Origin of the sequence: Streptomyces sp. NPDC020965 (genome assembly GCF_044333555.1) — a bacterium.
In the GTDB taxonomy this organism is placed as follows: Bacteria; Actinomycetota; Actinomycetes; order Streptomycetales; family Streptomycetaceae; genus Streptomyces.
The window spans coordinates 1-113,263 of record NZ_JBIRRE010000010.1; the positions used below are offsets into that span (position 1 = coordinate 1).

At 70.5% G+C, this 113,263-nt stretch carries 103 protein-coding genes and 1 pseudogene (1 of these 104 cut by a window edge); 67 read left to right on the forward strand and 37 right to left on the reverse strand.

The genetic code is table 11. From position 1 onward, the window contains the following. The first annotated feature begins 106 nt into the window (after positions 1-106). The 7 genes from ACH4S7_RS27225 to ACH4S7_RS27255 all read left to right on the forward strand — a co-directional run bounded on the left by ACH4S7_RS27225 (position 107) and on the right by ACH4S7_RS27255 (position 6,055). A complete protein-coding gene (locus tag ACH4S7_RS27225; RefSeq protein WP_398523944.1) occupies positions 107-751 on the forward strand; it encodes an HAD family hydrolase in 645 nt (214 codons plus the stop codon). 163 nt (positions 752-914) lie between these two features. Further along, on the forward strand, positions 915-2,090 hold the full coding sequence (locus ACH4S7_RS27230; protein ID WP_398523945.1) for an acetoin utilization protein AcuC: 1,176 nt from the start codon (positions 915-917) through the stop codon (positions 2,088-2,090). A 179-nt stretch (positions 2,091-2,269) separates the two neighbouring features. Continuing rightward, positions 2,270-3,085 carry a phosphatase gene (locus tag ACH4S7_RS27235; protein ID WP_398523946.1) on the forward strand — a complete coding sequence of 272 codons (816 nt, stop codon included), beginning with the start codon at positions 2,270-2,272 and terminating at the stop codon, positions 3,083-3,085. 128 nt (positions 3,086-3,213) lie between these two features. Further along, positions 3,214-3,426, forward strand: coding sequence for a helix-turn-helix domain-containing protein (locus ACH4S7_RS27240; protein ID WP_003958488.1), 213 nt, complete (start codon positions 3,214-3,216; stop codon positions 3,424-3,426). A 121-nt stretch (positions 3,427-3,547) separates the two neighbouring features. After that, positions 3,548-3,646 (forward strand): 30S ribosomal protein bS22, encoded by a 99-nt coding sequence (locus tag ACH4S7_RS27245; protein WP_003948845.1) that lies wholly within the window; start codon positions 3,548-3,550, stop codon positions 3,644-3,646. A gap of 187 nt (positions 3,647-3,833) precedes the next feature. Then, the gene (locus ACH4S7_RS27250; protein WP_398523947.1) at positions 3,834-4,964 is read left to right on the forward strand and encodes an NAD-dependent epimerase/dehydratase family protein; all 1,131 of its coding nucleotides are present in this window, start codon (positions 3,834-3,836) and stop codon (positions 4,962-4,964) included. Between the two features lie 14 nt (positions 4,965-4,978). Further along, positions 4,979-6,055: a lysophospholipid acyltransferase family protein gene (locus ACH4S7_RS27255; RefSeq protein ID WP_398523948.1), complete on the forward strand. Its 1,077-nt coding sequence runs from the start codon at positions 4,979-4,981 to the stop codon at positions 6,053-6,055. Between the two features lie 407 nt (positions 6,056-6,462). On the opposite strand, the gene ACH4S7_RS27260 is transcribed toward ACH4S7_RS27255, so the two are convergent. The 3 genes from ACH4S7_RS27260 to ACH4S7_RS27270 form a co-directional block, all read right to left on the reverse strand. Next, on the reverse strand, positions 6,463-7,638 hold the full coding sequence (locus tag ACH4S7_RS27260; protein ID WP_398523949.1) for a DUF5667 domain-containing protein: 1,176 nt from the start codon (positions 7,636-7,638) through the stop codon (positions 6,463-6,465). Positions 7,639-7,857: 219 nt separating this feature from the next. Further along, complete coding sequence (locus ACH4S7_RS27265; RefSeq protein WP_398523950.1) at positions 7,858-8,652, reverse strand: ECF subfamily RNA polymerase sigma factor, BldN family; 795 nt, start codon at positions 8,650-8,652, stop codon at positions 7,858-7,860. A 277-nt stretch (positions 8,653-8,929) separates the two neighbouring features. Continuing rightward, the gene (locus ACH4S7_RS27270) at positions 8,930-9,889 is read right to left on the reverse strand and encodes an HAD family hydrolase (RefSeq protein ID WP_398523951.1); all 960 of its coding nucleotides are present in this window, start codon (positions 9,887-9,889) and stop codon (positions 8,930-8,932) included. 211 nt (positions 9,890-10,100) lie between these two features. Here ACH4S7_RS27270 and ACH4S7_RS27275 point away from each other — a divergent pair, with 211 nt between their 5' ends. From ACH4S7_RS27275 to hemB, 6 genes are all read left to right on the forward strand, one after another. Next, the gene (locus ACH4S7_RS27275; RefSeq protein WP_398523952.1) at positions 10,101-10,376 is read left to right on the forward strand and encodes a glutaredoxin family protein; all 276 of its coding nucleotides are present in this window, start codon (positions 10,101-10,103) and stop codon (positions 10,374-10,376) included. 309 nt (positions 10,377-10,685) lie between these two features. Beyond that, positions 10,686-11,417: a redox-sensing transcriptional repressor Rex gene (locus ACH4S7_RS27280; protein WP_398523953.1), complete on the forward strand. Its 732-nt coding sequence runs from the start codon at positions 10,686-10,688 to the stop codon at positions 11,415-11,417. Further along, positions 11,414-13,108 carry a glutamyl-tRNA reductase gene (locus ACH4S7_RS27285; protein WP_398523954.1) on the forward strand — a complete coding sequence of 565 codons (1,695 nt, stop codon included), beginning with the start codon at positions 11,414-11,416 and terminating at the stop codon, positions 13,106-13,108. Before ACH4S7_RS27280 ends, ACH4S7_RS27285 begins: the two co-directional genes overlap by 4 nt. Next, positions 13,105-14,064 carry a hydroxymethylbilane synthase gene (gene hemC / locus ACH4S7_RS27290; protein WP_398523955.1) on the forward strand — a complete coding sequence of 320 codons (960 nt, stop codon included), beginning with the start codon at positions 13,105-13,107 and terminating at the stop codon, positions 14,062-14,064. The genes ACH4S7_RS27285 and hemC overlap by 4 nt, the downstream gene beginning before the upstream one ends. After that, complete coding sequence (locus ACH4S7_RS27295; protein WP_398523956.1) at positions 14,061-15,722, forward strand: uroporphyrinogen-III synthase; 1,662 nt, start codon at positions 14,061-14,063, stop codon at positions 15,720-15,722. The genes hemC and ACH4S7_RS27295 overlap by 4 nt, the downstream gene beginning before the upstream one ends. Positions 15,723-16,300: 578 nt before the next feature. Continuing rightward, complete coding sequence (gene hemB / locus ACH4S7_RS27300; RefSeq protein ID WP_398523957.1) at positions 16,301-17,290, forward strand: porphobilinogen synthase; 990 nt, start codon at positions 16,301-16,303, stop codon at positions 17,288-17,290. A gap of 67 nt (positions 17,291-17,357) precedes the next feature. Here the strand turns inward: hemB and ACH4S7_RS27305 are convergent, their stop codons facing one another. The 3 genes from ACH4S7_RS27305 to ACH4S7_RS27315 all read right to left on the reverse strand — a co-directional run bounded on the left by ACH4S7_RS27305 (position 17,358) and on the right by ACH4S7_RS27315 (position 20,312). Further along, positions 17,358-18,266, reverse strand: a complete 909-nt coding sequence (locus ACH4S7_RS27305; RefSeq protein WP_398523958.1) for a glycoside hydrolase family 19 protein — start codon at positions 18,264-18,266, stop codon at positions 17,358-17,360. Positions 18,267-18,540: 274 nt separating this feature from the next. Then, complete coding sequence (locus tag ACH4S7_RS27310; RefSeq protein ID WP_398523959.1) at positions 18,541-19,143, reverse strand: RICIN domain-containing protein; 603 nt, start codon at positions 19,141-19,143, stop codon at positions 18,541-18,543. Between the two features lie 287 nt (positions 19,144-19,430). Next, positions 19,431-20,312 (reverse strand): NAD(P)-dependent oxidoreductase, encoded by an 882-nt coding sequence (locus ACH4S7_RS27315; RefSeq protein WP_398523960.1) that lies wholly within the window; start codon positions 20,310-20,312, stop codon positions 19,431-19,433. A 188-nt stretch (positions 20,313-20,500) separates the two neighbouring features. Here ACH4S7_RS27315 and ACH4S7_RS27320 point away from each other — a divergent pair, with 188 nt between their 5' ends. Continuing rightward, positions 20,501-20,770: a DUF1876 domain-containing protein gene (locus ACH4S7_RS27320; protein WP_398523961.1), complete on the forward strand. Its 270-nt coding sequence runs from the start codon at positions 20,501-20,503 to the stop codon at positions 20,768-20,770. Positions 20,771-20,940: 170 nt separating this feature from the next. On the opposite strand, the gene argS is transcribed toward ACH4S7_RS27320, so the two are convergent. After that, positions 20,941-22,707 (reverse strand): arginine--tRNA ligase, encoded by a 1,767-nt coding sequence (gene argS, locus ACH4S7_RS27325; protein WP_398523962.1) that lies wholly within the window; start codon positions 22,705-22,707, stop codon positions 20,941-20,943. 217 nt (positions 22,708-22,924) lie between these two features. On the opposite strand from argS, the gene lysS reads away from it, so the two are divergent. Then, positions 22,925-24,655: a lysine--tRNA ligase gene (lysS, locus tag ACH4S7_RS27330; protein ID WP_398523963.1), complete on the forward strand. Its 1,731-nt coding sequence runs from the start codon at positions 22,925-22,927 to the stop codon at positions 24,653-24,655. A 367-nt stretch (positions 24,656-25,022) separates the two neighbouring features. Here lysS and ACH4S7_RS27335 read toward each other — a convergent pair whose 3' ends face one another. From ACH4S7_RS27335 to yhfZ, 8 genes and pseudogenes are all read right to left on the reverse strand, one after another. Then, complete coding sequence (locus ACH4S7_RS27335; RefSeq protein WP_398523964.1) at positions 25,023-26,300, reverse strand: phosphopentomutase; 1,278 nt, start codon at positions 26,298-26,300, stop codon at positions 25,023-25,025. 13 nt (positions 26,301-26,313) lie between these two features. Beyond that, positions 26,314-27,477 carry an alanine racemase gene (locus ACH4S7_RS27340; protein WP_398523965.1) on the reverse strand — a complete coding sequence of 388 codons (1,164 nt, stop codon included), beginning with the start codon at positions 27,475-27,477 and terminating at the stop codon, positions 26,314-26,316. Positions 27,478-27,482: 5 nt separating this feature from the next. After that, positions 27,483-28,697 carry an aminotransferase class V-fold PLP-dependent enzyme gene (locus ACH4S7_RS27345; RefSeq protein WP_398523966.1) on the reverse strand — a complete coding sequence of 405 codons (1,215 nt, stop codon included), beginning with the start codon at positions 28,695-28,697 and terminating at the stop codon, positions 27,483-27,485. A 227-nt stretch (positions 28,698-28,924) separates the two neighbouring features. Then, positions 28,925-29,914 (reverse strand): annotated as a pseudogene (locus tag ACH4S7_RS27350) (phosphotriesterase); the annotation flags it as partial. Between the two features lie 10 nt (positions 29,915-29,924). Continuing rightward, positions 29,925-31,283, reverse strand: coding sequence for a YhfT family protein (locus tag ACH4S7_RS27355; protein WP_398523967.1), 1,359 nt, complete (start codon positions 31,281-31,283; stop codon positions 29,925-29,927). A gap of 329 nt (positions 31,284-31,612) precedes the next feature. Then, positions 31,613-31,969 carry a DUF2620 domain-containing protein gene (locus ACH4S7_RS27360; RefSeq protein ID WP_398523968.1) on the reverse strand — a complete coding sequence of 119 codons (357 nt, stop codon included), beginning with the start codon at positions 31,967-31,969 and terminating at the stop codon, positions 31,613-31,615. Between the two features lie 93 nt (positions 31,970-32,062). After that, positions 32,063-32,437: a transcriptional antiterminator gene (locus tag ACH4S7_RS27365; RefSeq protein ID WP_398523969.1), complete on the reverse strand. Its 375-nt coding sequence runs from the start codon at positions 32,435-32,437 to the stop codon at positions 32,063-32,065. 91 nt (positions 32,438-32,528) lie between these two features. After that, positions 32,529-33,467: a GntR family transcriptional regulator YhfZ gene (yhfZ, locus tag ACH4S7_RS27370; protein WP_398523970.1), complete on the reverse strand. Its 939-nt coding sequence runs from the start codon at positions 33,465-33,467 to the stop codon at positions 32,529-32,531. A 276-nt stretch (positions 33,468-33,743) separates the two neighbouring features. Here yhfZ and ACH4S7_RS27375 point away from each other — a divergent pair, with 276 nt between their 5' ends. Further along, the gene (locus ACH4S7_RS27375) at positions 33,744-33,947 is read left to right on the forward strand and encodes a hypothetical protein (protein ID WP_398523971.1); all 204 of its coding nucleotides are present in this window, start codon (positions 33,744-33,746) and stop codon (positions 33,945-33,947) included. A 45-nt stretch (positions 33,948-33,992) separates the two neighbouring features. On the opposite strand, the gene ACH4S7_RS27380 is transcribed toward ACH4S7_RS27375, so the two are convergent. Next, positions 33,993-35,732: a DUF2637 domain-containing protein gene (locus tag ACH4S7_RS27380; RefSeq protein WP_398523972.1), complete on the reverse strand. Its 1,740-nt coding sequence runs from the start codon at positions 35,730-35,732 to the stop codon at positions 33,993-33,995. A 475-nt stretch (positions 35,733-36,207) separates the two neighbouring features. Here ACH4S7_RS27380 and ACH4S7_RS27385 point away from each other — a divergent pair, with 475 nt between their 5' ends. After that, positions 36,208-37,542 (forward strand): RNA-guided endonuclease InsQ/TnpB family protein, encoded by a 1,335-nt coding sequence (locus tag ACH4S7_RS27385; protein ID WP_398523973.1) that lies wholly within the window; start codon positions 36,208-36,210, stop codon positions 37,540-37,542. On the opposite strand, the gene ACH4S7_RS27390 is transcribed toward ACH4S7_RS27385, so the two are convergent. Both ACH4S7_RS27390 and ACH4S7_RS27395 read right to left on the reverse strand, forming a co-directional pair. Next, positions 37,443-38,195 (reverse strand): DUF3558 domain-containing protein, encoded by a 753-nt coding sequence (locus ACH4S7_RS27390; RefSeq protein ID WP_398523974.1) that lies wholly within the window; start codon positions 38,193-38,195, stop codon positions 37,443-37,445. The genes ACH4S7_RS27385 and ACH4S7_RS27390 overlap by 100 nt on opposite strands. A gap of 271 nt (positions 38,196-38,466) precedes the next feature. Further along, entirely contained in the window at positions 38,467-39,282 is an 816-nt protein-coding gene (locus ACH4S7_RS27395) for a DUF3558 domain-containing protein (RefSeq protein ID WP_398523975.1), read from the reverse strand. Positions 39,283-39,565: 283 nt separating this feature from the next. On the opposite strand from ACH4S7_RS27395, the gene ACH4S7_RS27400 reads away from it, so the two are divergent. The 5 genes from ACH4S7_RS27400 to ACH4S7_RS27420 all read left to right on the forward strand — a co-directional run bounded on the left by ACH4S7_RS27400 (position 39,566) and on the right by ACH4S7_RS27420 (position 43,686). Continuing rightward, complete coding sequence (locus ACH4S7_RS27400) at positions 39,566-40,759, forward strand: RtcB family protein (protein WP_398523976.1); 1,194 nt, start codon at positions 39,566-39,568, stop codon at positions 40,757-40,759. 147 nt (positions 40,760-40,906) lie between these two features. Further along, entirely contained in the window at positions 40,907-42,136 is a 1,230-nt protein-coding gene (locus ACH4S7_RS27405) for a helix-turn-helix domain-containing protein (RefSeq protein ID WP_398523977.1), read from the forward strand. 57 nt (positions 42,137-42,193) lie between these two features. Beyond that, the gene (locus tag ACH4S7_RS27410) at positions 42,194-42,637 is read left to right on the forward strand and encodes a hypothetical protein (protein ID WP_398523978.1); all 444 of its coding nucleotides are present in this window, start codon (positions 42,194-42,196) and stop codon (positions 42,635-42,637) included. A 223-nt stretch (positions 42,638-42,860) separates the two neighbouring features. Then, entirely contained in the window at positions 42,861-43,091 is a 231-nt protein-coding gene (locus ACH4S7_RS27415; protein WP_398523979.1) for a hypothetical protein, read from the forward strand. Between the two features lie 151 nt (positions 43,092-43,242). Then, entirely contained in the window at positions 43,243-43,686 is a 444-nt protein-coding gene (locus ACH4S7_RS27420; RefSeq protein WP_398523980.1) for a hypothetical protein, read from the forward strand. A 7-nt stretch (positions 43,687-43,693) separates the two neighbouring features. On the opposite strand, the gene ACH4S7_RS27425 is transcribed toward ACH4S7_RS27420, so the two are convergent. From ACH4S7_RS27425 to ACH4S7_RS27445, 5 genes are all read right to left on the reverse strand, one after another. Further along, positions 43,694-44,458: an SDR family NAD(P)-dependent oxidoreductase gene (locus ACH4S7_RS27425; RefSeq protein ID WP_398524251.1), complete on the reverse strand. Its 765-nt coding sequence runs from the start codon at positions 44,456-44,458 to the stop codon at positions 43,694-43,696. Positions 44,459-44,647: 189 nt separating this feature from the next. Further along, a complete protein-coding gene (locus ACH4S7_RS27430; RefSeq protein WP_398523981.1) occupies positions 44,648-44,983 on the reverse strand; it encodes a YnfA family protein in 336 nt (111 codons plus the stop codon). Positions 44,984-45,149: 166 nt separating this feature from the next. Further along, a complete protein-coding gene (locus ACH4S7_RS27435) occupies positions 45,150-45,884 on the reverse strand; it encodes a Mut7-C RNAse domain-containing protein (RefSeq protein ID WP_398523982.1) in 735 nt (244 codons plus the stop codon). Positions 45,885-45,906: 22 nt separating this feature from the next. Beyond that, positions 45,907-46,440 (reverse strand): GNAT family N-acetyltransferase, encoded by a 534-nt coding sequence (locus ACH4S7_RS27440; RefSeq protein WP_398523983.1) that lies wholly within the window; start codon positions 46,438-46,440, stop codon positions 45,907-45,909. Between the two features lie 104 nt (positions 46,441-46,544). After that, positions 46,545-47,102 (reverse strand): hypothetical protein, encoded by a 558-nt coding sequence (locus tag ACH4S7_RS27445; RefSeq protein WP_398523984.1) that lies wholly within the window; start codon positions 47,100-47,102, stop codon positions 46,545-46,547. Positions 47,103-47,376: 274 nt separating this feature from the next. Between ACH4S7_RS27445 and hemL the strand changes: the two genes are divergently transcribed. The 7 genes from hemL (at position 47,377) to ccsB (ending at position 55,700) form a co-directional block, all read left to right on the forward strand. Next, positions 47,377-48,684 (forward strand): glutamate-1-semialdehyde 2,1-aminomutase, encoded by a 1,308-nt coding sequence (hemL, locus tag ACH4S7_RS27450; protein ID WP_398523985.1) that lies wholly within the window; start codon positions 47,377-47,379, stop codon positions 48,682-48,684. Next, on the forward strand, positions 48,681-49,394 hold the full coding sequence (locus ACH4S7_RS27455; protein ID WP_398523986.1) for a histidine phosphatase family protein: 714 nt from the start codon (positions 48,681-48,683) through the stop codon (positions 49,392-49,394). The genes hemL and ACH4S7_RS27455 overlap by 4 nt, the downstream gene beginning before the upstream one ends. Before the next feature lie 491 nt (positions 49,395-49,885). After that, on the forward strand, positions 49,886-51,118 hold the full coding sequence (locus ACH4S7_RS27460; protein ID WP_398524252.1) for a hypothetical protein: 1,233 nt from the start codon (positions 49,886-49,888) through the stop codon (positions 51,116-51,118). A gap of 77 nt (positions 51,119-51,195) precedes the next feature. Then, complete coding sequence (locus ACH4S7_RS27465) at positions 51,196-51,798, forward strand: TlpA family protein disulfide reductase (RefSeq protein WP_398523987.1); 603 nt, start codon at positions 51,196-51,198, stop codon at positions 51,796-51,798. A 139-nt stretch (positions 51,799-51,937) separates the two neighbouring features. After that, on the forward strand, positions 51,938-52,690 hold the full coding sequence (locus ACH4S7_RS27470; RefSeq protein ID WP_398524253.1) for a cytochrome c biogenesis CcdA family protein: 753 nt from the start codon (positions 51,938-51,940) through the stop codon (positions 52,688-52,690). Positions 52,691-52,695: 5 nt separating this feature from the next. After that, positions 52,696-54,612 carry a cytochrome c biogenesis protein ResB gene (locus ACH4S7_RS27475; RefSeq protein WP_398523988.1) on the forward strand — a complete coding sequence of 639 codons (1,917 nt, stop codon included), beginning with the start codon at positions 52,696-52,698 and terminating at the stop codon, positions 54,610-54,612. After that, positions 54,609-55,700, forward strand: a complete 1,092-nt coding sequence (gene ccsB / locus ACH4S7_RS27480; RefSeq protein WP_398523989.1) for a c-type cytochrome biogenesis protein CcsB — start codon at positions 54,609-54,611, stop codon at positions 55,698-55,700. The genes ACH4S7_RS27475 and ccsB overlap by 4 nt, the downstream gene beginning before the upstream one ends. A 333-nt stretch (positions 55,701-56,033) precedes the next feature. Here ccsB and ACH4S7_RS27485 read toward each other — a convergent pair whose 3' ends face one another. Then, complete coding sequence (locus tag ACH4S7_RS27485) at positions 56,034-56,405, reverse strand: PLD nuclease N-terminal domain-containing protein (RefSeq protein WP_398523990.1); 372 nt, start codon at positions 56,403-56,405, stop codon at positions 56,034-56,036. A gap of 90 nt (positions 56,406-56,495) precedes the next feature. Between ACH4S7_RS27485 and ACH4S7_RS27490 the strand changes: the two genes are divergently transcribed. The 10 genes from ACH4S7_RS27490 to ACH4S7_RS27535 all read left to right on the forward strand — a co-directional run bounded on the left by ACH4S7_RS27490 (position 56,496) and on the right by ACH4S7_RS27535 (position 71,266). Further along, complete coding sequence (locus tag ACH4S7_RS27490) at positions 56,496-57,947, forward strand: menaquinone biosynthesis decarboxylase (RefSeq protein ID WP_398523991.1); 1,452 nt, start codon at positions 56,496-56,498, stop codon at positions 57,945-57,947. 73 nt (positions 57,948-58,020) lie between these two features. Beyond that, positions 58,021-58,923, forward strand: a complete 903-nt coding sequence (gene mqnP / locus ACH4S7_RS27495) for a menaquinone biosynthesis prenyltransferase MqnP (RefSeq protein WP_398523992.1) — start codon at positions 58,021-58,023, stop codon at positions 58,921-58,923. An 83-nt stretch (positions 58,924-59,006) separates the two neighbouring features. Further along, on the forward strand, positions 59,007-59,702 hold the full coding sequence (locus tag ACH4S7_RS27500) for a UbiX family flavin prenyltransferase (RefSeq protein ID WP_398523993.1): 696 nt from the start codon (positions 59,007-59,009) through the stop codon (positions 59,700-59,702). A gap of 298 nt (positions 59,703-60,000) precedes the next feature. Next, complete coding sequence (locus tag ACH4S7_RS27505) at positions 60,001-60,456, forward strand: Lrp/AsnC family transcriptional regulator (RefSeq protein WP_398523994.1); 456 nt, start codon at positions 60,001-60,003, stop codon at positions 60,454-60,456. 102 nt (positions 60,457-60,558) lie between these two features. Further along, positions 60,559-61,722 (forward strand): aminofutalosine synthase MqnE, encoded by a 1,164-nt coding sequence (gene mqnE, locus ACH4S7_RS27510; protein WP_398523995.1) that lies wholly within the window; start codon positions 60,559-60,561, stop codon positions 61,720-61,722. Between the two features lie 182 nt (positions 61,723-61,904). Further along, a complete protein-coding gene (locus tag ACH4S7_RS27515) occupies positions 61,905-62,198 on the forward strand; it encodes a DUF4229 domain-containing protein (RefSeq protein ID WP_398523996.1) in 294 nt (97 codons plus the stop codon). 617 nt (positions 62,199-62,815) lie between these two features. Beyond that, entirely contained in the window at positions 62,816-64,150 is a 1,335-nt protein-coding gene (locus ACH4S7_RS27520; protein WP_398523997.1) for a dicarboxylate/amino acid:cation symporter, read from the forward strand. 248 nt (positions 64,151-64,398) lie between these two features. Beyond that, positions 64,399-65,031 carry a TetR/AcrR family transcriptional regulator gene (locus ACH4S7_RS27525; protein WP_398524254.1) on the forward strand — a complete coding sequence of 211 codons (633 nt, stop codon included), beginning with the start codon at positions 64,399-64,401 and terminating at the stop codon, positions 65,029-65,031. Between the two features lie 545 nt (positions 65,032-65,576). Then, a complete protein-coding gene (locus ACH4S7_RS27530) occupies positions 65,577-69,782 on the forward strand; it encodes a Pls/PosA family non-ribosomal peptide synthetase (protein WP_398523998.1) in 4,206 nt (1,401 codons plus the stop codon). Positions 69,783-69,934: 152 nt separating this feature from the next. After that, positions 69,935-71,266: a M1 family metallopeptidase gene (locus ACH4S7_RS27535; RefSeq protein WP_398523999.1), complete on the forward strand. Its 1,332-nt coding sequence runs from the start codon at positions 69,935-69,937 to the stop codon at positions 71,264-71,266. Positions 71,267-71,662: 396 nt separating this feature from the next. Here the strand turns inward: ACH4S7_RS27535 and ACH4S7_RS27540 are convergent, their stop codons facing one another. Then, positions 71,663-71,866, reverse strand: coding sequence for a cold-shock protein (locus ACH4S7_RS27540; RefSeq protein WP_003967102.1), 204 nt, complete (start codon positions 71,864-71,866; stop codon positions 71,663-71,665). Between the two features lie 321 nt (positions 71,867-72,187). On the opposite strand from ACH4S7_RS27540, the gene ACH4S7_RS27545 reads away from it, so the two are divergent. The 4 genes from ACH4S7_RS27545 (at position 72,188) to ACH4S7_RS27560 (ending at position 75,869) form a co-directional block, all read left to right on the forward strand. Further along, a complete protein-coding gene (locus ACH4S7_RS27545; RefSeq protein WP_398524000.1) occupies positions 72,188-73,069 on the forward strand; it encodes a menaquinone biosynthetic enzyme MqnA/MqnD family protein in 882 nt (293 codons plus the stop codon). A gap of 183 nt (positions 73,070-73,252) precedes the next feature. Beyond that, a complete protein-coding gene (mqnC, locus tag ACH4S7_RS27550; protein WP_398524001.1) occupies positions 73,253-74,452 on the forward strand; it encodes a cyclic dehypoxanthinyl futalosine synthase in 1,200 nt (399 codons plus the stop codon). A 7-nt stretch (positions 74,453-74,459) separates the two neighbouring features. After that, the gene (locus tag ACH4S7_RS27555) at positions 74,460-75,131 is read left to right on the forward strand and encodes an imidazolonepropionase-like domain-containing protein (RefSeq protein WP_398524002.1); all 672 of its coding nucleotides are present in this window, start codon (positions 74,460-74,462) and stop codon (positions 75,129-75,131) included. 42 nt (positions 75,132-75,173) lie between these two features. Continuing rightward, positions 75,174-75,869 carry a demethylmenaquinone methyltransferase gene (locus ACH4S7_RS27560; RefSeq protein WP_398524003.1) on the forward strand — a complete coding sequence of 232 codons (696 nt, stop codon included), beginning with the start codon at positions 75,174-75,176 and terminating at the stop codon, positions 75,867-75,869. A gap of 152 nt (positions 75,870-76,021) precedes the next feature. Here the strand turns inward: ACH4S7_RS27560 and ACH4S7_RS27565 are convergent, their stop codons facing one another. Beyond that, positions 76,022-76,531: a GNAT family N-acetyltransferase gene (locus tag ACH4S7_RS27565; RefSeq protein ID WP_398524004.1), complete on the reverse strand. Its 510-nt coding sequence runs from the start codon at positions 76,529-76,531 to the stop codon at positions 76,022-76,024. 98 nt (positions 76,532-76,629) lie between these two features. Between ACH4S7_RS27565 and ACH4S7_RS27570 the strand changes: the two genes are divergently transcribed. Further along, a complete protein-coding gene (locus ACH4S7_RS27570; RefSeq protein ID WP_398524005.1) occupies positions 76,630-77,913 on the forward strand; it encodes a geranylgeranyl reductase family protein in 1,284 nt (427 codons plus the stop codon). 318 nt (positions 77,914-78,231) lie between these two features. Further along, on the forward strand, positions 78,232-79,188 hold the full coding sequence (locus ACH4S7_RS27575) for a hypothetical protein (protein WP_398524006.1): 957 nt from the start codon (positions 78,232-78,234) through the stop codon (positions 79,186-79,188). A 123-nt stretch (positions 79,189-79,311) separates the two neighbouring features. On the opposite strand, the gene ACH4S7_RS27580 is transcribed toward ACH4S7_RS27575, so the two are convergent. Continuing rightward, on the reverse strand, positions 79,312-80,169 hold the full coding sequence (locus ACH4S7_RS27580) for a C40 family peptidase (protein WP_398524007.1): 858 nt from the start codon (positions 80,167-80,169) through the stop codon (positions 79,312-79,314). 875 nt (positions 80,170-81,044) lie between these two features. Between ACH4S7_RS27580 and ACH4S7_RS27585 the strand changes: the two genes are divergently transcribed. The 14 genes from ACH4S7_RS27585 to nuoN all read left to right on the forward strand — a co-directional run bounded on the left by ACH4S7_RS27585 (position 81,045) and on the right by nuoN (position 97,315). Next, positions 81,045-81,404: an NADH-quinone oxidoreductase subunit A gene (locus ACH4S7_RS27585; RefSeq protein WP_398524008.1), complete on the forward strand. Its 360-nt coding sequence runs from the start codon at positions 81,045-81,047 to the stop codon at positions 81,402-81,404. A 17-nt stretch (positions 81,405-81,421) separates the two neighbouring features. Next, entirely contained in the window at positions 81,422-81,976 is a 555-nt protein-coding gene (locus tag ACH4S7_RS27590; RefSeq protein ID WP_177148523.1) for an NADH-quinone oxidoreductase subunit B family protein, read from the forward strand. Positions 81,977-82,109: 133 nt separating this feature from the next. Then, positions 82,110-82,838, forward strand: a complete 729-nt coding sequence (locus ACH4S7_RS27595; RefSeq protein WP_398524009.1) for an NADH-quinone oxidoreductase subunit C — start codon at positions 82,110-82,112, stop codon at positions 82,836-82,838. After that, positions 82,835-84,157: an NADH-quinone oxidoreductase subunit D gene (locus tag ACH4S7_RS27600; RefSeq protein WP_398524010.1), complete on the forward strand. Its 1,323-nt coding sequence runs from the start codon at positions 82,835-82,837 to the stop codon at positions 84,155-84,157. The genes ACH4S7_RS27595 and ACH4S7_RS27600 overlap by 4 nt, the downstream gene beginning before the upstream one ends. Next, positions 84,154-84,999, forward strand: a complete 846-nt coding sequence (gene nuoE, locus ACH4S7_RS27605; protein ID WP_398524011.1) for an NADH-quinone oxidoreductase subunit NuoE — start codon at positions 84,154-84,156, stop codon at positions 84,997-84,999. Before ACH4S7_RS27600 ends, nuoE begins: the two co-directional genes overlap by 4 nt. Beyond that, on the forward strand, positions 84,999-86,372 hold the full coding sequence (nuoF, locus tag ACH4S7_RS27610; RefSeq protein WP_398524012.1) for an NADH-quinone oxidoreductase subunit NuoF: 1,374 nt from the start codon (positions 84,999-85,001) through the stop codon (positions 86,370-86,372). Before nuoE ends, nuoF begins: the two co-directional genes overlap by 1 nt. An 82-nt stretch (positions 86,373-86,454) precedes the next feature. Further along, entirely contained in the window at positions 86,455-88,959 is a 2,505-nt protein-coding gene (locus tag ACH4S7_RS27615) for an NADH-quinone oxidoreductase subunit G (RefSeq protein WP_398524013.1), read from the forward strand. After that, positions 88,956-90,332, forward strand: a complete 1,377-nt coding sequence (nuoH, locus tag ACH4S7_RS27620) for an NADH-quinone oxidoreductase subunit NuoH (protein WP_398524014.1) — start codon at positions 88,956-88,958, stop codon at positions 90,330-90,332. Before ACH4S7_RS27615 ends, nuoH begins: the two co-directional genes overlap by 4 nt. Next, entirely contained in the window at positions 90,325-90,912 is a 588-nt protein-coding gene (gene nuoI, locus ACH4S7_RS27625; RefSeq protein WP_398524015.1) for an NADH-quinone oxidoreductase subunit NuoI, read from the forward strand. Before nuoH ends, nuoI begins: the two co-directional genes overlap by 8 nt. Further along, on the forward strand, positions 90,909-91,847 hold the full coding sequence (locus ACH4S7_RS27630; protein WP_398524016.1) for an NADH-quinone oxidoreductase subunit J: 939 nt from the start codon (positions 90,909-90,911) through the stop codon (positions 91,845-91,847). Before nuoI ends, ACH4S7_RS27630 begins: the two co-directional genes overlap by 4 nt. Beyond that, complete coding sequence (gene nuoK / locus ACH4S7_RS27635; RefSeq protein WP_398524017.1) at positions 91,844-92,143, forward strand: NADH-quinone oxidoreductase subunit NuoK; 300 nt, start codon at positions 91,844-91,846, stop codon at positions 92,141-92,143. Before ACH4S7_RS27630 ends, nuoK begins: the two co-directional genes overlap by 4 nt. A 14-nt stretch (positions 92,144-92,157) precedes the next feature. Then, a complete protein-coding gene (gene nuoL, locus ACH4S7_RS27640; RefSeq protein WP_398524018.1) occupies positions 92,158-94,053 on the forward strand; it encodes an NADH-quinone oxidoreductase subunit L in 1,896 nt (631 codons plus the stop codon). 5 nt (positions 94,054-94,058) lie between these two features. Next, entirely contained in the window at positions 94,059-95,669 is a 1,611-nt protein-coding gene (locus ACH4S7_RS27645) for an NADH-quinone oxidoreductase subunit M (protein ID WP_398524019.1), read from the forward strand. Next, positions 95,666-97,315, forward strand: coding sequence for an NADH-quinone oxidoreductase subunit NuoN (nuoN, locus tag ACH4S7_RS27650; protein WP_398524020.1), 1,650 nt, complete (start codon positions 95,666-95,668; stop codon positions 97,313-97,315). The genes ACH4S7_RS27645 and nuoN overlap by 4 nt, the downstream gene beginning before the upstream one ends. A 342-nt stretch (positions 97,316-97,657) precedes the next feature. Here nuoN and ACH4S7_RS27655 read toward each other — a convergent pair whose 3' ends face one another. After that, complete coding sequence (locus ACH4S7_RS27655; protein ID WP_398524021.1) at positions 97,658-98,944, reverse strand: M6 family metalloprotease domain-containing protein; 1,287 nt, start codon at positions 98,942-98,944, stop codon at positions 97,658-97,660. 262 nt (positions 98,945-99,206) lie between these two features. Between ACH4S7_RS27655 and ACH4S7_RS27660 the strand changes: the two genes are divergently transcribed. Both ACH4S7_RS27660 and ACH4S7_RS27665 read left to right on the forward strand, forming a co-directional pair. Continuing rightward, positions 99,207-99,869, forward strand: a complete 663-nt coding sequence (locus ACH4S7_RS27660) for a TetR/AcrR family transcriptional regulator (RefSeq protein WP_398524022.1) — start codon at positions 99,207-99,209, stop codon at positions 99,867-99,869. Between the two features lie 110 nt (positions 99,870-99,979). Further along, the gene (locus tag ACH4S7_RS27665; RefSeq protein WP_398524023.1) at positions 99,980-101,503 is read left to right on the forward strand and encodes an MFS transporter; all 1,524 of its coding nucleotides are present in this window, start codon (positions 99,980-99,982) and stop codon (positions 101,501-101,503) included. Positions 101,504-101,721: 218 nt separating this feature from the next. Here the strand turns inward: ACH4S7_RS27665 and ACH4S7_RS27670 are convergent, their stop codons facing one another. Next, the gene (locus ACH4S7_RS27670) at positions 101,722-102,237 is read right to left on the reverse strand and encodes a MarR family winged helix-turn-helix transcriptional regulator (protein ID WP_398524024.1); all 516 of its coding nucleotides are present in this window, start codon (positions 102,235-102,237) and stop codon (positions 101,722-101,724) included. A 92-nt stretch (positions 102,238-102,329) separates the two neighbouring features. Between ACH4S7_RS27670 and ACH4S7_RS27675 the strand changes: the two genes are divergently transcribed. Next, positions 102,330-103,148: a dioxygenase gene (locus ACH4S7_RS27675; protein ID WP_398524025.1), complete on the forward strand. Its 819-nt coding sequence runs from the start codon at positions 102,330-102,332 to the stop codon at positions 103,146-103,148. 31 nt (positions 103,149-103,179) lie between these two features. On the opposite strand, the gene ACH4S7_RS27680 is transcribed toward ACH4S7_RS27675, so the two are convergent. Both ACH4S7_RS27680 and ACH4S7_RS27685 read right to left on the reverse strand, forming a co-directional pair. After that, positions 103,180-104,274, reverse strand: a complete 1,095-nt coding sequence (locus ACH4S7_RS27680; RefSeq protein WP_398524026.1) for a questin oxidase family protein — start codon at positions 104,272-104,274, stop codon at positions 103,180-103,182. A gap of 69 nt (positions 104,275-104,343) precedes the next feature. Continuing rightward, on the reverse strand, positions 104,344-104,904 hold the full coding sequence (locus ACH4S7_RS27685) for a GNAT family N-acetyltransferase (RefSeq protein WP_398524027.1): 561 nt from the start codon (positions 104,902-104,904) through the stop codon (positions 104,344-104,346). A gap of 148 nt (positions 104,905-105,052) precedes the next feature. On the opposite strand from ACH4S7_RS27685, the gene ACH4S7_RS27690 reads away from it, so the two are divergent. Further along, complete coding sequence (locus ACH4S7_RS27690; protein WP_398524028.1) at positions 105,053-106,054, forward strand: RNA polymerase sigma factor RpoD/SigA; 1,002 nt, start codon at positions 105,053-105,055, stop codon at positions 106,052-106,054. Between the two features lie 73 nt (positions 106,055-106,127). Here ACH4S7_RS27690 and ACH4S7_RS27695 read toward each other — a convergent pair whose 3' ends face one another. From ACH4S7_RS27695 to ACH4S7_RS27705, 3 genes are read right to left on the reverse strand one after another with little or no spacing between them, the layout of a single operon-like run. After that, positions 106,128-106,334 (reverse strand): DUF397 domain-containing protein, encoded by a 207-nt coding sequence (locus tag ACH4S7_RS27695; protein ID WP_398524029.1) that lies wholly within the window; start codon positions 106,332-106,334, stop codon positions 106,128-106,130. A gap of 11 nt (positions 106,335-106,345) precedes the next feature. Next, entirely contained in the window at positions 106,346-106,552 is a 207-nt protein-coding gene (locus ACH4S7_RS27700) for a DUF397 domain-containing protein (RefSeq protein ID WP_398524030.1), read from the reverse strand. Continuing rightward, a complete protein-coding gene (locus tag ACH4S7_RS27705; RefSeq protein WP_398524031.1) occupies positions 106,542-107,381 on the reverse strand; it encodes a Scr1 family TA system antitoxin-like transcriptional regulator in 840 nt (279 codons plus the stop codon). Before ACH4S7_RS27705 ends, ACH4S7_RS27700 begins: the two co-directional genes overlap by 11 nt. Positions 107,382-107,489: 108 nt before the next feature. On the opposite strand from ACH4S7_RS27705, the gene ACH4S7_RS27710 reads away from it, so the two are divergent. The 3 genes from ACH4S7_RS27710 to ACH4S7_RS27720 are packed head-to-tail and all read left to right on the forward strand — an operon-like array spanning position 107,490 to position 108,390. Further along, the gene (locus ACH4S7_RS27710; RefSeq protein ID WP_398524032.1) at positions 107,490-107,693 is read left to right on the forward strand and encodes a hypothetical protein; all 204 of its coding nucleotides are present in this window, start codon (positions 107,490-107,492) and stop codon (positions 107,691-107,693) included. After that, positions 107,690-108,145: a hypothetical protein gene (locus tag ACH4S7_RS27715; protein ID WP_398524033.1), complete on the forward strand. Its 456-nt coding sequence runs from the start codon at positions 107,690-107,692 to the stop codon at positions 108,143-108,145. The genes ACH4S7_RS27710 and ACH4S7_RS27715 overlap by 4 nt, the downstream gene beginning before the upstream one ends. Beyond that, complete coding sequence (locus ACH4S7_RS27720) at positions 108,142-108,390, forward strand: hypothetical protein (protein ID WP_398524034.1); 249 nt, start codon at positions 108,142-108,144, stop codon at positions 108,388-108,390. The genes ACH4S7_RS27715 and ACH4S7_RS27720 overlap by 4 nt, the downstream gene beginning before the upstream one ends. Before the next feature lie 68 nt (positions 108,391-108,458). Here ACH4S7_RS27720 and ACH4S7_RS27725 read toward each other — a convergent pair whose 3' ends face one another. After that, positions 108,459-109,430 carry a helix-turn-helix transcriptional regulator gene (locus ACH4S7_RS27725; protein WP_398524035.1) on the reverse strand — a complete coding sequence of 324 codons (972 nt, stop codon included), beginning with the start codon at positions 109,428-109,430 and terminating at the stop codon, positions 108,459-108,461. Positions 109,431-109,491: 61 nt separating this feature from the next. Between ACH4S7_RS27725 and ACH4S7_RS27730 the strand changes: the two genes are divergently transcribed. Next, positions 109,492-111,045, forward strand: a complete 1,554-nt coding sequence (locus ACH4S7_RS27730) for an MFS transporter (RefSeq protein WP_398524036.1) — start codon at positions 109,492-109,494, stop codon at positions 111,043-111,045. Between the two features lie 248 nt (positions 111,046-111,293). Here ACH4S7_RS27730 and ACH4S7_RS27735 read toward each other — a convergent pair whose 3' ends face one another. Further along, positions 111,294-112,112, reverse strand: a complete 819-nt coding sequence (locus ACH4S7_RS27735; protein WP_398524037.1) for a DUF6227 family protein — start codon at positions 112,110-112,112, stop codon at positions 111,294-111,296. A gap of 143 nt (positions 112,113-112,255) precedes the next feature. After that, positions 112,256-113,263, reverse strand: the 3' portion of a protein-coding gene (locus ACH4S7_RS27740; RefSeq protein WP_398524255.1) for a P1 family peptidase. The gene runs 75 nt beyond the window's last position; only the last 1,008 of its 1,083 coding nucleotides appear in the window; its start codon lies beyond the right edge, outside the window — the gene reads right to left on this strand; it ends in the stop codon at positions 112,256-112,258.

The window sequence follows — 113,263 nt, forward strand, 5'->3', positions numbered from 1 at the left end:
GGAGAGTAGGACGCCGCCGAACAATTTTTAGCCTCAGTCTTCCCGGACCTTTTATGGTCTGGGAAGACTGAGGCATTTTTGCGTTGTGCCCTCTTACAGTGGGGGAATGAGCTATGACCTTGTCATCTTCGACAATGACGGCGTCCTTGTGGACAGCGAGCCGGTCGCGAACACGATCCTCGCCGGGTATCTGACCGAGTTGGGGCACCCCACCACGTACGAGGACTCCCTGCGGGACTACATGGGCGCCGCGGTGCACCGCGTACATGACCTCGTCATGGAGCGAACGGGCCAGCGACTGCCGGATGATTTCGACGCGACCCTGCACGCCCGTACCTTCGCCGCTTTCGAGCGGCAGTTGGTCGCCGTCGACGGAGTGCCCCAGGTGCTGGGGAAGCTGGTCACGGACCGTGTGCCGTACTGCCTCGCCTCCTCCGGCAGCCATGAGCGGATCCGCGTCGGGCACCGTAAGACCGGCCTCGATCTGTGGTTCCACGACGAGATCATCTTCAGCGCGCAGGACGTGGGGCGGGGGAAGCCGGCACCCGATCTGTTTCTCCACGCCGCCGAGCGGATGGGTGTGGCGCCGGAGCGCTGTGTGGTGGTGGAGGACAGCGCCCTGGGCGTCCAGGCGGCCGTCGCGGCCGGAATGGACGTGTACGGGTTCACCGCGATGACCCCGGCGGAGCGGCTGCCCGGGGCGAAGGGCTACTTCGGGGCGATGAAGGAGCTGCCCGCGCTGCTGACCTGACCTGAGCCGAGTTGCTCCGAACAGAGTTGCTCCGAACCGAGCTGCCCTGACCTGAGCTGCCCTGACCTGAGCCGATATGCCCGGACGGCCCGGTGGACGGGTGGTGGGGGAGCGGGGGGAGAGGGTGTCGTTGTCGGTCGGTGCGGCCGATACGGTGGCGGGTATGAGCGGCCGCGGGTTGTTGATGTGGGACGAGGCGGTAACGAAGTATGACTTCGGGGACAGCCATCCGATGGATCCGGTACGGCTCGCGCTGACCATGGGGCTGGTGCGGGCCTACGGACTGGAACGCGCCGTGGACGTGGTGTCCGCCAAGCCGGCCGGGGACTCCACCCTCCGGCTCGTGCACCGCGAGGACTATGTGGCCGCCGTGCGGGCTGCGTCGGCGCGGCCTCGCGCCGCCGACCAGGCGTACGGGCTGGGGACGGTCGACGACCCGGCGTTCGAGGGGATGCACGAGATCTCGGCGCTGATCGCCGGGCAGTCCGTCGGGGCCGCCGAGGCCGTGTGGCGCGGGGAGGCCGCCCACGCGGTGAACTTCGCGGGCGGGCTGCACCACGCGATGCCGGGCGCCGCGGCGGGCTTCTGCATCTACAACGACGCGTCCCTCGCCATCGCGCGCCTGTTGGAGCTGGGTGCGGAGCGCGTCGCGTACATCGATGTGGACGTCCATCACGGGGACGGGGTCCAGGCGGCGTTCTGGGACGACCCCCGGGTGCTGACCGTCTCCCTGCACGAGCATCCGCGGACCCTCTTCCCCGGCACCGGGTGGCCCGAGGAGACCGGTGGGGACGGGCCGGGCGAGGGCGGGGCCGTGAATGTGGCGCTGCCGGCCGGGACGGGCGACGAGGGGTGGCTGCGGGCCTTCCACGCGGTGGTCCCGGAGCTGGTGGCCGACTTCCGCCCGCAGGTGCTGGTGACCCAGCACGGCGCCGATACGCATTTCGAGGACCCCCTGGCACATCTGGCGGTGTCGCTGGACGCGCAGCGGATGGTTCAGGAGGCGTGTCACCGGCTGGCGCACGAGTACGTGGACGGCGGGCGCTGGATCGCCCTCGGCGGCGGTGGATACGCCGTGGTGGACGTGGTGCCCCGATCGTGGACGCATCTGGTGGGGATCGCCGCGCACGCGCCGGTCGACCCGGATTCCGCGATCCCCGAGGAGTGGCGCGACGAGGTGTACGCGCGGACGCGGCAGCCCGGCCCACGGCGGATGACGGACGGGCGCAGCCCGGAGTGGCGGGACTGGGGATCGGGGTACGACCCCGCGGACCGGCTCGACCAGGCGGTGCTGGCGACGCGGCGGGCGGCCTTCCCACTGCGGGGGCTGCTGGCGTAGGGCGGCCGTGGCGCACTCGTACGCCCCCCGCACGCATCCTCGGGGTGCTGGACGCGTCCTGGCCTCCTCGTACACCCCGGTTGCCTGTGTGGGGCGCCAAGGGGGCGCGTTACGCCAACCGTGCGGCACTCCCGCCCTTTTCGCGCGCTGGGGGCCGTCAGCGCGGCAGCATCGGCGGAGTGGTGAGTACTGAGGCGCTGCGGACCCATCTCCTGGCGGCCCGGCTGGCCGGGAGCGTGGCGACCCCCCGGCAGACCAGTCTGAGCAGTTACCGGCTCTTCGCCGCGCGCGATCCCCGTGTCACGCTCGGACTTGCCCCCGAGCGGGATTGGAGTGAGCGTGAGGTGATCGCGCTCATGGCCCGGAAGTGCGGGGTCGCCGACGACCCCGCTCGGATCGAGGGACCCGACGCCATCGACCCCGAGCGCACCCTGGCCGCGCTGGACGCCTTCGCCGGCCGGCTGCGGACCGTGGCCCGGCGGCGGGGTGCCGTACTGCTCGGGACCGGTCATCCGCATCGATTGCTCGGTTTCTACGCCGCCCTGGCAGACGCTTTGTCGGCGGCGGGATGCCTCGTCCTCACACCCGCACAGGGCAGATGTGTCGACATAACGACCCGGTTCGGGGTACGCACGTACAACCTTGACTACGTACGGGGAGTCGCGCTGGTGCGGTTACCCGGCGCGCGGGTCAGTGGCAGTGAGACCGGCGCACACACCCATTCCCCCCTACCGATTCGTACCGCTCTGGGGGGTCTCGCGGGGAGTGGCGAGCCCCTGCCCGACCTGGTCGTCGGCGACCACGGATGGGTCTGCGGGGCAGGTCAGCTGGGTATTGAGGCGATCGGCCTGGCCGATACCGACGATCCGGCCCTCTTCGTCGGTGAGGCGGAGGGCAGGGTGGCCGTCGCCGTCCCGCTCGATGACTCCGTGCGGTCCTCTTACTACCGACCGCTGACTCGCTATGTACTCAATCAGGCGTGTCTGTCCCAGTAGGCGGCCGATGGCTGCTCCTCTTCCCCACTCGCACCACGCGCCCCTAGTCTGGGGAGTGAGCGCACAGCGACGAAGAGTCACCGGAGGGGAAGCCGGTGTGCGTCGTGTGCGGAAGGTACAGGTGGGTCATGGCTGCTGGCAGCGAGAGGCCTCTTAACGAGGTCAAGTTCCTTACCGTGGCGGAAGTCGCCTCGGTGATGCGGGTGTCGAAGATGACTGTGTACCGTCTGGTGCACAGCGGTCATCTTCCGGCGATCCGGGTGGGGAGGTCCTTCCGGGTACCGGAGCAAGCGGTTCACGACTACCTCCGCGAGTCGTTCGTGGGGGTGGAATCCGCGTAGCCGGAGAGAGTGGCCGCCCTCGGATTACAACCTCCCAGCTCTGGCGGGTAGGCTAGGCCGACGTAGGTCGTGTGGGCCCAGACGCCCCGCACCGAGTGAAGAGAAGTGAGCGAGGGTAGTCGTGGGCTCTGTTATCAAGAAGCGGCGCAAGCGGATGGCTAAGAAGAAGCACCGCAAGCTGCTCAAGCGCACCCGCGTTCAGCGTCGTAACAAGAAGTAAGCGACAGCTGTACGTGTCATCGCGGCCCTCCCACCAGCACGGTGGGAGGGCCGCGATGCGTTGTGCGCCGTACGTGAGCGTGGGCGGTGGTTCGCCGTGCGCCCGTCACAGCGGGGCGGTGAACCGCTACGGTGACGCTGGGAGCGGGCCCGTACGGGCCGAGGAGAGCTGAAGGAAGGCGCTGATCTTGGGAAGGGTCGTGCTCGTCACCGGAGTGGCCCGGCCGCTCGGAGGCCGGCTCGTACGGCGTCTCCAGCGGGATCCCGGCGTGGACCGGGTGATCGCGGTCGACGCGGTGGCCCCCGGACACGAACTCGGTGGCGCCGAATTCGTCCGCGCCGACATCCGGCAGCCGGCGATCGGGCGGGTCCTCGCCGAACACGCCGTCGACACCGTCGTCCATATGGACGTCACCGGTACGCCCCTGGGCGCCGGGGGTCGCACGGCGGTCAAGGAAACCAATGTCATCGGCACCATGCAACTGCTGGGCGCCTGCCAGAAGTCGCCGACCGTCCACCGGCTGGTGATCAAATCCAGCACGAGCGTGTACGGCTCCGACCCCCGCGATCCCGCCGTCTTCACCGAGACCACGACGCCCAGGTCCCTGCCGAGCGGTGGCTTCGCCAAGGACGTGGTGGAGGTCGAGGGATACGTCCGGGGCTTCGCCCGGCGCCGTCCCGATGTCGCCGTCTGCGTGCTGCGGTTCGCGAACATCCTCGGGCCGCGCGCCGACTCGCCGCTCGCCGAGTTCTTCTCACTGCCCGTCACCCCGACGGTCTTCGGCTACGACCCACGGCTCCAGTTCGTCCATGAGGACGATGTGATCGACGTGCTGCGGATCGCGGCGCAGGAGCCCCGGCGCGGGACCCTCAACAGCGGCACCTTCAACATCGCGGGCGACGGAGTGCTGCTGCTCTCCCAGTGCTCGCGCCGGCTCGGCCGGCCCACCCTGCCGGTGTTGCTGCCCGCGGTCACCTGGATCGGATCGGCGTTGCGTACGGTCGGGATCACCGACTTCTCGCCCGAGCAGATCCGGCTGCTGACCCACGGGCGGGTGGTGAGTACCGTCCAGATGCGCGAGACGCTGGGCTTCGATCCGGGGTTCACCACCGCGGAGACCTTCGCAGACTTTGCCCGGAGCAAGGGGCCGGGGCTGCTGCCCCCGGACGTCCTCGCCCGGGGTGTGGACCGGGTGGAGGCGGGCCTGGGAGGGCTCGGGGGACCGGAGGGCGGTGCTCGGGAGGTCGCCCCGACGGGCCGCCGGACGACACCGGACCGGACGACACCGGACCGGACGACACCGAGCGACGCCGACTAAGGAGCGCGGGCACGATGGCGGACGCCAAGGTCATTCCGTTCGACGACGACCGTACGCGGGGCAGTGTGCCCCGCGCGGGGCGGCGGCGCCCCTCCGGCCCGCCCGGCGGGCGCCGGGGGGCCGATCCAGCGGCCGTACGGGACAACCCGGTCACCTCGCTGCCGGGTGCCCGCACACCGGCCGTGGACGCGGCCGGGGACCCGGGAGAGCAGGAACCCCCCGTCCGGGACGGGCAGGACGGCGCGCCCGGTGGTGGCTGGGACCAGAAGCTGGCGGGCGGACTGTCGTTCCTGCGGCGCCGGATCACCGGCGATTACGAGGTCGACGAATTCGGCTACGACGAGGAACTCACCGAGCAGGCCCTGATGCCGCTCGTCCGGCCGCTGTACGAGAAGTACTTCCGGGTCGAGGTGAAGGGGATCGAGAACATCCCCTCCGACGGCGGGGCGCTGGTGGTGGCCAACCACTCGGGCACCCTGCCCCTGGACGGGCTGATGATGCAGGTCGCCGTCCACGACAACCATCCCGCGGGACGTCATCTGCGACTCCTCGCCGCGGACCTGGTCTTCGCCCTGCCCGTCGTCAATGAACTGGCGCGGAAGGCCGGGCACACCCTGGCCTGCGCGGAGGACGCGGAACGGCTGCTGCGGCGGGGCGAGGTCGTCGGGGTGATGCCCGAGGGCTTCAAGGGCATCGGGAAGCCGTTCAGCGACCGGTACAAGCTCCAGCGCTTCGGGCGGGGCGGCTTCGTCTCCACGGCGCTGCGGGCGGGGGTGCCGATCGTGCCCTGCTCGATCGTGGGGGCCGAGGAGATCTATCCGATGCTCGGGAACGCGAAGACGCTGGCGCGGCTGCTGGGGATTCCGTACTTCCCGCTGACGCCGACGTTTCCCTGGCTGGGGCCGCTGGGGGCGGTGCCGCTGCCCACCAAGTGGACGATCCAGTTCGGGGAGCCGATCGAGACGGCGGGGTACTCGGCGGAGGCGGCGGAGGATCCGATGCTGATGTTCAATTTGACGGATCAGGTGCGGGAGCGGATTCAGCACACGCTGTACAAGTTGTTGGTGCAGCGGAGGTCGGTCTTCTTCTGACGGGTGGGGTTCTCCCCCACCCGCCCCTTCCCTCGACCGTGGGCTCCGCCCCCGGATCCCGCGCCTCAAACGCCGGAGGGGCTGAAATTCAACCCGCCCGGAGAGCCGACACCCAGCCCGTCCGGCGATTGAGGACGGACCCCTGCGCACAGGGGCCTGAGATGTACGGGCCCCTTGCCCGGAGCCGCCCGCCTGGTGCCCGGTCTCCCGCGAGTCTCGGCACCTTGCGGGGCTCTGCCCCGGACCCCGCTCCTCAAACGCCGGAGGGGCTGTTTTTTAGCCCCCCAGAGGGGCTGAATTCGGGACCCCCTGGAGAGACGGGGGATGCTCGCCTGTGCCGAGCGGGATGGGTTTGCTCGGCGGTGGCGGAGGGGCTGGGGGCCTCTCCACCACCGCCGCGCGGTGGGTCAGGAGTCGTCCTCCGCGTGCAGGCCCAGGCCGGGGAGGAGACCCGGGAGCAGCGGTGGGATGGTGATGTCCGGCTCCGGGGGCGTGGGGTTCTTGCCGCCGGAGGGCGGTTGGGCGGGGTTGGGCGGCGGGTCGAGCAGGCCGGAGCCGTTGCCCAGGAGGCCGTCGCCGAGTGCCGGAGATCCCGAGGGGCGCGGCTTGGTGGCCGAGCCGGTCGGAGGCGTCGGAGACTGTGCCGTCGACGGCGGAGTGCTCTCCCCGGGGGTGTTCGGCTGGCTCGGGGGGCGCGCCGAAGCACCGGGGCGATGTGTGCCGCGGCCTTGTTCCGGAGGGGTCGGGAGCAGCGACTGGAGCGGGGCGACCTCTTGGTCTATGGCCGCGAAGACGTTGCTCACCTCGTCTCCCACGTCCGTTAGCTGCGCCGGCAGCCGGTCCCGGAGCCCGTTCCACGCGTCGCGGTGGGACCGCGCGAAGGAGTTGAGCTTCTGGATCGGACCCAGCGAGCCGTCCCTCTCGTACGCCTCGTGGAGCAGTCGGTGGCCCTCCTTGGCGTCGTGGCGCATTCCGTTGAGCGCACGGCGGACCTCGCCGAGCGATTCGTGGTCCAGGCTGCCGGACCGGCCGCGCTCCATCAGGCGGCGGGCCTCGCTGAGGCGGGTGGACGCCTGGTCCAGGTAGAGCTCACCGCGGTCGGAGTTGCCGTCGGCCATGCCGAGGCGGATGTCCTCCATGCCGCGCTTCAGCCCGTACAGCGTGTCGCCGGGCAGGGCGTCGGAGCTGGCGGCGGCGACCCCGCTGAACGCTCCCGCGGCGACACCGACGGTCAGACCGCCCGCCGCGAGACCCTTCGACCAGCGGGAACGGGGTCGTAGTTTCCGGAGCGGGGAGGCCCGGTGGGCGCCCCGGCCGGGCTTTCGTTGCTCGGGCACCGTGGGGCCCGTGGACGTGCCTTCCTGGAACATGGCCTCCATGGCGGCCACGAGCTGCGCTCGCTGCACCACTTTGACCTCGGGGTCCAGGCTCGGTCTCGGCAGCTCGCCGAGACCGGTCGCCAGAGCCAACAGCCGTCCGTGTTCGGTCGGTTCGACCACATCATCCGGCTGTCCGGCCTCTTGATCTTCCAAGGCCCGGGCGAAGGCGTTCGCCCGCCGGTGCGCCGATACGTTCGCGATCACTGGCGGCACCTCCTCTCGTCATGACGATCGACTCCCCTGGGGGTCTGGAAGGTTGCACGCCATGTGCGCGTCCGCACGATCGAGTGAACGGCTGCGGACATGGCGTGACGACAGGGAGCCTGCATCCCGCACAACGAGCGTCGCGGCACTTGGGTTACGCGCGAAGGATGATCGGACCAGTGCGTCATCGAGGCGTCACCGATTGTCAGTTGAGGTCGGTCAGCGGGCGTCGTCGGGCAGTAGACGGGCCAGGGTGCGTACGGCGCGGTACTGGAGGGTTTTGATCGCTCCCTCGTTCTTGCCCATCACCCTGGCGGTCTCGGCCACCGACAGGCCCTGTAGGAAGCGCAGTGTCACGCATTCCTGCTGCTGAGGATTGAGTTTCCGCACCGCTTCGAGCAGTGCGGCGTTGGACAGGGACTCCAGGACGGAGTCCTCGGGGCTGCGCTCGACCTCATTGGCGTCGAGCATCTCGCCGGTCGTCACCTCCAGCCGGAACCGGCTGGACTTGAAGTGGTCGGCGACCAGGTTGCGGGCGATCGTGACCAGCCAGGCCCCGAAGTCGCGCCCCTGCCAGGTGAAGGTGGAGATGCGGCGCAGGGCGCGCAGGAACGTCTCGCTGGTGAGGTCCTCCGCTGTCGCCTTCCCGCCGACGCGGTAGTAGATGTAGCGGTAGACGGTGTCGCTGTACTGGTCGTACAGGCGGCCGAAGGCTTCGGCCTCGCCCGCCTGGGCGCGTTCGACCAGTTCCATCATGCGGGCGCTGTCGCTGTCGGCGCTGGGCCGACGGGCGGGGGTCGAGGCGCCTGAGCCGCCCCGGCTGCTCCGTCTGCCGACCGCCGCGCGGCCGTCGGCCAGGGCGTAGCAAGGAGCGGCGGGACCGCTGGTGGCAAGGCGGGGCATGGCGAGGGCGGGGACGGCGTACGCGGTGGGGACGAACCCGCGCAAGTGGTCGAGGACCGCCGCGCGGAGCGTAGCCAGGCCCGAGGCGTCAACCCCGACGTGTGGGTACACGGGACTCCCAGAGGCAGAGCTTCCATCACGTGCAGTGCGGGACGGATCACCCGTCGTAGCGACTGGCGGGGTCCCGTATGCGTCTGAGGAGAATAACGCTTCGTACAGGCGGTGCTACACCCAGTTGCTCAAATCATCGATTACGTCGCTTCTGTTCTCTCTCGGTGACGCTTCGATCAGCAGAATGTGATCGTTCGATGATCGAATTTGATCGTGATCTGACTCTTCGAGGAAAACGGCGCGTTGCGTTCCCCGTCGGCCGGGGTGTCGGGTGGTATCAGCGACGGCGGCGGTGGAGTGCGACCGCGGCGGCCGTGCCGCCCGCGAGCGCGCCGACGCCGGCCGCGGCCGGAATGCCGACCTTGGCCGCTTTGCGGCCGGTCCGGTAGTCGCGCAGCCGCCAGTCGCGTTCGCGCGCGTGCTTGCGCAGTTTGCTGTCCGGATTGATCGCGTACGGATGTCCTACGAGCGACAGCATGGGGATGTCGTTGTGCGAATCGCTGTACGCCGCACAGCGCTCCAGTTCGAGCCCCTCGGCGGCGGCCAGCGCCCGGACCGCCTCGGCCTTCGCCGGGCCGTGCAGGGGTTCGCCGACCAGCCTGCCGGTGTAGACGCCGCCGACGGACTCGGCGACCGTGCCCAGCGCGCCGGTGAGGCCCAGCCGGCGGGCGATGATGGTCGCCGTCTCCACCGGGGCCGCCGTCACCAGCCAGACCTTCTGGCCCGCGTCCAGGTGGGCCTGGGCGAGTGCGCGGGTGCCGGGCCAGATGCGGTCCGCCATGTACTCGTCGTAGATCTCCTCACCGATGCTCATCAGCTCGGAGACCCGGTGTCCCTTGACGATGGAGAGCGCGGACTCGCGTACGTCCTGCATATGGTCCGGGTCCTCGACGCCCGCGAGCCGGAACCACGTCTGCTGCCAGGCGAACCTCGCCAGCTCGCTGCGCTGGAAGAACTTCCGCTTGTACAGACCGCGGCCGAAGTGGAAGAGCGCGGCGCCCTGCATCACGGTGTTGTCGAGGTCGAAGAAGGCGGCGGCGCGGTCGTCCCCCTCGATGGGGAAGGGGGCCTCGTCCGGCGCTCCCGGGCCGCCGGGTGCGGCGGGGGAGTCGGGGGTGACGGCTGGTTCGAGCTGCTGCGAGGTCTTGCGCGCCGCCTCGGCCGCGGCCTCGCCTGCCAGGACGCTCCGAGCGGTGGCGGAGCGCCTACGGGGGGTGAGCCATCCCAGTGCGGCCATGGGGCGAGCATAGCCAGTCTGTTCGGAACTTCCCGACCCGCCGGGGGTGCGGCGGTGTGAACTCCCGGTGACCGGCCCGGTGAGTGGGCCGTCGGGGGAGGGCTGTCGGGGTGGGGGAGGTGGCGGGACCGCGGCGGGCCGTCGGGGTGGGGGGTGCGGTCAGGGGTCCCGGGCTGGAGGGCGGTGGCTGGGCGGGGGCGAGAATGGGGCCATGAGTCCTGTGTGGCGGCGTGCGCGGAAGACGGCAGGCGAGCGAGTGGTGACCCTGATCGGGAAGCCGGGGTGTCATCTCTGTGACGACGCCCGGAGCGTGATCGAGGAGGTGTGCGGGCAGACCGGAGCGTCCTGGGAGGAGAAGGACATCACGCAGGACGAGGCGCTCCATCGCGCCTACTGGGAGCAGATCCCCGTGGTGCTGGTGGACGGCGAGCAGCACACGTTCTGGAAGGTGGACGCGGGGCGGTTGCGGCGCGCGTTGGAGGGCTGACTCCGCGGGGCCGAAGACGCCATCGTTGTCATGGCTCTATCGGGATTCAGGGGCGACGGTGCACAGTGGAGCGGTCTCGGGGGCGATACGGGAGGAGTGTGCGCTGTTTTGCCCCCTTCATCGCCGGAACGGGCCGTCGTGGTTCCCGGTTCCGCCTTGACGCGATCAGAACGCGTGACCCCGATCACTTTGCGCGGACAAAACGGACACCATCTTTGTGCACGCGTTCACAAAGACATAGCCTGCATTCGACGGGGCGGCCCTGGGACACACGGCCGCCTAGAGCCTCGCTCATCCCGCAGGAGCACCGTGGCAACTGGCCGAAATCACCGACCGGCGACCCGTAGCCGAGGAATCCCCGAGGCCACCGTCGCCCGGCTCCCGCTGTACCTGCGGGCGCTGACCGCACTGTCCGAGCGGTCCGTGCCCACGGTCTCGTCCGAGGAACTCGCGGCGGCGGCGGGAGTCAACTCCGCCAAGCTCCGCAAGGACTTCTCGTACCTCGGCTCCTACGGGACCCGCGGTGTCGGCTACGACGTCGAGTACCTCGTCTACCAGATCTCCCGTGAGCTGGGGCTCACCCAGGACTGGCCCGTGGTGATCGTCGGTATCGGTAACCTCGGCGCCGCGCTCGCCAACTACGGCGGGTTCGCCTCCCGTGGCTTCCGGGTCGCCGCGCTGATCGACGCCGACCCGGCCATGGCCGGGAAGCCCGTTGCCGGGATCGCCGTCCAGCACGCCGACGAGCTGGAGCGGATCATCAGCGACAACGGTGTGTCCATCGGCGTCATCGCCACCCCCGCGGGCGCCGCCCAGCAGGTGTGCGAGCGGCTCGTCGCGGCCGGTGTGACCTCCATCCTGAACTTCGCCCCGACCGTGCTCTCGGTGCCCGACGGTGTCGACGTGCGCAAGGTGGACCTCTCGATCGAACTCCAGATCCTCGCCTTCCACGAGCAGCGGAAGGCCGGCGAGGAGGCCGACTCGGAGGCAGCGAAGCGGAAGGGACCCGACGGCGACATGCCCGCCGTGATGCCGGCATGAGTCTTCTGGTCGTCGGGCTGAGCCATCGCAGCGCCCCGGTGAGCGTGCTGGAGCGCGCCTCACTCTCCGCGGACGCGCAGGCCAAACTCCTCCAGGACACGCTGGCCGCCGAGCCCGCGTCCGAGGCGACGGTGCTGGCCACCTGTAACCGCATCGAGCTCTACGCGGACGTGGAGAAGTTCCACGCGGGCGTCGCCGAGCTGTCCACCCTGCTCGCACAGCACAGCGGGGTGGGTCTGGAAGAGCTGACCCCCTATCTCTATGTGCACTACGAGGACCGCGCCGTCCACCACCTCTTCTCGGTGGCCTGCGGGCTGGACTCCATGGTCGTCGGCGAGGGTCAGATCCTCGGCCAGATCAAGGACGCCCTCGCGCGCGGGCAGGAGCAGCACACCGCCGGCCGGCTGATCAACGACCTCTTCCAGCAGTCCCTGCGGGTCGGCAAGCGCGCCCACAGCGAGACCGGGATCGACCGGGCCGGGCAGTCGCTCGTGACCTTCGGCCTGGAGCAGCTCGCCGAGGGCGCGGACGTCGCCGAGTGGGCGGCCGCGAAGCGGGTGCTGGTGATCGGGGCGGGCTCGATGTCCTCCCTCGCCGCGACGACCCTGGCCCGGCTGGGCGTTCGGGAACTGGTCATCGCCAACCGGACGCTGGACCGGGCCGCCCGGCTGGCGTCGGTGCTCTCCGGCACCGGTGCCGTGAGCGCCCGGGCCGTGCCGATGTCCGAGGTCGCGGCCGAGCTGACACGTGCCGACGCCGTGGTGTCGTGCACCGGTGCGACCGGACTCGTCCTGACCGCGGAGGCCGTGGTGGCCGCTCTCGCCGAGCGTGGCGCGGTGGCCGCGGAGCGCGTCGTCCCGGTCGTGTCCGGCGCGGTGGCGGCCGACGCCTCGGCCAGTGGTGACCTGCGGGCGCCGGATGGCAGCCTCGTGGCGCGGCTGGCCGCGACCGCGGCGCGGGACGGACGGGTGCAGGACCGCGCGGTGGCGACCGGAGACGATGACCTGGTCGGCAGCGAGGGTGAGCGGTCCGGCGGTGCGGGCGACGACGGCGACTGTCCGGTCGGGCTCGCCCACCAGCCGTCCGCCGCCGACCTGGCCCAGCACGGCGCCTGGGTCGACAACGCCTCGCGGACCCTCCGTACCCCCGGGTCGGTCGCGCCGGCCGGTGACGGCCCCGTACGACTGGCCCTGCTCGACCTCGCCATGCCCCGCGACATCGACCACGCGGTCCACCGGCTCCCCGGTGTCCGGCTCGTCGACATCGAGTCGCTCGCCGAGGCGTCCGCCGACGCGCCCATGGCCGCCGATGTGGACCAGGTCCGCAGGATCGTCGCCGACGAGATCGCGGCCTTCGGCGCGGCCCAGCGGGCCGCGCACATCACGCCGACCGTCGTCGCCCTGCGCACCATGGCGGCCGATGTCGTCGCCGGGGAACTCGCCCGGCTCGACGGCCGGCTGCCCGCGCTGGACGAGAAGCAGCGCGCCGAGATCAACCAGACCGTCCGCCGCGTCGTCGACAAGCTCCTTCACGCGCCCACCGTGCGGGTGAAGCAGCTCGCCGGTGAGCCGGGAGGCGCCGGATACGCCGACGCGCTGCGGACCCTCTTCGACCTCGACCCGGAGACGGTCGCCTCCGTCAGCCGGGCCGACATGAGTGACGCAGACGTCAAGAACCGAGGGCGAGTATGACCGAGAGGGCACTGAGGCTCGGGACCAGGCGCAGCAAGCTCGCCATGGCCCAGTCCGGCCAGGTGGCTCAGGCGGTGCGTCAACTGACCGGCCGCCCCGTCGAACTGGTCGAGATCACCACGTACGGGGACGTATCCCGTGAGCAGCTCGCGCAGATCGGCGGTACGGGGGTGTTCGTCGCCGCGCTGCGGGAGGCACTCCTCGCCGGTGAGGTGGACTTCGCCGTCCACTCGCTGAAGGATCTGCCGACCACCCAGCCCGACGACCTCCTGCTGGCGGCCGTGCCGCCGCGCGAGGACCCCCGGGACGCGCTGATCGCGCGCGACGGGCTGAGTTTTGACGCGCTGCCCGACGGAGCAAGGGTGGGCACCGGTTCGCCGCGCCGGACGGCGCAGTTGAACGCTTACGCCCGCGCGCACCACAAGCGCATAGAGATCGTGCCGATCCGCGGCAACATCGACACCCGGATCGGATACGTACGAAGCGGTGAGCTGGACGCGGTGGTACTCGCCGCGGCCGGTCTCAGCCGTATCGGAAGGACCGACGAGATCACCGACTTCCTGTCGGTCGACTTCGTCCTGCCCGCCCCCGGCCAGGGGGCTCTGGCGATCGAGTGCGCCGCGGATCACGCGGATCTCGCCGCCGTGCTCGCCGAGCTCGACGACCCGGCAACCCGGGTCGCCGTGACCGCCGAGCGTTCCCTGCTCGCCGCCCTGGAGGCCGGCTGTTCCGCACCCGTGGGTGCGCTCGCCGACCTGTTGGGCGAGGAGCAGGTTGTCACTGAAATGCGCCTGCGCGGCGTCGTCGGTACCACCGACGGCTCGACGCTGGTGCAGCTGTCCACCACCGGTCCCGTACCCCCGTCGCACGGCGACGCCATCGCGCTCGGTCGCGAACTCGCGTCCGAGATGCTCGCCAAGGGTGCGGCTGGTCTTATGGGGGAGCGAGCACATTGAGCCCCACCACCAACCCGTCCTCGGCGTACTCGGCACACGGGCACGTCACTTTCCTCGGCGCCGGTCCCGGCGACCCCGGACTGCTGACCTTGCGCGCTGTCGAGGCACTCGCGGGAGCCGACGTACTGATCGCCGAGCCGGATGTGCTCGATGTCGTACGCGGCCATGCGCGGGCGAGCGTCAGCACGCCTGAGCTGACAGTTGTTGACGATGCGTCAACAGCCGTCAGGATCCCCGTACTCAGGGATGCGGTCAATCTTGTCATGGAGGCCGCGCGGGGCGGCAAGCGGGTCGTCCGCGCGGTGACCGGTGATCCGGGACTCGACGCGGACGCCGGGCAGGAGATGCTCGCGTGCGCCGCGGAGGGGATTCCCTTCGAGGTCGTACCGGGCGTCGCCACCGCCGTCGGCGTGCCCGCGTACGCCGGGGTGCCGCTGCGGGACGCGCAGGGCACGGACGTCCGGTTCGTCGACGCCCGCAGCGCCAGTGAGCGCTGCTGGACCGAGGTCGGCGCGAGCGACGGCACCGTCGTCGTCTCGACCACGCTGGACGCGGTCGCCGCGGCGGCGAGCGAGCTGGTGGCCGCCGGGCGCAAGCCCGACACCCCGCTCTCCGTCACCGTCGCCGGGACCACGACCCGGCAGCGGACCTGGACCGCGACCCTCGGCACCATCGCGCAGAGCTTCAAGCAGGCGAAGGTCCTGCCGTCGCCGGACGGTCACCGCCCGGTGATAGCCGTGGTCGGTGAGCGCAGCTCCGCCGCGCAGCGCGACCAGCTCGCGTGGTTCGAGTCCAAGCCGCTCTTCGGCTGGAAGGTGCTCGTACCGCGGACCAAGGAGCAGTCGGCGTCGCTCTCCGACCAGCTTCGTTCGTACGGTGCGGTGCCGCACGAGGTGCCCACCATCGCCGTCGAACCCCCGCGCACGCCGCAGCAGATGGAGCGGGCCGTCAAGGGGCTCGTCACCGGGCGGTACGAGTGGATCGCCTTCACCTCCGTCAACGCCGTCAAGGCCGTACGGGAGAAGTTCGAGGAGTACGGGCTCGACGCGCGCGCCTTCGCCGGGATCAAGGTCGCGGCGGTCGGCGAGCAGACCGCGCGCGCACTGATCGACTTCGGGGTCAAGCCCGATCTCGTACCCAGCGGCGAGCAGTCGGCGGCCGGACTCCTGGAGGACTGGCCGCCGTACGACCCGGTCTTCGACCCGATCGACCGCGTCTTCCTGCCGCGCGCCGACATCGCCACCGAGACGCTGGTCGCGGGGCTGATCGAACTCGGCTGGGAGGTCGACGACGTCACCGCCTACCGGACGGTGCGCGCGTCGCCGCCGCCCGCGGAGACGCGTGAGGCGATCAAGGGTGGTGGCTTCGACGCCGTCCTCTTCACCTCGTCGTCCACCGTGCGGAACCTGGTCGGGATCGCCGGGAAGCCGCACAACGTGACCGTCATCGCCTGCATCGGGCCCGCCACCGCCAAGACGGCGGAGGAGCACGGGCTGCGGGTGGACGTGCTCTCACCGGAACCGTCCGTGCACCGGCTCGCCGAGGCGCTCGCGGAGTTCGGGACGGCGCGGCGGATGGCGGCGCTGGAGGCGGGGGAGCAGGTGACGCGGCCGTCGGAGCGGCGGCCGGGTGGGCGGAGACGCCGCACGACGACCTGACGCGGGTGTTTTATCCGGGGCGCTGCCCCGGACCGGCTCCTCAATCGCCGGAGAGGCTGCAATGCAGCCTCTCCGGCGATTGCGTGTTCGGGGGGCCTGGCCACCTTGGTGCGGGGTGGTCCGTCGCGCCTCGGCGCCTTGCGGGGCGCTGCCCCGGACCCCGCTCCTCAATCGCCGGAGGGGCTGTTTTTTGCCCGCCCGGGGGAGGTGAAATGCCGGCCCGCCCGGAGGGGCTGTTCAGCCCGCCCGGAGAGGCTGAAACTTGGCCCGCCGAGTAGAGCTGAGTTTCAGTCTGCCCAAGGGAGCTGGAATTCAGCCTGTCCGGCGATTGAGGACGGACCCTTGTGCGCAGGGGCTTGAGGTGTACGGGCCCCTCGGCCGGAGCGGCCCGTCCGTTGCCCGGCTTCCCGTGTGTCTCGGCGCCTTGCGGGGCGCTGCCCCGGGCCCCGCTCCTCAATCGCCGGAGGGGCTGTTTCAGCTTGCCCGGAGGGGCTGAAATTTGGCCCCCCGGGGAGCTGGAGTTCAGCCCGCCCGGAGGGGCTGGTTTTTGGTTCGGGCCGGGGGCGTAGCGTAGGGGTATGAGTGTGTACGGATCCTTTCCCGGTGCCCGGCCCCGGCGTCTGCGGGGCATTCCCGCCCTGCGGCGCATGGTCGCCGAGACGCGGCTGCACCCCGCCGATCTGATCCTTCCCGCGTTCGTGCGGGAGGGGATCGCCGAGCCCGCGCCGATCTCGGCGATGCCCGGTGTCGTTCAGCACACCCGTGACACCCTGCGGAAGGCCGCCGTCGAGGCGCGCGAGGCCGGGGTCGCGGGCATCATGCTCTTCGGGGTGCCCGAGGACGCCAAGAAGGACGCGCAGGGGAGCGCCGGTACCGATCCGGACGGCATCCTCCAGCTCGCCATCCGCGATGTGCGCGCCGAGGTCGGCGACGATCTGGTGATCATGTCGGATCTCTGTCTGGACGAGTACACCGATCACGGGCACTGCGGGGTCCTCGACGCCGACGGTCGCGTCGACAACGACGCCACGCTGGAGCGGTACGCGGAGATGGCCCAGGTCCAGGCCGACGCCGGGGTCCATGTCGTCGGGCCCAGCGGGATGATGGACGGGCAGGTCGGTGTCGTCCGGGACGCCCTGGACACCATCGGGCGGGACGATGTGTCGATCCTGGCCTACACCGCGAAGTACTCGTCGGCCTTCTACGGGCCGTTCCGGGAGGCCGTCGGGTCCTCGCTCACCGGGGACCGCAAGACGTACCAGCAGGACCCGGCCAATGTCCGGGAGTCCCTGCGGGAGCTGGCCCTCGATCTCGACGAGGGCGCCGACATGGTCATGGTCAAGCCGGCCGGACCGTATCTCGATGTGCTGGCCAAGGTCGCCGAGGCCGTCGACGTGCCGGTGGCCGCGTACCAGATCAGTGGTGAGTACGCGATGGTCGAGGCCGCCGCCGAGAAGGGGTGGATCGACCGCGACCGGGCGATCATGGAGACCCTCACCGGGATCAAGCGCGCCGGTGCCGGGATGATCCTCACCTACTGGGCGACCGAGGTCGCGCGCACGCTCTGATCCCCGGTGCGCACGGGGGCCACCGCGGGCCGGGGAAGTCATCCCGGCCCGCAGCGCCGTGGGGGGCTCAGCAGTACAGGTTCGCGCCCGTCGGTACGCCCAGGAGCTGGGTGAACCTCGTGAAGTTGTTGACCCGGCTCTGCACCTGGGCCGGGTTCCTTCCGTCGCACTCCAGCGAGCCGTTGATGGACCTGATCGTCTGGCCGAAGCCCGCCTGGTTCACCATCGCCGCGTGGCCGGTCATCGTCCCCGGGCCGTTCTGGGTGTTCCAGTACCAGAGGCCGGTCTTCCAGGCCACGGCCGCCTCGTTCTGGACCCGCGAGGGGTTGTTCAGCAGGTCGATGCCGAGCGCGTCACCCGCGGCCTTGTAGTTGAAGTTCCAGCTGAGCTGGATGGGGCCGCGGCCGTAGTACGCGGCCTGGCCGGCCGGGCAGCCGTACGGCTGGCTGCGGTCGCAGTAGTGCGGGTAGTTCGCCTGGTTCTGCTCCACGATGTGGACCAGTCCGCCCGTCTCGTGGCTGACGTTGGCGAGGAAGGCCGCGGCCTCCTGCTTCTTCACCGTGGCGCTGCCGGTGTTGGCGAACGCGGGGTACGCGCTGAGCGCCGCCTTGAGGCCGCTGTACGTGTAGAACGCGTTCCGGTTCGGGAACATCTGGTTGAACTGGGACTCGCTCACCACGAACCCGCCGGGGTCCGGGTTGCCGCCACCGCTACAGGTGTGCGGGTTCCAGAACCAGGTGCTGACGGTGGGGTCGTAGCCCGGGTTGTCGTGCTCCGCGATGTAGTACCGGCCGTCGGTGTACTTGACAACGTTGCCAGTGTAGTAATTCGTGCCCGCGCGCCAGTTGGGGGCGGTGGTGCACTCGTCGGCCACCGCGGCCGACACGGGTGTCGCGGTGGGGAGCAGGGTCCCCGCGGCGAGTCCGACGGCCGCGAGGAAGGCCACCAGGAGGGCCTTGATGCGCTGTTTGAGCACGAGTTGTCTCCTTCGTGCGTCAACGGCCGCACCCGGATGGCGGGGTGGGGTTCCGGTGGTGCCGGGTGCGCCGTGATGGTGGGGGTGGGTACACCACTGAAGCGCGTTGACGGGGTTCAGTCAAGGTATAGACCAATGCGAATATGTGTTCCGTGAACCCCGTCCACCCGTATTCCGCTTGTCTGTTGGGCACGGTGCGCCCGATCACCCGGTGACGTCGGAACGCCGGTGAGGTCGATCACCGGGTGACGCCGGACGCCCGGTGCGGCGCGGGTCAGACCGGCTCGATGACCCACCACTGCTGGGGCTGGAAGTTCTTCCCCCAGAGGTGCGTTCCGGCGCCGTCGCCCGGCCAGAGGCTGTTCCGGTCGACGACCGTGGTGAAGTTGTTCAGGAAGCGGAAGTTGTAGAGCGAGAAGTCGTTGGGGAGGGCGCCCCAGAGCTGCTGGGTCGCCCCGCTGCACTGCCAGAGCTGGAGCCTGGTGCCGTTCAGGCCCCCGCCGTTGACGTCCGCGTCGAGGCACATGCCCGGGAAGCGGCCGTTCATGAGCATCCCGTTGTCCGCCGAGAACCACCGCTGCTGGGGCAGGCCGTTGCAGGTCCACACCTGGACGCGATTGCCGTTCCCGCCGCCGCCGTTGATGTCCGCGTCCAGACACTGGACGCCCCCGCCGTACAGACTTCTGACTCTGACCCAGGCGGCGCTCGGGCCCGCGGCGGGACGGCTCTTCTCCGCCAGGGTGACCAGGCCCCGGCCCGCGGTCTCCAGGCTGGTCTTGACCACCGGCTTGCGGGGCTGCGGAACGGGTTCGCTGTCGGCCGCCGCCACTCCTGTCATGCCGATGCACGCCGCCGCGAGGGCGAGGGCGGTCGTCATCCTCTTGATCATGCGCAAGGGAGTTCCTCTCGATGGGGCCTGCCGGCCCGTAAGGGACGCCCTGTGTAGCAAGCGTGACGTGTACGCGACGAGAGGGGTTGGCCGACTCGCTCCCTGAGCCGGTGCGGCCGGAATACGGCCTGACACGGTCCGTACCGGCCGCCCGGTGGTGTCCGGGGGGCCGGTACGGATGCGTCGTTTCGGCCGGGAATCGACTCCCGTGCCGTGGGAGCACCCCTGAGCCCCTCTGCTTCTCCGTGCCTACCGCTGAGGGCCGGGCCCGGGTGCTACTTCTCCAGCAGGGTGGCGAGGCGGGAGAGGCCGTCCGTCCCGTGCCCCTGCTCGACCGCCCGGTCCAGCAGCTCCCGCAGCGGTTCGAAGAACGCCGTCGACAGGCCCTGGTCGCGGAAGGTCTCCATGAGGTTCGGCAGGGCCGCCTGGTTGGCGGTGAGGCTGGAGACATCGGTGAGGTGCTTGCCGGAGTCGATCGCCGCGGCCTCCTCCGGGGTGCCGGCGAGCATCGCGCCGATCCACTCCACCAGCGGCCCGGCCAGCTCGGCGGCCGGGATGTTCTCCGTACGGGCCAGGGCGAACGCCTGCATGACCCCGACCGTCATCCCGTACATGCCGGTGAGCAGCGCCACGTCGTGCACCGCGGCCAGGCCCGGGTCGGCGCCGACGAACCGGGTGTCACCGAGTGCGGCGAACGTCGACCGGTGGGCCCGGAACGCGTCCTCGTCGCCGCTGTAGAGGACGTACGCATGGGGGCCCGCGATCATCTGGGGCACGGCCATGATGCCGCCGTCGAGGTACCGGGCACCCCGTTCGGTGGCCCAGGCGGCCAGCTCACGGGCCTGTGCGGGTGTCCCGTTGGTCAGGTTGGCGACGGTCCGGTGGGCTACAGAGTCGCCGAGGCCGTCGAAGACGTCCCGTACGGCTCCGTTGTCCAACAGGCAGACGATGACCAGGTCGCTCGCGGCGACGGCGGCCGCGGGTGTCGCGGCGGGGTGCGCGCCCTGGGCGACCAGCGGGCCCGTCCTGGCGGGGTTCCTGTTCCAGACGGTGACGGTGTGGCCGGCGCCGAGCAACGCGGCGGCCAGCGCCGTACCCATCAGACCGAGGCCGAGTACGGAGACGGTGGCGGGCTGGGCGGTGGCGGGCGCGGGCATGACGAAGCTCCTCGTGTGACGGTGTCGCCGGGGGTGCCCTGGGGGGGCTTCCTCGATCCTCGGGCGCCACTGAGGTTCGTACAAGTACCGACTATTTAGTGGGTACGCACCGCGGGGTAAGTGTGGGGAAGTGGTGATCTGCGGTCGCCGGGCGCACCCTGGAGACGTACCGCTGGAGGTGATCCGTCATGCACACACTCGTCGGATGGCACATCGAGATGGAGTTCCGCGAGGAGGGCGAGCGCACCAGGGCCGCCGCCCTGGTCCGGCTCGCGGACGGGACCGAGGTCCGGGGACACGGCAATGCCCAGCGTCATCCCTCGGACGCGGAGCAGCTCAGAGTGGGCGAGGAGATCGCGGGCGCGCGGGCGCTCATGGACATCGCCTCGCAGATGCTGCAGAAGGCGCACACCGAGATCGATCAGGCGTCGGGGCGGACCTCGCACACGTTGATCTGAGCGGGCGTGAACGGGCGTGAGCGGGGGGTGAGGTGTCGGTGCCCGCCGTCCTTCAACCGGTGCCGGACTGGTCCCGGACCGGTGTCGGCATGCGGGCGGCCGGTCCGGATACGCCGACGGGCGCCCGGGGCGGTGTTCGCCGCCCGCGGACGCCCGTACGGACGGGACGGTCAGAGGCGCTCGGGGGTCCGGATGCCCAGCAGCGCCATGCCCTGGTGGAGCGTGCGCGCGGTCAGGTCGATGAGGAAGAGCCGGTTCTCGACCACCTCGGCCGGATTGTCGTCGCTGAGCACCTGGCACTGGTCGTAGAACGTCGTGAGGTGCGAGGCGAGCTGGTACAGGTACGAGGCCAGCTTGTGCGGCTCGTACCCCGACGCCACCTCGGCCAGCGTCTCCGCGAACCGGTCCAGGTGCAGCCCGAGCGCCCGCTCGGCCGGGGCCAGCGGAAGCTCCGGGTGCGCGGCCGGGGCGGTGTCGCCCGCCTTGCGGATGATCGACTTGATCCGGGCGTACGCGTACTGGAGGTAGACCGAGGTGTCGCCGTTGAGCGACACCATCTGGTCCAGGTCGAACTTGTAGTCGCGCACGGCGGACGTCGACAGGTCGGCGTACTTGATCGCGCCGATGCCCACGTACTGGCCGTTCTCGGTGATCTCCCGCTCGCTCAGGCCCACCTTCTCGGCCTTGTCGCGGACCACGCCGGTGGCCCGCTCCACGGCCTCGTCGAGCAGGTCCACCAGCCGGACCGTCTCGCCCTCACGGGTCTTGAACGGCTTGCCGTCCGCGCCGAGGACCGTGCCGAACGCGAGCTGGACGGCCTTGACCTGGTCGTTCAGCCAGCCGGCCCGGCGAGCGGTCTCGAAGACCATCTTGAAGTGCAGCGACTGCCGCGCGTCCACCACGTAGAGCAGGGTGTTCGCGCCCAAGTTCTGGACCCGGTCGCGGATCGCCGACAGGTCGGTGGCCGCGTAGCCGTAGCCGCCGTTGGACTTCCGGACGATCAGCGGGGTCGGCTTGCCGTCCGCGCCCTTCACATCGTCGAAGAAGACACAGAGCGCGCCCTCGGAGCGGACCGCGACGCCCGACTCCTCCAACATGCGGCAGGTGTCGTCCAGCATGTCGTTGTAACCGGACTCGCCGACCACGTCGGGGTCGTTGATCTCCATGTCCAGCTTGCCGAAGACCGAGTAGAAGTAGATCTTCGACTCGTCCACGAAGCGCTGCCAGAGCGCGAGCGTCTCCGGATCGCCGGACTGGAGCGCGACCACCCGGTCCCGGGAGCGGGCCTTGAACTCCTCATCGGAGTCGAAGATCGCGCGGGACGCCTTGTAGAGCCGGTTGAGGGACGACATGGCCTCCTCGCCGGAGACCTCGCCGCCCTGGTGGTCCAGCTCGTGCGGGTGCTCGATCAGATACTGGATGAGCATCCCGAACTGGGTGCCCCAGTCGCCGATGTGATGGCGCCGGACCACCTTCTCGCCGGTGAACTCCAGGATCTCGACCATCGCCGCGCCGATCACCGCCGACCGGAGATGGCCGACATGCATCTCCTTGGCGACGTTCGGCTGGGCGTAGTCGATCACGGTGGTGCCCGCGTGCTCGCTGTACGGGACGCCGAGGCGGTCGTCGGCGGCGCGGGCGGCCAGCGTCTCGACGATCGCCCGGTCGGTGATCGTGATGTTCAGGAAGCCCGGTCCTGAGACCTCGATCTCCTGGAGCAGATCGGGCGCGTCGAGGGCGTCGACGACCTGGGTCGCCAGCTCCCGCGGGTTGCCCTTGAGCTTCTTGGCGAGCGCGAGGATGCCGTTGGCCTGGAAGTCGGCCCGGTCGCTACGTCGGAGCAGCGGGTCGACGGAACCGGCCTCCGGCAGGGCTGCCGAGAGGGCGTCCGCGAGGCGCTGCTGCACGGTCGAAGCGAGGGAAGGGACCGAGGCCATGGGCTTCCGTTTCTCGTGTGGAGGACTGTGTGGGAGATCGAGGAGAGGATCTACTCGATTGTCAAGTGTCCCATGGGGGAGCAGTCTCGATCTCCCCTGTTTATGGACGGGGTGATGGGCCGGGGGAGGGACCCGGTGATCGGCCTACCCGGCGGGGGCGTGTTCCGTCTGGTTCCGTCTGGGACAATGGGCGGATCCCGACTATTGGAAAGAGGACGTGCCGACCGTGGCTCAGAGCAGCACCGAGACCGACTGGGTCTCCCGTTTCGCGGACGAGGTCATTGCGGAATCGGATCGTCGTGCGCCTGGGAAACCTGTGGTCGTGGCGTCCGGACTGTCTCCCTCCGGACCCGTTCACCTGGGCAATCTCCGTGAGGTGATGACCCCGCACCTGGTCGCGGACGAGGTCCGGCGGCGGGGGTACGAAGTCCGGCACCTGATCTCCTGGGACGACTACGACCGCTTCCGCAAGGTGCCGGCCGGCGTCGCGGGCGTGGATCAGGGCTGGGCCGAGCACATCGGCCGGCCGCTGACCTCGGTGCCCGCGCCGGAGGGCTCCCCGCACGCGAACTGGGCCGAGCACTTCAAGGCCGCGATGGTCGATTCGCTGGCCGAGATGGGCGTCGAGTACGACGGCATCAGCCAGACCGCGCAGTACACCGCCGGCGTCTACCGCGAGCAGGTCCTGCACGCGATGCGCCGCCGCGGGGACATCGACGCGATCCTCGGGCAGTACCGCACGAAGAAGGCGCCGCCGAAGAAGTCGCAGAAGCCGGTCGAGGCGGCCGAGCTGGAGGCGGCCGAGGGCTCCGGCGCGGCGGGCGAGGACGACGGTACGGGGTCGGCGGGCTACTTCCCGTACAAGCCGTACTGCGGTGGCTGCGACAAGGACTTCACGACCGTCACGGCGTACGACGACGACACCACCGAGCTGGCCTACACCTGCTCCGCGTGCGGTTTCTCCGAGACCGTCCGGCTGAGCGAGTTCAACCGTGGCAAGCTGGTCTGGAAGGTCGACTGGCCGATGCGCTGGGCGTACGAAGGGGTCATCTTCGAGCCCTCCGGCGTCGACCACTCGTCGCCCGGGTCCTCCTTCCAGGTCGGTGGCGAGATCGTCGGCCGGATCTTCGACGGTGAACAGCCCATCGGGCCGATGTACGCGTTCGTCGGCATCAGCGGCATGGCGAAGATGTCGTCCTCGCGGGGTGGGGTGCCCACGCCCGCCGACGCGCTCAAGATCATGGAGGCGCCGCTGCTGCGGTGGCTCTACGCGCGGCGGCGGCCCAACCAGTCCTTCAAGATCGCCTTTGACCAGGAGATCCAGCGGCTGTACGACGAATGGGACAAGCTCTCCGCGAAGGTCGCCGACGGGAGCGCGCTGCCGGCCGACGCGGCCGCGCACTCGCGGGCCGTCCGCACGGCGGCGGGCGAGCTGCCGAGCACGCCGCGGCCGATGCCGTACCGGACGCTCGCGTCCGTCGTGGACATCACCGGTGGTCACGACGAGCAGACGATCCGCATCCTGAGCGAGCTGGACCCGGCGAATCCGCTGGGCTCGCTGGACGAGGTGCGGCCCCGGCTCGACCGCGCCGAGAACTGGATCTCCACCCAGGTCCCGGCCGACGCGCGGACCATCGTGCGGGACGAGCCCGACGCCGAGCTGCTGTCGTCGCTGGACGACGAGGGCCGCGAGTCGCTGCGGCTGCTCCTGGAGGGGCTGGACTCGCACTGGTCGCTCGACGGGCTGACGACCCTCGTCTACGGCGTGCCGAAGATCATGGCGGGCCTTGAGCCGGACGCGAAGCCGACGCCGGAGCTGAAGGTGGCGCAGCGGACGTTCTTCGCGCTGCTGTACCGGCTGCTGGTGACGCGGGAGACGGGGCCGCGGCTGCCGACGCTGCTGTTGGCGGTGGGGGCGGGGCGGGTGCGCAAGCTGTTGAGCGTGTAGCTCCACTGGCGGGGCTCCGGGGGTTGCCCCGGGGCCCCGCCTCTGCGTTCACCGGTGGGGCCTGTCGTCTTCTTGCCCGCGGCACGGGCTGGGCTTTGTCCTCAAGCGCCGGACGGGCTGGAATCAGCTTGCTCGGTTTCGCCGCCTCCGGGCTGGGCTTTGTCCTCAAGCGCCGGACGGGCTGGGATTTGCCGGGCCGGGATTGGCGGAGGGGCTGGGGAGATCAGCCTCTCCGGCGTTTGAGGAGCCCCCGGAGGGCGGGGCGGTCTTGATGGTGCGGCGCCTCCGTGCCGGGGTCCGTCCTCAAGCGCCGGACGGGCTGGAATCAGCTTGCTCGGTTTCGCCGCCTCCGGGCTGGGCTTTGTCCTCAAGCGCCGGACGGGCTGGGATTTGCCGGGCCGGGATTGGCGGAGGGGCTGGGGAAATCAGCCTCTCCGGCGATTGAGGAGCCCCCGGAGGAGCCCCCGGAGGAGCCCCCGGAGGAGCCCCCGGAGGGGAGGGCGAGGGCGCGGGCGGCGATCGTGGCGATCGTGGTCAGGGAAGGGGCGTCCGGGAGGCGGCTGAGCCCGCGCGCCTCCGGCCGGTGGATCAGGACCGGCACGTACTCCCTGGTGTGAAAGGCGTGGCCGATCGTCGGATCGTTGCCGTGGTCCCCCGTCACGATCAGCCGATCACCGGGCCGCGACAGCAGCGGAAGCAGCTCCGCCAGGCCCGCGTCGATCTGTTCCAGGAGGCGGCCGTACCGGTCGGTGTCCTGCTGGTGCCCCGCGAGGTCGGTCTCCTGGACGTTGGCGACGATCAGACCCCCCGTGCGTACGGCGGCCACCGTGTGCGCCAGGACGTCGGCCGTCGGGACGGCCGGTCGGCGCACCGCCGCCTCGCAGGCGAGGATGTCCGCCGCCTTGCCGATGAGCGTGACCGGGATGCCGGCCCGCGCGGCGCGTTCGGGGAGCTGGCGGCTGTGGTCCAGTTCCGCGCCCAGGTGCTGGACGGCGAGCCCGCCGTTGCGGTAAAAGCCCGACGCGGGGGTGTCCAGCCCGGTGGTGCCGCCCTCTCCCGGCCGTACGAAGTGGGTGAGCGCGGCGTCCGCGTATCCGCCGACCGCGATGACCCGGGCGACCGGCGCGACCGTCCGTACCGTACGGGCGATGGCGAGGATGTCCCCGAAGGGGCGGTCGGTCAGCCGGCCGGAGGTGTTCCAGTTGATGCCGGGGTCGGCTTCGAGGTTGTCGTGGACGAGTACGGCGCCGTCGACGATCAGCAGCCCGTCGTGCGGGACGACCTCGTGGCCGGCCGCCGTGAGCGCGGCGGTCACCGCGTCGATGTGGTCGGCGAGCCGTGCCACCGTCACCCGTCGGAAGTCCGCTCCCATCATGGTCTGGTGGCCCGCGTAGGTGTCCGCGCCGGGGTAGCCGAGGGCCGCCCGGCCCACCGCGACCGGCAGCTCCGTCTCCCGGGGGAGGTCGGGGTGGGGATGGACGAGGCCGAGCCCCAGCGCGCCCAGGGTGGGCAGCCGGAGGGGCCGGGCGTCCAGGACGTGGCCGCAGGTGTCGGCGTGCAGATCACCGGGCCGGAGGGCGCCGGCGTCCGGCATCGCGCCGATGCCGAAGCCGTCGATGACGACGATGACGGTGGTGGTGCTCATGGCGGAGGTCCTCTTACAGGGGGCGGCCTTGGGCGTCGTAGCGGCCGGTCAGCCGGGGTGAGCCGGTGGAGAGGCCGGCGACCACCGCGACCGTCGAACGGGTGACGAAGATCTGGGTGCGGAAGGAGAGCACCGCCGTGTCCCCGGGCCGGGCGTCGGCCGGGTCGGCGGGGGCCGCGAGCAGGCGGTAGTAGTCGATGTTCTCGGCGGGCGCGCTCTCCACCCGCAGCCGCGCGCCGGTCCGGGGGAGCAGCGCGCTCCCGATGCGCGCGCGGGGGTAGAAGCCGCCGCCGAAGACGGCCGGGCGGCCGTCCGCGAGGGTGTGGGCGACCTCGGTGACATAGACGTACGCGGGCTTCTCCGGCTGGTACGGGTCGACGCCGTGCAGCGGGGTGGTGCCGGTCAGGGCGTGCCCCGGTTCGGCGTGGGTGGCGCCGGCCGCCGCCAGCAGCGGCAGCGAGGCCATGGAGGTGGCGCTCGGCGCGCTCAGCTTGAGGTCGCGATGCCCGCGCCCGTACAGCAACTCACGTGCCCTGAGGGCGAGTTCGAGATTGGGGGTCGGTTCGGGCCGACCGGTGGCCGGATCGCAGAGCAGGCAGGGGAAGGCGGTGACGCCCGCGATCCGGATGCCGGGGAGCTGCTCGGCGGCCCGCGCGAAATCGGCGAGACCGGCCAGCGGCACACCGCCCTCCTGGCCCGGGTAGACGGTGCCGGGGACCCCTTCGAGCCGTACGAGGACGTCCTGGACCCGCCCGGCCCGTTCGGCGGCCTCGGCGACCGCGCGGGCGTTGGCGAGGTCGTACACGGTGATCGTCTCGGGGTGCCGGGCCAGCATCTCGGGCAGCGCGCGGTGTGGGATCTGCACCAGATGCCCGAGATTGCCGGCCTGCGCTCCCGCCGCGTGCAGGGCGCGCGCCTCGGGGGCGTCGATCGCCGCGTACTTCGGGATGTGCCGGGCGACGGCCCGGATCAGTTCGGGGTTGCGGCCGATCTGTTTGACGACGAACCACAGGGTGAGACCGAGCCGGTCCGCCTCGGCGGCCAGCATCCCGGCGTTGGACTCGACGGCGTCGAGGTCCATGACGTACGTGTCGGGCGGGATGGCGCCGCGCCGGTGCAGCTCGGTCGCGAAGTCGACCAGCTCGGGGTTGCGGGTGAGGACGGTGTCGAGGAACACGGCGGTCAGTCCTTGGAGTCGTTCAGGGAGCCGATGGCGTGGCGCAGCAGGTCGATCACCAGGTCCGCACCCGCGCGCATGGGGTTCACCCGGACCGTCCAGTCGGCGAGTCCGGGGGCGTCGTCCAGGGCCGAACTCGACATCCGGTAGATCAGCGGGGCCAGTTCGTAGCGGGAGTTGGAGCCGACGGGGTACGGGGCGGCCCCGAGCTTCGCCGCGATCGCCGGGAGTTCGCGGGCGAGCGGGCGGTCCAGCCGTACCAGCAGACAGCGGTCCTGTGCGTTGGCGATCCGCACCTCCGCCACGCCGGGGACCTCGCCGGCCGTCAGTCTCCGGGCGACCTCTTCGGAGACCTGGGACTGGATCGACCACATCACCGGGACGTGGGTGAGGGCGCGCAGGGCGTCCAGCGCCTGGTGGCCCTGGACCTGGCCGCCGCCCGAGTAGTTGTCGGCGCGGACGCGTTCGACCAGGTCGCGGGCGCCGACGACCGCGCCGACGCCCTCGGGGCCGTGCAGTTTGAAGAGGGAGAAGCAGGACACGTCCGCGCCGAGTTCGACACCGCTGGACGGGACCCGCATGACGGCGTAGTTGTCGTCCACGATCGTGCGGACACCGGCCGCGGCGCAGGCGTCGAGCACCGCGCCGAGGTCGTACGAGTCGGTGAGGCGCTGCCGGGTGTGCTGGATGTAGGCCCAGCGGACCCCGGCGAGGGCGGTGCGCAGTTCGTCGGGGTCGTTGAAGTCGGCCTCGACGGTGCGCAGGCCGCTCATACCGCGCAGGGTGACCTCGGTGGTGCGGTAGACGGGGGCGCGGTGGATGAGCAGGGTGGTGGAGTCTTCGCCGGAGCCGGAGCCGGAGCCGGAGCCGGAGCCGGAGGCTGGGCCTTCGCCGGGGCCGGGGCCCGGGCCGGCTGGTGGGAGGGCGGTCGCGGCCTGGAGGGCGGCGCGGATGGCGCCCGTGCCCGCGCCCTGGACCAGCGCCGCGTCCGCCGCGCCGAAGTAGTCGGCCAGCACGGATTCGACCTGGGCCGTCGTCCGGGGGCGGCCGAGTCCGGAGACGACTCCGGCGTCCGCCGTGAACAGCTCCTGGCCCTCGAAGTGGCCCGCGACGCACTCCAGCAGCCGGAACTGGCGGGCCACGGCGTCCTGGAGCGGGACCGTGGGGAGGGGGAAGGTCTCCGGGAGGGTGGGGGGCGTCGGGGTCGGCGTCGTGGTCATCGGGTCTCCTGCGGAGGGTGGCCGGCTCGCGCGTCCGGGGCGGGCGGGTCGAGGTCGGTGTCGTCGTCGGATCCGCGGTCTGATGCGCGCTCTGTGGCGAGGGGGTCTGAGGTGAGGGGAACGGACTCGCGTTCTGAGGCGCGGGGGCCGGATGCGAGGCGGCCGGACTGGCGTTCTGAGGCGCGGGGGCCGGATGCGGAAGGAGTGGGAGCCGGGCCCGGGTCAGTGCCCGTCAGGAAACGCAGGGGGTTGCGCCGGGTGAGGAGGTCGATCAGCGCGTCGTCCGCCCCCGCCGCCCGCAGCTCCGGCAGAAAGCCCCGGAAGAGGTGCCCGTACCCCTGGCCGCCCGCCGTCCGCAGATAGCCGTGCCGTGAGATGTCGCAGCTCAGCAGCGCCCGGTCGGCGTGGCCCGCGTCCAGCAGCGCCAGCAGCAGCCGCAGCCTGGTCGCGTCGGTCTGGTAGCCCTCCTTGCCGACGGTGTCGAAGGCGACGTAGGCGCCGCTCGCCGCCAGCCTCCGATGGGTGTCGGGATCGTCCAGCAGGTCCTGGTGCCCGATGCTCACCCGGTCCGGCGCCAGGCCCTCGCCGGTCAGTAGATCGAGCTGGGCGAGCCCGCCCCGCCCGAGCTGGGCGTGGGTGGCGACCGGGAGGCCGGTGGCGACGGCCGCGCGGGCGGCGGCGCGCAGCACCCGGCGCTCGGGTCCGGTCGGCTCGTCGCCGTGGCTGCCGATCTCACCGAGCACGCCGGGGCGGATGCCGGTGGTGCCGATGCCTTCGGTGATCTCCCGTACGAGCACGGACGTCAGCCGGGCCACATCGCTTCCGGCGATGTCGGGCGTGTGGAAGGGCTCGTAGTACCAGCCGGTGGCGGCGATCACCGGCACCTCGGCGGCGCGGGAGATCCGGGTCAGGGCGGGGGCGTCCCGGCCCATGCCCCGGCAGGTGAGCTCGACGACGAGGGAGAGCCCGAATTCGGTTCTTAGCTCGGCCAGTTCGGCGGTGACGGCGGGGGTGTGGAGCGGGTCGGCGAGTACGGCGTCCCCGGCCCCGGCCCCGGCCCCGGGGCTGGTGCCGGTGCCGGTGCGGTCGAGATCGAGGACCAGGTGTTCGTGGGGCAGGACCGGGCCGGTGACGGCGTCGAGCGGGAGCGGGCCGGTCACGGTCCGGAGGGTGGGGTTGTCGGGGGTGGAGGTGGGTGCGGGGGCGGGGGTGCGCATGGGGTGCATGTCAGCCCTTGATCGGGGTGAACAGATCGAGCCAGTAGAGGAGGTTGAGCAGGACGCCGCCGACGATCACCGCGGCCGGCGCCGCCGCCATCCGTACGATCGGCCGTCCCATCGCCTCGTTCAGCAGATAGAGCCCGCCGACGATGAGGATGCCGAGCCCGCCGCCCATGGCGCTGGCCGCCATCAGCGAACCGAAGAGGATCGCGAGCTGGAGGGTGTCGGTGATCGCGCTCCGCAGATGCTCCGACGAGTCGCGGACGGTGGGCAGCTTGCCGAGGAACCGCCCGATGTACGAGAGGGCCAACACCTCGATCGCGAAGACGGCGGCGCCCATCAGCGCGGCGAGATAGGGGTTCGGCATCAGATAGCCGATGGGGTACACGAGTGTGAAACCGGCGATGCCGTACGCGCCGGATGCCAGGGCCGTCGTCGCGATCAGCGGGATGAAGCCGAAGACGCGGTAGAAGTCGACCTGCGCGGCCTCCGAGTAGTCGCCCTTGGCGATCAGGAAGCTGGTGGCCTCGCCGCCGCCGAATATATGGCTCTGTGCCAGCACCGCGATTCCCGCGCCCAGCAGCATGAAGAGCGGGAGATGGCGGCGCAGCCGGGCCGCGCTGGCGCTGAAGAGGGAGGCCATCGGGTCGTCGCCCGCGGGCTCCTCGACCGGCGACTGCTTGGCCGCCAGATCTGCCAGATCCGCCCGGTCGGCCTTGCGCTGCTTGAGGTCCTTGGCGATGGCGAGACCGATGAGCAGCAGCACGCCGACGGCCATGGCGAGCGCTCCGGCGAACATATTCGGCCAGATCTTCATGGTCATGACGACCAGGGCGAGTTCCAGCACGCCCGCGAAGCCGCCCCACTTCCGCCCGAACTGCTTGGTGATCGCGAGCACCGGGAAGAGCGTGAAGAGGAAGAGGATCGGCGTCGACATCTGCTGCATCGCGGTGAGGAAGTCGACGGGCAGGTCGTTGGCGATGTCGTTCGCGCCGTTCAGGCCGAAGACGACCACCGCGCCCCAGGCGCCGCCCAGGATCGGGGCGATCCACCGCTTGGGCGCGAGCAGGCCGAGGATGTCGGTGGGGAGGAAGAGCAGCCACGGGTTGAGGACACCGGTGGAGAGGGCCATCGGCGCGCCGAGGCCGAAGATGAAGCCCGCGGAGAGCCCGAAGGACACGGCGGTGGTGGCGCTGCGGGTGGTCCGGCCCTGGATGAAGTCGAGGAGGAAGGGGCGGACGCCGTCGTTGAAGACGGCGAGCGCCAGATGCGAGATGAACGCGGTCAGCGCACAGAGCGCGATCACGGTCAACTGCTGCGCCAGGGTGAAGTCGAGATCGGCGGCTGCGGCGAGAGTGGTGCTCACGGGGTCACTCCTTCGTGCCCGGGAATGGTGTGCGGCGAGGCCCCCGGGGGGGAGGGGGAGGGGTCTCGGCCGGCCGGGTGCGGGGTACGGGGTGCCGCACCCGGGTGGGGTGGTGCTCGGGTGTGCTGCCGGGCGCGGGGAGTGGGGCCTCGCGCGGGTGCTGCGGGGGGTGGGGACGGGGGTGTGCGTGTGGCGGGCTCTGGAGCGCGGGTGTTACGGGTGGGGCTCGCGGTGGGGCTCAGGCGTCCTGCCGGACGCGTCTCGCGATGGAGCCGGCCTCAGGCGCGTGCCGCCCCGGCTTCAGGCGCGGGCCGCGCCGGGCCCCGGCCTCAGGCGCGTGCCGCGATGGCGCGGGCGAGCGTGGGTGCGACCGCGTCGATCTGATCCAGCGAGAAGCCGAAGACCTTCTTGCCGTCCGCCAGCAGCGCGACGACCTGATCCTCGGTCGGCACCGAGCGCCCGAAGGTGTGGCAGGCGGCCTGCCCCATGAGCCCGACGAGTACGCCGAGGGAGGCGCCGGCTCCGGTGTGGCAGGTGCCGAGGTAGTAGTCGGCCTGGCCCGCGCGGAGCTTCATCGCGGCGTCCATATCGCTGGAGACGATGACCTCGACGCCGTCGAGAGCGAGTGCCCGTACGGCCTCGGCGGTCTCGACCTTGCCGACTCCACCGGTGAGGATCTTCTGCATGGTGTGACTCCTTGAGAGGTCTCTGGTGATTCGCGGTGATTCGCGGGGGTTTCTCGGGGGGTCTCGGGGGGTGTGATCAGGGAGGGGGCGGGGTCACGGGGTGGGCCGCGTGGCCAGCACGGCCAGGTGCAGACCGAGGAAGTTGATCTCCGAATCGGGCAGTGCGGCGCCGAGTTCGCGGTGTGCGCGGTCGGCTACGGCGCGGGCGCGGTCCACCGCGTCGGGATGACCGGCCAGCTCCGCCGCCACCTGGTCGTCGGTGGGGAAGTCGGCGATCGGCTCGCCGTCGAGGAGCCGGTTGAGGGCCATCATCAGATGGCTGGTCAACATGCCCGCCGTGGCCTCGGTGACGGGTCGGCCCTCGGCCGTGAGCGCGGTCAGCTCGGCGGTGACGAAGTCGACGACCTCGGGCCGGACCTGGCCGCTCTCCCGGAAGATCCGGATGCGCTCGGAGAGTTGGTCGTCCATGCCGTTCCTTCCAAAGGACAGTAAACAGGATTTTGTATTTTCACTCCGTCAGAAACCCTTGCGGGCAAGGGCGTTCAGCGGGAGCGTGGACTCAGTAGGAGGGCATCAGGACGCCCCGTACGACATCGGTCTGGAGTGAGGTGACCCGGGAGAGGTCGAGCCCCTCCCGTACGGCGTTGAGCGCCCGCGCGCCCTCCGTCCTGCCGATGAGGGCGGCGCTGGAGTTCCGCAGGGCCAGCTCGCGGGTCACCTCGTCGCCCAGCGGCAGGACGTCGACGCTCGTGCCGAGCAGGCCCTCCACCTCGTCCAGATTCCAGACGGTGGCGTCGGCCCGGTTCTGCGCGAGGAGATCGCGGAGCTGCATGTACGAGGACTCGACCCACTCGATGTCGGACCGGCCGGCGAACGCGCGCTCGGCCAGTATCCGCTGGTCCTCGGAGCTGTGGTCGACGGCGACGCGCAGGCCGGGGGTGTGCAGCGAGGCGCCCTTGCGCAGCAGCAGGCCGTGGGCGCCGACATAGGTCGCCGGGCCGAAGTCGGCGATCAGTTGGACGGGGTGCTCCTCGATCAGCCGGTCGGCGGCGAACCGGGAGAGGACCACCAGGTCGACCTTGCCGTCGAGCAGCGCGGCCGTACGGGCTCCGGCGCCGCGCATAAAGGTGATCGCGAAGGGTGCGCCCGCCTCCTCGAACGCGGTCCGCAGTCCGGTGGCCAGGCCCTCGTACCGCCGCGAGTAGGGCAGCGGCATCGCGGCGAGCAGGGTGCCGAGGCCGGAGAGCCGCCAGAGGGTTGCGCGGTCCGAGCCGACCAGGAAGGTGCCGAGGTGGCCCCGGGCGGTGGTCTCGATCGCGCCGGCCTCCTCCAGGAGCTGGAGGGCGGCCTGGACGGTGCCGTTTCCGCAGCCGAGCTGCTCGGCGAAGTCCCGCACCCGGGGCAGTCGGGTGTCGGCCTCGTGGTTGAGCAGCAGGACCGCGAGCTGCCGGGCCGCGAGACCGTTGCGGGTGAGGAAGCGCTCGTCGAAACGGTTCACGCCTGGACAGTAACCCGGATTCTGGATAATGCACAAGGGTCTTCGGGTGGTGACATCACCACGGCCCTCGGCCGGGAGATCTCACCCCGGTCACCGACGGGTGACGCCACCCCCGCTCCCGGCCGGTCCCGGCCGCTCCCGACGGTCCCGGCCGGCGATCCCACCCCGGTCCCGGCCGGTTATGTGGTGAATCGCCGACCACTGCACCTTTCGATCTACTCCCGCTTCCACCGTGCGCACGACGCGAACGGGCGCGAAACCGGGGACCGTGGAGATATGAAGAACGAGATCATTCTGACCATCGGCTGGATCGCCGCGATCCAGGGCGGCCTCGCCATCGCCGGCGAGCACCTGGGGGACGGACCCTGGGGGCTGCTCCACCTGTTCTGGGACGTGCCCATGACCGTCAACGCCGTGATCCTCGCCGCCGGACTGGCCTTCGTGCTCATTGGCGAGCTGGGCAAACGCATCAGGAACTGACCCGTCAGCCGGGCCGCCCGCCGCTCGTCCGCCAGCCCGGGGGAGTCAGGCGATGTGGTCGGCCTCCAACTCGGACTGGAAACGCTGCTTGAAGTCGGGCCACATCCGCCGCAGCAGGGTGGCGCTCCGCGCGTGCCGGATGCCGTGCACGTCCGAGAGGTGTATGTCGAGCTGCTCCACGCTCGGGTAGTCGGCGTGGTCGTTCGCGTACGAGGCGAAGACCGGATAGGCGGCCTCGTAGAACTCCTGCTCCTCCGCGACGCGCGGTGCGGGCTGCTGCGGGCCGTACGGGACGGGCTGTACGGGCTGCTCGGGCTGGATCGGCGGTACGGGGCCGGGCTGGGCCGCTTCCGGCCGTACGGACGGCTCGGGCTGGACCTGCCCCTGCCCCTGCCCCTGCTCCTGCCCGTGCTGAGGCTGAGCGTTCTGCTGGGGCTGAGGGGCCTGCTGAGCCTGCGGGTCCTGCTGGGCCGGGGCCGGTTCGGGGCCCTCGATCCGCTGACCGGGGATCCCGCCGAGCGGCCGCGTCCGCCCGGGACCCGAGGGGATCTGTACGGGGGTGGGCTCCAGCCCCTCGACGTACGTCGGGTTGAAGGCGTTCTCGTGCGCGTCCTGCGGGACCTGCGGGGCCGCGAACCAGGGACTGGCGTGCGAACCGGGGACCTGCTGCTGCGGATGGAGACCGGGCTGCTCGTACTGCTCGGCCCGCGCCGCCTGCTCGTGCTGGTCCACGGGCTGCGGCGGCCGGGACTGCGCCGGCTGCCGGTCCTGGGACTGCTCCCGTACCGGACCCTGACCCGTGCCCTGTACCGGACCCTGACCCGTGCCCTGTACCGGACCCTGACCCGTGCCCTGTACCGGACCCTGCCCCGCGTCCGGCACCATGTCCTGGTCCTGGCCCTGGCCCTGGCCCTGTGCCGCGCCGGCGACCGTGCCCGCGACCGCGCCCGGCGCCTCGGACGCGTGTCCGGCCGGGGGTAGCTCCGGCTGTCGCTCCGGCTGCTTCTCCAGCGACAGTTCCGGTCGTGGCTCCGGCCTGGGCTCCGGTGTCAGTTCCGGCCTCGGCTCCGGCCGTGGCGGGGGTGGCAGCAGGATCGGTTCGATGCCCGCCGCCGCCAGACCGGCCGGAGCCGTCTCCGCGAGCGGCACCCCGAACTTCGCCAGCCGCAGCGGCATCAGCGACTCCACCGGAGCCTTCCGCCGCCAGGCCCGCCCGAACCTGGCCTGGAGCCTGGCCTGATAGATCAGCCGGTCCTGCTCCAACTTGATGACCTGCTCATAGCTGCGCAGCTCCCACAGCTTCATCCGCCGCCACAGCTTGAACGTCGGCACCGGCGACAGCAGCCAGCGGGTGAGCCGTACGCCCTCCATGTGCTTGTCGGCCGTGATGTCCGCGATCCGGCCCACCGCGTGCCGCGCCGCCTCCACGGAGACGACGAACAGCACCGGGATCACGGCGTGCATACCCACACCCAGCGGATCCGGCCAGGACGCCGCGCCGTTGAACGCGATCGTCGCGACCGTGAGCAGCCAGGCCGTCTGCCGCAGCATCGGGAACGGGATGCGCATCCACGTCAGCAGCAGGTCCAGCGCCAGCAGCACCACGATGCCCGCGTCGATGCCGATCGGGAACCAGAGGGCGAAGTCGCCGAACCCCTTGCGCTCGGCCAGATCGCGCACGGCCGAGTACGAGCCCGCGAAACCGATCGCGGCGATGAGCACCGCGCCCGTCACCACGAGCGCGATGAGTATGCGGTGAGTGCGTGTCAGCTGCATCGCGGCCACCCGCGACCCCCTCCCGTAAACGGAACGCACGCCCGCGCGGGGACCCCAGCGACGGACGTGTGTTCTCTTTCGGCCAGGGGCAGGCTACCTGGACTAATCGCAGTGCATCGGGTACCCCGGTGGTGAAGCGATTCTGAACAGCGCTCTGGCCGACAGACTGGAGCGGACGGTTCCGCCGCCTGATGTACTGGCGACGTTCGACAGCGGAGCCCCCGTTGGCCGACCCGGCGAAGTGTGAGCTGGCCTGAAGATGTTGAGTCCGCGGTTTTTCTCACGCTTGAACTCCACCAGCTCGAATGCGAAGTCTCCGCACGCGGCGCGCCTGGTCTCTTCCGTGCGTCAGGTGCGCGTCCTGAAGACCTCGTGCCGGTGCTTCGTCACGAGAACCATGTGAGCGTGGGGGCCGAAGCTCAGTATCGACCCGTGCAAATGTTCTGATATGCGGCCATAAGTCGGCTGTCGTACGGTCATTCGTATGCAGCTCCGGTACGGCTTTCGTCTGTACCCGAACGGTCCTCAGCGGTCGGCGCTGGGAAGGGCGTTCGGGTGTGCTCGGGTGGTCTTCAACGATGCGCTTCGCGCTCGTGAGACCGCCCGCGCGGAGGGTGCGTCGTTCCCGCAGTCCGGGGATCTGTCGAAATTGCTGATCACCGAGGCGAAGAAGACCGTCGAGCGCGCGTGGCTCGGCGAGGTGTCCGCTGTGGTGCTGCAACAGTCCCTGCGGGATCTGGACGCCGCGTACCGGAACTTCTTCGACGGGTTGAAGGGTAAGCGCCCGCGCATGGGTGCGCCCCGGTTCAAGAGCCGTAAGGATCATCGGCAGGCCGTACGGTTCACCGCCAACGCACGCTGGAAGATCACGACCGGCGGGGACTTATCGTTGCCGAAGATCGGTGATGTGCGGGTGAAGTGGTCCCGTTCACTGCCGTCGACACCGTCCACGGTGACCGTGATCAAGGACGCCGCGGGCCGCTATTTCGCGAGCTTTGTCGTGGAGACCGAGCCCGGCGAGACGCTGCCCGAGGCGGATGCCCAGGTCGGTATCGACCTGGGCCTGTCGCACTTCGCGATCCTCTCGGACGGCACGAAGATCGCCGCCCCGCGTTTCCTGCGCCGGGCGGAGAAGAAACTGAAGCGGGAGCAGCGGCGTCTGTCCCGCAAGACCAAGGGGTCCAGCAACAGGATCAAGGCCCGGTTGAAGGTCGCCCGTGCGCACGCGCGGGTGGCTGATGCGCGGCGCGAGTTCCACCATCAGCTCTCGACGAGGATCATCCGTGAGAACCAAGCGGTTGCCGTTGAGGACCTGGCGGTCAAGGGACTCGCCCGTACCCGCCTGGCCAAATCCGTCCATGACGCGGGATGGTCGGCGTTCATCAGGATGCTGGAGTACAAGGCCGCCCGGTACGGGCGCACCTTTATTCGGATCGGCCGGTTCGAGCCGACCTCTCAGGTCTGCTCGCAGTGCGGCGTCAAGGACGGCCCCAAACCCCTCCGCATCCGCATCTGGGAGTGCGGGGCGTGCGGGGCCGTCCTCGACCGAGACATCAACGCGGCGGTCAACATCGCCAAGGCCGCCGGACTGGCGGTATCAGCCTGCGGAGCGCGGGTAAGACCGGGACACGTCCCGGCACAGTGCGTCGAAACAGGAACCCACCGAGACGGTCACCCGACCGTGGCAGGAATCCCCCTCCATAGGAGCGGGAGCGGAGGTCAATTGTTCGCGGCCGGGACCGAGGCGACAGCCTCCTTGGCGGCTGCTACCGCGCCCTCCACCAGGCCCGAGGCCGGCGGCGGCTGGGCGCCCGCGTAACCCGTTCCGTTGAAGGTCAGCGTGATGACGACATTGGCGGTGCGGGTCACGATCGTGGCGTAGGTGAAGTCCTCGCCGGTCTTCTTCAGTTCGAAGCCGACGGCCTTCGCCTCGTCGCCGACGCCACCGGCCGGTGAGTTGCGGATGTTCTTCGCGCCGGCCGTGGTCTGCGCCTTGGTGACTTCCTTGGCGTAGGCGTCCCGGGCGCGCTGCTCACCGCTGATGCCGAGACCCGTCTCGGAGTCGTAGCGGAGGAGGGAGACGTCGAGCCAGCGGTACTGCGAGCCCTTCACGCCCTTGTCGTCCAGTCCGTTCCAGGCGCAGCTCGCGCGGCTCATGACGTCCGACGACTTGCCGGCCGTGCCGCCCTTCGACTTGGTGCCGGGGACCAGGTCCTCGATCGTCTTCGGGGTGACCGCCTTGCAGGCGCTGGGCAGCTTGGCGAACTTCGCGGGCTCGACGGTCTTGGACGGTTCTGCCGGGGCGGGATCGGCGCTGGAGGTGGCCGCCGACGAGTCCTTGCCGTCCTTGCCGCTGGTGCTGTCCTTGCCGGAGGAGTCGCCGGAGTCCGACGAGCAGCCGGAGACGGCGAGCATCACCGGGACGGCGGCGCAGACGAGTATGCGGGTGAGACGCGAGGCTGATCGGTGCATGGTTCCTTCAGTCGGTTGTCGTACGGGCTCCCCGGGGGCTCGGGCCCCGCGCACCCGGGGTCACCGGGGGCTCGGTTCGCCTCCGGGGCGCTGTGAGCGTGCGCCGACGGTCGATCGTGCTCGGTCCCTCGTTCCTCGGGACCTCCGCGCGTTCTCCCTTTCGACCCCCGCGCGCCCCTTTGGCGGCGAAGCCACCGTACGCGGACGTGGCCCCCGGCGGGTGTCCGTCGCCGGGATGCGGACCGGGCGCCGGGGGGCTCCGCGGGGGCCCTCAGGCGGTGAAGCGGCGGACCAGGTTCCGGGCCACGCTCTGGGCCTTCTCCTGCAGTTCCTTGCTGTCGGGGACCTCGGTCGTCCGGCCGGACTGCTCGGTGTAGACGATCGTCACGATGACGTTCGATGTGCGGAACACCACGCTGACCGTACGGCGCTGAGCGGTCGATCCGGTGCCGGCGGCGCCCAGGACGTCGTTCAGGAAGGCGGCGTCGCCGAGTCCGTCGAGGACCCGGGGATCCAGCCCCTCGTCGTCATCGGCGGCGGGGTCCGAGGTGTCCGAGCCACCGGGCGACGGAGCGCCGGACGGGCTCCCGGATGGGCCTCCGGAGGGACTGCCCGACGCGGGCGGGGACGCGGACTCGGTGGAGGGCGGCGCCGGGAGGTCGGCGGCGACCTGTTTCTTCGAGAACACCTCCTGGGCCCGGTCGTCGTCGCTCACGGAGCTGTCGTAGGACACGACGCGCTCGAAGTCGAGACTCAGGCTGTGGGAGGCGTCCGGGGAGTCGGCCTTCCAGTCGCAGCCGACCCGGCGGTCCGTGTCGTACGTACTGGCCGCGGTGCCCCGGAGGACCTTCCCCTGCTGGTCGCCCGGGAGTTCATTGGCGCCGGGCAGCAGGTCCTTCAGAACGGAGCGGCCGATCGAGCCGCAGGGTTCGAGCAGGTTGCGGTACTTCCCCGGCTGGGCCACGGACTTGGCACCGGGACCCGCCTTGGAGTCGGGGGTGGCGCCCTCGCCACCGGTGTCGGTGGTGCAGCCGGTGACCAGCAGCGCGAGCAGCACCGCCGTTACGCCGGGTGCCAGCGGCTTCACCGGATGAGGCCGGCGCCTCGGCGCCACGGACGCCTCCGGGGCCGGTGCTGCCTCCGGTACCCCTGGTGCCGCTGGGTGGGCTGCCGACGCCTTGCGTTGCACGGTCCCAGACTCCCTTCGAGCGGAAAAGCTGTTGCCGCGTATTGGCGGCCGATGGACACAATGTCTATCGCACGCACTGCCGTCGATGTCGATCCGCTGGGTCTTTCGCGGGCATTGACACCGGTTTTGCGCTTCACTGGCTTTGGGAGCCTTCTCAGGCTTTTCGGGGGAATGAGGAATTATGTCGTACACGGAGATACCGGGGGCGAAGGTCCCCATCCGCATGTGGGCCGATCCCGCGTCGGTCGAGGACCAGGCGATGCGGCAGCTTCAGAATGTCGCCACGCTGCCCTGGATCAAGGGCCTGGCCGTGATGCCCGACGTCCACTTCGGCAAGGGTGCGACGGTCGGCTCCGTGATCGCGATGCAGGGCGCGGTCTGCCCGGCCGCGGTGGGCGTCGACATCGGCTGCGGCATGTCCGCGGTGAAGACCTCGCTGACGGCCAACGACCTCCCGGGCGATCTCTCCCGGCTCCGCTCGAAGATCGAGCAGACGATCCCGGTCGGCCGCGGGATGCACGACGAGGCGATCGACCCCGGCCGGGTCTACGGCCTCCCCACGGCGGGCTGGGACGACTTCTGGAGCCGGTTCGACACGGTCGCCGACGCGGTGAAGTTCCGCCGCGACCGGGCGGCCAAGCAGATGGGCACCCTCGGCTCCGGAAACCACTTCGTGGAGTTCTGCCTCGACGAGTCCGGCGCGGTCTGGCTGATGCTCCACTCCGGCTCCCGCAACATCGGCAAGGAACTCGCCGACCACCACATCGGCGAGGCCCAGAAACTGCCGCACAACCAGAACCTGGTCGACCGCGACCTGGCCGTCTTCATCGCGGAGACCCCGCAGATGGCGGCCTACCGCAACGACCTGTTCTGGGCGCAGGAGTACGCGAAGAACAACCGGGCCATCATGATGGGCCTCTTCCAGGAAGTGGTCCGCCGCGAGTTCCGCAAGGCGCGGGTCACCTTCGAGCCCGTCATCTCCTGCCACCACAACTACGTGTCCGAGGAACGGTACGACGGCATGGACCTGCTGGTCACCCGCAAGGGCGCGATCCGCGCGGGCAGCGGTGACTACGGCATCATCCCCGGCTCCATGGGCACCGGCTCGTACATCGTGAAGGGCCTGGGCAATGCGGCCTCCTTCAACTCCGCCTCCCACGGCGCCGGCCGCCGCATGAGCCGCAACGCGGCGAAGAAGCGGTTCACGACGCAGGACCTGGAGGAGCAGACCCGGGGCGTGGAGTGCCGCAAGGACTCCGGCGTGGTGGACGAGATCCCGGCCGCGTACAAGCCGATCGAACAGGTCATCGACCAGCAGCGGGACCTGGTGGAGGTCGTCGCGAAGCTGAAGCAGGTCATCTGCGTCAAGGGGTGAGACGGACGCTGGTGAAAGTTGGTGAGGGTGGCGCCTCGATCGTTCGGTGTGAGTACCGTTCAGAGGACGAAGTCTGACTGGACGGGGCCGCGCCGTGTTGCCGATAGTCGGGTGGCGGTAGGTCCCTCCACGGCAGGAGGTGTCCTGATGCTGGAAGAAGCTGAGGAGATCGGTCGGCGGGCGCGCCGGGCGCGGCTGCGCCTGGGAATGGCGCAGGCTGACCTTGCCGCCGCGATGGGCAGGACTCAGGGCTGGGTCTCGAAGATGGAGCGAGGCCGGATCGAACTGGACCGTGTCAGTCTGCTCAATCTGCTGGCCACTGAGCTGCATGTGCATCCGAATGACCTGATCGGGCGTCCGTTCAGCAACTCGCCGGAAGAGAACCAATGGCAGGTCGCTGCCTTGGCGGTGCTGCGGGAACTGCGCCGCTACGACCTTGTGCCGGTCTTCGAAGGAACCCCACGTCCAGCGGCCAAGCTCTGGCAGGAGACGACCCGGCTGCACCGGCTGAGTGATGCGGCGGCAATGGTGGCACTGCTGAAGACCCTGCCGGATCTGCTCCGTGAGTCCCGCGCCCTGATCGAGGTCTCCGCTGGCCGTGAGCGCGAGGAGGCGTACGGGGTCTATGCCCTGTGCTGCAAGCACGCTCACAACACCGCGCACGCGTTCGGCCATCGCGAACTGGTCACCATGGCATGTGAGCGCGCCGCCTGGGCCGCGCCGTTGTCCGGCGATCCGGTTCTGCCCGCAGTGGCCGACTGGATGCGGGTACGAGACATGTGGACCACCGCCGACTGGGCGGACGCGATCACTCTGTCCGACCAGGCCATCGCCAGTGTGCAACAGGGGTACGAGCAGGGTGAGCCGCTGGCCGTACGGGCATGGGGAGCGTTCCAGCTCCGTGCCGCCGTATCGGCGGGGCGAGGTGGTAGTTCCTCCCAGGCCGACGACCGGATCGACCATGCCAGAGCCGCCGCCGACCGGCTGGCCGAGTACACCGGGCCGCCGGTGTTCGATCGCCACGCGGTGAAGTTCTCGGCGGGCAATGTGCAGATCCATGCGATCAGCGTGGCGCTGGAGACCCGGGAGCAGGGCAAGGCGCTGGCCATGAACCACCGCACCAGCCCTGAACTGGTCGCCGGGCTACCCAGCTCCCGGCAAGGCCATCACTTCATGGATCTGGCGCGCGCCTGGATGTGGGACGGGAACCGTGAGCGGGCTCTGACCGAGTTGGAGAGGGCCGAGCGTCTCGCGCCTCAGATCGTCCGCAACCATCCCATCGCACGGTCGACGCTGCGGAGCATCGTCTACGCCGAGCGGACAGCCGCCCGCGAGAAGCTGCGGCGGATGTCCGACCGCTTCCATCTGGACGGTTGAGGGCGGAATTCCTCCGGTTCATATAGGGCCTCGGAATGATCCCTACCGTCTCGGGACATGACGGAACCACCATCCTCTGAACGGTCCCTGCGAGTCTCCCTCTTAGGCGTGGAGGCCGCCTTTCACCCGCAACTCGGCGACCTCGCCACCGATACCGCACGGAATGCGTGTGTCGGTGTAGTGGTCGCTGTCCCTGGCGAGGACACGGCCAGCTACCACCTGCGTCCGCCCGGTGGCGGCCGACAGTGGTCCGCCTCCGGCGATGGCACCACGCTGCGCCCCGTGCGTCCCACGGTCAGCCACGCGACGTTCCCGCCTCAGCAGGAACTGGTCTACGACCACCGAAGTGCACAGGGGGCTCTACCGCTCCGGGTGCACTTCACGGACGGCGGTGCCTGCGAGGCCATCGTGATCCTGACTCTGGCTGACGTGGAAGTCGTACACGTCCAGTCCGGACGCATCCTCGACGAGTGCCGACGCCGACTCGGGGAAACGCCGTGACGGCCCCCGGTCGGTACCGGCCCGGCTCATTCCCCACCACTACGACCGGCATGGGGCCTCCGGTCGAACTCTCGTTGCCGTTGGTGCCTCCGGTGCCCGCCGCTGGGTGCGCTGTGTGCGCGGATCTCGCCGCGCGGCGCACGGGGGCCCTGAGCATCGGCGACTTTTCGCGGGCCACGGATTGCAGCGTGGAGATCAGTAGGCACTCCGGGCACGGTGGCTGATGGACATGCAGGTGTGGAAAGACCGGCTCGCTCGGGCGGAGGAGTCGGCGGAGGCCCTGCGATCCGCGCTGGCCTGGCTCGGATTCCCCGAGCGGGTGTGGGGGTCGGTGCGGCCGATCGTGACCGCGTCCGGCGGCGCCTATGTCGATCTGGGTGTCTTCAGGCCGGATGTGGCGGACCGGATCGCCGCCGCTCTCACGTCCGGGCCGGAGGGTCGGCCACCCCACTGAACCGCCCCGTCCGCAGGCGCCGCGCCGACCTGCGGGCGGGGGCTGCGCGCCCCGGTTCGTTCCGTGTCCCCGTCATGGGCGGACCGGGGCCGCTTGCACGCTGTGAACAGGGCGCGATCGTCCCCGTACGTCCGCTCCAGGGAGAGCCCCCATGGATCACCACACCCAACTGCCCTTACGCCCCGGCCCCGACTTCGTCGCGGAGGTCGTCGCGTCCACCTGGCTCGACAGGGCCACCGCGTACCTCCTCATCGGGCACCCCGGGGTCAGCCGGGCCGGGCAGAGCACGGCCGGTATTGAACGGGCCCTGCGGGGGCTCGCGCACGGGCTCGGGCTCGGCTCCGACGAGGTCAGCAGCGCGGGGCGGCTCGTCGTCAATCACCGGTTCACCGCGCTCGACTACGGGCACCCCGACGTCATGATGCGCGTTCCCGCCCCCGGTCCGCACTGGCAGGGCGTCGTCGGCCGGACCCGCCGCGTCGAACTCATCGTCGGGTTCGGAGCGCTTTTCGCCGGGATGAACCAGAGCGCCATCGACACCTACCTCCGGTGCACGACGGTGCTCACCGGCACCCTCACCCTCCGCAGGAACTGAACCGGGCTCAGAGTTCGCGGTGCACCTTGGTGTTGGAGGCTTGGGCGCGCGGGCGGACCACCAGGAGGTCGATGTTCACATGGGACGGGCGGGTGACCGCCCAGGCGATCGTGTCGGCGACGTCGTCGGCGGTGAGGGGTTCGGCCACGCCCGCGTAGACCTTCGCCGCCTTCTCCGTGTCGCCGCGGAAGCGGGTCGTCGCGAACTCCTCGGTCTTCACCATGCCGGGGGCGATCTCGATCACCCGCACCGGAGTGCCGACGATCTCCAGGCGCAGGGTCTCGGCGAGGACCCGTTCGCCGTGCTTGGCGGCGACGTAGCCGGCGCCGCCCTCGTACGTCCCGTGGCCGGCCGTGGAGGTGAGGACCACGACGGTGCCGTCCCCGCTGGCGGTGAGGGCGGGGAGCAGGGCCTGGGTGGTGTGCAGGGTGCCGAGGACGTTGACCTCGAACATCCGGCGCCAGTCGGCGGGGTCGGCGGTGGCGACGGGGTCCGCACCGAGGGCGCCGCCCGCGTTGTTGACGAGGACGTCGCAGCGGTCCAGGCCGGCCGCGAAGGCGTCCACGGCGGCCCGGTCGGTGACATCGAGGACCTGGGCCGTGGCCTGGTGGCCCGCGTCGGTCAGCTCCGCCGCGAGCGACTCGATCCGGTCCCGGCGGCGAGCGGTGAGGACCACCCGGAAACCGGCGTGGGCGAGTTGCCGCGCGGTGGCGGCCCCGATGCCGCTGCTGGCTCCGGTGATGACGGCGACGGGGGTGCCAGCGGCGGTCATGTCCTGCTCCTGCTTCTCGTGGGTGGCTGGGTGGCTGGGTGGGTGGTTGGTCAAGCGGTCAGGATAGGCATCGGGGCGCGCGGGCCGCGAGCCTCTCCGCCCCCAGGTGCGGGAGGGGCGGCGGGGGCATCGGGCGCCCGGGCGCGGGAGGGTCGGCCGGCTCTCGGGCGTCCCCGGGCGCCGGAGGGTTCAGCGGGCCCTCGGGCCGTACATGATCACGGCCATGCCCGCCAGACAGATCAGCGCGCCGATGACGTCCCAGCGGTCCGGCCGATAGCCGTCCGCGACCATGCCCCAGGCGATCGAGCCGGCGACGAACACGCCACCGTAGGCCGCCAGGATGCGGCCGAAGTCGCCGTCCGGCTGGAGCGTCGCCACGCAGCCGTAGACACCGAGGGCGATCACGCCCGCGCCGATCCAGATCCAGCCGCGGTGCTCCCGGATCCCCTGCCAGACGAGCCAGGCCCCGCCGATCTCGAAGAGGGCCGCGACGACGAAGAGGGCTACTGAGCGGGCGACGAGCATGGGCTCAGCCTGCCATGGGGCGGGCGGGGGGACGCGCCGGGCCGACCGGCAATCATAAAGACTCCCTTCCCCTGCCCGGCGCCCAGCCGCTGCCGTCCGCGTGCGCGTGGGGGAGCCACCGGGTGGTGCTGTGCGGTACGGGGCAGCAGGACCAGGGAACCCCGGGCTAGGCGGAGTCCGGGCCGAACTCCCTGAGCGCGTCGGCGACGATCGCCTCAAGACGGGCGTGGTGCGCGCCCCGCCAGTAGACCCGGTCACACGCGGCGCACTGCGCGAACACGTCGTACGTCCGCTGGGTGCCGTCCCGCAACCGGTCCTGGACCGCGTCCTTATCGGCCTCCCGCAGGCTGCCGTTGCACGCCGTGCAGCGCGACCAGGGCGCCAGTACGGGAGCGAACCGGCTGAGCACATCACGCAGTTGGTCATCGGGCCGGTCGCTGTAGACGAAGGCCCCCGCCCAGATCTCCCGCCGCCGCAGCAGCCCCCGGTCCCGCGAGAGCAGCACCCGCTTCTCCTTCGCGGAGAGCGCGGCGAGCGCCGGATCGCCGATGTCCTCGTTCTCGTACGCCGCGTCCACCCCCAGCAGCCGCAGCCGTCGCGCCAGCGTGCCGAGGTGGACGTCGAGGAGGAAGCGCAGCGGAGCGCCGGGCACCGGCTGCGGGCGCTCCACCCCGTACACCTCGACGCTCTCGCCGGCGCGCGGGATATGGGAGACGGGCACCCGCTCCCCGTCGACCAGCAGCCGGCCCGCCTCGGTGAGCGGGACGCCCAGCGATTCGATGACGTGCCCCAGCGTGGATGAGCCGTCGGTGGCCAGGGTCGTCCGGCCTTCGCGGCGCTCCGACGGGACGAATACGCGCAGCTCAGGGGCGACGCTCAGAGTGATTTCCGGTCCGTTCACCCCGTCAGCATGGCAGCAGGGATCAGCTCGTGGGCGCGCGCTCCAGGTCCAACCGCCAGTTGTTCGCCCGTATCGGATTGCCCGGGGGGTACTCGATGTCGCAGCCACCCAGCAGCTCGAAACCCGCCTTCCGGCAGACCCCGTTGGACGGGCCGTTGGTCACCTTGGGGAAGGCGTGCAGATAGCGGTGTCGGCGCTCGGCGCGCGCCACGTCGACCACCGCGAGGATCGCCGCCGTCGCGAAGCCACGGCCCTGGAAGGCGGGCAGCACCCCCCAGCCCGCCTCGTAGACCTCCTGGCCGTCTTCGGTCTGCTCCCAGAACCCGATCGTGCCCACCGACTCCCCGGTCTCCACGGCGACGACGCGGTACACCTTGCCCGAGCCGGCGGGGTCGGCGCTCAGATTCACATAGCGGCGGTGCCGGGCGAGCAATTGCTCCGCCGACTCGGGGCCGCCCAGATACTCCGTCATCTCCGGCGCGTTCGCCGCCCGGAGCAGCTCGAAATCGTCTTCGGACCACGGTTCGAGACGTACTGCCGACGCGTTCATCTCCATGTCCCGCACTGTAGGAGAAGGGTCTGACAGTCACCCCTCGCGGACGGGCCTGCCGGCGGGGGGCGGGCGCCCGCGCCCTCAGGCGCCGGCCGCCCCGCGCGTCCTCACGGCCAGACCAGGCAGTACGGCTGATGCCCCGCCTCGTGCAGCCGGTGACTGAAGTCCTGCCACTCGTGCAGGAGCTGGTAGACGTTGTAGGCGTCGCGGGGACCGCCCCGGTCCGGGACCGTCGACCAGATGAACGCCGCCGCTCCCACCGACTCCTCGCCGATGTCCCGGAGCGGATCCACGACCGTCATCGGCAGCTTCACCACCGCGTAATCCGGGTGCAGCACCACCAGCTCCAGCGGCGGGACCTTACTCAGCGGCATCCCCTCGATGCCCATCAGCACCATCGCGGCTATGGTCTCCGGCTTGATCTTGGTGAAGAGGCCGCCCATGCCGAGCTCGTCGCCGCCCAGCTCCTCCGGGCGCATCGAGATCGGCACCCGGGCCGCCGTCGCCCCATTGGGCGCGCCGAAGTATTTGTAGGTCACCCCCACTCGGCCGCTCCTGGGTCCCGTGGCATCGGCGTCCGCGTCGCCTCGCCGGTGTTTGCCACGCCGGGCAGGCTCAGGACCCAGATCGTCGGTCCCCTCGCCCAGTCCGCCACCGCGATACATATCTCCACCCGACCACTCGCAGCCCCCGCCGCGCAATCCGATCATCGTGACAGTGACCTCCCCCGCAAACGCCTGGTGAAACACCTGTCCGCGAGGAACACCGTGGCCTCTGACACCATGGATTCCGTGAGCCTTCCCTGTGTCGCCCCAGTTTCGCAGATGCGAGGAGGGTGACGCCGTTCCGTAATACGGGGAGATCACGCTCCCACCTCCCCCGTGGCCGAGATCATCCGCCCCGGCCGCCCGACCATCCGAATCGCAGATCAGGACCAAAGTGGCGTATTCATACGAAGCCCCAGTTTCGCAGGCGCTCTTCGACCGCGCGTCCCGTGTGACGCCCGGAGGCGTCAACTCACCCGTGCGGGCCTTCCGGGCCGTGGGCGGCACGCCCCGGTTCATGGTCTCCGGCACCGGCCCGTATCTCACCGACGCGGACGGACGGGAGTACGTCGACCTCGTCTGCTCGTGGGGACCGATGATTCTCGGCCACTCTCACCCGACCGTCCTGGCGGCGGTTCGCGCGGCGGTCGCCCAGGGCACCTCGTTCGGAACGCCTGGTGAGGGTGAGGTCGCCCTCGCCGAGGAGATCGTGGCGCGCATCGCCCCCGTCGAGCAGGTACGGCTGGTTTCCAGCGGTACCGAAGCGACGATGTCGGCCATCAGACTCGCCCGGGGTTTCACCGGCCGGGCCAAGGTCGTGAAGTTCGCGGGCTGCTACCACGGTCATGTGGACGCACTCCTCGCCGCCGCCGGTTCCGGTGTGGCCACCTTCGGGCTGCCGGACACCCCCGGGGTCACCGGCGCCCAGGCCGGTGAGACGGTCGTGCTCCCGTACAACGACCTGGCGGCCGTCCGGCAGGCGTTCGCCGCCCACCCCGGCGAGATCGCCTGTGTGATCACCGAGGCGTCGCCCGGCAACATGGGCGTCGTCCCGCCGCTGCCCGGCTTCAACCAGGGTCTGAAGGACCTCTGCCGGGAGCACGGCGCGCTCTACATCTCCGACGAGGTCATGACCGGCTTCCGTACCAGCCGGGCCGGCTGGTACGGCGTGGACGGTGTCGAGCCCGACCTGATGACCTTCGGCAAGGTCATGGGCGGTGGCTTCCCCGCCGCCGCGTTCGGTGGCCGCGCGGACGTCATGGGACATCTCGCCCCGGCCGGCCCCGTCTACCAGGCGGGCACCCTCTCCGGCAATCCGATCGCGACCGCCGCCGGCCTGGCGCAGCTCCGGCTGCTCGACCAGGCCGCTTACGACACGGTCGACGCGGTCTCCGCCGAGATCCAGTCGCTGGTCACCGAGGCCCTCCACAAGGAGGGCGTGGCGCACCGGCTCCAGACCGCCAGCAATATGTTCTCGGTCTTCTTCACTGAGGACGAGGTGCGGAACTACGAGGACGCCAAGGGCCAGGAGGCGTTCCGGTTCAACGCCTTCTTCCACGCGATGCTCGCCGGCGGCGTCTATCTGCCGCCGTCCGCCTTCGAGTCCTGGTTCGTCTCGACCGCACACGACTCCCGGGCCATCGAGCGGATCGCCGCCGCGCTGCCCGCCGCCGCCCGCGCCGCAGCGGAGGCCACGGCATGACCGCGAACATCCCGGGCATCGGGTCCGGCATCGACGACACCACCAGGACCGTCGTGCACCTCATGCGCCACGGCGAGGTGCACAACCCGGACGGGGTCCTCTACGGCCGCCGCGCCGGGTACCACCTCTCCGAGCTGGGCCGGGAGATGGCCGACCGGGTCGCCGATGCCCTCGCGGGCCGGGACATCACCCATGTCGTCGCCTCACCGCTGGAGCGCGCCCAGGAGACCGCCGACCCGGTCGCCCAGGGGCACGGCCTCAGCCTCGCCACCGATGAGCGGCTGATCGAGGCGGGCAATGTCTTCGAGGGCAAGACCTTCGGGGTCGGTGACGGGGCGATGCGCAAGCCGGGCAACTGGCGGCATCTGACCAATCCGTTCCGCCCGTCCTGGGGGGAGCCGTACATCGAGCAGGTCGTCCGGATGATGGGCGCGCTGAACGCCGCCCGGGACGCCGCCCGGGGTCATGAGGCCGTCTGCGTCAGTCACCAACTGCCGATCTGGGTCGTCCGGAGCTTCGTGGAGCGCCGCCGGCTCTGGCACGACCCGCGCCGTCGGCAGTGCACTCTCGCGTCGCTGACGACCTTCACCTACGAGGGTGACCGCATCGTCTCGGTCGGTTACTCCGAGCCCGCGCGGGATCTCGTGCCGCCGCATCTGCTCGCCGGTGCGAAGCCGGTCAAGGGCAAGTCGAAGGCGTTCGGGGCGTAGTCGTTCGGGGCCTGGCGGCTCGGGCGCCGGGTCACCCGGGGCCTGATCACCCGGGGCCTGGTCACTCGGCGCCTGGTCACCCGGGGCCTGATCACCTGGGCGCTGGTCACCCGGGGCCTGGTCACCCAGGGGCTGATCACCTGGGGCCTGGCGGCTCGGGGGGCTGGTGGCTCTGAGCCTGGTCGGCCGGGGGGCACAGCCACTTCCGGGCCCAACCGGCTCCGGCCCAGCCGCTCCGGTCCCAGTCACCCGGAAAGGTGGCGCACCCGGAACGGCGGCGCCCGGAACGGCAGCGCACTCGGAACGGCGGCGTCCGGAAAAACGGACACTCGGGAAAGATGTCACTATCCGGCAAAATGACCGCATGTCCTGGAACCCATCCATATCTCATCCCCTCTGACCTGATGGCCGGTGTGCCACCGGTGTTCGGAGACGGGGCCCTCCTCAAGGAGGGTGCGTGTGGATGGGAACGGTTGCGGAAGATGCGGGATCTGCGGAACATCAGCCGGCGCGGCCTGCTGGGAGCGGGACTCGGGGCCGCGGCGGCGCTGGGCGTGGCGGGCTGCGGCACCGCGGGCGGCGGCGGACGAGGCGGAGCGGCGGGGCACGGCGGGAGCGGTACGCCGTCCCCGTCGTCCCGCCCGGTCCGGCTGCTGGGCGACGGCTCCACGGCCGACACCGGACCCCAGCCCCACCAGCCGCCCGCGCCCGTACCCCTGGCGCCCGGTGAGACCCCGCCGCAGTTCGTGGTCTTCTCCTGGGACGGTGCGGGGGAGGTCGGCAACGGCCTCTTCCCCCGCTTCCTCGACCTCGCCCGGGACCACGGCGCCGCGATGACCTTCTTCCTCTCCGGCATCTACCTCCTCCCCGAGTCGCAGAAGTCCCGCTACCGGCCGCCGAACAACCCCGTCGGCGCCTCCGACATCGGCTATCTCACCGACGCGCACATAGCGGACACCCTGACGTGCGTCCGCCGCGCCTGGCTGGACGGCCATGAGATAGGCACCCACTTCAACGGGCACTTCTGCGCCGGTTCCGGCTCGGTCGGCGACTGGACCTCCGCCGACTGGGCGGACGAGATCGCTCAGGCCGTCTCCTTCGTGACCGGCTGGCGCACCCACACCGGCCGCCGCGACCTCGACCCGCTGCCCTTCGACTACGGCAAGGAGCTCGTCGGCGGCCGTACCCCCTGTCTGCTGGGCCAGGACCGGCTGCTGCCCACGGCCAGGAAGCTCGGCTGGCGCTATGACGCCAGCTCCCCCGGCGGCCTCCAGATCTGGCCGGAGCGGCGGCTCGGCCTGTGGGACCTCCCGCTCCAGCAGGTCCCGTTCCCCGGCCGCTCCTTCGAGGTGCTCTCGATGGACTACAACATCCTCGCCAATCAGTCGAAGAATTCGACCAAGGCCCCGCCGGAGAACTACCCGGGCTGGCTCCGGCAGGCGGCGGGCGCCTACCTCAAGGGATTCCGCCGCGCCTACGAGACCAATCGCGCGCCGCTGTTCATCGGGAATCACTTCGAGCAGTGGAACGGCGGTATATATATGGACGCCGTGGAGGAGGCGGTCAAGGGCATGGCCGGGAAGAAGGACGTGCGGCTGGTCTCCTTCCGGCAGTTCTGCGACTGGCTCGACGTCCAGGACCCCCGGGTACTGGCCAAGCTCCGCACCCTCGATGTGGGCCAGGCGCCCACCGGTGGCTGGAACACTTTCTTTAAGACCACTTGACAACGGTCCTATAGGGGTCTTACGGGCACCGAGGGGGGCGCGGAAGATCGGCGGAACCGTCATGCGAAACTTTTCACATGAGCCTTAGCCGTGCCTCTCGCGCTGCCCTGCCGACCGCCCTGCTGGCGGTCGGCACGCTCGTCCTGTCCGGGTGCAGTGGTGACACCGGCAAGTCCGGTGGCGGCGGTGACACCAACTTCGTCACCGACACCGGCGGCATCTCCACCGTCGCGTACGGGAAGCGCAAGCCCACCGGCGAGATCTCGGGCGAGACCCTCGAAGGGAAGCGGCTCGATGTCGCCGACCTCAAGGGGAAGATCGTCGTACTGAATGCCTGGGGTTCCTGGTGCGCACCCTGCCGGGCCGAGGCGCCGAATTTGGTGAAGGTCTCCAATGACCTGAAGTCAAAGGGCGTGGAGTTCGTCGGACTCAACACCCGCGACCCCAATAAGGGCTCGGCCATCGCTTTCGAGAAGGATTACAACGTCAAGTTCCCGAGCCTGTACGACCCGGCGGGCGCACTGATCCTCAGTGGATTCCCCAAGGGCACGCTCACTCCGCAGTCCATTCCCTCCACGGTCGTGCTCGACCGGGAGGGGAAGATCGCCGCACGTGCGCTGATGGCGCTCTCCGAGAAGCAACTCCGCAAGATGATCGACCCGTTGGTCGCGGAGAAGTGATGATCGCGAGCGAATCGGCCGCGGGAGTCACGGCGGCGCGGGCGGCGATCCCATGGTGAGCGATCCCATCGTGAGCGGGCCGATGGCCGGCGAGCTGATGGCTGGTGATCCGTCGGGAGCCGCGCGGGCCGTGGAGGTCATGGCCGTGACGGGCCTGAACGAGACCGTCTTCAGCGGCACCCTGGCCTTCGCCCTCCCCATCGCCGTGCTCGGCGGGCTCGTCTCCTTCTTCTCGCCCTGTGTGCTGCCGCTCGTCCCCGGCTACCTCTCGTACGTCACCGGGGTCAGCGGCACCGATCTGGCCGAGGCCAAGCGCGGCCGGATGGTCCTCGGCGCCTCCCTCTTCGTCCTCGGCTTCACCGTCGTCTTCGTCTCGGGCGGCGCGCTCTTCGGCTTCTTCGGCCACCAGCTCCAGGCCCAGCAGGGGATCATCACCAAGGTCCTCGGCGGGCTGATGGTCCTGCTGGGCGCCTTCTTCATGGGGATGATGCCCTGGCTCACCCAGCGGGAGTTCCGCCTCCACAAACGGCCGGTCACCGGCCTGCTGGGGGCCCCGCTGCTGGGCGCGCTCTTCGGGGTCGGCTGGACCCCCTGCATCGGCCCGACACTCGCCGCCGTGCAGATCCTCGCCGCCGACCAGGCGAGCGCGGGCCGGGGCGCCATACTGACCGTCGCGTACTGCATCGGCCTCGGACTGCCCTTCGTGCTGGCCGCGGTCGCCTTCCGCAAGATGCTCGGCGCCTTCGGCTGGGTCAAGCGGCACTACGTCTGGGTGATGCGCGTCGGCGGCATCATGATGATCGTGACCGGTCTGCTGCTGCTGACGGGTGTCTGGGACACCCTGATGCAGGATCTGCAGGTCTGGTCGAACAGCTTCACGGTGGGGATCTGACACCAATGAGCAGGACAGAGACAGAGACGGGCGACACCGGCGAGGCCGAGAAAGCGGCCGGGACGGAGCCGACGCCACCCGGGACGACGCCACCCGGGACGACAGCGGCCGAAACGACAGCGGTCGGGCCGACGACGGCCGGGCCGACGACGGCCGACGAGACGACAGCAGCCGCGGCGGCCGACCGGGACGCGGGCGAACGGGCCGCCGACGCCGCGGCCGGCGCCCGGCTCTCCACCGCCCCCCGCGAGGAGCCCGCCGAGGACACCGCCCCCCACGACGGACTCGTCGCCGGCCCCACCCTCGGTCTCACCGGCTGGGCCCGCTGGTTCTGGCGGCAGCTCACCTCGATGCGGGTCGCGCTGATCCTGCTCTTCCTGCTCTCGCTCGCCGCGATCCCGGGCTCACTGATCCCGCAGAACAGCGTCGACGACCTCAAGGTGCAGACCTGGCAGGAGGGGAACCCACGGCTGACGCCCCTCTTCGACAAGCTCCAGCTCTTCGACGTCTACAGCTCGGTGTGGTTCTCCGCGATCTACATCCTGCTCTTCGTCTCCCTCATCGGCTGCATCGTCCCGCGCACCTGGCAGTTCGTCGGCCAGCTCCGCAGCCGCCCCCCGGGCGCGCCCGGCCGGCTGAACCGGATGCCCGCGTACACGACCTGGCGCACCGACGCCGACCCCGAAGAGGTGCGGGAGGCCGCGCTCGCCCTCCTCAAGAAGCGCCGCTTCCGCGCCCACACGGTCGGGACCGCGGTCGCCGCCGAGAAGGGCTACCTCCGCGAGGCCGGAAATCTGATCTTCCATGTCTCGCTGATCGTGATGCTGGTGGCGTTCGGCGTCGGCCAGCTCCTCAAGTCCGAGGGCGGCAAGCTGATCGTCGAGGGCGACGGCTTCTCCAACACCCTCACCCAGTACGACGACTTCCGGTCCGGCTCGCTCTACAGCACGGACGACCTCGCGCCGTTCACCTTCATGCTGGACAAGTTCACCGGCACCTACGAGAAGAACGGGCCGCAGCGCGGCACCCCCCGCACCTACTCGGCGGACGTCCGCTGGTCCACCCCCGGCGGCAAGGAGAAGAAGGCCGTCATCGAGGTGAACAAGCCGCTGACGGTCGAGGGCACCAAGGTCTATCTGCTCGCCCACGGCTACGCGCCCGTGGTCACCGTCCGCGACGGCCGGGGCAAGGTCGTCAGCACCATGGCGGTGCCGCTGCTGCCCATCGACTCCAACGTCACCTCCACCGGCGCCATCAAGGTGATGGACGGCTACCGGGACAAGAACGGCAAGAAGACCCAGCTCGGCTTCCAGGCGTTCTTCGTCCCGACGTTCGGCGGCGAGGGCAAGGGAACGATGTTCTCGCAGTTCCCGGGCCTGGAGTTCCCGGTGCTCGCGCTCAACGGCTACACGGGCAGCCTGGGTGTCGACTCCGGCCTGCCGCAGAACGTCTATCAGCTCGACACCAAGAAGATGACCCAGTTCAAGGACGCCAAGGGTGACATCCTCAAGGCCCGGCTGCTGCCGGGCGAGACGATGACGCTCCCGGACGGCGCCGGCTCCATCACCTTCGAGAAGGAGGTGAAGGAGTGGGCGAGCTTCCAGATCTCGCAGCAGCCCGGCACCGGCTGGGCGCTCGTCGGAGCGGTCCTGGCCGTCCTGGGCCTGATCGGCTCGCTCTTCATCCAGCGGCGCCGGATCTGGGTACGGGCCGTCCGGGGCGCCGACGGCGTCACCGTGGTCGAGATGGCGGGACTCGGTCGCAGCGAGTCGCCGAAACTGCCGGAGGAGCTGGGCGAACTGGCCGTATCGCTCAACACGGAGGCGCCCACCGCGCCCGAAGCGGCGGATGAGCCGGCCGCGCCCGAACCATCCGAATCCGTGGACGATGCCCACGTTTCTGCCGAAGGGGCTGAGAAGTGACTCTCGCCGCCGCAACCAACGAGAACCTCGCCCAGATCAGCAACACGCTGATCTACTCGGCGATGGCCGTGTACACCCTGGCCTTCCTCGCGCATACCGCCGAATGGGTCTTCGGTAGCCGCAGCAAGGTGGGCCGCACGGCCGCCGCGCTGACCGGCAAGGGCGGGGCCGCGGCCGGCGGTCCCGTCGTCACGGTCCGCGCCAAGGGCGCGCAGGGCGGTACGGACGTCCTGGACAAGCCGAAGGTCGTCACCCGCGCCGCGGCCGGCACCCGGGAGGTCCCGGACGGTCCGGGCGCCGCCGGCGGCACTCTGAAGGGTGATCTGTACGGGCGGATCGCGATCTCCCTGACGGTGCTGGCCTTCGCCGTCCAGGTGGCCGGCGTGGTGGCCCGCTCGGCGTCCGTGAAGCGGGTGCCGTGGAGCAATATGTACGAGTTCTCCATCACCTTCTCCATGGTGGTGGTCGGCGTGTACCTGGGCTTCATGGTCGCCAAGAAGAACGTCCGCTGGATGGGCCTGCCGCTCGTCGGCACCGTCCTGGTCGATCTGGGCATCGCCACCAAGTGGCTCTACACCGACAGTGACCAGCTCGTCCCCGCGCTCGACTCGTACTGGCTGTGGATCCACGTCTCCACCGCCATCTTCTGCGGCGCGGTGTTCTACCTCGGCGCGGTCGGCACGGTGCTCTATCTCTTCCGTGACTCGTACGAGAGCAAGCTGGCGGCAGGGGGCAAGCCGGGCAGGTTCGCGGTCTCGGTCCTCGACCGGCTGCCGGCCGCCGCGACGCTGGACAAGTTCGCGTACCGCATCAACGCGGCGGTCTTCCCGCTCTGGACCTTCACGATCATCGCGGGCGCGATCTGGGCGAACGACGCCTGGGGCCGCTTCTGGGGCTGGGACCCCAAGGAGGTCTGGTCCTTCATTACCTGGGTCGCGTACGCCTGCTACCTGCACGCGCGGGTCACGGCGGGCTGGAAGGGCCGGAAGGCGGCGGTGCTGGCGCTGATCGCGTTCGCGTGCTGGCTGTTCAACTACTACGGCGTCAACATCTTCGTGGACGGTCTGCACTCGTACTCGGGCCTGTGACCCGACCCCCGGCCGACCCGGCCGGGAGATGAGAGCGCCCCCGCCCCGGGTGCCTCCCGGTGGAATCCCGCCCGGAGGCCCCGGGGCGGCCGTCTGTCGGCGGGACGCCGGGGCATCGGGACGGGCGGGCAGCGGCGGGGCAAAGGCGGGGCCGGTGCGTCCGGACAGGGCGTACGGGTGCGGATCCGGGCAGTCGTACGGATCCGGGCGGGGCGTGCGGGCGGGGGCGTACGGACGGGGGCGTACGGACGGATCCGAGCCGTACGGATCGGATCGGAGCCGTACGGGCGAGCCGGTGGCCGGGGGACCCTCGGTGCCGGTCCCGGGTCCCGCTCAGACCTCGTCGTCGTCCTTCTTCTTGTCCTGCTGGTCCTTCGGGTCCTTCTTGCCGTCCTGCTCGCCGGCGCCACCCGCGGCACCGTCCTCGTCCCGCAGCGACTTGAGGAACTCCGGATTGTCGTCCGGCGCCACCCACCCGCCGCCGCCGCGGCTCCCGCCCCGCTCCCCGTACGACGGGGTCTTCCGCGGCCGGCCCACCGCGAACCAGGCGATCGGACCCAGCAGCACCTCGCCGAAGAGCAGCACGATGATGACCCACACCACCTTCGGCAGCTTCCTGACCTCGTTCTCCGGGGTGTTCAGGCAGTCGATGAAGGCGTAGATCCACAGCGCCAGGACCAGCAGAAAGGGCAGATACCTGAGCATGGCCTTACGGTCCCCCAGAGTGAGGCGGAGGGGCGCGTAAACGGGCCCCGGTGACGCGGCCAGGGTATCCGGTACCCGATACTTGACCGCATGGCTTATGACGATCTTCGTTCCCTGCTCAGGGCCCTGGAGCGCGAGGGAGACCTCAAGCGAGTCAAGGCAGAGGTCGACCCGCACCTGGAGGTCGGGGAGATCGTCGACCGGGTGAACAAGGCGGGCGGGCCCGCGCTGCTCTTCGAGAACGTGCGCGGCTCCGCCATGCCCCTGGCGATGAATGTCTTCGGCACCGACCGCCGACTGCTGAAGGCGCTCGGTCTGAACGCCTACTCGGACATCAGCGACAAGATCGGCGGACTTCTCAAGCCGGAGCTGCCGCACGGTTTCGTCGGGGTGCGCGAGGCGTTCGGCAAGCTCGGCTCGATGGTGCACGTCCCGCCGAAGAAGGTGAAGGACGCCCCCGTACAGGAGGTCGTCCTGCGCGGTGACGACGTCGACCTGAACCAGCTCCCCGCGCTCTTCACCTGGCCCGAGGACGGCGGCTCCTTCTTCAACCTCGGTCTCACCCACACCAAGGACCCCGAGTCGGGCGTCCGCAATCTGGGCCTCTACCGCCTCCAGCGCCACGACCGCCGCACCATCGGGATGCACTGGCAGATCCACAAGGACAGTCGCAACCACTACCAGGTGGCGGCGAAGCGCGGGGAGCGGCTGCCGGTCGCCATCGCCTTCGGCTGTCCGCCCGCCGTGACCTACGCCTCCACCGCGCCGCTGCCGGGCGATATCGACGAGTACCTGTTCGCCGGTTTCATCCAGGGCAAGCGGATCGAGATGGTCGACTGCAAGACGGTGCCGCTCCAGGTCCCCGCGCAGGCGGAGGTCGTCCTGGAGGGCTGGCTGGAGCCGGGGGAGATGCTCCCCGAGGGCCCGTACGGCGACCACACCGGCTTCTACACCCCGCAGGAGCCGTTCCCGGCCCTGACGATCGACTGTGTGACGATGCGGAAGCGTCCACTCCTCCAGTCGATCGTGGTGGGCCGCCCGCCGACCGAGGACGGACCGCTCGGCCGGGCGACGGAACGCTTCTTCCTGCCGTTGCTCAAGATCATCGTGCCGGACATCGTCGACTACCACCTGCCGGAGTCGGGCGGCTTCCACAACTGCGCGATCGTCTCGATCGACAAGAAGTACCCGAAACACGCCCAGAAGGTGATGTCCGCGATCTGGGGCGCGCACATGATGTCCCTGACGAAGCTGATCGTGGTGGTCGACTCGGACTGCGATGTCCACGATCTGCACGAGGTCTCCTGGCGGGCCCTCGGCAACACCGACTACGCCCGCGACCTGACCGTGGTCGAGGGCCCCGTCGACCATCTTGACCACGCCTCCTACCAGCAGTTCTGGGGCGGCAAGGCCGGGATCGACGCGACGAAGAAGTGGCCGGAGGAGGGGTACGTACGGGACGGGGGCTGGCCGAACATGGTCGAGTCCGACCCGGAGACGGCGGCGCTGGTCGACCGCCGCTGGAAGGAGTACGGACTGTGAGGCGCCGTTCCACCGGTACGGGGGGCCCGTCCGGCGACGGCTCCGGGCGCGTCGGCGCGGGCGGGTCGCTCCGGTGACCGCCTCCGCCGCAGCCGTCCCGAGCCCCGGCCGGACCCGGGGCTTCCTCCGGCTGGTGATGATCGAGCACTCGGTCTTCGCGCTGCCGTTCGCCTACATCGCCGCGCTCACCGCGATGTTCCAGCTCGACGGGAGCATCGACTGGGGCACGCTGCTGCTGGTCACCCTGGCCATGGTCGGTCTGCGGACCTTCGCGATGGCGTGCAACCGGATCATCGACCGCGAGATCGACGCGCGGAACCCCCGCACGGCCGGCCGGGAGCTGGTCACCGGCGCGGTGAGCGTGCGGTCCGCCTGGACGGGCGCGCTCATCGCGGTCGTGGTCTTCCTCGCCGCCGCCGCCGCGCTGAATCCGCTCTGTCTGGCGCTGGCGCCCCTCGCGGTCGTCCCGATGGTGGTCTATCCGTACGGCAAGAGGTTCACCGACTTCCCGCACGCGATCCTCGGCCTGGCGCAGGCCATGGGGCCGATCGGGGCCTGGCTCGCGGTCACCGGCGAGTGGTCGTGGGACGCGGTGATCCTCGGCCTCGCGGTCGGCATCTGGATCGGCGGCTTCGATCTGATCTTCGGCTGCCAGGACGTCCAGGCGGACCGCGCCGAGGGCGTCAGGTCCGTCCCTGCCCGCTTCGGCATCCCGGCCGCGCTGTACGGGGCGCGGGCCTCGCACGCGCTGACCACCGGGCTGCTGGTCTGGTACGCGCTGGCGACGGACGCGGGGGTGTTCTTCTGGGCGGGGCTGGTGATCGTGGCGGTGGCGTTCTGCTACGAGCACTCGGTGGTGAAGCCGGGGGATCTGTCGCGGCTGAACCGGGCGTTCTTCACCGTCAATGGGTTTATCGGAATCACCCTTTTCGTGTTCGCTCTACTGGATCTCTTGGTGCGCGGCCTGACGGTCTAGTCACGGTCTGGCCCGCCCGGCCTGCCCGTCGACCCCAACGCCTGACATACGGCGCTTTCGGGACAGCCTTTAGGCTGTTCGGTGTGGAGCCAGTACAGAACAACCCCCGCCAGCCCTGGATCGTCGGGGTGTCCGGCGCCTCCGGGACGCCCTATGCCGCCGCCGTGCTGCGGGGGCTCATCGACGCCGGTGAGAGCGTCGATCTGGTGGTCTCACGGGCCTCCCGGCTGACCCTGCTCGACGAGACCGGCATCTCCTTCCGCGACGCCCACTGGCGCGACGATCTGACGGAGTGGCTCGGCCGGGGCGCCGATGGGAAGCCCGGTGTCTTCCGGGTGGACACCGCCGGCGTACGGCACTGGGCGGCCGGGGATCTGGCCGCCGGTCCCTCCTCGGGCTCGTACCCCGCCAAAGGCATGATCATCGTGCCGGCCTCCACCGCCTCCGTCGCCGGGGTCGCGCTCGGCCTCTCCAAGGATCTGCTCCAGCGGGTGGCGAGCGTCACCCTCAAGGAACGGCGGCCCCTCGTCGTCGCCGTACGGGAGACCCCGCTCAACGGGCAGACCCTGCGGCACCTCGTCACGCTGGACGACGCGGGCGCGGTGGTGCTGCCCGCGTCCCCCGCGTTCTACGCGGGCGCGACCCACATCCAGGATCTGGTGGACTTCGTCGCGGGGCGGGCGCTGGACGCGGTGGGGGTGGAGCACGGGCTGTACCGGCGCTGGGAGGGGGAGCTGGGCGGCTCCCGCGCGGACGGTGCGGGCCGGTCCCCCTCCTGAACGGGCGGCGCTACGGGCGACTCCACGGGCGACGGAACCGGCGACGGAATCGACGACGCCACGGACGGTCGTACGGACGGTTGTACGGACGAGGTACGGACGGCTGAACGGGCGGCGCTGATTCTTTGGAAGAATCGCGGGGCCCGACCCCGCTCGCCCCGGCTGCGGAGACCCGTCTCCGCTCCGTTGAAATCCCCAGTTCGTCAGTTCGTCAGCAGCTTTGGCATCAGTTTTGTCGTCAGGTTCGGCATCAGATTCGAAGACTTCGGGTTCGAAGACTATGGAAGGCTCCAGGCACATGGACGCGGTGGACAGACAGCTCATCCAGGCTCTCCGGGAGAACGGCCGGGCCTCGTACGCCGAGCTGGGACGGCTCGTCGGCCTCTCCGGGCCCAGCGTCACGGACCGGATCAACCGCCTTGAGGCCGCCGGTGTCATCACCGGATACCGCGCCACCGTCGACTCGGCCTCGCTCGGCCTCGGCGTCACCGCCCTCATCGGGATCTCCCTCTCCGACGCGGCGGACCACGAGGACGTGGCGCGCCGGCTGCGGGACCTCGCCGAGATCGAGGACTGCTGGTTCATCGCCGGCGACGACTCGTACATGCTCAAGGTCCGGGTCGGCGACGTCGACGGCCTGGAGAAGACGATCCGCAGGCTCAGCGGCACCCGGGGTGTCTCCCGCACCCGCACGACGATCGTGCTCTCCACCAAGTGGGAGAACCGGGTCGGCGATCTGCCGGACGGGGTCTGACCGGCGGGCCGACCGGAGCCGCGTGGGGGCACCCCCGCCCGCGAGGAACGGGAGAGTACCGTGGGGGACGCCCGATTGACGGAGATTATGAGAGGCGGGCGCATGGACGCTGGGCTCAAGCGCGAGCTGGAGGAGAAGGTCAGGGCCGGTGAGCGGCTCAGCCGTGAAGACGGTATCGCCCTCTACGACTCGGACGATCTGGCCTGGCTCGGCGGCCTCGCCCACGAGGTGCGGACGCGCAAGAACGGCGACGTCGTGCACTTCAACGTCAACCGTCACCTCAACATGACCAATGTGTGCACCGCGTCCTGCGCGTACTGCTCGTTCCAGCGCAAGCCGGGCGAGAAGGACGCGTACACCATGCGCATCGAGGAGGCCGTCCGCCTCGCCAAGGCGATGGAGAACGAGAACCTCACCGAGCTGCACATCGTCAACGGTCTCCACCCCAATCTCCCCTGGCGCTACTACCCCCGCTCGCTGAGCGCCCTGAAGGAAGCCCTCCCGCACGTCTCCCTCAAGGCGTTCACCGCCACCGAGATCCACCACTTCGAGACCATCTCCGGGATGTCCGCGTCGGACATCCTGGACGAGCTGATCGAAGCCGGTCTCGAATCCCTCACCGGCGGCGGCGCGGAGATCTTCGACTGGGAGGTGCGGCAGCACATCGTGGACCACCGCACCCACTGGGAGGACTGGTCGCGCATCCACCGGCTCGCGCACAGCAAGGGCCTGAAGACGCCGTCCACCATGCTGTACGGGCATATCGAGGAGCCCCGGCACCGGGTCGACCACGTACTGCGACTGCGTGAGCTACAGGACGAGACCGGGGGCTTCCAGGTCTTCATCCCGCTCCGCTACCAGCACGACTTCGTGGACATGAAGGACGGCAAGGTCCGCAACCGCCTCCAGGCGCGGACGACCATGGCGACCGGCGCCGAGGCGCTGAAGACCTTCGCGGTCTCCCGGCTGCTCTTCGACAACGTGCCGCACGTCAAGGTCTTCTGGGTGATGCACGGCGTGCAGACCGCCCAGCTCGCGCTTCAGCACGGTGCGGACGACATGGACGGTTCGGTGGTCGAGTACAAGATCACGCACGACGCGGACAACTACGGCACGCCGAACAAGCTGACCCGCGACGATCTGCTCGACCTGATCCGCGACGCCGGATTCCGCCCGGTGGAGCGGAACACGCGGTACGAGATCATCCGCGAGTACCCGGGCCCGGACGCCGACCGCCGCGAGTCGCCGCAGCCCATGCGCGTCTGACCCCCGGGACGAGGCTCAGGACCGAGCGCGCACGACCGAGCGAGTACGACCGGGAGTGTGTGCCCCAGCCGGCCGCCGTAGGACGGTGAACCCCTCATACGGCGGCCGCTGTACTGATCGACAGACAGGCGTGCTTCACTGGTTTGACACGATCTGTCGTACGACGAGAGAAGGACCCCGCCGTGTCAGCCAAGTCGAGCGCCGCGATCAAGTACACCGCCCTGCGGGTCGCCATCTTCGCCGGCTGCTTCGTGATCGTGGCCGGTCTGGTCCACTTCGGCATCCTGCCCAAGGGGATGGGTGAGGCCAACTTCGCCTGGGTCGTGCTGCTCGCGCTGGTGATCTCCGCGCCGCTCAGCTTCGTCCTGCTGCGGAAGCAGCGGGAGGCGATGTCCGAACAGCTCGTCAACAAGGTCGATGAGGTCAAGGGGCGGCTGCGCGCCAACCGGAACAGTGAGGACAGCGCGGCGGTCTGACCGACCCGGACCGTCCGGGGCCGTTCCGGACCGTCTTGGGCTGTCCTGGGTCGTCCCGGACCGCTCCTTTGTGGCGGCGATCCGGTTCCGTACGGTCTGATGTGAGTGATCGCCCCCGGTAGCTACTTACTGCCGGGGGCTTTGCCATGCCGGGAGCCGGGAGCCGGAGCCGGGAGCCCGAGGGGTCCGGGAGCCCGGAGCGGGGGCCCGCGGGGGCCTGCGGGGGTACGTACGGGGACACGTGCCGGGATGAGCATGGGGATGCCTCAGGGATGAGCATGGGGATGCCCGCGGAGGTACGTACGGGGATGCCCCCGAGGCTGCCCATGAGCCCCGGAGCGCGGTGGAAGTGGCGTAGATCCCAAAGGTGAGCTTTGAGCTTCTCAAAGTTCAAGTGTTAACGTGTTCGACATGACGACAGCAGTGCGCCTCCTCGATGCCGCGAGCCCCCCGCTCGTGGCGCGCCTGCATGTCGATCTCTGCCGCTGTATGTCCGCGGCCTGTCGCCGCTCGGTCTGAAACCTCGGCCTCGACAGCGGTACCGCCCACTCGCGCACGGGCGCCCCGCACCCCCCGCTCTCTCCCCATCCCCTTCATGCCGCTACTGGAGTGTGTCCGTGTCCGCGAATGCCGCGACCACCGCGAACGGTGAGCCCTCGGGCTCCCGTTTCCGCATACCCAAGGTCCCCTTCTGGGCGCAGATCGTCGCCGGTCTGGTGCTCGGAGTCCTGCTCGGCTGGCTCGCCAAGGGTCAGGACATCGGCTGGCTCAAGGACACCCTCGGCCACATCGGTGACATCTTCATCCGGTTGCTGAAGCTGGCCGTCGCGCCGCTCGTCTTCTTCGCGATCCTGGTCTCCATCACCAACCTCCGCAAGGTCAACAACGCCGCCCGGCTGGCCGGCCAGACCCTGCTCTGGTTCATGATCACTTCGCTGATCGCGGTCGCCATCGGCATCACGATCGGCCTGCTCACCAACCCGGGCGCGGGCACCGGCCTCACCCCGAAGGACGGCAAGGCGCCGGAGAACTCCGGCTCCTGGATCGACTTCCTCACCGGCATCGTCCCGACGGACGTCATCACGCCGTTCACCGAGCTGAACGTCCTCCAGATCGTCTTCCTCGCCGCCGTCGCCGGTATCGCCGCCCTCGCCCTCGGCGAGAAGGCCAAGCCGATCCTCAGCCTCAGCGAGGCCGTGCTCGAACTGCTCCAGAAGGCCCTGTGGTGGGTCATCCGCCTCGCGCCGCTGGGCACCGTCGGCCTCATCGGCTACGCCATCGCCGACTACGGCTGGGACCTGGTCAGCAAGTACGCGACCTTCACCGCCGACGTCTACATCGGCTGCGCGCTGGTGATGTTCGGTGTCTACCCGCTGCTGCTGGCGACGGTCGCCAAGGTCAACCCGATCCAGTTCTTCAAGGGCGCCTGGCCCGCGATCCAGCTCGCCTTCGTCTCGCGCTCCTCGGTCGGCACGATGCCGGTCACCCAGAAGGTCACCGAGCGGCTCGGCGTGCCGAAGGAGTACACCTCCTTCGCGGTCCCGTTCGGCGCGACCACGAAGATGGACGGCTGCGCCGCGATCTACCCGGCGCTGGCGGCGATCTTCATCGCGCAGATCTTCGATGTGCAGCTCGGCGTCCAGGACTACCTGCTGATCGCCTTCGTCTCGGTCGTCGGTTCGGCCGCCACGGCCGGCCTCACCGGCGCGACCGTGATGCTGACCCTGACCCTCTCGACGCTGGGTCTCCCGCTGGAGGGCGTGGGCCTGCTGATGGCGATCGACCCGATCCTGGACATGATCCGTACGGCGACGAACGTGGCCGGTCAGGCGCTGGTCCCGGTCATCGTCGCCGCCCGCGAGAAGATCCTGGACCACGACGCGTACAACTCGGCCAGCTCGTCGCCGATCGACGACGAGCCGGAGCGCCGGCAGGTCCCGGTCCCCGCGTAACCCGAACCGGCCGGTACCGGCCGGGATCCGGAACGGATCGATTCAGCTCTCCTTCCGACCGTTTCACCTCTGTTCGCTGTCCGATCGAGGCCCCCTTCTTTCCGTATCCCGTATGGGTGCGGGGGAGGGGGCCTCGACGCGTTCCGGCCCGGCTGACGGGCCGTAGGCTTACCGAGCAGTAGGGGAGCTGCGCGGGGGCGGAGGGACGACTGAGCATGAGTGCTGCGGACAGTGTGCGAACCAAGCGGATGCCACGGGCCGTACGGGAGCGGCAGATGATGGACGCCGCCGTACGGACCTTCGCGGAGCGCGGGTACCGGGCCACCTCGATGGATGAGATCGCCGAACTGGCCGGGGTCTCCAAGCCCTTGGTCTATCTCTATCTGAACTCCAAGGAAGAGCTGTTCACGGCGTGCATCCGGCGCGAGGCGGAGGCGCTGCTGACCGCCGTGCAGGCCGCGACCGAACCAGGTCTGCCGGCCGATCGCCAACTGTGGGCCGGGCTCACCGCGTTCTTCACGCACACCGCGGAGAACCCGGACGGCTGGGCCGTACTGCACCGCCAGGCGCGGACCCACGGCGAGCCGTTCGCGCTGGAGGTGTCCGTGATGCGGGATGTGATCGTCGACTATGTCGCCGGGCTGATCCGCACCGCCGCGACCGAGTCCGGGACCCCCCGGCCGGGTGCCGGACCGACCGAGCCGACCGAGCGGGACGTGGCCGGGCTGGCACAGGCGTTGGTGGGGGCGGCGGAGTCGCTGGCCGGCTGGGTGAACGAGATGGGCGGGGCGTCGGCGAAGGAGGCCACCGCGACCCTCATGAACTTCGCCTGGGTGGGCCTCTCCGATCTGCTGAAGGGCGAGCGCTGGTCGCCCCGCTGAGCCGGCCGCCCTCCCGATCCCGGCGCCGGGCCTCTCCCGGCCCCGGGCCCCGGCGGCCCTCCCGCCCCGGCGCCGGGCCTCTCCCGGCCCCGGGCCTCTCTCGGGCCCCGGCCCTGTCCCGGCGCCCGGCCCTCTCCGCGTCCCCTCCTCCGGCCCTTTCCGCGTCCCCGGCACCGGCCCCGCCGCTCTGTGGCGCCCTCCGGCAGGGTGGGGTTCGCCACAATCCGGCCCTCGACGGCCTCTCGACGGGGCGCCCCGGGCCCCCGTCGGCTCGCCGACGCGAGCTGCGGCGATGCCGTCCATGGCGGCCGGGCCCGGGGGCGGTGCCCGGACAGTGGCCCGAATCCGTACAACAGGCGAGTCAGGTCAACGCTGGATAAACTGCTCGTTTGCCGTGCGCGGACGGGGATTCGCAGCGCACTCGACGACGGACGGAGAGTGAAGATGCGTACGAACCAGACTCGTGGCGACCGGGCGTGTGAGGGCCGTGACGACCGGGCCCGCCCCGGGCCCGGGACCCTGCCGGCCGACGGCGGGCGCACTGAATGACCCTCGCCCCGACCACCTCGACGGACACCTCGGTCCTGCTCGATCCGGCCTTGGCGGACGCCGCTTCCCTGGCGCTCTTCACCGCTGGCGGTGCCGCCCCCGAGCGCACCCTCATCGACATCCTCACCGAGACGGCCCACCGCCACCCGGACGCGCTCGCCGTGGACGACGGCGTCACCCCCTTGACCTACCGCGCGCTCCTGGACGAGGTCGAGACGGTACGCCGCCGACTGACCGGCCCGGCGGTCGGGATCGGTGCCGGTGACCGGGTCGGTGTCCGCGTCCCGTCCGGCACGGCCGACCTCTATGTGTCGATCCTCGCGGTGCTCGCGGCGGGAGCCGCGTACGTCCCCGTGGACGCCGAGGACCCCGACGAACGGGCCACCCTGGTCTTCACGGAGGCCCGGGTCGGCGCCGTGATCGGCGAAGGCGGTCGCATCACGCCGACACCGGACACCCGGCCCGCCGACCCCGCCGATGCCGATGCCGATGCCGATGCCGATGCCGATGCCGGTACGGGTACGAGTACGGATGCCCAAGGTCTCAGCGACAGCGACAGCGACGGCTACAGCGACGGCTACGTTCGGACCGCGCCCCGCCCCCGCCCCGGTGACGACGCCTGGATCATCTTCACCTCCGGCTCCACCGGCAGACCCAAGGGGGTCGCCGTCACCCACCGCAGCGCGGCGGCCTTCGTGGACGCCGAGGCCCGGCTCTTCCTCACCGAGCGGCCCCTGGGCCCCGGTGACCGGGTGCTCGCCGGGCTCTCCGTCGCCTTCGACGCCTCCTGCGAGGAGATGTGGCTGGCCTGGCGGCACGGTGCCTGTCTGGTGCCCGCGCCCCGCTCGCTCGTACGGACGGGTCTCGACCTGGGCCCCTGGCTGGTGGCGCAGGGCATCACGGTGGTCTCGACCGTGCCGACGCTCGCCGCGCTCTGGCCCGCCGACGCCCTGGATGCCGTCCGCCTGCTGATCTTCGGCGGCGAGGCGTGTCCGCCGGAGCTGGCCGAACGCATGGCGGTCCTCGGCCGCGAGGTCTGGAACACCTACGGCCCCACGGAGGCCACGGTCGTTGCCTGTGCGGCCCGGCTGACCGGGGAGGGGCCGGTCAGGATCGGGCTGCCGCTCGACGGCTGGGAACTGGCGGTCGTGGACGCCCGGGGCGAGATCGTCCCGATGGGCGACACCGGCGAGCTGGTCATCGGCGGCGTCGGTCTCGCCCGCTATCTGGACGCGGCCAAGGACGCCGAGAAGTACGCCCCGCTGCCCGCGCTCGGCTGGTCCCGCGCCTATCGCAGCGGTGATCTGGTCCGCGCGGAGTCCGAGGGCCTGCTCTTCATGGGCCGCGCGGACGAGCAGATCAAGCTCGGCGGGCGGCGGATCGAACTCGGCGAGATCGACGCGGCGCTCCAGGCCCTCCCGGGTGTGGCGGGCGCGGCGGCGGCGGTCCGTACGACGGGCGCGGGCCTCCAGGTCCTGGTGGGCTACGTCGTCCCGACCGCCCCCACCCCCGAGGCCCCCGCCCCGACCACCGAGGCCCCCGCCCCCACCGCCGAGACTCCCGCCCCAACCCCCGAGACCTCAGGTCCCGCCGAGCCCCCCGCCCCGACCACCGAGGCCCCCGGGACCCCCGGCCCAACCCCCGAGACCCCCACCCCTGGCACCCCGGCCACCCCCGTCTTCGACCAGGCCGACGCCGTCACCCGCCTGCGCGAAGAGCTGCCCGCCGCCCTCGTCCCCCTCCTCGCCGTCGTGGACGAACTGCCGACCAGGACTTCGGGCAAGGTCGACCGGAACGCCCTGCCCTGGCCCCTGCCGACCACCACCGCCGCCCCCGGCGACGGCGACGCCCCTCCCCTCACCGAGGCCGAGACCTGGCTCGCCGAGCAGTGGACCGACCTCCTCGGCACGCCAGTCACCGACCCCGCCGCCGACTTCTTCGCCCAGGGCGGCGGCAGCCTCGCCGCCGCCCGGCTGGTGTCACGGATCAGGGAGCGGTACGGCACCGGTTCCGTCGGCGACATCTACCAGCACCCGGCGCTCGGCGCCCTCGCCCGCACCCTGGAGGAGGTCTCCGGCGCACCGACCGAGGCGGCCCGCCCCGTCCGGCCCGTGCGCCGTCGCACCCAGGCGGCACAGCTCCTGCTGATGGCCCCGCTGCTCACCGTCGCCGGGCTGCGGTGGAGCGTGGTGGCCCTCGCCGTGAACAACGTCCTCGGCCTCGGCCCCGCCGTCTCCTGGTGGTGGCTCGCCCTCGGCTGGCTGCTCGTCGTCTCGCCGCCCGGCCGGATCATGATCGCGGCCGGTGGTGCCCGGCTGCTGCTGCGCGGGCTGCGGCCCGGCACGTACGAACGCGGCGGCCGAACCCATCTGCGGCTGTGGACGGCGGAGCGGCTCGCCGAGCTGAGCGGGGCCACCAATCTGGCCGGTTCCTGGCTCACCCACTACGCGCGCGCCCTCGGCGTCCGGATCGGCGACGACGTCGATCTGCACGCCCTGCCCCCGGTCACCGGGATGCTCCGGCTCGGCCGTGGCTGCGCGGTGGAACCCGAGGTGGATCTCTCCGGACACTGGCTGGACGGCGACCGGCTGCACATCGGCGCCGTACGGGTCGGGGCGGGCGCGATCGTCGGCGCCCGCAGCACCCTCTTCCCCGGCGCGCGGATCGGCAAGCGGTCCGAGATCGCGCCCGGCTCCGGGGTCACCGGGGCGGTACCGGCCGGTGAGCGCTGGTCGGGCGTGCCCGCCACCCGTAACGGCAAGGCGCGCCGGAGCCAGGAGCCCCGCCCGCCGCGCCGCCGCCGCTGGATCGCCGTCTACGCGCTGACCTCGCTGCTGCTGGGCCTGCTGCCCGCGCTCGCGGTGGTGCCGGGGCTGCTGGTCCTGCTGCTATTCCTGGACGGCGCCGGTGGCACCCACCCGCTGGACGCCGGTGCGGGGTCCGTCGTGGCCCTCGCGCTCGCCGCCGTACCGCTGGCGACGCTCGCCGCCCTGGCGACCCACGCGCTGCTGATCCTCGCCGGGGTACGCGCCCTGAGCGTCGGACTGCGCGCCGGCAGTCACCCCGTCCACGGCCGGATCGCCTGGCAGGCGTGGGCGACGGAGCGGCTGATGGACATGGCGCGGGTGCATCTCTTCCCGCTGTACGCGAGCCTCCTGACACCCGTGTGGCTGCGGGCCCTCGGGATGCGGGTGGGCCGTGGTGTCGAGGCGTCGACCGTGCTGGCCGTGCCCGCGATGACGACCGTGGGCGACGGGGCGTTCCTCGCCGACGACACCCTGGTCGCCTCGTACGAGCTGGGCGGCGGCCGGCTGCGGATCGCCGAGGCCCGGGTCGGCAAGCGCGCCTTCCTCGGGAACTCGGGGATGACGGCGGCGGGCCGCCGGGTGCCCAAACACGGTCTGGTCGGGGTGCTGTCCACGGCTCCGAAGCGGGCCAAGGCGGGCAGTTCCTGGCTGGGGATGCCGCCGATGAAGCTGCCCCGGGCCGCCGAGGAGGGCGATCAGAGCCGTACCTTCGCGCCGCCCGGCCGGCTGCGCTGGGCGCGCGCGGCGGTGGAGCTGTGCCGCGTGGTGCCGGTGATGTGCGGGATGGCGCTCGCGGTGCTGGCGCTGATCGCCGTTGCCGCCCTGGCGGAACGATTCGGCGCGCCGGTCGCCGTACTGCTCTGCGGTGCGGTGCTGCTCGCCGGGGGAGTGGTGGCCTGTCTGACGGCCATCATCGCGAAATGGCTGCTGGTGGGCCGGTTCCGGGCGGTCGAGCATCCGCTGTGGTCCGGTTTCGTCTGGCGCAACGAGCTGGCGGACACCTTCGTCGAGGTCCTCGCCGTGCCGTGGCTCATCGGCGCCGTCCCCGGCACCCCGCTGACGAGTCTGTGGCTGCGCGCCCTCGGCGCCCGGATCGGCGCCGGGGTCTGGTGCGAGACGTACTGGCTGCCGGAGGCGGATCTCGTCACGATCGGCCGGGGCGCCAGTGTGAATCGTGGCTGTGTGGTGCAGACCCACCTCTTCCACGACCGGATCATGCGCATGGACAATGTGGTCCTCGGGGCCGGTGCCACGCTCGGTCCGCACGGCATCGCGCTGCCCGGCGCCGTGATCGGGGACCGGGCGGCCGTCGGCCCCGCGTCGCTGGTGATGAGCGGGGAGCGGGTGCCCGCCGACACCCGGTGGCTCGGCAACCCGATCGACTCCTGGCAGTGAACACTCCGGGCAGTCAGCCACTCCGGGTAGTCAACGACTCCGGGCAGTGAACCACTCCGGGCAGTGAACACGCACGGGGTCTCCGGGACACCCCGGTACCGCGCCGGCGCTCCCGGCGAAGAAGCGGAAGAAGTGAAGGACGGCGCACGACGGTGACGGATTCCTATTTCCCGCAGCACGGCGACAGTCGCTATCGGACCACGGAGTACGACCTGGCGCTGGAGTTCCTGCCGCACACCAACAGGCTCTCCGGCCGGGCCGTCGTCAGCGGCGTCGTCGGCCCCGCGGAGCTGGCCGAGATCGTCCTCGACCTCGGCCCGTTCCGTCTCACCAAGGTGACGATCGACGGCCGCCGCCCGGCCAGATACACCCACCGGGGCGACAAGCTGCGCGTCCGCCCCGTCCGTCCGCTGCGGCCGGGCGCCCCCTTCACCGTCGAGGTCCGCTACGCCGGGGAGCCCCGGACCGTCCGCTCCCGCGAGTGGGGCGAGCTGGGCTGGGAGGGGCTGGACGAGGGCGCGCTGGTGGCCTCGCAGCCGATCGGCGCCCGCTCCTGGTTCCCCTGCAACGACCGGCCCGACGACAAGGCCCGCTACCGGATCGCGGTGACCGTGCCGTCCCCGTACACCGCCGTCGCGAACGGCACCCTGACCGCGCGGACGATCAGTGCCTCCACGACGACCTGGGTGTACGAGCAGCCGGCGCCGATGTCGACCTATCTGGCGACCGTCCAGATCGGCCCGTACGAACTGGTCGACGTGGCCCACGCGGGCGCGGTCCCGCAGCCGGCCGCGGTGCCGCGCGCGCTGCTCGGGGGGCGGTTCGAGCATGATTTCGCGCGGCAGCCGCAGATGATGACCCTCTTCCAGGACCTCTTCGGCCCCTACCCCTTCGACGACTACGGGGTCGTCGTGGTGGACGAGGAGTTGGAGGTGCCGGTGGAGGCGCAGGGGCTGTCGATCTTCGGTACGAACCATGTGGACGGCCGGCGCGGCAGCGAGCGGCTGATCGCGCACGAGCTGGCGCACCAGTGGTTCGGCAACAGCCTCACCATCGCCCACTGGCGGCACATCTGGCTCAATGAGGGGTTCGCGAAGTACGCGGAGTGGCTCTGGTCGGAGCTGGCCGGCGGCCCGTCGGCGGCGGCGCTGGCCGAGCGGTCCCGGGCCCGGATCGCGCTGCTGCCGCAGGACATCCGGATCGCCGATCCCGGGGTGCGGCGGCTCTTCGACGACCGGGTGTACGAACGGGGCGCCCTGACGCTGCACGCGCTGCGCACGGAGATCGGGCACGCGGCCTTCGTGGCGCTGCTGCGGGAGTGGACCTCGGTCCACCGGCACGGTGTGGTGACGACGGAGGAGTTCATCGCGCTGGCCGGGCGCCATGCGCGGCGACCGCTGGACGGACTCTTCGCGGCCTGGCTGTACGAGCCGGAACTGCCGCCCCTGCCGCCGCTGCCACCACTCGTGACACAGCGCCGCTGAGCCGTCCCCCGGGCTGTGCCGCCGCACCGTCCCCCGGGCTGTCCCGTCGCACAGTCGCCGAACATATGCCGCCGAATTGAACAGATCGCCAAGATTCGGTGGGCGATGAATTCCGGCCGGGCCGGTGGTGCCTATCGGCTGCAACCGGCAACGCCTATCGGGGCCGGCCGCCGCGCCTATCGATCCCGTACGGCGGGGGGTTCGATCGGCCGGCCCGAGCGGAATCCACCCGTCCGGCGCCGCACGGAAAGGCGGGGGCGCCCAGTGGCGGAAAGGCGGCGTCCCGGATGGAAAGGCCGGGCCGGCCGCCGTGGTGAAAAGGCAGGAGCCCCGGTCCTCGAAAGGGCGGGGCTCCTTGGTACTGCTCAGTCGTTCGCGATCGTCAACCCTGGCGGACTAGGCCGGGGTGACGTTCTCCGCCTGAGGGCCCTTCGGACCCTGCGTGACGTCGAAGTTCACGACCTGGTTCTCCTCCAGCGAGCGGAAACCAGACGCGTTGATCGCGGAGTAGTGGACGAAGACATCCGGGCCGCCGCCGTCCTGGGCGATGAAGCCGAAGCCCTTTTCAGCGTTGAACCACTTGACGGTTCCGGTAGCCATAAGCCCTCCTTGGGCCAAAGGGTTGCCCTGCTCCAGAACCTGCAAACAAGTCTGAAAACTACAAAAGCCTGCGGGTCACATGCTCCGCAGGCTCTGTACTGCAAGGGAAACCAAACTGCAACTTGCGTCGAGCCTAGCACGCAGGGTGTTGGCAGCGGTAGAGGGAAAGATCACTTCACCCGGACGCTTGACGCCGTCCGCAGTCCGCTGACGAAACGCGGTGCGGGAGGGGCGCCCGGGGCGTCCCCCGGGCAGTGGATTCCGCGACCCGCACGCGCCCCCCGGCGGGGCGGACCGCCCCGGCCGGTCTAGCCTCGGGTTGTGGACAGACTCGGAGAAAGCTCAGCAACCGACCATCGACGGAGTCGGCCCCGGGTGGGCCACATCCAGTTCCTGAACTGTCTGCCCCTCTACTGGGGGCTGGCCCGCACCGGGACCCTCCTCGACCTCGAACTGTCGAAGGACACCCCGGAGAAGCTCAGCGAGCGGCTGGTGCGCGGCGATCTCGACATCGCGCCCATCACCCTGGTCGAGTTCCTGCGCAACGCCGATCAGCTCGTCGCCTTCCCCGATCTCGCGGTCGGCTGCGACGGCCCGGTGATGTCCTGCGTGATCGTCTCCCAGGTGCCGCTGGAGCAGCTCCACCGCGCGCGGGTCGCGCTCGGCTCCACCTCCCGCACCTCCGTACGCCTCGCGCAGCTACTCCTGGCCGAGCGGTACGGGGTCGAGCCGGACTACTACACCTGCCCGCCCGACCTCGGGCTGATGATGGGGGAGGCGGACGCCGCGGTACTGATCGGGGACGCCGCGCTGCGGGCCTCCCTGCACGACGCGCCCCGCCTCGGCCTCCAGGTCCACGATCTGGGGCTGATGTGGAAGGAGTGGACCGGGCTGCCCTTCGTGTTCGCCGTGTGGGCGGCGCGCAAGGATTATTTGGAGCGGGAGCCGGCCCTCGTCGCCGAGGTGCACGAGGCATTCCTCGCCTCGCGGGACCTCTCACTCGCGGAGGTCGACAAGGTCGCCGAGCAGGCGGCCCGCTGGGAGAGCTTCGACGCGGAGCTGCTGGCCCGGTACTTCCGGACGCTCGACTTCCGCTTCGGTCCCGACCAGCTCGCCGGCGTACGGGAATTCGCCCGCCGGACCGGCCCGACGACCGGATTCGCGGGCGATGTCACGGTGGAACTGCTCGGCGCCCGCCGCTGACCACCGGCCGGACGCGGCGCACCCCCCACCCCCCAGCCCCCGGCCCCCGGCACGCTGGGGACCGGTCGGCCGTGCGAGTCGTGTCCCGACCGGCCCGGAGCCGCGCCGGACGGCTGACGTACGCTGGGACCGCCCGCAGACGCATGGAAATCGCGTCGGAAATCCGCCGAAAGGTGACACCCGGTGACCGAGAAGGCCGACCTGCAGTCCGTGCTGGACCGCGCCGCCGACGGGGGCCGGATCACCCCGGAGGAAGCGCTCGACCTCTACCGCTCGGCCCCGCTCCACGCGCTGGGCAGCGCCGCCGACGCCGTGCGCCGCCGCCGCTACGCCGGTACCGAGCACATCGCGACGTACATCATCGAGCGCAATATCAACTACACCAATGTCTGCGTCACGGCCTGCAAGTTCTGTGCCTTCTACGCCCCGCCGAAGGACACCGCCAAGGGCTGGACCCGCGATCTCGACGACATCCTGCGCCGCTGCGCGGAGACCGTCGAACTGGGCGGCACCCAGATCATGTTCCAGGGCGGACACCACCCCGACTTCGGTGTCGAGTACTACGAAGAGCACTTCTCGGCCATCAAGGCCGCCCATCCGCAGCTCGTGATCCACTCCCTCGGCGCATCCGAGGTCGACCATATGGCCCGGATCTCCGGAGTCTCCGTCGAGGAGGCCATCCAGCGCATCCACACGGCCGGCCTGGACTCGTTCGCCGGCGCCGGCGCCGAACTGCTGCCCGCCCGGCCGCGCAAGGCCATCGCCCCGCTCAAGGAGTCCGGCGAGCGGTGGCTGGAGATCATGGAGACCGCGCACAACCTGGGCGTCGAATCGACCTCCACGATGCTGATGGGCACCGGCGAGACCAACGCCGAGCGGATCGAGCACCTTCGGATGATCCGCGACGTACAGGACCGTACGGGCGGCTTCCGGGCCTTCATCCCGTACACCTACCAGCCGGAGAACAACAAGCTCAAGGGCAGCACCCAGGCGACGCTCTTCGAGTATCTGCGGATCATCGCCGTCGCCCGGCTCTTCATGGACAACATCGCCCATATCCAGGGCTCCTGGCTGACCACCGGCAAGGAGGTCGGTCAGCTCTCGCTGCACTACGGCGCCGACGACCTCGGCTCCATCATGCTGGAGGAGAACGTCGTCTCGTCGGCGGGCGCCAAGCACCGCTCCAACCGGCAGGAGATCATCGACCTCATCCGCCGCTCGGGCCGGGTACCGGCGCAGCGGGCGACGACGTACGAGCACATCGTGGTCCACGACGACCCGGCGAACGACCCGGTCGACGCGCGGGTCGCCTCCCACATCTCCTCCACGGCGATCGAGGGCGGCACGGCCCACCCGGAGCTGAAGCTCCTCAACGCCACCTGAGGGTGCCGTGCTGACGATTCACGCGGCCGACGCCGTCCTCGTCGACCGCGCGGGGGTACGGGCGGTCACGGTCGACGGCGGGACCGTCGTCGCCATGGGCACGTACGAGGAACTGGCCGCCGCCCACCCCGGCGCCCGGGTCCGGCACTGGCCGGGCCTGCTGACGCCGGGACTGCGCCATCCGCGCGCCGTGGAACTGCTGGAGGCGGCCTACCACCCCGACCCGCGCGAGGCGGCCGAGCTGGGCACCGAACCGTTCACCGGGGAGGCGTTGGCCGCGCTGGGTCTGGACGACGTCCGGCGGGGCGGCAGCGCCCGGCGCGGGCTCCAGCGGCTGCTGGCCCACGGCACGACGGCGGTCACCGGGCCCTTCACCCTGCCCCCGGTCCGTACGGCGGTGGCGCGTTCGGGCCTGCGGGTGCGCGAACCGGCGCCCGGCGCCCGCCCCGCGCCCGGCGACGCACCCGCAGGCCCGAACGCGCTGGACGTGCTGGCCGGGCACCCCCCGCACGCGCTCGAAGCGCTGCTTGACCGGCCGCTGACGGTCGGCGGGCCCGCCGACTTCGCGGTCTTCGACGTACCGGTGGACGTGCCGCCCTCCCTGGCGCTGAGGGAGCACGGTGCCCGGAGCTGTGTCGCCACCGTGCTGGGCGGCCGGCTCGTCCACCGCCGCGCCTAGGGCGTGTCCGGGCGACGGGGCCGCCCTGCTTGAATGGGGAACGTGACCCGAGCATCCCTGGACAAGCAGCCCCACGAGATCGCCTCGATGTTCGACGCCGTGGCGGCCAAGTACGACCTCACCAACGACGTGCTCTCCCTCGGCCAGGACCGCAGATGGCGCAAGGAGGTCACCAGGGCCGTCGACGCGCGACCCGCGCAGAAGGTCCTCGACCTCGCGGCGGGCACCGGCACCTCCTCGCTGCCCTTCACCAGGGCCGGCGCGTTCGTGGTGCCCTGCGACTTCTCGCTCGGGATGCTCCGCGAGGGCAAGAAGCGGAACTCCTGGCTCCCGCTGACGGCGGGCGACGCGACGAGACTGCCGTTCCGTGACGGTGTCTTCGACGCCGTCACCATCTCCTTCGGACTGCGCAACGTCCAGGAGACGGACCTGGCGCTCCAGGAGATGTACCGGGTGACCAAGCCCGGCGGCCGGATCGTGATCTGCGAGTTCTCGCACCCGACCTGGGCGCCCTTCCGGACGGTGTACGAGGAGTACCTGATGCGCGCGCTGCCCCCGGTGGCGCGGGCCGTCTCCTCCAACCCCGACGCCTACGTCTACCTCGCCGAGTCCATCCAGTCCTGGCCCGACCAGCCCGCCCTCGCGGCGCGGTTGCGGGAGGCGGGCTGGTCGAAGGTGGCCTGGCGGAACCTGTCGGGCGGCATCGTGGCGCTGCACCGGGGCTTCAAGCCCGCCTGACGGCGACCGGGCGCCCGGGGGACCCCCGGGCCCCGCGCGGCCCGCACGGGGCCAGCGGGACACGCCACGGGCCCCGCGCCGGGGACGCCTTGGCCCGCGCCCGTCGCCCGCGTCCCCCGGCCGTCACCCGCCCTGCGGTTCCTGGCGGTCCGTCACAGCTCGCGCCGGAAGCAGTACCCCTCCCGCTGCGACTCCGGTGTGACGAACGTCTGCACCCGCTCCATCCCGAGCCGCCGCGTCACCGCGATCGAGCGCTCGTTGCGCGCGTCGACCATCGCCACGATCCGCTCCACACCGGCCGCCCGTACCCGCTCCACCGTGGTCCGGGCGGCGGCGGTCGCGTACCCCTTCCCCCACGCCGACCGCGCCAGCCGCCAACCGATCTCGATCTCGCCGACCGGACCGAACTCCGCGTACGGCCACGGCTGGGCGCCGGTGAAGCCGATGACCTCCCCGTCCTCGTCCAGCAGCGTCCAGAGGCAGAAGCCGCGCTCGGCGTCGTGTCTGCGCTGCCGGGCCGTCAGCTCCTCGTACACCGACAGTTCCGCGGCGCGCCCGCCGTGGAACTCCATGACGTCCGGATCGGCGAAGACCCGGTGCCATGCGTGCGCGTCCTCGTCGGTGGGCACACGCAGCCGTACGGCGGGGAGGGGCCTGTTCATAGGGGGAGCCCTTCAGTCGGTTGATCGGTACGCCCCCCTAGACTGCACGTGTCCTGTGCCGTTCGGCACGCCTTATCGAGTCTTCGGGAGACCCCGCCGTGACCGAGCCCCTCTCCGAACACAGCGCGGATGTGATCGTCGTCGGGGCGGGCCCAGCCGGCTCCACCACCGCGTACTACCTCGCCAAGGCCGGACTCGACGTCCTGCTCCTTGAGAAGACGGCGTTCCCGCGCGAGAAGGTCTGTGGCGACGGTCTGACCCCGCGCGCCACCAAGCAGCTCGTGGCGATGGGCATCGACATCTCCGAAGAGGCCGGCTGGCTGCGGAACAAGGGCCTGCGGATCATCGGCGGCGGAGTCCGGCTCCAGCTCGATTGGCCGGAACTCGCCACTTTCCCGGACTACGGACTGGTCCGGAAGCGGGACGACTTCGACGACCAGCTCGCCCGGCAGGCCCAGAAGGCGGGCGCCCGGCTGTACGAGCGCTGCAACGTCGGCGCCCCGATCATCGACGACCGCACGGGCCGGATCACCGGCGTCGAGGCCAAGCTCGGCGAGGAGAAGACCCCGGTCACCTTCCACGCGCCGCTGGTCGTCGCGGCCGACGGCAACTCCTCCCGGATCTCCCTCGGGATGGGTCTGCACCGGCGCGAGGACCGGCCGATGGGCGTGGCCGTACGGACGTACTTCACCTCGCCCCGCCACGACGACGACTACCTGGAGTCCTGGCTCGAACTGTGGGACCGGCGCGGCCCGCAGGACCGGCTGCTGCCGGGGTACGGCTGGATCTTCGGCATGGGCGACGGCACCTCCAACGTCGGCCTCGGCGTGCTGAACACCACTGCGGCCTTCAAGGAGCTGGACTGGCGCGAGGTGCTGAAGGCGTGGTGCGCCTCGATGCCCGAGGAGTGGGGCTACACCGAGGAGAACATGACCGGCCCGATCCGCGGGGCCGCGCTGCCGATGGCGTTCAACCGGCAGCCGCACTACACGCGCGGACTGCTGCTCGTCGGTGACGCGGGCGGGCTGGTGAACCCGTTCAACGGTGAGGGCATCGCGTACGCCATGGAGTCGGGCCAACTGGTGGCCGATGTGATCGTCCAGGCCCATGCGCGCGCCACCCCGGCACAGCGGGAACTCGCCCTCCAGCGCTACCCGAAGGTCCTCAAGGAGACCTACGGCGGCTACTACACGCTGGGCCGCGCCTTCGTGAAGTTGATCGGCAACCCGAAGATCATGAAGCTGGCGGCGGACCGGGGTCTGACGCATCCGCTGCTCATGCGCTTCACCCTGAAGATGCTGGCCAACCTGACCGACCCGACCGGCGGCGACGCGATGGACCGCATCATCAACGGACTCTCGAAGGTGGCGCCGAAGGCGTGACGACACGGGTGCGACGGGCGGCCCCCGACGAGGGACCGCCCGTGCCCGTGGCCGGGCGACCGACGGCCTACCGCGCCCGTACCGCACGACTGCCTGTACGCGCACGTGCCGCGCGACCCGCGAGTGCCCCGCGACCCGCCCGTACCGCCCCGCGTACGAGCCGCGCCACCGCCCGCACCGCGCCCGTACGCCTGACCACCCCGTACCGCCCGTACCGCGCCGACCGCGCTCCCCGCCGGCGAACCTTCCTTGACCTTGCCCCCGTGTGAGGCCGTGCACTGACACCGTCACCGACGGACGACGGCACGGAAGGTCCCCATGCACCGCTACATCGGCTCCGGCCCCTACTGCTACGCCAACTCCCTGGCCATGACGCTCGGCCCCGGCACGCCCCCGCCCGCCGTCATCGAGACGCTCACCGGCTCCCCGTTCGGCGTCCAGCTCATCGGCGGGACGCTGCCCTTCTTCGACCCGTACGCCTGGGATCCCGAACAGGGCCTGGACGCCGCCGTCGAACTGCTGGGCGCGCGCTGTGAGCGCACCTCCGGCGGCACCCCCCGCGAGGCGCTCGCCCGGCTGCGCGCCGCCTGCGCCCACGCGCCGGTCCTGGTGGGCCCGGTGGACATGGGGCTGCTGCTCTTCCAGCCGGGCACCCCCGCTCCCGTCCCCGCGCCGGGTGAAGGTGGCGGCGTCGACCACTATGTGGTGGTGCTCGCGGTCGACGGCGACACCGTGCTGCTCCACGATCCGCACGGGCACCCGTACGCGACCCTGCCGACGGGGGCGTTCCTCGCGGCCTGGCGGGCCGACGCGGTCGACTACACCGATGTCCCGTACGTCCTGCGCGCGGGCTTCGTCCGGGAGCGCGAGGTCACCGAGGAGGAGGCGCTGCGCCGGTCGCTGCCCCGGGCCGCCGCCTGGCTCGCCGGCCGGGCGGACGTCCCGGTGCCCGCGGGGACGCTCGGCGGGGCCGCTGCGGTCGAGGAGCTGGCGGCCCTGGTGGAAGGCGGGCTCGCCCCGGCCACCCGTGCGCTGCTGACGGAATTCGGGGTCCAGGTGGGCGCCCGCCGCCTCGCCGACGCGGCGGGCTGTCTGGCGGCCCTGGGGCTGCCCGGGGCGGCGGCGGTCGCGGACGGCCAGTCCCGGCTCGTCGGGAGCCTCCAACTGCCCCTCGTCACCGGGGACGACCGTACGGCGGCGACGGTGCTGCGCCGGCTGGCCCCGACGTACGAGCGGCTGCGGTCCGCGCTCGCAGCCGCCGTTGGGAGCGGATGACCGTCCCCGCGGCGCGAGAGGACGCGCGGGGACACGCGGGGACACGCGGGGACGCGCGGGGACACGCCGAAGGGGCCGACCAGGACGGGACGTCGTGGTCGGCCCCTTCGGGCGTACGAACGCTCAGAGCACCCGGACCGCGCCGGTCGCCGGGTAGCCCGACAGGTCCTGGATGACCACGCCCTTGCTGGGGTTGGCCGCGTCCAGGTACTTGCCGTCGCCGATGTAGACACCCGTGTGCCACGCGGAACCCGCGCTGCCCCAGTACAGGATGTCGCCGACCCGGAGGTTGGAGGTGCCGACCTGGGTACCCGCGGTCGACTGGTCCTGCGAGACGCGCGGGAGGTCGATGTTGACCTGGCGGAAGGCCGCCTGGACCAGGCTGGAGCAGTCCCACGAGTTGGGGCCCGTGGCGCCCATCACATACGCGTCGCCGACCTGCGCCTTGAGGAAGGCGATGACGGTGCCGACGGAACCGGAGGCGTTCGACGAGTTGCTGGAGGAGTTGCTCGACGAACCGCTGGAGGCGTTGTCATTGGACGACTCGGACGAAGACGAGGCGTTGGTGGCCTGGGCGAGCTGGGTGCGCTCGGCGGTGCGGGACGCGCGCTCCTCGGCCTGCTCGCGCTTCTTGGCCTCGGCCTTGTCGGCCTCCGCCTGGCGGACCGCCTCGGCCTTGGCCGTCTTCGCGACCTGCGCGGCCTTCGTGGCCGCGGCGTCCTCCTGGGCCTGCAGTTCGAGGTCGAAGGCGACCTGCTGCTGGGCCTGGGCGGACTGCGCGATCGAGTGGGAGAGGCCCTCGGGGGAGATCAGGGGCATCTCAATGGTCTCGGTGACCGGCTCGGCGTGTGCCGGTCCGGCGGCTCCGGCGACCGCGATGGTGCTGAGGACGCCACCGGCAACTCCGGCTCGGAGCGCCATGGTCGAGGCGCTGCGGCGGCGGGGCTTCCGGTGGCTGGGTATGTGAGCGGTGTGGGACATGAGAACAACCGGTACCAGCCACCCATGGTTCCCGACAAGAAACGTGTGTTGCGCCACAGTTACGATCGGAACCAATCAATCCACTTTCTGTGGGCCTTTATTGACGCCCTAACGGGCAATACGGACACCGGTGATCACGGGCTTGATCACGGCCTTTAGGGAAAAGGTCCGAATTGCCCACCGCCTACCACCGCTTTACCTGGTTGGCCAAGCCCCGTTTTCTTGGGTGGAGTGACGGAGTGGCGCAGGTCACAGGAGGGTCACCGGTCGACGGCGTGGACTGATGGAGCGTCAGCCCAGCCGGTCTGATGATCATCCGACCGGGCCCGTGCGGGCGGTGAATACGGGGCGCGGGCGCGTGGATACGGAGCGGAGGCGCCGCCCCCGCGAAAGCACCCCCGGAGATCGTGAAAGCGCGCACGCGTCCCCCCTCTCTCCCCTCTTTACCTTCCTGTCGGCGCGAGCCCGAAATGAGCCCGCGGCGCCCCCTCGGCAACCCTGGGACGGGCCGGCCGCGAGATCGGCGCGCCCTCCTATCACCCCTGTCGGGCCCCTCGCGAATTTGCCGAAGCACACCTGGCCTTGATATGGCAAGACCCCCTCCACCAGCGCTAACGCACCCAAATGTCACTTCTGGTGATCGCTCGCGCGCTTCACGTATGAAGATCACCTCTCATCCGGCTTCATGATCCTTCGCCGGGTGGTGGAGATCACAAGAGCGGTTACCGACCCCGTGTCGCAGATCACAGACCGACAGGCATAGGATGCGGGGCAGTCGGGCTTGTGAACTGCCTCACATGAACACGATCTTCGAGGCGGCGCGGTACGCCCGGTGCGGTCCACACGGTCAAGGACGACTGGAAGGAGCGAGGAGGGTGAATGCTTACGCGCCCATCCTTGTACTCGGCGCCCTCGGGGCAGGGTTTGCGATCTTCTCCGTGGTCATGGCCACGCTTATCGGCCCCAAGCGGTACAACCGGGCGAAGCAGGAGGCGTACGAGTGCGGTATTGAGCCCACTCCCACGCCTGCTGGCGGCGGCCGATTCCCCATCAAGTACTACCTGACGGCGATGCTCTTCATCGTCTTCGATATCGAGATCGTCTTCCTCTACCCCTGGGCGGTCAGCTTCGACGCCCTGGGGCTTTTCGGGCTCGTGGAGATGCTGCTCTTCGTGCTCACCGTCTTCGTCGCCTATGCGTATGTATGGCGTCGCGGCGGCCTGGAATGGGACTGAGGGGCTGAGGGGCACCAATGGGACTCGAAGAGAAGCTGCCGAGCGGATTTCTGCTGACCACGGTCGAGCAGGCCGCCGGCTGGGTGCGCAAGTCATCGGTCTTCCCGGCGACATTCGGACTGGCCTGCTGCGCCATCGAGATGATGACGACCGGCGCCGGCCGCTACGACCTGGCGCGCTTCGGTATGGAGGTCTTCCGCGGTTCGCCGCGCCAGGCCGATCTGATGATCGTGGCGGGCCGGGTGAGCCAGAAGATGGCGCCCGTGCTGCGGCAGGTCTATGACCAGATGCCCAGCCCCAAGTGGGTCATTTCCATGGGGGTTTGCGCGTCATCGGGCGGAATGTTCAATAATTACGCAATTGTTCAGGGCGTTGATCATATTGTCCCCGTTGACATCTATCTGCCCGGCTGCCCGCCGCGCCCGGAGATGCTGATGGACGCGATCCTCAAGCTCCACCAGAAGATCCAGTCCTCCAAGCTCGGCGTGAACGCGGAGGAAGCGGCCCGCGAGGCGGAGGAAGCGGCGCTCAAGGCGCTCCCCACCATTGAGATGAAGGGGCTGCTCCGGTGACCGGCGCGCACACCCACCCGGATCCGCGCGCACGGGCGGCGACCGGGCCCCGGCCGACGACGGCCGACGCACCTTCCAGCGCCCCGGCGGGCACTGGCCGCGCGGGCGGCGGAGCGCGGGAAGGGGCACGGGCATGACGGATCAGCCGAACCCCGAGAAGGAACTCAGCGAGCAGAACCTGCCGGGCCAGCGCGGTGCGGGCGGCGAGGAGGTCCGCGTCCAGCGCGGCATGTTCGGCGCCAACAACGGCGGTGACACCTCTGGTTACGGCGGACTCGTCCGCTCCGTACGGCTCCCGGGACCGGCCACCCGGCCCTACGGCGGTTACTTCGACGAGGTCGCCGACGAACTCGAAGGCGCCCTGGAGGAACAGGGACTCGTCCCCGAGAGCGTCATCGACAAGACGGTCGTCGACCGCGGCGAACCGACCTTCCACATCGAGCGGGAGCATCTGGTGCTGGTCGCCCGCACCCTCCGGGACGATCCCGCCCTGCGGTTCGAACTCTGCACCGGGGTCAGCGGCGTGCACTACCCCGAGGACAAGGGCCGCGAGCTGCACGCCGTCTACCATCTGCGCTCGCTCACCCACGGCCGGCTGATCCGCGTCGAGGTCTCCGCGCCGGACAGCGACCCCCGGGTCCCCTCGCTCGTCGCCGTCTATCCGACGAACGACTGGCACGAGCGCGAGACCTACGACTTCTTCGGCCTCGTCTTCGAAGGCCACCCCGCCCTCACCCGGATCATGATGCCGGACGACTGGCAGGGCTTCCCGCAGCGCAAGGACTATCCGCTCGGCGGTATCGCCGTCGAGTACAAGGGCGCCCAGATCCCGGCTCCGGACCAGCGGAGGTCCTACTCGTGAGCACTCCCCAAGCATCGGCCCGCGAGACCACCGAAGGTCCCGTCTACACCGTCACCGGCGGCGACTGGGACGAGATCGTCCAGACCGCGGCCAAGGCCGACGACGAGCGCATCGTCGTCAACATGGGCCCCCAGCACCCCTCCACCCACGGAGTGCTCCGGCTGATCCTGGAGATCGACGGCGAGACCGTCACCGAGGCCCGCTGCGGCATCGGCTACCTCCACACCGGCATCGAGAAGAACCTCGAATTCCGGAACTGGACGCAGGGCACCACCTTCGTCACGCGGATGGATTACCTGACGCCGTTCTTCAACGAGGCGGCGTACTGCCTGGGTGTGGAGCGGCTGCTCGGCATCGAGGACCAGGTGCCGGACCGGGCGACGGTCATCCGGGTCCTGCTGATGGAGCTGAACCGGATCTCCTCCCATCTGGTGTGCATCGCCACCGGGGGCATGGAGCTGGGCGCCACCACCATCATGATCTACGGCTTCCGCGACCGTGAGCTGGTCCTCGACCTCTTCGAGCTGATCACCGGCCTGCGGATGAACCACGCCTTCATCCGCCCCGGCGGTCTCGCGCAGGACCTGCCCCCGGGCACGGTGGACCAGCTCCGCGAATTCGTGAAGACCATGCGGAAGAACCTGCCGGAGTACGACAAGCTCGCCACCGGCAACCCGATCTTCAAGGCCCGGATGCAGGACGTCGGCTATCTCGACCTGACCGGCTGTATGGCGCTCGGCGCCACCGGTCCGGTGCTGCGCTCGGCCGGACTCGCGCACGACCTGCGCAAGACCGACCCGTACTGCGGCTACGAGACCTACGACTTCGACATCCCGACCGCCGACACCTGCGACTCCTACGGCCGCTTCCTGATCCGGCTGGAGGAGATGCGCCAGTCGCTGCGGATCGTGGAACAGTGCATCGACCGGCTGGAGCCCGGTCCGGTGATGGTCGCCGACAAGAAGATCGCCTGGCCCGCGCAGCTCTCGCTCGGCCCGGACGGACTCGGCAACTCGCTCGACCACATCAAGAAGATCATGGGCACCTCCATGGAGGCCCTGATCCACCACTTCAAGCTGGTGACCGAGGGATTCCGGGTCCCCCCGGGACAGACCTACGCGGCCGTCGAGTCCCCCAAGGGCGAACTCGGCGCGCACATCGTCTCCGACGGCGGCACCCGCCCCTACCGGGTCCACTTCCGCGACCCGTCCTTCACCAACCTTCAGGCCATGGCCGCGATGTGCGAGGGCGGTCAGCTCGCCGACGTCATCGTCGCCGTCGCGTCCATCGACCCCGTGATGGGAGGCGTCGACCGATGACGGACGTCCAACTGGGTATGCCCCAGCTCCCGGCCCCCGACTACTCGGCCGAGGTACGGGCCCGGCTGGCGGCGGACGCCAAGGAGATCATCGCCCGCTACCCGGACTCGCGGTCGGCGCTGCTGCCGATGCTGCACCTGGTGCAGTCCGAGGAGGGCCATGTCTCCCGTACGGGGATGCGCTTCTGCGCGGAGACGCTGGAGCTGACCACCGCCGAGGTCGCCGCGGTCGTCACCTTCTACACCATGTACCGGCGCCGGCCGTCCGGCGATTACCAGGTCGGGGTGTGCACCAACACCCTCTGCGCGGTGATGGGCGGTGACGCCATCTACGACGACCTCAAGGACTACCTGGGCGTCGGCGACCAGGAGACCACCGAGGACGGCAAGGTCACGCTGGAGCACATCGAGTGCAACGCGGCCTGCGACTTCGCCCCCGTCGTGATGGTGAACTGGGAGTTCTTCGACAACCAGACGCCCGAGTCCGCGCGCCGGCTCGTCGACGACCTGCGCGCCGGCCGACCGGTGGAGCCGACCCGGGGCGCCCCCCTCTGCGACTACAAGCAGACCGCGCGCATCCTCGCCGGCTTCCCCGACGAACGCCCCGGCGCGGTCGCGGCCACCGGCGGCGCGGGCCACGCCTCGCTGATCGGACTGCGGCTGGCCAAGGGCGAGGGCGCGACCCCCCGGGTGGTCGCCCCGCGCGACTCAGGAGCCGGGTCGGCGCCGGAGGACGCGCCGCAGCCCGGCTCCCAGCACCTCAGTTCCCATGACGCACCACAGCCGACCTCGGACTCCGACCCGGGCCACCCGGCCGGACCGGTCACCGAGGAGGGGGAGTGATGACCTTGTCGACCGAGTACGGGAGCGCGGGCCAGGGCGAGGCCGGAGGGAGCAGCCCCGAGAAGCTGTTGGCGCCGGTCCTCTCCGCCTTCTGGGACGAGGAGGAGTCCTGGACGCTGGAGACCTATCGGCGCCACGAAGGCTACGAAGGGCTGCGCAAGGCCCTCGCGATGGCGCCGGACGACCTCATCGCGTACGTCAAGGACTCCGGTCTGCGCGGTCGCGGCGGCGCCGGCTTCCCCACCGGAATGAAGTGGCAGTTCATCCCGCAGGGCGACGGCAAGCCGCACTATCTTGTTGTCAACGCCGACGAATCGGAGCCCGGGACCTGCAAGGACATCCCGCTCCTCTTCGCGAACCCGCATTCCCTCATCGAGGGGATGATCATCGCCTGCTACGCGATCCGCTCGAACCACGCCTTCATCTATCTGCGCGGTGAGGCCGTGCCCGTACTGCGGCGGCTGCACGAAGCGGTCCGTGAGGCGTACGCGGCCGGATACCTCGGCCGGGACATCCTCGGCAGCGGACTCGATCTGGAGATCACCGTGCACGCGGGTGCGGGCGCGTACATCTGCGGTGAGGAGACCGCGCTGCTGGACTCGCTGGAGGGCCGCCGCGGCCAGCCCCGGCTGCGACCTCCCTTCCCCGCGGTCGCCGGTCTGTACGCCTGCCCCACTGTGGTGAACAACGTCGAGTCCATCGCGTCGGTTCCCGCGATCCTTCAGCGCGGGAAAGAGTGGTTCAAATCGATGGGCAGCGAGAAGTCCCCGGGCTTCACGCTCTACTCCCTCAGCGGCCATGTCGTCGGACCCGGCCAGTACGAGGCCCCGCTCGGGATCACCCTGCGCCAACTGCTCGACATGAGCGGCGGGATGCGCCCCGGACACCGCCTCAAGTTCTGGACCCCAGGCGGCTCCTCCACCCCGATGTTCACCGATGAGCACCTCGATGTGCCCCTCGACTACGAGGGCGTCGCGGCGGCCGGTTCCATGCTCGGCACCAAGGCGCTCCAGTGCTTCGACGAGACGACCTGTGTCGTCCGGGCGGTGACCCGCTGGACCGAGTTCTACGCCCACGAGTCCTGCGGCAAGTGCACCCCCTGCCGCGAAGGCACGTACTGGCTGGTCCAGTTGCTCCGCGACATCGAGAAGGGCGACGGGGTCATGTCGGACCTCGACAAGCTCAACGACATCGCCGACAACATCAACGGCAAGTCGTTCTGCGCCCTCGGCGACGGAGCCGCGTCGCCGATCTTCTCCTCGCTCAAGTACTTCCGCGCGGAGTACGAGGAGCACATCACCGGCAACGGCTGCCCCTTCGACCCCGCCAAGTCGACCGCGTGGGCCGACAAGCACCTGGAGGTGTCCGCATGACCCTGGCGCACGCGCCGAGCCCCGCCGGGACCACCGCGGGCCAGGCCGGCCGGCCCGACCCGTTCCCCGCGGAGGTGCGGCCATGACCGTCACCACGTCCACCCCGGCCGGCGGCGGCCCCGCCGTCCCGCCGGAGGACCTCGTCTCGCTCACCATCGACGGCGCCGAGATCAGCGTGCCCAAGGGCACCCTCGTCATCCGCGCCGCCGAACTGCTCGGCATCGAGATCCCGCGCTTCTGCGACCACCCCCTCCTCGACCCGGCCGGCGCCTGCCGCCAGTGCATCGTCGAGGTCGAGGGCCAGCGGAAGCCGATGGCCTCCTGCACCATCACCTGCACCGACGGCATGGTGGTCAAGTCCCAGCTCAGCTCGCCCGTCGCCGAGAAGGCGCAGAAGGGCGTGATGGAGCTGCTGCTGATCAACCATCCGCTGGACTGTCCCGTCTGCGACAAGGGCGGCGAATGCCCGCTCCAGAACCAGGCGATGTCCCACGGCGGCGCCGACTCCCGCTTCGAGGGCCGCAAGCGCACCTTCGAGAAGCCGGTGCCCATCTCCACCCAGGTGCTGCTCGACCGGGAGCGGTGCGTGCTCTGCGCCCGCTGCACCCGGTTCTCCAACCAGATCGCCGGCGACCCGATGATCGAGCTGCTGGAACGCGGCGCGCTCCAGCAGGTCGGCACCGGCGAGGGCGACCCCTTCCAGTCGTACTTCTCCGGCAACACCATCCAGATCTGCCCGGTGGGCGCGCTCACCTCGGCGGCGTACCGGTTCCGCTCCCGCCCCTTCGACCTCGTCTCGTCGCCCAGCGTCTGCGAACAGTGCGCGGGCGGCTGCGCGACCAGGACCGACCACCGGCGCGGCAAGGTCGTGCGGCGCCTCGCCGCCGACGACCCCGAGGTCAACGAGGAGTGGATCTGCGACAAGGGCCGCTTCGGCTTCCGCTACGCCCAGCAGCGCGACCGGCTCACCACCCCGCTCGTACGGAATGAGGCGGGGGAACTCGAACCGGCGAGCTGGCCCGAGGCGCTGGCCGCCGCCGCCGCGGGACTGGGCGCGGCCAAGGGCCGAGCCGGTGTGCTGACCGGTGGCCGGCTCACCGTCGAGGACGCCTACGCGTACGCCAAGTTCGCCCGGGTCGCCCTCGACACCAACGACATCGACTTCCGGGCCCGGGTCCACTCCGCCGAGGAGGCCGACTTCCTGGCCGCCCGGGTCGCGGGCCGGGGGCGGGACCTGAACCGGGACGGCGTCACCTACTCCGCACTGGAGAAGGCCCCGGCCGTCGTCCTCGTCGGCTTCGAGTCCGAGGAGGAGGCCCCCGGCGTCTTCCTGCGGCTGCGCAAGGCGCACCGCAAGCACGGGATGCGCGTCTTCGCCATCGCCACCCACGCCACCCGGGGGCTGACGAAGGCGGGCGGCACCCTGCTGCCCGCGGCGCCCGGCACCGAGACCGAGTGGCTGGACGCGCTCAGCGGCACCATCGGGCTCGACGGCGACGGCTCCCGGGCCGCCGACGCGCTGCGCACCGAGGGCGCGGTGATCGTGGTCGGCGAGCGGCTCGCGGCCGTCCCCGGCGGTCTCACCGCCGCCGTACGGGCCGCCACCGCGACCGGCGCCCAACTGGTGTGGATCCCCCGCCGGGCCGGCGACCGCGGCGCCGTCGAGGCGGGCGCCCTGCCCACCCTGCTCCCCCGTGGCCGCCCCGCCACCGACGCGCGGGCCCGCGAGGAGACCGCCGAGATCTGGCGGGTACGGGAACTCCCCGCCGCCCACGGACGCGACACCGGCCAGATCATCGAGGCCGCGGCCACCGGTGAGGTGGGCGCACTGCTCATCGCCGGGGTCGAGGTCGCCGACCTGCCCGACCCGGCGCGGGCGCGCGCGGCACTGGACGCCGTCGGCTTCCTGGTCTCCCTGGAGCTGCGGCCCAGCGAGGTCACCGACCGGGCGGACGTCGTCTTCCCGGTCGCGGCCGTCGCCGAGAAGTCCGGCGCCTTCCTCAACTGGGAGGGCCGCTCCCGTCTCTTCGAGGCCGCGCTCAAACCCGAACAGATGACCCGGCGGCTCGCGCCACCGGACGCCCGGGTGCTGCACATGCTCGCGGACGCGATGGACGTCCACTTCGGGCTGCCCGATCTCCTCTCCGTACGGAAGGAGTTGGTCCGCTTCGCCGGCTGGACCGGCGCCCCGGCCACCGAGCCGATGGAGACCTCGCGGCCGGTGCCGCGCCCCGGCGACGGCGAGGCGGTGCTCGCCGGGCACCGGCTCCTGCTCGACCAGGGGCTGCTCCAGCTCGGTGACAAGGCCCTGGCGGGCACCCGCCACGCGGCCGTCGCCCGGCTCTCGGCGGTGACCGCGGCCGACACCGGCGTCACGGACGGCGACGAGATCGCCGTCACCGGACCGGCCGGCACCGTCCGGTTCCCGCTTCAGGTGACCGAGATGCCCGACCGGGTGGTGTGGCTGCCGCTGAACTCCGCGGGCGGCGGCGTCGCCTCGGACACCGGCGCCAACCCGGGCGAGCTGGTCCGGATCGGCCCGGCGGGCCCGGGACCCGCGACGGACGCACCGGAGGTGCGCGCATGATCTCCGAAGTGCAGATCCTCGCGGCGGAGGACCTCTCGATGTTCGGCCGCGACCCCTGGTGGCTCGTCGCCATCAAGGCCGTGTTCTGCTTCGCGTTCCTGATGCTGACCGTGCTCTTCTCCATCGTGTGGGAGCGCAAGGTCGTCGCCTGGATGCAGCTCCGCATCGGCCCCAACCGACACGGCCCCTGGGGCCTCCTCCAGTCCCTCGCGGACGGCATCAAGCTGATGCTGAAGGAGGATGTGATCGTCAAGCGCGCGGACAAGGTCGTCTACGTCCTCGCGCCGATCATCGCCGCCATCCCCGCCTTCATGGCCATCGCCGTGATCCCGTTCGGGCCGGCCGGCAACGAGGTCTCGATCTTCGGCCAGCGCACCACGATGCAGCTCACCGATCTGCCGATCGCGATGCTCTACGTGCTCGCCATCGCCTCGGTCGGGATCTACGGCATCGTGCTCGCCGGCTGGTCGTCCGGTTCGACCTACCCGCTGCTCGGCGGGCTCCGCTCCTGTGCGCAGATGATCTCGTACGAGATCGCCATGGGCGCCGCCTTCGCCTCCGTCTTCCTCTACTCCGGGTCCATGTCGACCTCGGCGATCGTGGAGGCGCAGGCCGACCGCTGGTACATCATCCTGCTGCCGGTCTCCTTCATCATCTACATCGTCACCATGGTCGGCGAGACCAACCGGGCGCCGTTCGACATGCCCGAGTCCGAGGGCGACCTGGTCGGCGGCTTCAACACCGAGTACAGCTCGATCAAGTTCGCGATGTTCATGCTGGCCGAGTACGTCAACATGGTCACCGTCTCCGCCGTATCGGTCACGCTCTTCCTGGGCGGCTGGCGGGCCCCCTACCCGGTCTCCTCCTTCTGGGAGGGCGCGAACCACGGCTGGTGGCCGATGCTCTGGTTCGTCCTCAAGGTCCAGCTCCTGCTGTTCTTCTTCATCTGGCTGCGCGGCACCCTGCCACGGGTCCGCTACGACCAACTGATGAAGCTCGGCTGGAAGGTGCTCATCCCGGTCTCGCTGGTCTGGCTGATGCTGGTCGCGACCGTACGGGCGCTGCGGAACGAGAACTACGACTTCCAGCAGATCCTGCTGTACGTCGCGGGCGCGGTGATCACCGTGCTGCTGCTCTCCTTCATCGCCGACATGTTCCGCGAGAAACACGTGCGGGAGACGGAGGCGGCCCAGGGCGAGCCCCCCGCCTTCGATCCGATGGCGGGCGGATTCCCCGTGCCACCCCTGCCCGGACAGACCCTGCCACCGGTTCCGCGCAGGCGTCCGCGCCGTGAGCGCGAACTGATTGTCAGTGGTGCCCCAGATACTGAGAGTGACGGCCCTCGGGACGGAAAGGAGGCTGACGGTGTCTGACGAATCGGAGAGCTCGTTCCAGAATCCGGTCGCCGGCTTCGGCGTGACCTTCAAGGCCATGTTCAAGAAGCGGTTGACCGAGCAGTACCCGGAGCAACAGAAGGTCACAGCGCCGCGCTTCCACGGCCGGCATCAGCTCAACCGGCATCCGGACGGACTGGAGAAGTGCATCGGATGCGAGCTGTGCGCCTGGGCCTGTCCGGCCGACGCGATCTATGTGGAGGGCGCGGACAACACCGAGGAGGAGCGCTACTCCCCGGGTGAGCGGTACGGCCGCGTCTACCAGATCAACTACGCGCGCTGCATCCTCTGCGGGCTCTGCATCGAGGCATGCCCCACCCGGGCGCTGACGATGACCAATGAGTTCGAGCTGGCCGACAGCTCCCGCGAGAACCTCATCTACACCAAGGAGCAGTTGCTCGCCGGGCTGGACGAGCGGATGGTCGACTCACCGCACGCGATCTTCCCCGGCATGGACGACCAGGACTACTACCGGGGGCTGGTCACCGAGGCCGCGCCCGGCACGGTCCGGCAGGTCGCCACCTCCAAGGGGGAGCAGGGCGAGGAGGTGGACGCGTGAGCACCTTCGACGCGACCGCCGCCTTCGACCCCGCCCTCGCCGGTTCACTGGCCGCGAGCACCACATCGACCGGTGAGGCCATCCAGTTCTGGGTGCTCGGCACCGTCGCGGTGATCGGCGCGCTCTGCACCATCCTGATGCGGCGGGCCGTGCACAGCGCGCTCTGTCTCGCCGGGACCATGATCATCCTGGCGGTCTTCTACCTCGCCAACGGCGCCTACTTCCTGGGCGTCGTCCAGATCGTCGTCTACACCGGCGCGATCATGATGCTCTTCCTCTTCGTCGTGATGCTCGTCGGTGTCACCGCGGCGGACTCGCTCACCGAGACGCTGAAGGGCCAGCGCTGGCTGGCCGCCCTCTGCGGGCTCGGCTTCGGTGTGCTGCTCGTCGCCGGCATCGGCAACGCCTCGCTCAACGAGTTCAACGGACTGGCCGCGGCCAACAGCGCGCACGGCGGCAATATCGAGGGCCTCGCCGCGCTGATCTTCACCAAGTACGTCTTCGCCTTCGAGATCACCGGCGCGCTGCTGATCACGGCCGCCGTCGGCGCGATGGTGCTCACCCACCGGGAGCGCACCGAGCGGGCGAAGACCCAGCGGGAGATGGCCGAGGAGCGGGTGCGCGAGGGCAAGCAGCTCCCGCCGCTGCCCGCCCCGGGCGTCTACGCCCGGCACAACGCCGTGGACATCGCCGGTCTGCTCCCCGACGGCACCCCGTCCGAGCTGACCGTCAGCAAGACGCTCCGCGACCGCGGCCAGATCCGCGATGTGTCGATCCAGGCGCTGGAGGACCTGAAGGCGCTGGAGCAGCGTTCGGAGGACCGCCTAGGGCGCCGGGGCCACGGCCCCGATGCCGATATCGCGTCCGCTGACGACTCCGGAGCCGATGGCGTCGACCTCGGCAAGGGCCGGGACGAAGAGGGGGTCACGCGATGAGTCCGGTCAACTACCTCTACCTCGCGGCCCTGCTGTTCACCATCGGCGCGTCCGGTGTCCTGATCCGGCGGAACGCGATCGTGGTGTTCATGTGCATCGAGCTGATGCTCAACGCCTGCAATCTCGCGCTCGTCGCCTTCTCCCGGATGCACGGCAATCTGGACGGCCAGATCATCGCCTTCTTCACGATGGTCGTCGCCGCGGCGGAGGTCGTGGTCGGGCTGGCGATCATCGTGTCGCTGTTCCGCTCCCGCCACTCGGCCTCGGTCGACGACGCCAGCCTGATGAAGCTGTAAGGGGTCGCTGAATCGTGGAGAACCTGATTGCGCTGCTCGTCGCGGCGCCCTTGCTCGGAGCGGCGGTACTGCTGTGCGGCGGCCGGCGGCTCGACCGCGTCGGCCACTGGATCGGCACCGCGCTCGCCGCCGCCTCCTTCGCCGTCGGCGTGGCGCTGTTCGCGGACATGCTCGGCAGGGGCGCGGACGACCGCGCCCTGCACCAGAAGCTGTTCAGCTGGATCCCGGTGGAGGGCTTCCAGGCGGATATCGCCTTCCAGCTCGACCAGTTGTCGATGACCTTCGTCCTGCTGATCACCGGTGTGGGCACGCTGATCCACATCTACTCCATCGGCTACATGGAGCACGACGAGCGGCGCCGCCGCTTCTTCGGCTATCTGAATCTGTTCCTCGCGGCGATGCTGCTCCTCGTCATCGCCGACAACTACCTGCTGCTCTACTTCGGCTGGGAGGGCGTCGGCCTCGCCTCGTACCTCCTGATCGGTTTCTGGCAGCACAAGCCCAGCGCGGCCACGGCGGCCAAGAAGGCGTTCCTCGTCAACCGCGTGGGTGACATCGGCCTCTCCATCGCCATCATGCTGATGTTCACCACCTTCGGGACCTTCGCCTTCGGGCCGGTCCTCGGCTCCGTGGACGAGACCAGTGAGGGCAAGCTGACCGCCATCGGGCTGATGCTGCTGCTCGCCGCCTGCGGCAAGTCGGCGCAGGTGCCGCTGCAGTCCTGGCTCGGGGACGCGATGGAGGGCCCGACCCCGGTCTCGGCCCTGATCCACGCGGCCACCATGGTCACCGCGGGCGTCTATCTCATCGTCCGCTCCGGCGCGATCTTCAACGCCGCTCCGGACGCGCAGTTGGTCGTCGTGGTCGTCGGCGCCGTCACCCTGCTCTTCGGAGCCATCGTCGGTTGCGCCAAGGACGACATCAAGAAGGCGCTGGCCGGTTCGACCATGTCGCAGATCGGCTACATGATCCTGGCCGCGGGCCTCGGCCCGATCGGCTATGTCTTCGCCATCATGCACCTGGTGACGCACGGCTTCTTCAAGGCCGGGCTGTTCCTCGGCGCGGGCTCGGTCATGCACGGCATGAACGACGAGGTCGATATGCGCAAGTACGGCGGCCTGCGGAAGTACATGCCGGTCACCTTCGTCACCTTCGGGCTCGGCTATCTCGCGATCATCGGCTTCCCGGGGCTCTCCGGCTTCTTCTCCAAGGACAAGATCATCGAGGCCGCCTTCGCCAAGGGCGGCACCGAGGGGTGGATCCTCGGCGCGGTCACCCTGCTGGGCGCGGCGATCACCGCGTTCTATATGACCCGCGTGATGCTGATGACCTTCTTCGGCGAGAAGCGCTGGCAGCCGGATGCCGAGGGACGGCAGCCGCATCCGCACGAATCACCGAAGTCCATGACGATCCCCATGATCATCTTGGCGTTCGGCTCGGTCTTCGCGGGCGGGTTCTTCGGTATCGGTGACCGCTTCCTCAAGTGGCTGGAGCCGGTCACCGGCTGGGACCACGGACACGCCCCGATCAGCGCGCTCACCGTCACCACGGCGACCGTGGTCGTGCTGCTGATCGGCGTCGCCGCCGCCTGGCTGATGTACGGGCGCAAGCCGGTCCCGGTCACCGCGCCCCGCGGCTCGCTGCTCACCCGGGCCGCCCGCCGCGATCTCCTCCAGGACGACTTCAACCACGTGGTCCTGGTCCGCGGCGGCGAGCACCTCACCCGCTCCCTGGTCTACGTCGACCACACCCTGGTCGACGGCGTGGTCAACGGCACGGCCGCCTCGGTCGGCGGGCTCTCGGGCCGGTTGCGCAAACTGCAGAACGGCTACGCCCGCACGTACGCCGTCTCGATGTTCGGAGGTACGGCGGTGCTGATCGCCGCGACCCTGCTGATGAGGGCGGTGTAACTGTCATGTCCTTCCCGCTCCTTACGGCTACCGCGGCGGTCCCGGCGATCGGCGCGATCGTCACCGCGGCGGTCCCGGCCGCGCGGCGGACGGCAGCGAAGGTGCTTGCCCTGGGCTTCTCGCTGGTCACGCTGGTGCTGGCGGCGCTCGTCTTCGTCCGTTTCGAACCCGGTGGCGACCGCTACCAGCTCACCGAGTCGCACGCCTGGATCAAGGACTTCGGCGTCCGGTACGAGCTGGGTGTGGACGGCATCGGGGTTGCGCTGATCGCGTTGACCGCGCTGCTGATCCCGTTCGTCATCCTGGCCGGCTGGAACGACGCCGACCCCCAGCCGTCCGACAGCAACCCGTCCGACAGCAAGCCGGGCGGCGACAGCGTCGCGGCCGGCCGCTGGCGGCCGACCCAGGGCTTCTTCGCGCTGATCCTGATGGTCGAGGCGATGGTGATCCTCTCCTTCGAGGCCACCGACGTCTTCCTCTTCTACATCCTCTTCGAAGCCATGCTGATCCCGATGTACTTCCTCATCGGCGGTTTCGGCGACCGGGCCCACGCGGGCACCGACCAGCACGCGGCGGCCCAGCGCTCGTACGCGGCGGTCAAGTTCCTGCTCTACAACCTGGTCGGCGGGCTGATCATGCTGGCCGCCGTGATCGGGCTCTATGTGGTCGCGGGGAGCTTCCAGCTCTCCGAGATCGCCGCGGCCCGCGCCAGCGGTGAGCTGGACATGGCGACCAACACCGAACGGCTGCTGTTCCTCGGCTTCTTCTTCGCCTTCGCCATCAAGGCACCGCTCTGGCCGCTGCACACCTGGCTGCCCAACGCGATGGGCGAGGCGACCGCGCCGGTGGCCGTGCTGATCACCGCCGTCGTCGACAAGGTCGGCACCTTCGCGATGCTGCGCTTCTGCCTCCAGCTCTTCCCGGAGGCATCCAAGTGGGCGACCCCGGTGATCCTGGTGCTGGCGCTGATCAGCATCGTCTACGGGGCGCTGCTCGCGGTCGGCCAACGCGATATCAAGCGGCTGATCGCCTACGCGTCCATCTCCCACTTCGGCTTCATCGTGCTGGGCATCTTCGCGATGACCTCCCAGGGCCAGTCGGGCGCCACGCTCTACATGGTCAACCACGGGATCTCGACCGCCGCGCTGATGCTGGTGGCCGGCTTCCTGATCTCCCGGCGCGGCTCGCGGCTCATCGCGGACTACGGCGGAGTGCAGAAGGTCGCCCCGGTGCTCGCCGGCACCTTCCTGATCGGCGGTCTGGCGACGCTGTCGCTGCCGGGACTGGCGCCGTTCGTCAGTGAGTTCCTGGTCCTGGTGGGCACGTTCGCCCGCTATCCGGTGGCCGGGATCATCGCGACGGTCGGTATCGTGCTGGCCGCGCTCTACACCCTCGTGCTCTATCAGCGGACCATGACCGGCCCGCTGAAGCCCGAGTTGAAGTCGATGCCCGACCTCAAGGCACGCGAGCTAGCGGTGATCACGCCACTGATCGCGCTGCTGATCCTCCTCGGCGTCTTCCCGAAGCCGCTGACGGAGGTCGTCAACCCGGCCGTGGAGCACACGATGTCCGACGTACAGCAGAAGGACCCCCGGCCCGAGGTGGAGGCCAAGTGAGCGCGACTACTGTCCACAGCCTGTGGACGACGGCGGCCGATCCGATCGACAAGATCAAGGCCCCGGACATCGAGTACGGCCAGCTCGCGCCGATCCTCATCATCGTCGGCGCGGCGATCATCGGACTGCTGCTGGAGGCGTTCCTGCCGCGCCGGGTGCGCTACCGCGCGCAGGTCGTCCTGGCCCTGACCGCGCTGGCCGCCTCGTTCGCCGCGATCATCGCCCTGGCGGAGGCCGGCTACGGCACCACCAAGGTCAATGTCGCCGCCATGGGCGCCATCGCGATCGACGGACCGACCCTGTTCCTCCAAGGCACCATCCTGCTGGCGTCGATGGTGGCCGTGCTGACCTTCGCCGAGCGCAAGCTCGATCCGGAGTCGCACGGCCAGGCCATCGACTCCTTCGTCGCGCAGGCCGCTTCGGTGCCCGGCAGCGACAGCGAGAAGGCCGCCGTCCGGGCCGGGTTCACCACCACCGAGGTGTATCCGCTGGCGCTCTTCGCCGTCGCCGGAATGCTGGTCTTCCCGGCCGCCAACGACCTGCTGACGCTCTTCATCGCGCTGGAGGTCTTCTCCCTCCCGCTCTACCTCCTCTGTGCGCTCGCCCGCCGCAAGCGGCTGATGTCGCAGGAGGCCGCGGTGAAGTACTTCCTGCTGGGCGCCTTCTCGTCGGCGTTCCTGCTCTTCGGGATCGCCCTGCTCTACGGATACGCGGGCTCGGTGGCGTACGCCCGGATCGCGGACGTCGTGGACGGCAGCGTCCGGACGATCGACCCGGCACTCGCCGACACCATGGGCAATGACGCGCTGCTGCTCATCGGCAGCGCGCTGATCCTGATGGGCCTGCTCTTCAAGGTCGGCGCGGTCCCGTTCCACATGTGGACGCCCGACGTCTACCAGGGCGCGCCCACCCCGATCACCGGCTTCATGGCCGCGGCCACGAAGGTGGCCGCGTTCGGCGCGCTGCTGCGGCTGCTCTACGTGGTGCTGCCGGGGCTGCGCTGGGACTGGCGGCCGATCATGTGGGGCATCGCGATCGTCACCATGCTGGGCGGCGCGATCGTGGCGATCACCCAGACCGACATCAAGCGTCTGCTGGCGTACTCCTCGATCGCGCACGCGGGCTTCATCCTGGCCGGTGTCATCGCGGTCACCCCGGACGGCGTCTCGTCGGTGCTGTTCTACCTGGGCGCGTACTCGTTCGTCACGATCGGCGCGTTCGCCGTGGTCACCCTGGTCCGGGACGCGGGCGGCGAGGCGACCCACCTCTCCAAATGGGCGGGGCTCGGACGCCGCTCGCCCCTGGTGGCCGCGGTCTTCGCGGTGTTCCTGCTCGCCTTCGCCGGTATTCCGCTGACCTCGGGCTTCACCGGGAAGTTCGCCGTCTTCAAGGCGGCGGCGGAGGGCGGCGCCGGGGCGCTGGTGGTGATCGGTGTGATCTCGTCGGCCATCGCGGCGTTCTTCTACATCCGGGTCATCGTGCTGATGTTCTTCAGCGAGCCGAAGGCGGACGGACCGACGGTCGCGGTCCCCTCGGCGATGACGATGACGGCGATCGGCATGGGTGTGGTGGTGACGGTGGTGCTCGGTGTGGCACCGCAGTACTTCCTGGACCTGGCCGGTCAGGCGGGTGTGTTCGTGCGCTGAGGTGACCTGGCCGGTCAGGCGGGGTTGTTCGTGCGCTGAGGCGACGCGGCGCCGCGCCGGACGCGGTACGGAGGGGTCCGGCTCCCGGTACGACGGGGGCCGGGCCTTTCGCGTCTCCCCCGGGCGCCGGACCCCGGGCGCGGGCTCCGGTCGCTGGAACTCGGGCTCCGGACCCGTGAGCCGCGCGGGGGGAGCGCCCTCCGGATCGGGCCGGGCACGCGGGCCTCCGCCCCGTACAGCGGGATCGGTGGGCGCCGCGCGGAGGTGGCCGTCCGGATCGGCCCCGGGCGGCGCCAGGGGGCCCCGCTCAGGATCGGCCCCGGGAGGTGCCACGGGCCCCGCTCAGGAGCGGGTGACCCGGACCGTGTGGTCGCCGTCCTTCTCCCGTACGACCGCGATCTCGATGCCGTTCTTCTTGTCCGTGAAGGACTGGCCGGGGCGGTACGGGGCGTCCGACAGCTCCGCGTGCACATTGGCACGCTGGGTGCAGCCGCCGCTCTCCCGCTCGCTGTCCGAGACCGTCACGGGCCCCTGTCCGGTGTCGATATCGCCCTGGACCCGGTAGATCAGTACGCCGGGCCGGCAGATGGCCTCGTCGTTGCCGGCCGGGGTGCGCACCTCGACGGCGTACCCGGAGTCCTTGGTCAGCGGCACGATCACCATCTTGGCGCCGCCCGCCGTGGCGAGCGGGGTGAGTTTGTACTCGGTGGTGCCCGGCGCCGCGGCGCAACTGAGCTGCTCCGGGTCCAGCCAGCCGAGTTTCCACTTGTGCCAGCCGAGGAAGTCGTTGTTGGCGCCCCAGTCCTCGGACATGATGTCCCAGTGGCCGACGGCACCGCCGCCCTCGGCGGTGTAGAGGTCGGGCAGCCCGAAGACATGGCCGTTCTCGTGCGGCAGGACCCGGTAGCCCGTCTCCGCGTACGACCCCGAGCCGTCGTCCTGGCGGCTGTAGACGAAGGACGTGTTGGCGAGCGGTACGCCGTCCGCGACCGGGGCGTCCGTATTGCCGGAGAAGGTCACCGAGAGCACGGTGTCCAGCGCCGACGGCCCCGCGTTCGGGGTGACCAGTATGTTCACCAGGTCGTACTCGCTGAAGTCCACCCGGGAGTCGGCGACGGTGATGATGTCCCGTACGAGTCCCCGGTAGGCCGGCTCGTACGGGGAGCCGCGCTCTATCCCGTACGCCTCGAACGGCAGCGGCATCCGCAGCCACTCGGTGACGGGCGCGTGCGGGCGGTAGCTGAGACGTCCGTACGAGCTGGTCCTGAACCACTCCGCGGTCTTCGGGAAGAACTCGGCCAGCCGGTCCGGCGCCGGGCCCTCGGCGACCGCGTCAGAGAAGTCGATCATCAGATTGAGGGCGCGGACCTCGCCGGTGGAGGGGGAGTACCCCGGTGGGGTCGGTATGCCCTCGGACATCTGGATGCCCAGTGAGGTGGGGATCCGGCACGGCCCCAGACCGCTTTCGTCGGCGCTGGCCACGGGCCCGGCGGAGGCCCGGGTGGCGGCGGGCAGGGTGGCGCTCGCCGAGGTGAGGGCGGCCAGCGAGAGCGCCGCGAGGGCGGCGAGGCCACCGATCCGGCGTGAGGTGCCGGTGGTCCTGCGTATCCGACGGCGTGGGGGCCGCATTCGACCGCCTTCGGGGTCCGCGGCAGCAGGCCGGGCCCTGACTGCGCTCTGTGCGATCAGCCTGTGACGGGTGGCGGCCGGGCGCGCGCCGGGTGGTCCGTTCGTGGATGCTCACGCCCTGTGACTCAGGTCACCCCGAACGCGGAAATAACCGGGGATCGTTTCCCCGTTTGAACTCGTGTCCCCGCAGAAATGGGGAGCGATTCCCCGGTTCGGGGGACCTCGGAGGGGGACTCCGGGGGAGATGAGAGGGAGTGGAGTCATGCGCCGCGCCACCTGCGCCGACGGTGCCGCACGCCATGCCTCACGGCCGCGGGCGGACGCCCTGCGGAACCGGGAGCGGATCGTGCTGGCCGCCCGCGAGATGTTCGTGGAGCACGGGGCGGGCGTGCCGCTCGATGACATCGCGCGGCGGGCGGGCGTGGGGAACGCGACGCTCTACCGGCACTTCCCCGACCGGAACGTCCTCCTGCGCGAGGTCATCCTCTATGTCACCTCTCGTACGACCGACCACGCCGACCGGGCCGCGGCGGAGGAGGCCGACACCTTCGACGCCGTCCGCCGCTTCGTCCACGCGGCCTCCGATGAACGCATCGGCGCGCTCTGCCCGATGCTCTCCGGTGGCTTCGACATCGACCACCCCGATCTGCTCGCCAGTCGCGAACGTCTCGAAGGGGCCGTTCAGGGCCTCATGGAGCGGGCGCAGTCGGCCGGGCGGATGCGCTCCGACATCGCCGTCGGGGATCTGATGGTGGCCCTCTCTCAGCTCAGCCGGCCGCTGCCGGGCATCGGCTGCCTGGGCATCGACCGCTTTGTGCACCGCCATCTGCAACTCTTCCTGGACGGTCTCGAAGCGCCGGCGCGCTCCGAACTGCCCGGCAGGGCGGCGACTCTGGAGGATCTGCGAGCGCCCATGACCCACTGACGCCCCGATCGGCCGGGCGCGCCGACGCCGACGCGATGCGCCCGGCACTCCTCAGGACCTAGCGCCCTGTGACCTCTGTGACCCTTTCGCACCCTTAGGTGGCTCCATTCATGCCGAAATCACCTGACATATCACTTCCCGCGCAGGCGGACCCCAAGCGCTGGCAGGCGCTGGTCTTCATCGCGCTGGCGCAGCTCATGGTCGTCCTCGACTCGACCATCGTGAACATCGCGCTCCCGACCGCCCAGCAGGACCTCGGGATCTCCGACGGCAACCGGCAGTGGGTCATCACGGCCTACGCCCTCGCCTTCGGTGGACTGCTGCTCTTCGGTGGCCGGATCGCCGACCTCTGGGGCCGCAAGCGCGCCTTCGTGGTCGGTCTCATCGGCTTCGCCGCCGCCTCCGCGCTCGGTGGCGCGGCCACCAACGAGGCGATGATGCTGGGCTCCCGGGCCCTCCAGGGCGCCTTCGGCGCGCTGCTCGCGCCCGCCGCGCTCTCCCTGCTCGCGGTGATGTTCACCGACGCCAAGGAGCGCGCCAAGGCGTTCGGCATCTACGGTGCCATCGCCGGTGGTGGCGCCGCGGTCGGCCTGCTGCTCGGCGGATTCCTCACCGAGTACCTGAACTGGCGCTGGACCTTCTACGTCAACATCCCGTTCGCGGTCATCGCCGCCGTCGGCGCGTACTTCGTGATCAGCGAGCCGAAGGGCGCGCGCAACCGTTCCGCGCTCGACATTCCCGGCGTCATCCTCTCCACGCTGGGTCTGGTGGCGCTCGTCTACGGCTTCACCCGTGCCGAGCACTCCGGCTGGAGCGACGGTCTGACGATCGGCATGTTCATCATCTCCGTCGTCCTGCTGGCCGCGTTCGTCGCCGTCGAGGCGAAGGTCGAGGCGCCGCTGCTGCCGCTGCGGGTGCTGCTGGAGCGGAACCGCGGTGGTGTCTACCTGTCGCTGGGTCTCGCCATCATCTCGATGTTCGGCCTCTTCCTGTTCCTGACCTTCTACCTCCAGATCGTCAAGGACTACTCGCCGGTCAAGACCGGTTTCGCCTTTATGCCGATGGTGGTCGGCATGATCATCGGTTCCACCCAGATCGGCACCCGGCTGATGACCCGGGTTCCGCCCCGGATGCTGATGGGTCCCGGCTTCGTCGTCGCGGCGCTCGGCATGTTGCTGCTGACGCAGATGGAGATCGACAGCTCCTACACCACGCTGATCGCCCCCGCGCAGCTCCTGCTGGGCCTGGGCATGGGTACGGCGTTCATGCCGGCGATGTCCCTCGCCACGCACGGGATCAACCCGGTCGACTCCGGTGTGGCCTCGGCGATGGTCAACACCTCGCAGCAGGTGGGCGGCGCGATCGGCACGGCACTGCTGAACACGATCGCGGCCTCGGCCACCACCTCGTACATCAGCTCGAACGCGGCCGGGGCGACCAACCCCCAGCTTCTCCAGTTCGAGGGCATGGTGCACGGCTTCACGTCCGCGATCTGGTGGGCGGTCGGCATCCTGGTGGTCGCGGCGGCCATCGCGTTCACCCTGATCAACACCGGGAAGCCGGACACCGGGGCGCCGTCGGCGTCGGGTGACGGCGCGGAGGACGAGGTCAGGATCCCCGTCATCGCGCACTGACGCACGACGCGTGAACGGTTCGCGCGGACACGACGCACAGCGAGTTCGCGCGCGACAGAGGGCCCCGTCCGGATCGTCTCCGGGCGGGGCCCTCTTCTGTCGTACGGGGGCGGAGCGGGCTTCCCGGGGCGTAGCGGGGCGGGCCGGCGCGTCCGACGGCCGTACGGGGCCGGGCGGGGGCCCTCGCCGGTCGTACGGGGCTCAGCCGGGCGCCCGGGTCACCGCGTCCAGGGCAGGTCCGCGCCGGAGTCCTGCGGCTGGAGCCCCTCCGCCACGATCTGCATGATCTCGCCGAGCTGCGCCACCTGCTCCGTCGACAGCCGGTCGAACATCGCCTGGCGGACCGCCTCGACATGCCCGGGGGCCGTCCGTCGCAGCACCTCGTAGCCCTCCTCGGTGAGGATGGCGTTCTGGCCGCGCTTGTCGGACGGACAGTCCTCACGACGCACCCAGCCGTGCTTCTCCAGCCGGCTGACGGCGTGCGAGAGGCGGGATCGGGTGATCTTGGCGTCAATGGCCAGTTGGGTCATCCGCATCCGGCGCCGGGGCGCCTGCGCGAGCTGGACGAGCAGGCCGTAGTAGATGTGCGGCATCCCGGCGTCCCGTTGCAACTGGCGGTCGAGATGATCGTCGAAGAGCCTGGTGGCATGGAGGTAGGCGCGCCAGACGCGCTGTTCGTCGTCGTTGAGCCAGCGGGGCGCGCCATTGCCCCCACCCGTGGATGCCGTGTTCATAACCCCACTGTACGACTTGTTCTTGAAAGTTGAACTAAATGGGTCTACTGTTCGGTAAAGCTTGAAGATTCAAGGAGAATGGAGTGGTCCCCATGGCCGCCACCCCCGGCGCCCCGCTCGCGGCCCCGTCCCCCGAGCGTATGCCCGCCCTCTACCTCTCCCACGGCGCCCCACCACTCGCCGACGACCCGGTCTGGCCCGGCCAGCTCGCCGCCTGGGCCGGGGACCTGCCGCGCCCCACCGCGATCCTGATGGTCTCCGCCCACTGGGAGGAGGCCCCCCTGGCGATCGGCGCGACCGAGACCCTGCCGCTGGTGTACGACTTCTGGGGCTTCCCCGAGCACTACTACGGCGTTCGCTACGAGGCGCCCGGCGCCCCCCTGCTCGCCGACTCCGTACGGAAGCTGCTGCGCGCCCCCGGGGCGCCCGTGCAGGACATCCCCGACCGGGGACTCGACCACGGCGCGTACGTCCCGCTGGTCGAGATGTACCCCGGCGCGGACATCCCCGTACTCCAGATCTCCATGCCCACCCTCGATCCGGGGCGGCTGATGGAGATCGGCCGCAGGCTCGCGCCGCTGCGGGACGAGGGCGTGCTGATCGTCGGCAGCGGATTCTTCACCCACAATCTGGCCGCGCTGCGCCACAGTGGTGTGCCCGGCTGGTCGACCGAGTTCGACGACTGGGGACAGCGGGCGCTGGCCGCCGCCGATGTCGACGCGCTGCTGGACTTCGAGAACAAGTCCCCGGCCGGCCGGCTCGCCCACCCCCGTACCGAACACTTCGCACCGCTCTTCGTCACTCTCGGGGCGGCGGGGGACGACCTGGACGGCGGGCGGAGCGTGATCGACGGCTTCTGGATGGGGCTGGCGAAGCGCTCGGTGCAGTTCGGACAGGCCAACGCCCACTGAGGCTCCTCGAGCTCCTGGGCCCGGACAGGGCCTAGAGGAAGGGCTCGTTCATCTCGATGGACCGGACGGCCGCCGTCAGCGCGAGCCCGTCGCCGATGTCGAGCGCGGTGTCCGTGAACTTGATCGTATGGTCGTCGCCGTGCGCCGCGGCCCGCTCGAAGATCTCCTCCGCCGTCGCCCGGGTCGGGGTGTACGGGGCGGGCCCGGCCGGTGCGTACGCCGCGGTGACCGCCGCGCTCGCCGCCCAGGCTGCCCCCAGACTCGGCGCCCACAGCGCGCGGGGGAGCGCCGGCAGCGTCCGCAGTACGGCGTTGGGCGCGGTCGCCGCGTGCACCAGCATCACCGGCTCACCGTGACCGTGCGTGGCGTAACGGTGGGTCGCCGCCGTGACCAGCTCCCGCAGCCGCTCCCGGGCCGTGTCCGGGTCCGCCGACGCGTCGGGCCAGTCGGGGAAGGCGGTGAGCTGCTCCAGCCGGTGCACGATGCCGCCGGACGGGTCGGGCACCCTCGGCACCGCGTCCAGCGCGGCGGCCGCGCTCGGGGCCCGGTCGAGCGCCCGCAGCGCGGGCAGCGGTTGATGGCGGGCCGCCCAGTACCCGAGGGCGTGCGCCACCTCGGTGACGCGCGGCCCGGTCTCCGCACCGGTCAGCAGAGTGCGTACGGCGTGGCCCACCCGGATCACCGGATGCGTCGCCCCCGCCGCGATGCCGGGCAGCAGCCGGGGCCACCACTCGGCGAGGACATCGCGCCAGGGCCGCTCGGCCGTCGCCCGCTCGAAGTGGACCGCCCAGTCGGCGATCCGGCGCGGGTCGCCCAGGGCCTCGCGCCAGTTGTCGCCGGTCACCGGAGTGCTGACCTCCGGCATGTCCTCCAGCTTGTTCCGGTAGCGGTCCAGCCACCGGTGGACGGTGTCCCCCTGACCGTGCCGGACGAGTGCTTCCACGGCCATGGGGGCGTGATTGCTCAGCCAGCCGTCCCGTTCGGGACCCGTGCGGTGCAGCCGCTCCAGTGCCTCGTCGAGCTTCCCCGTGGCATCGTCCACGGCGGTCCGGGCCGGCGCCGGGGCGCCGGCCCGCTCGCTGTCCGTGATGGTCGCTGTCTGTTCTTCGTGCGCCGGACTCTCCATGCCGGGGACCCTAGGCAGTGGTGTGGTCGGTCCGTAACGGGCTGGAGTCCTAGGTCCCCGGGAGGGGCCCTAGACCTCCAGCCCCAGTCGCTTCTCGTACCAGGTGATGTCCCAGTAGCGCCCGAACTTCCGGCCCGCCTCGTGGTACGTCCCGATCGGACGGAAGTCGAACCGGTCGTGCAGCCGGGTGGACGCCTCATTGGGCTGGGTGATCCCCGCGTAGACCCGGTGGACGTCCTCGTCCGCCAGCGCCTCGAAGAGCGACTTGTACAGCAGGGTGCCGATCCCCCGGCCGGCCGCCTCGGGAGCGCAGTAGACACTGACCTCCACCGAGGTGTCATAGGCCGCCTTGGGCCGCAGCGGGCTGCTCGTCACATAGCCGAGGAGATTCCCCCAGCCGTCGCCTTCCGGTCGCGCATCCTCATTTCGGACATCCCGAGCAACCAGAAGCCGGTGCCGGCCGTCTTCAGGGTGGGAACGCAACCACGGGATGCGTTGTTCTTCAGTGAAGGCGGTTGTGTCGAAAGTGATGGCTGTCTCAAGGATGTAGTGGTTGTAGAGCGCCGTCAGGGCCCCCAGATCGGCCTCTGTTCCCGGCCTGACCTGCACTTCTGCGTGTTTGTGTGGCATCTGCCCTCCCCTAATGGCGGGACAGGGTACTGCAAGATCGTAAAAATCGGCGTAGGCCGTGGGAATTCTGTCCGGTTTCCAATCGTTGATTCCATCGGATGCAGGGCACCCGGAAGGGTGTCGCGACCAACTCAGCAAGGGAGCTCGCATGGCAACCCGTGCCGTCGCCCGCCGCCAGTCCGACACCACCAGGACCAGCGGCAGGGCAAGCAGCGTTCGCGCAGTAGGCGGCGAGATCGCCGACCGCGACCTGGTCGGCATGTATCTCGACGAGATCGCGCGCACACCCCTGCTCGACGCCGCCAAGGAGGTCGAGCTCTCCCAGACCATCGAGGCCGGGGTCTACGCACAGCAGATCCTTGGCAAGGAGGTCGAGAGCGAGGCCGGTGGCGCCGAGCGCGAAGAGCTGGAGGCCCTGGTGGCCGCCGGCGAGCGGGCGAAGGACGTCTTCATCCGGTCCAATCTCCGGCTGGTCGTCGCCGTGGCCCGCCGCTACCCGCGCAGCGGCCTGCCCCTGCTCGACCTGATCCAGGAGGGGAATGCGGGCCTGGTGCGCGCGGTCGAGAAGTTCGACTACGCCAAGGGCTTCAAGTTCTCCACGTACGCCACCTGGTGGATCCGTCAGGCCATCACCCGTTCCATAGCCGACCAGTCCCGCACCATCCGCCTCCCCGTCCACCTGGTGGAGGAGCTGGGCCGCATCCGCCGCGTCCAGCGCGAGTTCAACCGTGAGAAGGGCCGCGAGCCCGAGCCCACGGAGATCGCGGCGGAGCTGGACTCGACCCCCGCGCGCGTCATCGACGTGCTCGACTGGGCGCGCGACCCCGTCAGCCTCAACATGGCGGTGGACGACGCGGGCGAGACCCAGTTCGGCGATCTGCTGGAGGACACCTCGGCGGTCTCGCCGGAGCAGTCGGTGCTCACGCTGCTGCGCAGCGAGGGCCTGGAGGATCTGATCGGCAAGCTCGACCAGCGCACGGCGTCGATCATCCGGATGCGGTACGGGATCATGGACGGCCGCGAGCGGACACTGACGGAGGTCGGCAAGGAGCACGGCCTCACACGTGAGAGGATCCGCCAGATCGAGAAGCACGCGCTGCTCGAACTGAAGCGCATGGCGAGGGACACGGGCTTCGACGCGGCGGCCTGACCCTCCCCCCCCCAGAACCGGACCCCGAGGCCCACCCCCCCTGGCCTCGGGGTCCTTCCCTGTCCGGGCCCGCCTAGACCTCGGCGGACCGGGCGAGGGTGATGAGTCCGGCCCATGCGGCAGGGCTGACCGCCAGGGAGGGGCCGCTCGGGCGCTTGCTGTCGCGGACAGGCACGACACCGTTCGCGGATGCGTCCGCGGGGGCCCACTCGATGCACGAACCACCGTTGTTGCTGTAGGAGGACTTGAACCACTGGGCCGTACTCAGGTCACTGGCCATCGTGGGGATCCTTAGAGGTCGGTGGACCGGGCGAGGGTGATGAGTCCGGCCCATGCGGTAGGGCTGACCTTCAGGGAGGGTCCGTTGGGACGCTTGCTGTCCCTGACGGGAATGGCGCCGTTCGCGGATGCGTGCGCGGGGGCCCACTCGATGCAATTGCCCCCCTGCTGACTGTATGTCGACTTGGCCCACCGGGCCGTACTCAGGTCACCGTCCATCTTGGAAATCCTTCCGAGCAGCGCTGATCAGGTCCAGGGAGGCCGCCGGGGACAGCGCACCTGCCTGCAAGTGATCGTAGGCCCTTTCCCAGGCTCTTATGAGATTGTCGTCTCGCTCTAAATAGCCACGACTCGCCGACTCGGTGTAGCCCACGACTGTCCGATCACGCATGGTCAGCAGCACCACGGGGAGTAGCAGTGGGCGTAGATGTCCCATGCTGAACGGGACCAGTTGAACCGTCACGTGTGGCGCCCTGGCTTGCTGCGCAAGGTGTTCGAGCTGGTCAGCCATCACGTCATGCCCACCGACCTTGCGGCACAGGCAGCTCTCATCCAGCACCGCGTAGAGAAGTGGCGCGTCCCGTGCTTCCAGTAGGCGTTTTTGGCGAGTCCTCAGGAGTGCCACCCGCTCCGCGCCCAGTTCTGGCGTGATTGCTCCCCGCTCCACGTCTGCTTGCGCAAGAGCTTCTGCGTACCGAGGAGTCTGGAAAATGCCCGGGATGACTCCAAGTTCGAACGTATAGAGCTTCGTCGCCTTCACCTCCTCCTGGAGGTACTCGGGAAACCCCTCCAGGAGGACGGTCTTCCTGATGGCCTGCCACATGACTTCGAACGTCGCCCCCGTGCCAAGCGCGGTGTCAGCCCGCCTCGCGAACTGCAACGTGGGGGATTTGCGGCACGTTTCTACGGCAGACACGTGCGTTCCCGAGTAGCCCATCCGTTCGGCTAGTTGGTCTTGAATCCATTCGTTAGATTCGCGTGACCTGCGGAGTTGTGCACCGAATGCAGCGCGGGGCGAGGACTGTGGGTCAAGGTCTTTGCGATTCATGAGCCATCCCAAATCTTCCCAGCTTATCGGCAGGTTGAAGATGTGCCCGACTCTAAGTCACGCTGAGCCGCCTTGGTAGTGAAACCACTACGGAGAGGAGTCGTCGGCGTGACGAGTCTCGACCATCCCGATCGCGGCGAATTACCGATCCGGTCGGTGCTCGCGTGGCCGCCCTGCCGTTGCGGGAACGCGATCTGCCCGGATGGACCCCGTACCGAATCCCCTCAGGACGACTCGCCCGTACTCCAGGACCTGCGCGAACGGGTGCGTGAGGTCAACGAGGAGCATGAGGACTGGCGGGGGCTGTCGTGACCCGCCCGTACGCGCGGCGGGAGTACTACTGCGATGTGATCGCCGAAGGGCCCACGGGCACCGGCATAGGCGGCGGCGCATCCGTCGCCTTCGTTCTCGCGACCAGGTCGGAGATCTCCCCGCGCCGCGCGCTGGCGTGGATGTGCTGGCAGGCGCGGCGGATCGCGGACCGGCTGGACCCCGACCCGAGGTCCGCCCCCTGGGCGCGACCGGTCACCGCACACGGACACAGCACCCGGCCCGACGGACCGACCAGGCTCCGCGTCTGGGCCGACGCCGTCGAGCGCAGCACCACCGTCCGCGACCAGCTCAGAACCGGCGCTCCCCTGACCCTCACCGTGGACGACGGGGGCAACGGCGTCTTCCGGCTGGCGATCTGGCCCGTGACCGTACGGCTGGGCCCCGAACCGGAGATATCCACCGACCCCCGCGAGAGAGTGAGCGAGAGATGACCGAGCCTTTCCGGAGCCAGGAGAAGCCCGTTGAGCTGCCCATGCTCCCGGTGCCGGCGCCACCCGCCCCGATGGCGGACTGCACCCTGTGCGGACTGCTCGACGCATGGCGGACGGCCCACAACGACCCGCGCCACTCCGCCTACGACCCGTCGAGCGGCATCGACTGCAACGTCGAGATCCGCAACCACCCGCACGATCCGCCGAGGATGACCCTCCCGGCCCGGGTCCCGGGGCCGAGGTAACGGGTCTGCTGGGGGCGGCGGCCCTGATCCCGGGCCCCCGCCCCTCAGCCGCCACCGCCTCGGCCACCTCAGCCGTCGCAGGCGGACCTCGTGGAGCGCGTCAGCCGCGTGCCGAGGGACTTCAGGTACGCGACCAGTTCGGCCGGGCCGTGCACCGTGAAGTCGCAGTCCACCAGGGCCAGTCGCAGGCCCATCCACTCCACCGAGTCCGCCGACCGGGCCAGCAGACGGCAGCCGGAGGCCGTCTCCGTCAGCGGGCCCAGCGACTTCGGGAGCCGCGCCGTCACGAAGGCGGCCGGTGCCTCGAAGCTCACATCGACCTCGTACTCCGGCCGGTCCCGCGTGGCCGAGGCGTTCAGCATCTTCCCGACGTCACCGGTCGGCAGCTCGCGCGGTTCGAACCTCGCTCCCGTCGCGAACGGCTCCGACACCCGGTCCACCCGGAAGGTCCGCCAGTCCTCCCGCCCCATGTCGTACGCGACGAGGTACCAGCGGTATCCGGTCGACACCAGCCGGTACGGCTCCACCAGCCGCCGCGTCTGCGCGCCGTCGCCCGCCCGGTAGGCGAACCGCAGCCGCTCCTGTCCCGTCGCCGCGCCCGCGAGTGTGGTCAGCGTGCGGGGGTCGATCGTCGCGCCGTCGCCCCGGGTCAGCGGAATCGTTGCCGACTGAAGGGTCGTCACCCGGTGCCGCAGCCGGGAGGGCAGGACCTGTTCCAGCTTGCCGAGGGCCCGTACGGACGCCTCCTCGATGCCCTCGATGGCGTGGCCCGCGCCCGCCCGCAGCCCCACGGCGATGGCGACGGCCTCCTCGTCGTCCAGGAGCAGCGGGGGCATCGCGCTTCCGGCGACCAGCCGGTAGCCGCCGATCGCGCCCCGGGTCGCCTCGACCGGATAGCCCAGGTCCCGCAGCCGGTCGATGTCCCGTCGGATCGTGCGCGGGCTCACGTCGAGCCGCTGGGCCAGCTCACTGCCGGGCCATTCGCGGGGGGTCTGGAGGAGGGAGAGCAGATTCAGCAGCCGTGCCGGGGTGTCCGTCATGTCTTCCAGGATGCGGTTATCTAGGTCGTGCCCGGGCCTAATTGACTCCTACGGTCGGCGCATGAGTTCAGAGAGCCAACCGGCCACTCCACCCACCACCCCACTCGACGCGGCGGCCGACCGCCGTCGCTGGATCGCGCTCGCCGTCATCATGACCGCCGCGTTCATGGACCTGGTGGACGTCACCATCGTCAACATCGCGATCCCGAGCATCGAACGGGACCTCGGCGCGTCCTTCGGCGCCATCCAGTGGATCACCGCTGGATACGCGCTCGCCTTCGCGGCCGGACTGATCACCGGTGGGCGGCTCGGCGACATCTACGGCCGCAAGCGGCTCTTCCTCGTCGGCATCACGGGCTTCACCCTCGCGTCCGCGCTCTGTGGACTCGCCGGGAGCGCGGAGCTTCTGGTCGCGGCCCGGCTGCTCCAGGGCGCGACGGCCGCGCTGATGGTCCCGCAGGTGCTGGCGATCGTCCACGCGACCTTCCCGGCGCACGAACGCGGCAAGGTCTTCGGGCTGTTCGGCGCGATCGTCGGACTGGGCGCGGTCTCCGGTCCGCTGCTCGGCGCGCTGCTGACCGAGTGGAACCTCTTCGGCCTCGGCTGGCGGCCGATCTTCCTGATCAATCTGCCGGTGGGCATCGCCGGGCTCATCCTGGGCCGGAAGTACATCACCGAGTCCCGCGCGCCGCAGGCGCTCCGGCTCGACCTGCTCGGCGTCGTCCTGGTCACGACGGCGCTGCTGATGCTGATCTATCCGCTGACGCGCGGCCGTGAGCTGGACTGGCCGCTCTGGGGACACCTCTGCATGGTGGGCAGCCTGGCGGTCTTCGCCGTGTTCGTGGCGTACGAGCGGTACAAGACGCGCAAGGACGGCTCGCCGCTGGTCGAACTCTCCCTGTTCCGGGTGAAGAGCTTCGCCGCCGGAATCGCCGTACAGCTCACCTTCGGTATCGCGCTGGGTGTGTTCTTCCTGGTCTGGACGTTGTACATGCAGATCGGTCTCGGCTGGAGCGCGCTGCGGGCGGGGCTGACAGGGGTGCCGTTCTCCATCGCGGTGTCGGCGGCGGCCGGGGTGTCCGTACAACTGCTGGTGCCACGGTTCGGGCGGAAGGTGCTCCAGGCGGGCGCGCTGACGATGGCGGCCGGGGTGCTGATCTACATCTGGGAGGCCGCGCGGTACGGCACCGGGATCCACTCCTGGCAGATGGTGTTGCCGCTGGTGGTGATGGGCCTCGGCATGGGGCTGATCGTGGCGCCGCTGACGGACGCGGTCCTCTCGGAGGTGCCCCGCGAGCACGCCGGTTCGGCGTCCGGACTGATCAGCACGGTGCAGCAGATGGGTACGGCGCTGGGGCTCGGCCTGGTGTCGGTGGTGTTCTTCGGGACGATCGACGAGGAGCGGATGGCGCTGGGCCCGGCGGCGGGGGACGCGTTCGTGGACGCGTTCCAGAACTCGCTGTGGTGGGTGACGGCGGTGCTGGTCGTGATCTTCACGGTGATGTTCGCGCTGCCGAAGCGCCCGAAGCAGCATCTGGAGGGCGCCACGGCGGACACCCTGCCCGATCCGGCGCCCGAGCCCGAGTCCGGTAAGGCGCCCGCACTGACCCGCTGAGCCCTCCGGGCGACCGGCGCGCTCAACCGGTCAGCAGGCGGCAGGCGGGACGGAATCCGTGCTCCCGTATTCCCGAACGTATTCCCGCACCACTGACGGACGCCCGGTCGAGGGACCTACCTCCTGGCCAGGCGTCCGTCAGTGCGTGGACGGACGGCCGGGGGCGTGGAGGGACACCCGTGATGGGCCCCCGCGACGGGGCCCGTGTGAGGACCCGTGCCGGGATCCAGGCGCGGGCGGGGGTGCGGTCAGCGCACCCGGGCCCGGTGCTCCATCGCCTCCCGCGCGGTGTGCTCCGTGCCGTACACCTCGCACATATGGCGGCCGTCGGGCGTCGCCGTGTGCTCCACCTCCCACAGGCTCACCTCCGTGCCGTCGAGGAGCAGGAAGGCGTGCTCGTAGAGCGTGAAGCCCGCGTCCTTGCCCTCGACCCGGCACTGACGGCCGAAGACCTGGGTGATGTGGTGCGCGAACGCGGTCCGCAGCAGCCGTGCCGTCTGCTTGCCCGGACGGTCGGCGTTCTCCGCGCGGCGCAGGACGCGACGGGCGTGGTCAGCCGAATTGTCCGGGACGTACATCCGGGGGAGCGCGGCCGGAGGCGCGGCCATCAGGCTGGTCAGCAGCTCGAAGTCCGAGTCGAGGTCCGCGCTGTGGACGCCGGGACCCGTCGCGTCCTGCTCGGCGGAGCCGTCCTCTCCGGCCGGACGGGAGGAGGCCCCCGGCGGTCCGTCGAGGTCACCGAAGCCCGGGAACCCGGCGGGCAGCCGGGAGGCGGCGAGCCTGACCTCGGATTCGTCCGTGTACAGCTCATGCTGCTCGATGCCGTCGGGGGTCGAGCTGTGGACCAGCTCCCACAGGACCAGGGAACTGCCGTCGCTCAGGAGGTAGGCATGCCGATAGGTCGCGCGGTCGAGGGCCGCGGTGTGGTGTGAGGAGTGCAGTGAACTCGCGTGCGCCAGCGCCGAGTCGAGCCTCTCGATCGTGGTGTCGGGCAGTTCGAAGGAGTTGAGCGCCCGACCCATGAGTCGTTCGAGGTGTGTCTCGGTTGTCTCGTACGGATCGTTCAAGGTGGGTCTCCAGGCCGTCGCCACAAGTAACTCGTTGATTGCTAAAAGTAGCCCCTGGGTCCGACAACGCGTCCTGCGTTCGGGAAAACGAAGGAACTCTTTGTGAAGTTCCCCGGGCCGCGCCAACTCCCCTATACCGCACATCAGTCGATGTCGTACAGCTCCCGGTACGAGGGGAATACCCCACCCGGTCCCGCCGTACTCCGCGAGGCGAGAACTGCCTTCACGATCGCCTGGGTCACGACGTCCGCGCCCGCGGCCAGCACGTCATTGAGGCCGAGGGGGTTGTCGGCGGGCAGCGGCACGGCTCCGGTGGCCAGCGCGAAGACGGTGTCCCCGTCACTGAGGAGATGAACCGGCCGCACGGCGCGCGCGATGCCGTCGTGCGCCGTCCCCGCGAGCTTCTGCGCCTGGGCGCGGGTGATATCGGCGTCCGTGGCCACCACGGCGAGCGTGGTGTTCAGCGGCGGCGGCCCACTCGCCTTCTGAGCCTCCGCCAGCCTCAGCCCGGCCGCCCGGTGGACCTCGGGCGACGGAGGGTCCGCCGGACCGGGCCCGGCCCCGGTCCCGTCCCCCGCCCCGGTCTCGGCCTCGTGGAAGTACCGCCCGTACAGCACTCCTGTGCGGGGGTCGAGCACCGAGCCCACCGCGTTGACGACCACCAGGGCCGCGACCGTGACCCCCGAACCCGCCAGCACCGTACTCGCCGTGCCGACACCGCCCTTGAGGCCGCCGACCACCGCGCCCGTACCGGCACCGACACCGCCCATCGCCACCGGAGCACCGGGCCCGGTACGCGCCGCGTCCTCGATCGCCGCCCGCCCGGTCGCGGCGTCCGGTCTGGCCCGCCACTCCCCGCCGCGCCCCAGATCGAAGAGGCAGGCCGCGGGCACCACGGGCACCACCTGCCCGGGGCCGCCGACCGGGACGCCCCGGCCCTGCTCCTCCAGCCAGGCCATCACACCGCTCGCCGCGTCCAGGCCGTAGGCGCTGCCACCGGTCAGGACGACGGCGTCGATCCGGCCCACCAGATTGCGGGGGTCCAGTGCGTCGGTCTCCCGGGTGCCGGGCCCACCGCCCCGTACGTCCACGGCGGCCACCACCCCGCCCTCGGGGGCGAGGACGACGGTCGTCCCGCTGAGGGCCCGCTC

What these genes read in the sequence shown, in the direction of transcription:
- ACH4S7_RS27225 (WP_398523944.1), top strand. Translation starts at nt 107, where the DNA reads ATGAGCTATGACCTTGTCATCTTCGACAATGACGGCGTCCTTGTGGAC.
- ACH4S7_RS27230 (WP_398523945.1), top strand. Translation starts at nt 915, where the DNA reads ATGAGCGGCCGCGGGTTGTTGATGTGGGACGAGGCGGTAACGAAGTAT.
- ACH4S7_RS27240 (WP_003958488.1), top strand. Translation starts at nt 3,214, where the DNA reads ATGGCTGCTGGCAGCGAGAGGCCTCTTAACGAGGTCAAGTTCCTTACC.
- ACH4S7_RS27255 (WP_398523948.1), top strand. Translation starts at nt 4,979, where the DNA reads ATGGCGGACGCCAAGGTCATTCCGTTCGACGACGACCGTACGCGGGGC.
- ACH4S7_RS27270 (WP_398523951.1), bottom strand. Translation starts at nt 9,889, where the DNA reads ATGGCCGCACTGGGATGGCTCACCCCCCGTAGGCGCTCCGCCACCGCT.
- ACH4S7_RS27275 (WP_398523952.1), top strand. Translation starts at nt 10,101, where the DNA reads ATGAGTCCTGTGTGGCGGCGTGCGCGGAAGACGGCAGGCGAGCGAGTG.
- ACH4S7_RS27285 (WP_398523954.1), top strand. Translation starts at nt 11,414, where the DNA reads ATGAGTCTTCTGGTCGTCGGGCTGAGCCATCGCAGCGCCCCGGTGAGC.
- hemC (WP_398523955.1), top strand. Translation starts at nt 13,105, where the DNA reads ATGACCGAGAGGGCACTGAGGCTCGGGACCAGGCGCAGCAAGCTCGCC.
- hemB (WP_398523957.1), top strand. Translation starts at nt 16,301, where the DNA reads ATGAGTGTGTACGGATCCTTTCCCGGTGCCCGGCCCCGGCGTCTGCGG.
- ACH4S7_RS27310 (WP_398523959.1), bottom strand. Translation starts at nt 19,143, where the DNA reads ATGACGACCGCCCTCGCCCTCGCGGCGGCGTGCATCGGCATGACAGGA.
- ACH4S7_RS27315 (WP_398523960.1), bottom strand. Translation starts at nt 20,312, where the DNA reads ATGCCCGCGCCCGCCACCGCCCAGCCCGCCACCGTCTCCGTACTCGGC.
- ACH4S7_RS27320 (WP_398523961.1), top strand. Translation starts at nt 20,501, where the DNA reads ATGCACACACTCGTCGGATGGCACATCGAGATGGAGTTCCGCGAGGAG.
- argS (WP_398523962.1), bottom strand. Translation starts at nt 22,707, where the DNA reads ATGGCCTCGGTCCCTTCCCTCGCTTCGACCGTGCAGCAGCGCCTCGCG.
- ACH4S7_RS27335 (WP_398523964.1), bottom strand. Translation starts at nt 26,300, where the DNA reads ATGAGCACCACCACCGTCATCGTCGTCATCGACGGCTTCGGCATCGGC.
- ACH4S7_RS27345 (WP_398523966.1), bottom strand. Translation starts at nt 28,697, where the DNA reads ATGACCACGACGCCGACCCCGACGCCCCCCACCCTCCCGGAGACCTTC.
- ACH4S7_RS27360 (WP_398523968.1), bottom strand. Translation starts at nt 31,969, where the DNA reads ATGCAGAAGATCCTCACCGGTGGAGTCGGCAAGGTCGAGACCGCCGAG.
- ACH4S7_RS27365 (WP_398523969.1), bottom strand. Translation starts at nt 32,437, where the DNA reads ATGGACGACCAACTCTCCGAGCGCATCCGGATCTTCCGGGAGAGCGGC.
- ACH4S7_RS27375 (WP_398523971.1), top strand. Translation starts at nt 33,744, where the DNA reads ATGAAGAACGAGATCATTCTGACCATCGGCTGGATCGCCGCGATCCAG.
- ACH4S7_RS27385 (WP_398523973.1), top strand. Translation starts at nt 36,208, where the DNA reads ATGCAGCTCCGGTACGGCTTTCGTCTGTACCCGAACGGTCCTCAGCGG.
- ACH4S7_RS27390 (WP_398523974.1), bottom strand. Translation starts at nt 38,195, where the DNA reads ATGCACCGATCAGCCTCGCGTCTCACCCGCATACTCGTCTGCGCCGCC.
- ACH4S7_RS27400 (WP_398523976.1), top strand. Translation starts at nt 39,566, where the DNA reads ATGTCGTACACGGAGATACCGGGGGCGAAGGTCCCCATCCGCATGTGG.
- ACH4S7_RS27405 (WP_398523977.1), top strand. Translation starts at nt 40,907, where the DNA reads ATGCTGGAAGAAGCTGAGGAGATCGGTCGGCGGGCGCGCCGGGCGCGG.
- ACH4S7_RS27410 (WP_398523978.1), top strand. Translation starts at nt 42,194, where the DNA reads ATGACGGAACCACCATCCTCTGAACGGTCCCTGCGAGTCTCCCTCTTA.
- ACH4S7_RS27415 (WP_398523979.1), top strand. Translation starts at nt 42,861, where the DNA reads ATGGACATGCAGGTGTGGAAAGACCGGCTCGCTCGGGCGGAGGAGTCG.
- ACH4S7_RS27420 (WP_398523980.1), top strand. Translation starts at nt 43,243, where the DNA reads ATGGATCACCACACCCAACTGCCCTTACGCCCCGGCCCCGACTTCGTC.
- ACH4S7_RS27425 (WP_398524251.1), bottom strand. Translation starts at nt 44,458, where the DNA reads ATGACCGCCGCTGGCACCCCCGTCGCCGTCATCACCGGAGCCAGCAGC.
- ACH4S7_RS27430 (WP_398523981.1), bottom strand. Translation starts at nt 44,983, where the DNA reads ATGCTCGTCGCCCGCTCAGTAGCCCTCTTCGTCGTCGCGGCCCTCTTC.
- ACH4S7_RS27440 (WP_398523983.1), bottom strand. Translation starts at nt 46,440, where the DNA reads ATGGAGATGAACGCGTCGGCAGTACGTCTCGAACCGTGGTCCGAAGAC.
- ACH4S7_RS27445 (WP_398523984.1), bottom strand. Translation starts at nt 47,102, where the DNA reads ATGTATCGCGGTGGCGGACTGGGCGAGGGGACCGACGATCTGGGTCCT.
- ACH4S7_RS27455 (WP_398523986.1), top strand. Translation starts at nt 48,681, where the DNA reads ATGACCGCGAACATCCCGGGCATCGGGTCCGGCATCGACGACACCACC.
- ACH4S7_RS27465 (WP_398523987.1), top strand. Translation starts at nt 51,196, where the DNA reads ATGAGCCTTAGCCGTGCCTCTCGCGCTGCCCTGCCGACCGCCCTGCTG.
- ACH4S7_RS27470 (WP_398524253.1), top strand. Translation starts at nt 51,938, where the DNA reads ATGGCCGTGACGGGCCTGAACGAGACCGTCTTCAGCGGCACCCTGGCC.
- ACH4S7_RS27475 (WP_398523988.1), top strand. Translation starts at nt 52,696, where the DNA reads ATGAGCAGGACAGAGACAGAGACGGGCGACACCGGCGAGGCCGAGAAA.
- ACH4S7_RS27485 (WP_398523990.1), bottom strand. Translation starts at nt 56,405, where the DNA reads ATGCTCAGGTATCTGCCCTTTCTGCTGGTCCTGGCGCTGTGGATCTAC.
- ACH4S7_RS27490 (WP_398523991.1), top strand. Translation starts at nt 56,496, where the DNA reads ATGGCTTATGACGATCTTCGTTCCCTGCTCAGGGCCCTGGAGCGCGAG.
- ACH4S7_RS27505 (WP_398523994.1), top strand. Translation starts at nt 60,001, where the DNA reads ATGGACGCGGTGGACAGACAGCTCATCCAGGCTCTCCGGGAGAACGGC.
- mqnE (WP_398523995.1), top strand. Translation starts at nt 60,559, where the DNA reads ATGGACGCTGGGCTCAAGCGCGAGCTGGAGGAGAAGGTCAGGGCCGGT.
- ACH4S7_RS27525 (WP_398524254.1), top strand. Translation starts at nt 64,399, where the DNA reads ATGCCACGGGCCGTACGGGAGCGGCAGATGATGGACGCCGCCGTACGG.
- ACH4S7_RS27530 (WP_398523998.1), top strand. Translation starts at nt 65,577, where the DNA reads ATGACCCTCGCCCCGACCACCTCGACGGACACCTCGGTCCTGCTCGAT.
- ACH4S7_RS27540 (WP_003967102.1), bottom strand. Translation starts at nt 71,866, where the DNA reads ATGGCTACCGGAACCGTCAAGTGGTTCAACGCTGAAAAGGGCTTCGGC.
- ACH4S7_RS27565 (WP_398524004.1), bottom strand. Translation starts at nt 76,531, where the DNA reads ATGAACAGGCCCCTCCCCGCCGTACGGCTGCGTGTGCCCACCGACGAG.
- ACH4S7_RS27575 (WP_398524006.1), top strand. Translation starts at nt 78,232, where the DNA reads ATGCACCGCTACATCGGCTCCGGCCCCTACTGCTACGCCAACTCCCTG.
- ACH4S7_RS27580 (WP_398524007.1), bottom strand. Translation starts at nt 80,169, where the DNA reads ATGTCCCACACCGCTCACATACCCAGCCACCGGAAGCCCCGCCGCCGC.
- ACH4S7_RS27590 (WP_177148523.1), top strand. Translation starts at nt 81,422, where the DNA reads ATGGGACTCGAAGAGAAGCTGCCGAGCGGATTTCTGCTGACCACGGTC.
- ACH4S7_RS27595 (WP_398524009.1), top strand. Translation starts at nt 82,110, where the DNA reads ATGACGGATCAGCCGAACCCCGAGAAGGAACTCAGCGAGCAGAACCTG.
- nuoE (WP_398524011.1), top strand. Translation starts at nt 84,154, where the DNA reads ATGACGGACGTCCAACTGGGTATGCCCCAGCTCCCGGCCCCCGACTAC.
- nuoF (WP_398524012.1), top strand. Translation starts at nt 84,999, where the DNA reads ATGACCTTGTCGACCGAGTACGGGAGCGCGGGCCAGGGCGAGGCCGGA.
- ACH4S7_RS27615 (WP_398524013.1), top strand. Translation starts at nt 86,455, where the DNA reads ATGACCGTCACCACGTCCACCCCGGCCGGCGGCGGCCCCGCCGTCCCG.
- nuoH (WP_398524014.1), top strand. Translation starts at nt 88,956, where the DNA reads ATGATCTCCGAAGTGCAGATCCTCGCGGCGGAGGACCTCTCGATGTTC.
- nuoK (WP_398524017.1), top strand. Translation starts at nt 91,844, where the DNA reads ATGAGTCCGGTCAACTACCTCTACCTCGCGGCCCTGCTGTTCACCATC.
- ACH4S7_RS27645 (WP_398524019.1), top strand. Translation starts at nt 94,059, where the DNA reads ATGTCCTTCCCGCTCCTTACGGCTACCGCGGCGGTCCCGGCGATCGGC.
- ACH4S7_RS27655 (WP_398524021.1), bottom strand. Translation starts at nt 98,944, where the DNA reads ATGCGGCCCCCACGCCGTCGGATACGCAGGACCACCGGCACCTCACGC.
- ACH4S7_RS27660 (WP_398524022.1), top strand. Translation starts at nt 99,207, where the DNA reads ATGCGCCGCGCCACCTGCGCCGACGGTGCCGCACGCCATGCCTCACGG.
- ACH4S7_RS27665 (WP_398524023.1), top strand. Translation starts at nt 99,980, where the DNA reads ATGCCGAAATCACCTGACATATCACTTCCCGCGCAGGCGGACCCCAAG.
- ACH4S7_RS27670 (WP_398524024.1), bottom strand. Translation starts at nt 102,237, where the DNA reads ATGAACACGGCATCCACGGGTGGGGGCAATGGCGCGCCCCGCTGGCTC.
- ACH4S7_RS27675 (WP_398524025.1), top strand. Translation starts at nt 102,330, where the DNA reads ATGGCCGCCACCCCCGGCGCCCCGCTCGCGGCCCCGTCCCCCGAGCGT.
- ACH4S7_RS27680 (WP_398524026.1), bottom strand. Translation starts at nt 104,274, where the DNA reads ATGGAGAGTCCGGCGCACGAAGAACAGACAGCGACCATCACGGACAGC.
- ACH4S7_RS27685 (WP_398524027.1), bottom strand. Translation starts at nt 104,904, where the DNA reads ATGCCACACAAACACGCAGAAGTGCAGGTCAGGCCGGGAACAGAGGCC.
- ACH4S7_RS27690 (WP_398524028.1), top strand. Translation starts at nt 105,053, where the DNA reads ATGGCAACCCGTGCCGTCGCCCGCCGCCAGTCCGACACCACCAGGACC.
- ACH4S7_RS27695 (WP_398524029.1), bottom strand. Translation starts at nt 106,334, where the DNA reads ATGGCCAGTGACCTGAGTACGGCCCAGTGGTTCAAGTCCTCCTACAGC.
- ACH4S7_RS27700 (WP_398524030.1), bottom strand. Translation starts at nt 106,552, where the DNA reads ATGGACGGTGACCTGAGTACGGCCCGGTGGGCCAAGTCGACATACAGT.
- ACH4S7_RS27705 (WP_398524031.1), bottom strand. Translation starts at nt 107,381, where the DNA reads ATGAATCGCAAAGACCTTGACCCACAGTCCTCGCCCCGCGCTGCATTC.
- ACH4S7_RS27720 (WP_398524034.1), top strand. Translation starts at nt 108,142, where the DNA reads ATGACCGAGCCTTTCCGGAGCCAGGAGAAGCCCGTTGAGCTGCCCATG.
- ACH4S7_RS27725 (WP_398524035.1), bottom strand. Translation starts at nt 109,430, where the DNA reads ATGACGGACACCCCGGCACGGCTGCTGAATCTGCTCTCCCTCCTCCAG.
- ACH4S7_RS27730 (WP_398524036.1), top strand. Translation starts at nt 109,492, where the DNA reads ATGAGTTCAGAGAGCCAACCGGCCACTCCACCCACCACCCCACTCGAC.